The sequence below is a fragment of the Halomonas sp. WWR20 genome (assembly GCF_054602495.1).
The window spans coordinates 1-115,343 of record NZ_JBTRHR010000009.1 but is presented as its reverse complement, the minus strand read 5'-3'; the positions used below and the strand labels follow the sequence as shown (position 1 = coordinate 115,343).

Below are 115,343 nucleotides of genomic sequence, written 5' to 3'. Positions count from 1 at the left end.
GAAGTCGGCAAGACCACGTTGCCCTACTATCGCTCGACCTACGTGCTGGCTTATGTCAAAGGCCGTGGCCTGGACGATATCGCATCGCCGGCCGATCTCGCCGCTCTCCCCGACGCGAGAAAGCAGGCGCTACGGATCGGCGCCTTCACCGGCTCGCCTACCGCCGACTGGATGCTCGAGCATGACCTGCTCGACCAGTTGGTGAGTTATCGTGCCCAGTCGGGCAGTTGGGATGAAGACCCCAGCGACATGGTGACCCAGGATCTGGTCAATGGTGACATCGATATCGCCATGATCTGGGGCCCCATTGGCGGCTACTTCGCCAACGCAGTCGATGACGTGCAGATCGAGGTGGTGCCTTTCCCGCGCGACGCTGGCGGAAGCTTCGACTTCCCGGTATCGATGGGCGTGCGTTACGGCAACGATCAGTGGCTAGCTACCGTGCAACAACTTATCAACGACAATCAGCAGGAAATCGAACAGATCCTGCAGGAATACCATGTGCCGCTGGTCCCGCTGCAGCCGGAGGACCTTCAGCCACAGGAGGACGACGATGACTGAACACACGAGCCGGCCTCTTCAGGCAACCGATTACGCGCCGCGCCACTGTCGGTGGAGGCGGGGCAAGTGTCTTGCTGGCGTCGTCATGCTCACAACCCTCGCCCTGCTCGCCCAGGGCGTCATGGCTGCCGAGGAGCCCGAGGCAGACGGCTTCTCCCAGGCCAATCAATTGCTGTTTCTGAACGATCACCTTAGCGCAACCGACTATCCCGCCCGCTACCATTACCACTTCTCGCGAAGCGGCACACCGAACGATTTCGAAGATGAAATCGTCATGGAGGCGCGTAACGGCGACGGTCAGGCCAAGCAGGTCCATCTGCAATACTTCAGCGGCGAGCGCCAGCAACATGTGCCCGATATCGACAATGCCCGAGGCAACCCCATTATCATGATGTTTCTGCAGCGCGACGTTGCGGAAATGTCTGAACTGACGGGGGGCAACTGGCGCTACTTCCAGCGTCAGATCAAGCTGGCCCTGGAAAATTCCGCCAATGTCGAAGCGGTGACGCTGGACTACAACGGCAATCAGGTGACGGGCCAGCGTATCACGCTGCAACCGTTTGCCGAGGAGCGTGAGCACCGCGGCCAACTGGCCAGCTATCTCGACAAGACGTACCGCTTCACGCTTTCCGACGAGGTGCCCGGCAGCGTCTATGAAATGCAAGCGTCCGTTCCCGCCCACGCGGACGAGCAGCCAGTAGTGGAAGCGCTGAGACTGGACAGCGTCGAACCGCTGAATGAATAGGCGCACGATGCCCAGGCGTCGGCTTCTCGGGCTGGCTTTCGCCTGTAGTTCGCTGGCCTGGGTATCTTCCGTCCTCGGCGCCGAGGTTTCGGCTTCACCGCCCAGGACGATCGTCGTGCTGCCATTCGACCTGATGGATACCAGCCCACTCAACGATATCAACCAGGGCCCGCAGGCCGACGATCTGGCGCGGCTAGGCCGAACCCAGCAGACGATTCGACAAGGCGTCGATGCGCGCCCCGAGTTCACGCTACTCGACAATGCCGCATTAGCGACGCCGCTCGAAAGCGCCAAGAGCAGCTATCGCTACCTGCACGCCTGTAATGGGTGCGAACGCAAGATCGCGCAGTCATTAGGCGCCGAGCTGGTCATGGTGGGATGGGTACAGAAGGTCAGCAATCTCATTCTCAACATGAATGCCGTGATCCGGGACGTCGCGAGCGGACGAGACCTCGCCGGCGCTTCCGTCGACATGCGCGGCAACACCGATGAAGCCTGGACTCGGGCCGCTGAGCGGCTGCTCGACGATGACCTGATGCGCAGCTACCAGGCGACCCGGCACAAGTTGCAACAAACGCAATAATTACGCCAAGGTCTTTTCCGTCGTTGAAGCCGCTACCCCTTCCTGCGCGCCAGCCCCCGCTGAGGATCGTACCCCCAGGCGGCCGCCAGAAAGACCACCAGCAACGTTCCCAGCGCTACCGCGCATGACAAGGCATTGAACTGGCCATACATGGCAAAGCGGATCAGCTCGACACCGTGAGTGAAGGGATTGATAAGCGATAGCTGGTAAATGACCTGAGCGCCGGATTCGCGCAGCTTCCACAACGGATACAGGGCGGGAGAGAGAAAGAACATCGGAAAGATCACGAAGTTCATGGTCCCGGCGAAATTCTCCAACTGCTTGACATACACCGACAGCAACAGGCCCAGCGCGCCCAGCATCATACCCGTAAGCATCAAGGCCGGCAGCGCGTAGAGCAGCCCCGGCCACCAGGGTAGGTTCACATCGAACAGGGCGCAGACGATCAGAAAGGCATACGCCTGCAGTATGGATAGGAACGTCCCTGCCAGCAGCTTGCAAAACAGGAGGTAACTGCGCGGCAGCGGTGCGGTCAGCAACAGCCGCATAATGCCCATTTCACGGTCGTAGACCATCGCCAGCGACGACTGCATGCCGTTGAACAGCAACACCATGCCGATCAGCCCCGGGACGACATAGACCTGGTACTCGATATAGCTCTCGTAGGGCGGCAATACCGCGACACCGAAGACGCTCTTGAAACCGGCGGCAAAGATGATCAGCCATAGACTCGGACGGACCACCGCGGAGAGCAGCCGTCCGCGCTGATGAAGAAACTTGACGGTTTCCCGGGAGGCCACGGCGAACAGCGCCTGCAGCGCATGGCTGACATGACTCATCGTAGCGGCTCTTTATGCATGCCATTGCCCTTTGATTGCCTTGTTATCCATCGGCGAGCCTGCACTGGCTCTCGCGGGGGTCGAAGCCCAGCGTATCCAGCGCATTGGTTTCATGGAGAAACCCTTCAAAGGGTGCGCGTGCCATGACCCAGTTGCCGGAGCCCAGCAGAATCGGCTGTCGCAACTGACGGTTCCACTCGCGAAAGCCCATGCGATAGCCCTTGAACCCGTCGAGCACGATCTCATCGCCGACAAGATAGTCACGCAAGGCAGCGAACTCGGTGGTTTGCTGGCGCTGCACCGCCTCGACCACCGCCTTGACCGCCATCCAGGCCGCCCAGTCATAGGCCGTCATGTGCCGTTCGGCGAGCTTCTCCAGACGCTTGTTGAGCTGAGGCGCGCCATGCCGGTTCCACGCCCAGTGCCACGCCTGAGGCACCAGTCCTCCGCTGCCCACCACCGGGCGCGGCAGCTGTGTCTGATACGGCAGTTCGCGAGCGAACTCGCCTTGCGTGTCGGCAACATATACCACGTCGTAACCGACACCTGAGGTCAACAGACGGGGGTTGTTTCGGTCCCGTTCGCGGGGGTTGTTGCCCAGCAGGAATTCACGCTCCTCGACGATCTTGAGGCCGAAGCGCTTGGCAGAGCGGGCAAACGACGCCGCCAGGGACCGGTCGGCTTCTTGCGGCCCCACCAGCACCAGCACGTTGTTCCACTGCCGGGACAACAGATACTGCGCCAAGGCATCGTTTTGCATTGCGTAGCTGGGAATGGTGTGGAGCAGATTGGCCTGGCAATCCGGCCCGCGCAGCCGGTCTTCCAGCGCGGCGACATTGAACAGCACCATCTCCTCTCCCGCGAACGCACTCGCGACGTCCGCGACTGCCGGGGCGGGCAAGTCCAGCAGCACGAAGCGCTGTCCCGCCGCCTGCATCTGCCTGACCGCCTCGACCGCCGCGGCAACATCGGCGACTTCCTCCTCATCCAACTGGAACTCGACCCCCGCCGCCATGCCGGGAAAACGCGCCTCGGCCAGCGCCACTTCGGCGCCCGCCACCGGCCGGCCCCAGGGCTCGCCCTGAAATTCGCCTTCCAGACGCGCCTCGGAATAGCGGGGATCGTCAGCCAGCCCCACGTAGCCGAACACGAACGGCTCAAGCGCCGATTGCGCCGTTGCCGGTAGTGCCGTCAGCAGCAACAGCCCGAGCCATAACCCGGGCCATGCCAGATATCCGCCCCGCATGATCAGCCTCCCGTGGTATCGATGACCACACTATGCGGCACCCGCCCCACCGGTACCGAGCGCAGCTGTTCACGCGCCTGGGTATCCACCACCGAGAGATCGTCCGACAGACCATTGGTGACATAGAGCCGGCTACCGTCCTTGGACAACGCCAACCCCCAGGCGCGGCTACCCACCAACACGTAGTCCTCGATATCGTGCGACGCAGTATCGACCACGGCCACATGATTGGCGCGCCCCAGGGTGACATAGGCGGTCTTTCCATCCGGGGTGAGCAAAATACCGACCGGCGTCACATCCTCCGAACGGAATCCTTGGGGCTGGAAGTGAATTTCATCCACCACCTGGCGACTGTCGGTATCGATGATGCTCACCGATGCGGATAGTTCGTTAGACACCCACAGATGTTTTCCGTCAGGCGACAGCGCGAAACGACGCGGCCGGTTGCCAACGACGATATTGTCGGTGAGCTCCTGGGTTTCCAGGTCGACCCGATGCACCATGTTGGCGACCTCGGACGTCACATAGGCGGTCTTGCCGTCCGGTGTGACCAGCACGCCCTCGGGCTCTTCCCCCACATCGATCCTTGCGACCGCTTCTTTCGAGGCAATGTCATAAATCGAGAATTGCGCGTCGTCCTCATTGGAGATGTACAGCCGCTCGCCCTGCGGACCCAGCGCGAAGATTTCCGGATCGTCGATATCGGTGAGACGGTCGACCACCTCCATGCTTTCGACATCGATGATGTCGATGGAATCATCGTCACTGCAGGCAACGTACAATCGCGTGTGATCCGGTGAGAAGGCCAGCCAGCGCGGGCGTTCGGAGACGGCGATTTCCTTGATCTTCTCGAGACTCTGCCCATCCAGCACCGTGACGACATTGTCATCCTCACTCGAGACGAACAGGTTGCCGGTGCCAGCGGCAACCGCCGCTTGTGTCATCCCTGCCAACAGCGTACAAGCCAACAGTCTGCTGATATTTTTCATCCGTTTTCTCGCTCTTATCGTTGTAGGTTAAGGAGAATCAAGCAGTATCCTCCCGCGCCAGGGAAGGCTCGCCGGTCAATGCCAGAAACGCCTCCCCCAGGTGGGTCCTGCCCGCCTGCTCACAGAGGTCGGTGGGCGTAGAGGCGGCAATGCAACGCCCCTTGTGCAACACGATCACACGGTCGGCATCCTCGACCTCATCGACCAGATGTGTCGCCCAGAGCACACCCAGTCCACGGCCGACGCAGAGTTCGTGGACGTAATCGAGCAGCGTCCGGCGCGACGCGGGGTCCAGCCCCACGGTGGGCTCGTCCATCAGCAGCAGCGCCGGCTCATGCATCAACGCACGTGCCAACTCCACCTTGCGTCGGTTGCCGCCGGACAGGGTGCGCACCGCATCGCCGGCCCGCTCGGCCAACCCAACCCGCTCCAGCTCGGCATCGATACGCTTGCCTGCCTGCGTGCCCATTCCATGCAGCCGAGCGTGAAAACGCAGGTTGGCGCGTACCGTCAGGTCCAGATCCAGGGTGGGCTGCTGAAAAACGACCCCCAGGGAGGCCAGGGCCTGACGCGCATGGCGACGCATGTCATGTCCGCCAATCCAGATATGCCCCGCGTCCGGGACGAACAGGCCAGTCATCAGCTGGAACAGCGTGCTCTTGCCGGCGCCGTTGAGGCCGAGCAGGGCGACGAATTCGCCGCGTGCCACACTCAGTGAAACCTTTTCGAGCGCTTGCAGGGCCCCGTAGGACTTGCTGACCGACTCGACATGCAACACTGGGCGTGTCATGGCGTCGCTGCCCTTCCCGCCTGAGTCTCGCAGGTAGCCGCCTCGCGGGCCGTCAGCATGCCGGACAATAAATCGGGATGCCGGGTGACCAGCTCATGTTGCAGTCGAGCAATTTCGGGACCTTCCAGATGCCGAGGTCGCTCAAGCGGCACCGTGTAGTCCAGCATGACTCGGGTAGGCGAAGACGATAGGAACAGCACGCGATCCGCCAGGGCCAGCGCCTCGCGCAGATCATGCGTGACGAACAGCACCAGGGGGCGTTCGCGTTGCCACAATGACAGCAGCGAATCGCGCAGCCGATTGCCGGTGGGCATGTCCAGGGACACGAACGGCTCATCCATGAGCAGTAGCCGAGGACAGACCGCGAAGGCGCGAGCCAGCGCCACACGTCGCTGCATGCCCCCCGAAAGCTGGCCGGGCCAGGCATCCAGCACCTCACCCAGCCCCACCTCACGCAACAGCTCCACGGCCCGCTGACGTTCCGCCAGGGTATCGGGCAACACCAGGCGCACGTTGTCCAGCGCACTCAGCCACGGCATCAGGCGCGGCTCCTGAAACATCATGCCCAGTTGCTCCGGTGACTGGCCGGCCTTGTACAGCGGTGCCTCATCCCAGCACAACACGCCATCGAAATCGCTGTCGAGGCCGCTGAGAATATTCAACAAGGTGGTCTTGCCCGTCCCTGAAGGGCCGACCAGGGCCAGGAATTCCCCGCTGCGGGCGGAGAAGTCGAAATCGTGCAATACACAGGCGTCAGCGAAGCGTTTGTCGTGGATTCTCACCTCGAGCCCGCTCATTTGCGCCACCTCGTCAGATGTCGTTCCAGCGGCCGCATGAGCAGGGCCTCGATCAGCAGCACGACGCCGGCGAAAGCCAGGGTATACGCCAGGATGCTGGTGATATCGAAAAACTGGAAATAGATATGCAACTGAAAACCGACCCCATTGCTGCGGCCAAGCAGTTCCACGACCAGCACAATTTTCCAGATCAGCGCCAATCCGCCCCGTGCCGCCGCCATCAGATAAGGGTACAACTGTGGCAGATAGACCTGCCTTAGCCTGCGCAGGCGAGGCAAGCGGTACGCTTGGGCCACGTCCAGTAATCGTGTATCCACGGCCCGTGCGCCCTCGCGCACCGTGACGATGACGCTGGGAATCTTGTTCAGTGCCACCGCCAGCACGGCGGCGGTATCGGTCAGCCCGAACCAGATATAGCAAAGAATGATCGTCACCAATGCGGGAATGTTCAGTCCCAGCACCAGTGCGCCATCGAGGACGACATCCAGCCGTTTGTAACGCCCCATGACGATACCGAGCGCCGTCCCGATACACATCGCCAGTACGAAGCTCACCAGTACGCGCAGCAGCGTCACCCCGAGATGGTAGGGCAACTCGCCGGTCAGGGTGTGCTCCCAGAAGCTGGCCAGCACCTGCCATGGCGAGGGCAGAACCGCGGAGTCGGCAATCCGCGCCGCGAGTGCCCACAGCACGACCAGCCCCACCAGTGAGCCGGCACGCAACACCCCGTGTCGCCAATTCATGGCAGGCGAAATCCATCCCAGAACACCTCCGTACTCAGTTGTTGCACCTTGCCGATGAGATCGCTTCCGCCCTCTTCGGCCAAAATGGCGAACAGCTGTTGAGCCGCTTCGATTTCGGCCGTGCCGTAGTGCTCGGGAATTCCCGCCCGGTAGCCTTCGCGGATAGCGGCAAAGACCGCCTCGTTCTCGGGCCTGATCAATTCGCGCAGGTTCTCCCAGGCGTGATCGGAACTCGCCAGGATCTGCTTGGCCTCATAGGTGGCCAGCAGGAACTGCTGCAACGCCTCGCGGTGATCATTCGCCCACTGCTCGGCGAAGACCCAGCCCAGCAAGGGAGGAACGGTATCGATGCCAAGACTCGCCAGCATATCCTCGACCGTGACGAATGGCTGCATGCCCGATGCCTGGAGCTGTGCGTTGTAGTGCCAGAAGTTGACCGCCGCCGGAAGATCGCCATCGAGCATCAACTTGTTGATCATGGGCGGCGCGGCATAGGTGGGCTCGGTGAAATTAGCGAGATCAATGTTCGCGGTTTTCTGCGCATAGGCGCGTAACAGGAGCCAGGTCTTGTCCACCGGGCCCCCGGCGATGCCTAGCTTACGTCCCTGCAGATCCTCCAGCGACGCGATGCCGGCCTCCGGATCGACCATGACAGCTCCCACCGAGAGCGAGTAGGGAGCGAATCGATAGAGGCGTCCCACCGAACGTTGATGCGCCGCCCACAGCCAATCGGAAACCACAAGATCCACACGCTCGCCCTGAAGTGCCACGGCCAGCGCATTCTCGGAAGCCAAGGGCACGATGTCGAGGTCAATGCCGCGCTTTTCTGCCAGGTGGTGCTCCTGGACGACCTGCAGTTCCCAATTGACGGTACCGAACTTGAGCACGCCGATGCGCAACGCCTGATGAGCAGCTTGCGCATCGGGGTTGGCAAGGGCTGAGGTGGCGTAAAGCGCCGCGAATATCAGCAGTGACACCCAGCGGCGAAAATATCGACGCCGCCAGGCCGTTCGGCCGCAGCGAGCCGGGTGGTGGGGATGCGTTGAAGAAAAAGCGTCATTCATGAGAATCGCTCTTTTGGGTGTGGTTGGTCCGCAGCTTGGCCAACCCCATTCTTGTTCTTGATCCCGACTATGTGAGTCTGTCTTTATAAGATTACTGTGGAGGGGAAATCGGGATGGGAGATAGACAACTTTAGTCTCGGTTCGCTGACACGAAATCTCGGCTATTCGACATTAAACCGGCATCAAACGTCCTGAAACATTGGTCGCAATAATTTTTCATTATATAAATCCTAGTCCAACCGGCTTAGATTCTTCGCCAATGGCGGGATATTTACATCGAAGTAGAGAGGCATCCAAAGATGGTGCATCTGGTTGCGCGCCAGCCCGCCGGCATTATCGATCGCCAACTCGACGACAAAACATCACCGCACCGAAACGGGGTATCGCTATCATCAAGCAAGTAAACCAGGATCGAGTTTTCTAGTTTATTAACAGCGCCAAGCCACAAGAACAGAAGCAACGATTCGTTAACATCAACCAAGGGAGTCGCACGATGACCCTGTTCGATCTATCAGGCCGGACGGCACTGATTACGGGTTCTTCCGGGGGGCTGGGCCTGGCAATGGCCCGAGGCCTCGCTCAGGTGGAAGCACGCGTGATTCTACATGGCCGTAACCATGACAAGCTCGAAGCTGCCCGCGCAACGCTCGTCGATGAGGGCTGTGACGTGCTTACCACGAGGTTCGACATCACCGACGAAACCGCCATAACCGAAGCACTTGGCAAACTGAGCGATGCCGGGGTGGCAATCGATATTCTGGTTAACAATGCAGGCATGCAGCTTCGTCGACCTCTGGTAGAACTTGAACGTGAACAATGGGATACGGTGATCAACACCAACCTCACCAGTGCCTTTCTGATCGGGCGCAACGTGGCCCGCCAAATGATCGAGCGTGGCCAGGGCGGCAAGATCATCAACATCGGATCGCTGATGAGTTCCGTCGCCAGACCTACGGTAGGCGCCTATACCGCCGCCAAGGGTGGAATACGCCTGCTGACACAATCCATGGCCTCGGAATGGGCCGAGCATAACATCCAGTCGAATGCCATCGGCCCAGGGTATATGGCCACGGAAATGACCCAGCCGCTGATGGACGACCCTGACTTCAATGCCTGGATCATCGGACGCACCCCATCACGCCGCTGGGGCACACCGGAAGATCTGGTGAGCACTGTGATCTACTTGGCCTCCCCGGCCTCGAATTACGTCAATGGGCAGATCATTTATGTCGACGGCGGCATGCTGGCCGTACTTTGATACGGCTTGCCCCACAGCCACACGGCATGCCTCAAAGGACCGCCCCAAGGGCGTTCCTTCCTTGTATGGGATCTAATGGCTGAAATTCCCTGACCAAAGCCTAACCGAGCGGGCTCACCGTTCTCTGTAACATTATGGCATGATGATAGAAGGCGCTTATGCCCCCAAGGCAAGGATGGCACGGCAATCGTCGCCATTTCTCGGCCTTGACGGCATTAGATCAACCACGGCGTGACAATATCTTCATCGGGATGCCATCGATATGCATGCGTATCGATGGCCAGTGAATGCACGGACGAAGCCATGGAACTTGAACAAGAAGAACGCCCTCTCCAGGTCGAGATTACCGACGAAGCGCATATTGCCGATGTCGTGGATGGCCTGGGCAACGAGACTCATGCCTTGACGGTCACACTCGATCACTCGGCCACCGCCTTTCCGGTGACGCTATCGCAGGTCGACCCCGAGCGCCGCAGGATGACGTTGTCGCTGGTGGATGCTCAGAGTCTCAGCGAACCGGAGATTGCCGAAAGCAACCTGGTGCTACGCGCCGAGAGCGTAGCGGATACGCTGCATTTCGAAGCGCTGGAGACGTTGGAAGTCACCCGGAACGGAGACTGCCTGGAAATTCAGTGCAGGTTGCCGCGTACGCTTTACACGACATCCAAACGCCGCAGCGTGCGCATACCGTTCGTTCAGGGAATGTATGCCAAGGCACACGCCACGGTATTGCCCAACCAACCTCCCTTGGCCGGAAAACTGCGCAACCTCTCCTCCGGCGGCTGCCTGATGGAGATTCCCTTAAGCAAGGTGCCTTTCTTTCACATCGGAGAGCCACTGCCCACCGTGCGCTTCGAATTCCCCAATGGGGAACGCTTCGCCGCCGCGGGTATCATTCGTCACATCAAACCGGCGGGACGTTCACACTATGCAGCGGTGGGCATCGCATTTTTCAACCTCTCCTCGGAGCAGAAAAACCGCCTGATCCATTACGTCACCGAAGCCGAGCATGAAGCGGCCTATCGCAGCGGCTATGGAGGACGCATGGCCCGCCCCTCCCCGCTGTTTCGCTCGAGCCAGCGTGAGCGACAGCGCCAAGGGCATGGCCAACGCAGCCTGGCCGAGAGTACGCCCATGGTTCGGGCCGTTCGTGAAGTTGCCCGCCAGTTGCATATTGCCCTGCTGGCAATTCAGACCCAGCAGCCGGTATCGGGTGAAGCCCTGTACGAATGTGCCGACACGCTACTTCACTTGCTGGAGCGGCAACGGCAACAATTCCTCTACGCGCTCGCCTGCCTGGGCGACGAACCGCAATGGATACAGCACTCCGTCAATGTCGCCGGAAAACTGGGCGACCTGATGCTCGCCGAACCCAAGCACGCCCCTCAGGCGAGAGATGCGGTGGTCGCCGCCCTGTTGCACGACATGGGCAAGGCGATGCTGCTGAGCCAGGAGCTGAACTCGCTGGAAGGCCAGCTGAACGAACGTCAACGCAACCTGTTACGTCGGCACGTCGAAGTCCTCCTCGAGCATCTACAGCAAGCGGATTGGCTCGATAACAGGGTTCGCCACGACATCATCGGCTGTATCAACGAGCGTCTCGACGGTTCGGGCTACCCCATGACTCGCCTTGGAGAGGCGCTGTCGCCGGTCGCGCGCATGGCGGCAGTAATCGATGTCATCGATGCCATGATGCGTCCGCGTGGCGACCGTCCCGCCAAGACCGCTATCGAAGCCTACCGTTATCTGTATAACCGCCCCGAGCGATTCGACAAGTGGTGGGTAACCCGCTATGTGCAACGCCACGGTTTCTACCCGATCGGCAGCCTGGTCAAATTCTCGCGTGGCTATCTCGCCTGGGTGATGGAACTCGACGACGGCGGCCAACCGACGCGCGTGCGCGTCGTGCGCAACACTTCGCGAAGCGAACTCGCCATCAATAACATTCTGACCCGCGCCGACTTCGACCAACTGGGGCAGTTGGAGAGCTTGGTCAGACCAGAGCAGTATCAGCTCGTGCCGTTTTAGGTACGAAAAGGCTTTATTCTGCTGCATGACAATGGCTCTTGGCGATACACGCTCCCCTTGAGCAATATCACGGACACGTATAGTGACAAGATCACAAGCCCCCAGCTTGCTATCTATGGCCAGGTTGAATAGCGCTAGGTCTCGCGTCTTCCCGGCAAGCTGCCGCCGAACACGAATGGCTCAAATATCTTTGAGGCAAAGCGGAGCTTTTTACCCGACCAGCTTATTCTTATTCCAAGGTTCACGGGTCGCAGGTATTGAGGCGCTCATGGCATGGATCTCCATGGATGGATAGAAAAGGGTGGCCCAGTCCATGCCTGGCGTATGTTTGAGCCCTCTAACGGTCGCCAGCCGATCCAAAGCGGCCTTCTCGACAAAGACAGCAAGTCCCCCGGTTCGTTATGCCGCATGCACTATGACTGGTATTATACTCTCGAGCTGTACTTAATATTACGGTTTTTCGTGAATTAGGTAGGAGACGGCGTGCAGCATAACGTTATTGAACGCGAGCGTACTCATCCAATACCAGAGTGTGCTGTCGAATACCTGTTAGCAGTAATATATGCCAGAAAGCCAACCGGATGGTCGGAGAAAAGATGAATAAGGCGAGAAAGACTTCTAATTTGATAGGGCGTGCTATTTATGCGCTCATCAGCTTGAGCCTGGGCATTATCAGCCTCACAATGATGGGCGTTGCCCTGTGGGACATATGGCTCTCGGTACACGAAAGAACATTGCTTATCGCGGCCCTTCTTAATGCCATCGGCTTGATCGTGATTGGAATGGCTGTCTTTGATGTATCCAAATTCTTTTTGGAAGAGGAGGTTTTTAGCAGCAGCGCTACAAAGTCGCCCGCAAAACAGAGAGAGGCTTTATTAAAGTTTTTTGTCATAATTGCCATTGCTATAAGTCTGGAAGCCCTGGTCTTCGTATTCAAGTCGGGGACAGAAGATATTACTACGCTGATCTACCCCACTTTCTTGTTGATTTCAGCTATCTTGGTGGTAGTCGGCCTTGGTGTATATCAGAGGTTGACTCGTGATGATGACAAATAAGTGAGAACGCAAATCGGCTATTCGTCTTTCCTTGTGGGTTGCCTGATTCAGCAGAAGGCCCGCCAAGTGCGTTCGATGTGCCACAAGCTGACCGCTAAAGCGGCGGTTTAATCTGGGCACTATATAGGTGCTATCTGAACGTCCGCTTCTGGCCGTAAGCTGTCTCGTATAAAAGACAGCCAGCAACATCACCTAACCGGGCCTTATACCTCTCGGCCCGGCAAAGGCATCCCTCAAACCTTCTTCACGAACTCCGACTTGAGCTTCATCGCGCCGACACCATCAATCTTGCAGTCGATGTCGTGGTCGCCGTCAACGAGACGGATGCTCTTGACCTTGGTGCCGACCTTCACCACCTGCGAGGAGCCCTTGATCTTGAGGTCCTTGATCACGCTGACGGTGTCGCCGTCCTGCAGCGGATTACCGTTGGCGTCGGTGATGACGCGCTCGTCGCTGGCGGCCTCTCCCGCTGCCTGCTGCGGCCATTCATGCGCGCATTCGGGACAGACGTACATGGCCATGTCTTCGTAAGTGTATTCGCTGGCGCACTGCGGGCAAGGGGGCAACTGGCTCATGGGAACTCGGCGTCCTGGTGAAAAGGAAGCGCGAAGTCTACCGATGGGAAGCCACGAAGCCCAGCGGCAAAGCGTCGCGTACCGATGCTGTACCGATTAGCTACTGCGCTATCCTGATGTCAACCCCGACGTCAGCGAGGTTCGCATGTCGATAGCCACCGCCCGTCCCCGGCGTCATGTCATCGTCGCCGCACTGCTTCTCGGCCTGATACCGATGGCCTCGATGGCGCTGGATCATAGCGCGCTGGCCACCGCCGTCCAGCGCGCCGGCGCGCTGCCGCGTACCCATACCCTGCTGGTCGCCGTCGAGGGTAAAGTCGAGGTGGATCGCGGCTGGCGGGGCCACGCCACCGACGAGACCGCAAGCATCAAGTCATTGTCCAAGCTGATGATCTCGGCTCTGGTCGGTGCCGCCATCGAGCGTGGGGTGGTGGCCGGCGTCGATCAGCCGGTGGTCGATCTGCTTGGCGAACGCGTGCCCGACGACATCGATCCACATGTCAATGCCATTACCGTCGGCAATCTCCTCTCCATGCAGGCCGGGCTGGAACGCACCTCCGGCACCCATTACGGTGGCTGGGTCGCCAGCACGAACTGGGTCCACGACGCCTTGACGCGCCCTTTCGTCGCCGAACCCGGCGGGCGCATGTTGTACTCCACCGGCAACAGTCACCTGCTTTCCGCCGCACTGACCGAAGCCAGCGGCCGCAGCACTCTGGCGCTGATGCGCGACTGGCTGGGCGAGCCGCTGGGTATCGTCATTCCGCCCTGGACGCGCGATCCGCAAGGCATCTATTTCGGCGGCAACGAGATGGGCCTGACGCCCCGGGCACTACTGCGCCTTGGCGAGCTCTATCGTCAGGGCGGGGAATACGCCGGCGAGCGCGTGCTGCCCGCCGAGTGGATCGAGCGTTCCTGGCAGCCGCGCACCTACTCTCTTTTCAACCAGGATGACTACGGCTATGGCTGGTACATCACCACCCTGGCCGACACGCCGGTCTACTACGGCTGGGGCTACGGGGGGCAACTGCTGTTCGTGATCCCCCAACGTGCCATGACTATCGTCATGACCTCGGATCCCACACCGCCCTCCAACGGCAGCAGCTACCTCGACCGGGTCAAAACCGTGATCGGAGCGCTTATCGGGGCCGTCGGCGACGACACCGAATCGTGAACCTGAAGCCACCTTTTAATCCCATCATGAAAGCGGGTTTTTGCTTTTTGCCGAAAGCAATTTTCAGATGCCCTGGCGGCACTTCGTCGAGCACCTCCTTACACGCAGATCCTGAGCTTGGCCGGCAGAACCCGGCAAGGGTCATTTCGCTATGTTTTCCTTTCAATGCAGCGTTTTCTCTACAATTTTTGTCATGCTTGCCGATAGGTGTTACGGGCCGTTTCCCCTCCCGGCTACCCGGCCCGTAGCGACGACAAGTGAAGAAAATGAAGAACTGGTCCATCAAAAGCAGCCTGACGGCAGCGCTCGTGCTGCTGGTTGCCCTGAGTGCCGCTATCAGTGGCCTGGGGTTCTACTCGAACGACATCAGTGGCGATTCGCTCAGCGAGCTGGCTGAAATCAATGTCAAGCAGAGCAATACGCTCAACCGTACCCAGGTCAATATCCTGCGTGCCCAACTCATGTTGGAGAAGTACGCTGCGAGTATGGTGAACATGGAGGATCCGGAATTCCAAAGGCTGCCGGGTGATGCAAAGCAAGCATTGGCGGATGCAAAAGAGCGCTTTGCCTCGTTCGAGGCTATCCCCGTGGGAGAAGATAGCCATCGCGATCCCTATGTGGATGCTATCAAGGCCGCGTATCAGTCCCTGGTCATTGAAACGATGGAACCGCTTCTCGTAAATCCCGACCGTTTCGAAATCCGTATGGTGCTGGGCGATATTACCGAGCGCTCCGTCGTGCTCGACAAGACCGTTGATGATTTCATTCACTATGCAGAGGCGCGCGGTCAGGAACTGATCGCCGAAACTCATCGCTCCAGCCAGTTAGTCGAAATGTCGGGGATCGTGCTACTGCTGCTGTCGCTGGGCGCCGCTATCGTGCTGCGATTCGGGCTGATTCGAGTCGTGATCCGACCTCTGAACGAAGCCATTGCCCATTTTGAAAGAATTGCCAAGGGTGACCTGACCGGGAGGGTCGAAAGCCGTGGCACCAACGAAATCGGCCAGTTGTATGCCGGTCTGAAAGGGATGCAGGAACAGTTGATCGCTCTGGTGAGGTCATTGCGTAGCAGCAGCGATAGCGTTTTCACAGGGGCCAGCGAGATTGCTTCCGGCAGTCAGGACCTGTCATCGCGTACCGAAGAGCAAGCTGCTGCGTTGCAGGAAACGGCATCCAGCATGGAACAGATGACTTCGACGGTACGCCACAGCACGGACTCTTCTCTCGAAGCCGATCGTCTTGCAAAGCACGCTTCGCAAGCAGCCGAGAATGGCGGGCAGGAAGTGCAGCAGACCGCGGACCTGATGCGTGAGATTTCCGCAAACGCTCGCAAGGTCAACGACATCATCTCGGTTATCGACTCGATCGCTTTCCAGACCAACATCCTCGCACTGAATGCCTCGGTTGAGGCTGCACGTGCCGGCGAGCAGGGCCGTGGTTTTGCCGTGGTGGCCAGCGAAGTCCGCTCCCTGGCTAGCCGGAGCGCTGAATCAGCCAAGCAGATACGCACCTTGATCGAGACCACGACGACCCAGATCGAGACCGGAGCCCAGCAGGCCGAGCGCAGCGGAGAGACCATCAGCGCGACGGTAACTTCCATCCGGCAGGTCTCCAAACTGATGTCGGAGATTTCCTCTGCGACTCGTGAACAGAACAGCGGCATTGAGCAGATCAATGTGGCCATCACCCAGATGGACTCCGTGACCCAGCAGAACGCCTCATTGGTCGAGCAAACCAGCGCTGCGGCTGCATCGCTGGAAGAACAGGCACAGCAACTCGCCAACCTGATCGCCACATTCCGGATCGCGGAGTCCACCAGGGCGACACATTCCTCTCCGACGCAGACATTACCCCAGCCCAAAGTCCAGAAGCCGGCTTTGCCAGTAGCCAAGAAAGCAGTGGTACAAGGGGAAGAATGGGCTGAGTTCTGAGCCGGACAGATAGGCTTGAACAGCCCGCGCAAGGGCCGGGCTAGGCCGAACAGCGTAATCTTGATGTCGCCCCGCGTATGCGGGGCGACTTGTTTTGGAACGCTTCAGTGACGGTGGGGGGCGGCATCGGGGGGAGTGCCATTTCTGTCTTGTGCTAGGGGTACTTGTGCTAGGGTAAATGCCTCCACTGGAGCCTGCCCTACCCGTCTCGAGCGTCAATCGATAGTCAAGCGAAGCAGAACGGTTCACACCACCTGCGCTACCCTCTTTTTCTGCGCCGCTTCGGCCATCTTCACCACACTGCCGACCATGATCAGGCACGGCGAGGGCAGCGGATGCTCGGCGAGTCGTTCGGGCATGTCGGCGAGCGTACCGATCAGCGTTTCTTGCGACGGTAGGCTGGCGTTGGCGATCAGTATCATCGGCCAGCCGTCGGGCAGCCCTGCCCCGCGCAAGCCGGCGCAGATCGCCTCGACCTTGGACAGGCCCATGTAGAATACCAGCGTCTCGTCGGTGCGGGCCAACGCCTGCCAATCCGGCGCGCCCCCTTCGCGGCACTGCTGGGCGGTGATGAAACGCAGCTGCTGGACGTGGGCGCGATCGGTCAGAGCCATGCCCATCGCCGCCGCCGCACCCGAGGCGGCGGTAATGCCGGGCACGATATCGAAGGCAGTGCCGGCGGCGAACAGCGCATCGAGCTCCTCGCCCATGCGCCCGAACACGCCGGGGTCGCCGCCCTTCAGGCGTACCACGGACTTGCCTTCACCGGCCAGCCTGACCAGCATCGCGCCGATCTCGGCCTGCGCCACGCTGTGATGTCCGGCAGCCTTGCCCACGTAGTAACGCTCGCGTCCGGCGGGAATCAGCGCCAGGATGTCGTCGCCCACCAGGCGGTCGTAGACGATGGCGTCGGCCTGCATCAGCAGACGAGCCGCACGCAGCGTCAGTAGATCGGCGTTGCCCGGCCCGGCACCGACCAGATAGACCTTGCCCGGCCGGCACTCGCCCCGGGTCGGCAGGGAGACATCCCGGGAGGTTGCCTTCAGCCCGGCCATGACCGAGGAAAAGGCTCTCGAGCCGCCGGCCAGTCGTGACAGATAGCCCAGCAGATCAGGCAGTTTCGGTTTCCACTGCTTCAATAGTGCGATCATGGGCGGTTTCCTCTTCGATCAGTGATTTCAGTTCGGGAATGCACGAGCCGCATTGCGTGCCGCAGGCCAGGCGGGCGCCCAACGCTTCGACGCTGGTATCGCCGGCGCGAATCGCCGCGACGATGGATTGGCGTCCCACCTGATGGCAACTGCACACCACCGGGCCGGTATCGGCCTCACCGGCGGCGCAGCCCGCCAGCAGGCGACGGCGTTCGCTGTCGCTCAGCGATGTCTGGCCGAAACGTTCGTTGAGCCAGTTGAGCCCCGGCAGGTCGCTGGGTGGTCCGACCATCAGCCACCACGCCAATTTGCCGTCGATCAAGCCGGCGGCACGTAGCCGGCCAGTAGCGGCGTCCTGGCACCAGGGACCGAGCTCGCCGGGTAGAGTGTCGCGGCACCAGGCCAGCCAGTCGCGGGTGCGCTCACCGGCCATCTGCCAGCGCTCGCCATGGGCGAAGGGAATGCGGGTCCAGTAGGCGGTGTCGTCGCGCCAGTGCCCGGCCGCTTCAATGTCATGGCTCACCAGCAGGCTGGCCTCCCACTGCGTCTGCAGCGGTGCGATGGCCACCGCGCCATGCTTGGATTCGGGCTGGCCGGAGACGGGGTCGAGGTTCGCCGCCAACAGGCTGCCCATGCGGGCATGGCCGCTGAATTGATCGTTCCAATGCATGGGCACGAAGACCTCACCGAGCCGCTGAGCGGTGGAGATCCGCACGCGGGCGCGGAACTCGCCGTTTTCGCCGCGCAGCCGGGCCAAGGCTGCGTCACGCAGGCCATAGCGCTCGGCGTCCTGAGGATGGATGTCGATGAACGGTTCGGTACGGTGATTCATCAACCGCGCCGCCCGGGCGGTGCGGGTCATGGTGTGCCACTGGTCGCGAATACGCCCGGTATTCAGGCGCAGCGGCCGTGCCTCGCTCAATGTCTGCTTCGGCTCGCGCGACCGTACCGGCAACAGCCGCGCACGGCCAGTGGGCGTCATGAAGTGGCCATCCTCGAACAGCCGCGCGGTACCCCGGGGCGCGGCGGCGTTGACCGGCCACTGGATCGGCGTCAGGGCATCGTAGGCAGCGCGGTCGAGCCCGGTGAGTCCGGAGATGTCGAACAGACGCGCACCGGCGGCGCTTTTATCGACAGGGTTCTCGAAGCCCGACAGCCGCGCGTGCTCGTCGAAGATCTCGCCGGGGTGCCGGTAATCGAAGGCGTCGCCATAGCCCAGGCGCCTCGCGACCTGGCTGATGATCCACCAGTCGTGGCGCGCCTCACCGGGCGGTGGCAGCAAGCCGCGCTGGCGAGAGATGCGCCGCTCGGAATTGGTCACCGTGCCGTCCTTCTCGGACCACGACGAGGCCGGCAGGATGATGTCGGCATACGCCAGGGTGTCGTTGTCGGTCACGCAGTCGGAGACGATCACCAACGGACACTTGGCCAGAGCCCGGCGCACCCGGTTGGCATCGGGCAGACTGACCGCCGGGTTGGTGGCCATGATCCACAGCGCCTGAATCTCGCCGCGCTCGATGGCCTCGAACAGCTCGATCGCCTTGTGCCCCGGCCCCTCGGGCAGATGGGGCGCGCCCCAGAAGCGCGTGACGAGATCCCGAGCGCCGGGCGTATGATAATCCATGTGTGCGGCGAGCTGGTTGGCCAGTCCGCCCACTTCGCGCCCGCCCATGGCGTTGGGCTGGCCGGTGATGGAGAACGGCCCGCCGCCGGGAATGCCGATCTTGCCGCCCGCCAGGTGGCAATTGATGATGGCATTGGACTTGTCGGTGCCACTGGTCGACTGGTTGACGCCCTGGGAGTAGAGCGTGACCACGTGCAGTTGGGTGGCAAACCAGTAATAGAAGGTCTCCAGACGCTCGGGGTCCACATCGCAGTCGGCGGCTATCGACTCCAGACGGTTGTCGTCCTCGCGGGCCGCGGCCAGGGTGTCCTTCAGCCCCTCGGTGTGGGCGTCGAGATAGACCCGATCCAGCTTGCCCTTATCGGCCATCCACGCCAGCAATCCGGTGAACAGGCGCGCGTCGCTGCCCGGACGCAGCCCCAGATAGAGATCGGCGATCTCGCAGGTGTCGGTGACACGTGGGTCGATCACCACCACGCGCATCAGCGGGTTGAGCTTCTTGGCAGCGCGCAGGCGTTGATAGAGCACCGGATGATTCCAGGCCAGATTCGATCCCACCAGCACCACCAGCTCGGCGACTTCGAGGTCCTCGTAGTTGCAGGGCACGGCGTCGGCCCCGAAGGCGCGCTTGTAGCCGGCGACCGCCGAGGCCATGCACAGCCGTGAGTTGGTATCCAGATGCGGCGTGCCCAGAAAGCCTTTGAACAGCTTGTTGGCAGCGTAGTAATCCTCGGTCAGCAGTTGTCCCGAAAGATAAGCGGCCACGGCGCCATTGCCATGCGTTTCGCGTGTGGCGGCAAGGCGCTCGGCGACGCTGTCGAGCGCGCGCTCCCAGCTGACCTCTTGGCCGTCGACGCGCGGATGCACCAGCCGTCCATGCTCGCCGAGCGTCTCATGGAGGGCGGAACCCTTGACGCACAGGCGACCATGGTTGGCCGGATGCCGGGCGTCGCCCTCCACTGCGGTGATCACGCCATCTTCATAAGTGGCGATGACACCGCAGCCGACTCCGCAATATGGGCAGGTGGTAGCGCCTTGCATTCTGACCCCCTTGGCTGGCTTGTCCAGCTTGATGCTGATGGCTTGCCGAAACGCAAGGAGGCCTGACCCCGGCGATTGCAGGGTCAGGCCTCTTTGCCTGTCGAACGCGTTGCTGAATTGGGTACTCGCCTGGGCGCCGCCGTTGGCGCAGCCATCTCATTGCCTCTCTGAGACGGCGTTAGCGAGTTAATGCCTATCTAACAAGCAAGGGCAATGCCAACTTGTACAAAAAGTCTAAAACAAGGGGAGTTAATGGCTTGTATGTTTCAGTTGAAGTGCCTGAAAGCGCCTTGTGAATGGAAATTGCACCATCCGAACGCAAAAAGCGTCTTGGCTGCACAGCCAAGTGACATGCTCCGGGGGCTGAGCCCGTTCCGGGCCGCTTCTCTCTTCCGACCTTCTCAAAAACCTCTATCTCATCCATATGAAAATAAAAGACAAATAAATTCTGGCACGCTTTTAGCTTAATAGAGGACAGGACCGATCAATGACGATCCTGGCGCAAGCGCCAAGTGTCCCGCTGGCATTGCCAGCCACCAATAGATAGCTGCAGTACTGAACACAGGCAATGGCGCCTGATGGCCGAAGGTCCGCAAGGACGCTTCCGCTGTCAGGCGCCATTTTTCGTTTCAAGAATCCATTGGGGAGGTAGCGCACGATGACCCAGCCCGCCGCACCACTCTCGGCCCAGGATCACCTGCTGATCATCGGCAACGGCATGGCCGGGCATCGCCTGGTCGAGACCTTGCTTGCCCGTGACGACCGCCCGGGACGGATCACGGTGGTCGGCGACGAGCCGAGTATGGCCTATAACCGCATCCTGCTTTCGCCGCTGCTGGCGGGCGAAGTGACCCGAGAGGCACTCGACCTGCGTGACGCCGACTGGTATGCCGCGCAGGGCGTCGAGCTGATTCTCGGCGAGCGGGTCACCACGCTCGAGCGTGACGCACGTTGTGCCATCACCGACACCGGACGCCGTGTCGCGTATGACCATACGGTGATCGCCACCGGCTCGCGCCCGGCCATGCCGGATGTCCCCGGCACCCGGCTGGCCGGCATTCATGGCTTCCGCGACCTGCAGGACGCCGCCAACCTGGCCGATGCCACCGTTCTGTCCGGCCGCAGGGCCGTGGTGATCGGTGGCGGTCTGCTGGGGCTGGAAGCCGCCGAAGGCCTGCGCAAGCGTGGCATGGCGGTCAGCGTAGTGCAGCGTTCCGCGCACCTGATGAATCGTCAGCTCGACCCCACCGCCGCGGGCCTGCTGCAGGCGGAGCTCGAAGCCCGGGGGCTGCAGGTGCTGACCGGCGCGCGCCTCGCCGGCTTCGAGGGCCAGGGTCAGGGCCTTGTCACCGGGGTGCGCCTGGAGGACGGCCGGTGTCTGGACGCCGACTGCGTCGTCGTGGCGGCCGGCATCATCCCCAATGCCGAGCTGGGCCGCATCGCCGGGCTGGCCACCGATCGCGCCATCGTCGTCGATGCCTGGCTGACCACCTCCGACCCGACCATTTCCGCGCTGGGCGAGTGCTGCGAATACGACGGCAGCACCTATGGCCTGGTGGAACCGATCTGGCGCCAGGTGGACGTGCTCGCCGCCAGGCTCTGCGGCGAGACGTGCGAAGGCTACCGCGAAGCGCCCACCGCCACCAAGCTCAAGATCAGCGGCCTGTCGCTCTACGCCTTCGGTCCCATCGAGCCCTCTCCCGAGCACGAGGTGCTGACCTATCACGACCCGCAGCACGGCGACTATCGCCGTCTGCTGCTGCGCAACAATCGACTCGAAGGCGCCGTGCTGTATGGCGATACCGCCGCCGGCCCCTGGTATTTCTCCCAATCCCTTGCCGGACGTGACCTCGACGCCTGCCGTCAGGCCCTGCTGTTCGGCGCCAGCGACGCCAAGCCCCTACTTGGCAATCCGAATACATTGCCTCAGGAGGAAGCTGCATGAACAAGCAACGTCTCATCATCATCGGCAACGGTATGGTCGGCCATCATCTGGTCGAACAGCTGATCGAACGTAACGCCACCGAGCGTTTCGATATTCTGGTCTTCGGCGATGAGCACCACCCGGCCTATGACCGCGTGCACCTTTCCGAATACTTCACCGGTCGCGATGCCCAGGCATTGGCAATGTGTGAGCCGGGGCTCTATCAAGGCAGCGGTATCACCTTGCGCCTGGGCGAAGAAGTGACACGTGTCGACCGTGACAGCCACCAGGTCGTGACCGAACAGGGCCGCTACCCCTACGACGCTCTGGTACTGGCCACCGGTTCCTATCCGTTCGTGCCACCGATTCCGGGCAACGATCGCCCCAACTGTTTCGTCTACCGCACCCTGGACGATCTCGATGCGATTCGCGCAGCGGCCGAAACGGCCAATACCGGCGTGGTCGTCGGTGGCGGCCTGTTGGGGCTGGAGGCCGCCAACGCCCTGCGCGGCCTGAATCTGGATACCGCCGTGGTGGAGTTCGCCCCGCGTCTGATGCCCATGCAGGTCGACACCGAAGGCGGCGAACTGCTGCGCGAGAAGATCGAGAACCTGGGCGTTCAGGTGTTGACCGGCCGGGCCACTCAGCACATCGAGGACGGCCAGGCCAGCTATCACCGTATGGTCTTCCAGGACGAGAAGGTGCTGGAAACCGACCTGATCGTGTTCTCCGCAGGCATCCGTCCCCGCGACAACCTGGCTCGGGACTGTGGGCTCGAGATCGGCGAACGTGGCGGCGTAGTGGTCGACGACAACTGCCGGACCAGCGATCCGAGCATTCTGGCCATCGGCGAAGTGGCGCTATGGAGCAATAGCATCTTCGGCCTGGTAGGTCCCGGCTATCAGATGGCCAAGGCCGCCGTCGACACGCTGACCGAGGGCGAGCTCACCTTCAAGGGGGCCGACATGAGCACCAAGCTGAAGCTGCTGGGTGTGGATGTCGGGGCCATCGGCGACGCCCATGGCGACCGCAACCCCGGCGCGCGCATGTTCCGCTATCTGGATCAGATCAAGCAGGAGTACCGCAAGCTGGTGGTCTCCAGCGACGGCAAGAAGCTGCTCGGCGCCATGCTGGTGGGTGACAACAGTGTCTACGACACCCTGATGCAGTACTACAGCAACGGACTGGAACTGCCCAAGGACCCCGCCTCGCTGATTCTCCCCAGCAGCGAAGGCGTGCCGACGCTGGGTGCCGACGCACTGCCCGACACGGCCTCGATCTGCTCGTGCCACAATGTCACCAAGGGCATGATCTGCAGCGCCATCGATGCCGGCGCCACCGACCTCGGCGCGATCAAGGCCGAGACAAAAGCCAGCACCGGCTGCGGCGGTTGCGCGGCGCTGCTCAAGAGCGTCTTCGAACATGAACTCGAAGCCCGCGGCGTGGAGGTCGACAAGTCGCTCTGCGAGCACTTCAGCCATACCCGCCAGGAACTTTACTCCCTGGTGCGCGTAGAGAACATCCAGAGCTACAACGCGCTGATGGAGAAGCACGGCAACGGCGGCATCGGCTGCGAGATCTGCAAGCCGGCGGTGGGCTCGATCCTCGCCTCGTGCTGGAACAAGCCGATCACCGACGCCTCGAACGTGCCGCTGCAGGACACCAACGACACCTTCATGGCCAACATGCAGAAGAACGGCACCTACTCCGTGGTGCCGCGCATTCCGGGCGGCGAGATCACCCCGGACAAGCTGATCGCGATCGGCGCCGTGGCCAAGAAGTACAACCTCTACACCAAGATCACCGGCGGCCAGCGCATCGACCTGTTCGGCGCCCAGCTCCATGACCTGCCCGACATCTGGGCCGAGCTGATCGAGGCCGGCTTCGAGACCGGCCACGCCTACGGCAAGTCGACACGCACCGTGAAATCCTGCGTCGGCAGCACCTGGTGCCGCTACGGCGTGCAGGACAGCGTGGCCATGGCACTGCACATCGAGGATCGCTACAAGGGCCTGCGTTCGCCGCACAAGCTCAAGTTCGCCGTTTCCGGCTGCACCCGCGAATGCGCCGAGGCGCAGAGCAAGGACGTCGGCGTGATCGCCACCGACAAGGGCTGGAATCTCTACGTCTGTGGCAACGGCGGCATGCGCCCGCGCCATGCCGAGCTGTTCGCCACCGACCTCGACGACGAGACGCTGATCCGGTACATCGACCGCTTCCTGATGTTCTACATCCGCACCGCCGACAAGCTTCAGCGCACCTCGGTATGGCGCGAGAGCCTCGAGGGCGGACTCGACTACCTCCAGGAGGTGATCATCGACGACAGTCTCGGCCTGGGTGCCGAACTCGAGGCGCAGATGCAGCACGTCGTCGACCAGTACGAATGCGAATGGGCCAACGCGTTGAAGGATCCCGAGAAGCTCAAGCGCTTTCGCACCTTCGTCAACGACCAGCGCCCCGACCCGGACATTCGAGTCGTCGATGAACGCCAACAGCCCCGCCCGGCGCGTCCCGGCGAGATCCCGGTACGTGAAATCAACGCCGACCATCTGGCTATGGAGACCCATTCATGAGCATTGTTGCCCAAGCCGAAGTGAAAACGCAGGCCACCCGGCAGGACGATCTGCAGTGGCATCCGCTATGCCAGACTCGTGATCTGGTGGAAGACTCCGGCGTCGTCGCCTGGTGGCAGGACGCTCAGATCGCGCTGTTCTACCTTCCCGCCGGCCCCAACCGGGATGATGCGCAATTATTCGCCGTTGATAATCACGATCCCATCGCCAATGCCAATGTCATTGGCCGTGGCATCGTCGGTGACAAGGGTGGCGAAGCGATGGTGGCCTCGCCGCTCTATAAGCAGCACTACCGCCTGAGCGACGGCGTCTGTCTGGAGGACGAGTCGGTGAAATTGCGCACCTGGAAGGTGCGCATCGAGGAAGACCAGGTATTGATCGGCACCTCACGCTGATATCACTTCCGTGCCCGGATCCGCTATCCGGGCACGGCCCCTCCCTCACCATCGGCTACGCATTTCGCCGGCATCTGGCAGTCAGGAAGCTCGCGTCACTTGCCGTGCCCCATGCGCCCCACGGTTGCGTTTCGAAGCGTACCGCTCACTTGATATTTCACCGAATGTCCTGCCTACCTCATCCCGGCTCGCGCGGCACGCCGGCGCGGTCTTTCGAAAGCTATCGACAGCACCGTCTCCTCAGGTGCTGGAGAGGCGGACGACCGCCTGCACGGCATCACGCTTGGGATGATCACTAACCGCCCCACGTCCCAAGGTTCCCGAGAGCCCAGGGCGTAAATCATCGCATTGAGGAACAAGAGCTGCCTCGGCTCGAAGCAGCAGGGTGCTTGATCAGACTCAAAGACAAATTTTCGAACTCGAACGCATAAACGCATAGTTCCTGGCAAGGCGGCTCGCCGGGCGAATGCCGACAATCGATGGCATTCGCTCACGACAAGAAAAAGAGCCGCCCATGAATATGTATCAGAGCACTGCCGAGACCGCTGCCGGCCACATCGGACGCCGCCAGTGCCGCGTCGAGGACGCCGCCCTGCTGCGCGGGCTCGGCCGCTACGCCGATGACGTCGCCACGCCGCCCGGCACGCTGCACGCCGCCATCGTCCGCTCGCCCCATGCCCATGCCCGCGTCGTTTCCGTCGACGCCTCCGCCGCGCTGGCCCTGCCCGGCGTGCACGGCGTGCTGACCGGCGAGGACGTCAAGCGCTGGGCCAACCCGTTCCCGGTCGGCGTGCGCGCGCCGATGGAGCACTGGTGCCTGGCGGTGGACAAGGTTCGTTACGTCGGTGAACCGGTGTGTGTGGTAATCGCCGACGACCGCTATCTGGCCGAGGACGCGCTGGATGCCGTGCAGGTCGAATACGCGCCGCTGCCGGCGATTGTCGACCCGGAATCCGCCACCGCCGAGGATGCCCCCGTACTGCACGAGGCGGTCGGCAGCAACGTGGTCAACGAGCGGAATTTCCGCTATGGCGAGCCCGAGCAGGCCTTCGCCGAGGCCGCGCGGCGAGTGTCGATCAAGGTCCACTACCCGCGCAATTCCTGCACGCCGATCGAATGTTACGTGGTGCTTGGCCAGTACCAGCCGGCGACCGGCACCTATGATGTGCTCTCCAACTTCCAGGGGCCGTACGCGCTGCACTCGGTCATGTCCCGCGCGCTGAACGTGCCCGGCAACCGCCTGCGCCTGCGCACCCCGCCGGATTCGGGCGGCAGCTTCGGCATCAAGCAGGGCGTATTCCCCTACGTCGTGCTGATGGGCCTGGCGGCGCGAAAGGTCGGTGCGCCGGTGAAATGGGTCGAGGACCGCCTCGAGCACCTGCAGGCCAGTTCCAGCGCCACCAACCGGGTCTGCGAGATCGAGGCGGCGGTGGCGGCCGACGGCCGCGTGCTGGCACTGAAGTACGACCAGATCGACGACTGCGGCGGCTACCTGCGCGCCCCGGAGCCGGCCACTTTCTACCGCATGCACGGCAACCTGACCGGCGCCTACGCAATCCGTAACCTGCTGGTGCGCAACCGCGTGGTGCTGACCAACAAGGTACCGAGCGGGCTGAACCGCGGCTTCGGCGGCGGCCAGGTATATTTTTCGCTGGAGCGGCTGATGCATCAGGTCGCGGTGGAGCTGGGGCTCGACCCGCTCGAGGTGATCCGCCGCAACCTGGTGCCGACCGGCGCCTTTCCCTATCGCGCTGCCGCCGGCGCCCTGCTCGATTCGGGCGATTATCCGGCGACGGTCGATCTGGCGGTGCGCGACGGCGGGCTCGACGAGTTGCTGCGCCGCCGCGAGCAGGCACGCGCCGAGGGCCGAATCTACGGCATCGGCTACACCGCGGCAGTCGAGCCGTCGATCTCCAACATGGGCTACATCACCACCGCGATGACGCCCGAAGAGCGGCGCAGGGCCGGGCCGAAGAACGGCGCGGTGAGCACGGCCACGGTGAGCGTCGACCCGCTGGGCGGCGTCAGCGTGCTCATCGCCTCGACGCCCCAGGGCCAGGGCCACCAGACCGCGGTCTCGCAGGTCGTCGCCGAGGTACTCGGCGTGGCGCTGGAGAGCATCAGCGTCAACGTCGAGCTGGATACCGGCAAGGACGCCTGGTCGATCGCCTCGGGCAACTATTCCAGCCGATTCGCCGGCGCCGTCGCCGGGTCCGTCTACAACGCCGCGATGCGTATTCGCGAGCGCATGGCCGATATCGCCGCAGCCATGTGGAACGTGCCGGCCGCCGACGTACGCTTCGCCAGCGGCAAGGTGTTCGTCGAGGACGGACCGAGCCAGCCATTCCACCGCATTGCAGGCACGACCCACTGGTCGCCTGGCCTGCTGCCCGAAGGCGAAGCCGGCGGGTTGCGTGAGACCGCCTTCTGGAGCCCGCCGCAGCTGACCGCACCGAGCGAAGAGGACTGCATCAACAGCTCGCTGTGCTACGGCTTCATCTTCGATATTTGCGCCGTGGAGATCGACCGGGTCACCGGCGAGGTGCACATCGACCGCTACGTCACCTGCCACGACGCCGGGCGCATCCTCAATCCGATGCTGGTCGACGGACAGATCCGCGGCGGCTTCACCCAGGGGCTGGGCGTGGCGCTGATGGAAGAGTTCGCCTACGCCAACGATGGCAGCTTCCTGTCCGGCACCTTCGCCGATTACCTGGTGCCGACCGCGCCGGAAGCGGTTGAGCCGGTGATCCTGCACATGGAAACGCCCTCCCCGTTCACCCCGCTGGGCGCCAAGGGCGTCGGCGAAGGCAACAACATGAGCACTCCGGTGTGCATCGCCAACGCCGTGGCCGATGCGCTCGGCCGCTCGGATATCCGCCTGCCGCTGACGCCTTCGCGGGTGCGCACCATGATCGGCATCGACGAGCCGCCGGCGCCCGAGGGCATGGTGCTCGACGCACCAAGGGTGGCCGGCGGCTCCAGCCTGCAGGCCGAGGATTCGGTGGAAATCCCCGCCTCGCCGCAGCAGGTGTACGACGCCCTGCTCGATCCGCAAACGCTGAAGGCGATCATCCCCGGATGCCACGCGCTGGAACTGGAAAGCGAGAACCACTATCGCGCCGACGTCACCGTGGGCGTCGGCATGATCCGTGCGCGCTTCGCCGCCCAGGTCGGTCTGACCGACCTCGACCCGCCACATTCACTGAAGCTGTCCGGCTCCGGCAACAGTCCGATGGGCTCGGCCACCGGCAGCGCCCGCGTACGCTTCGTCGAGCTGGACAATGGTCACACCCGCCTCGAGTACGTCTACGACGCCGCGGTCAGCGGCAAGATCGCCGCGGTCGGCGGGCGCATGCTGCAGAGTGCCTCGAAGGTGATCATCGGGCAGATCTTCACTCGCCTGGCGCAGCGCTTGAGCGGCGCGCCGGTACGCACCGGGCGGTGGCAGCGCCTGCTCGGCCTGTTCGGCAAGGGAGGCGCACAATGAAACCGGCCGCATTCGATTACGTCCGCGTCGCCAGCAAGCGCGAGGCGCTGGAAATCCTCGCCGAGCACGGCGAGCAGGCGCGGATCATCGCCGGCGGTCAGTCGCTGATGGCGGTGCTCAACATGCGCCTGACGCAGCCGCGAGTGCTCATCGACATCAACCACGCCGAGGACCTGCGTGGCCTCGCGGCCAAGCGTGACCGGCTGGTGGTCGGTGCCGCCGTGCGTCAGGTCGAGCTGATGGACCGCGCCGGCCTCGCCGACGAGGTGCCGCTGCTGGCCCGCGCGCTGCCCTGGATCGGACATTTCCAGACACGCAACCGCGGCACCGTGTGCGGCTCGGTGGCGCACGCCGACCCCAGCGCCGAGATCCCGCTGTGCCTGGTGACCCTCGGCGGCCACGTCGTGCTCGAATCGCTCAAGGGCAAGCGCCGCGAGGTGCCGGCCGCGGAGTTCTTCCAAGGCGTGCTGACCACTGCGCGGCGCCCGGACGAGCTGGTCAGCGAGGTGCACTTCCCGCTGGCCGATCCGACCGTGCGCTACCGCTTTCGCGAAGTGGCCATGCGTCATGGCGACTTCGCCCTGGTGGCGCTGGCCGCCTGCATTCGCGAGGAGGGCGTCGAACTCGGCATCGGCGGCGTCTCCGACCGTCCAGTACTGCGCCGCCTGCCACACGACGACGGGCTGGCCAACGCACTCAACGCTTTCGCCTGGTCACTCGGCGCGCAGGACGACGTACACGCCAGCGCGGCGTACCGGCGTCATCTGGTGCGCGAGCTCGGCCGGCAACTCATCGAGGAACAGGCCCATGCACGTACCCGCTGATCAACGCTTTCCCATCCGTCTACAGCTCAACGGACGTACCCGCCAGGGGCATGCCGAACCGCGCATGCAGCTGTGCGACTTCCTGCGTCACGAGCTCGGTGTCACCGGCGTGCATGTCGGCTGCGAGCATGGGGTCTGCGGCGCCTGCACGGTACTGGTCGACGGTGTCGCCTCACGCTCCTGCCTGATGCTGGCGGTACAGGCCCACGAACGACGCATCGACACCGTCGAGTCGCTGGCCTGCGATGACACGATGAACGACCTGCAGCAGGCTTTCAGCCGCCATCACGCGCTGCAATGCGGCTTCTGCACCAGCGGCATCCTGATGTCCTGCGTGGAATTCCTCGAACGCGTGCCCGAGCCGGACGAGGGCCAGGTGCGTGACATGCTGTCCGGCCACCTGTGCCGTTGCACCGGCTACACCGGCATCGTCCAGGCGGTGCTCGAAGTGGCGCGGCAACGTCAAACCCCACAACAACAACAAGCCTTGGAGAACACTCATGTTTGATTTGGGACGCAGCTTTCTCGCTGCGGTGGAACGCCGCCCGGAGGCGGTGGCGATCAGTGATGGCGAACTGAAGAGGACCTACGAGGCCTGGTTCGACGATATCCAGCGCGCTACGCACGGGCTCGAACGTCTCGGCCTGCGCAAGGGCGACCATCTGATCGCGGTGATGCAGAATCGCTGGCAGATGGCGACCCTGCACTGGGCCTGCCAGTTCGGCGGCATCGTCATGACCCCGCTGAACTGGCGATGCACTTCAGAGGACCTTGCGTGGTGCCTGGCGGATGCGGACGCCCGCGCGCTGATCCACGACGACTCGGCCGCCGAAGCGGTGCAGGCCTGCGGCGCATTGCGGATTCCCTGCATCGGCGTCGGCGAATCCGCCGCCGCCGATGGTGCGCTGAGCTTCGAGCAGCTGTGCGCCGAGGCGCCGGCGCAAACCCTTCTGCGCGCCGGCGCCGAGGACTGGTCGTTGATGCTCTATACCTCCGGCACCACCAGCCGGCCGAAAGGCGTGCCGCGCCGACACCGCGTCGAGCGCGCGGCGGCAGTCGCCCACGTGGCACAGAACCTCTACGGCCACGACGAATGCACCCTCGGCGTGATGCCGCTGTACCACACCATGGGCGTGCGCTCGCTGCTGTCGATGGCGTTGATCGACGGCCACTTCGTCTGCGTGCCGAAGTTCGACGTCGAGGCCACCCTCGATGCCATCGAGCGCGAGAAAATCAGTAACCTCTATCTGGTCCCGACCCTTTACCACATGCTCATCGAGCATCCGGCATTCAGCCCCGAACGGGTCGCCAGCGTGCGCAAGATCGGTTTCGCCGGCGCGCCGATGAGCGATGGCCTGATGCGCCGGGTCGAGGCGGCCTTCCGACCCGAGCTGTTCGTCAACCACTACGGCAGCTCGGAGATATACACTTTCACCATCGACCAGAACGCCAGTCGCAAGCCCGGCTCGTCCGGACGCTGCGCGCTGAATCAGCGGATCCGCGTGGTCAGTCTCGACGCCTATTCGTCATCGCAGATCGTCAAGCCCAACGAGGAGGGCCAGATCATTGCCGACCTGGCCAGCGACGAAGCTTTCGAGGGCTACTGGAAGCGCCCCGACGCCGACGCCAAATCGCTGCACGATGGCTGGTACTTCACCGGCGATACCGGCTACTTCGATGAGGAGGGTGATCTGTTCGTCACCGGCCGGGTCGACGACCTGATCATTACCGGCGGCGAGAACGTCAGCCCGGCGGAGATCGAGAACGCCCTGTCGCTGCACCCTGCAGTCGAAGAAGTCGCGGTCATCGGTCTGCCCGACGAACAGTGGGGCAAGCTGGTCGCCGCCTTCATCAAGTTGCGTTACCCGGTCAGCGAAGAAGAACTCGACGCCCATTGTGTCAGCTCCGGCCTGGCCCGCTTCAAACGGCCGCGCCGCTACGAATTCATCGAGCAGATTCCCAAATCCCCTGTCGGCAAGATCTTGCGCCGTGTACTGGTGACCCAGTACGGCGAACTCAAGGCCGCCAACTGACCCTTTCGACAAGAGGAAAGACCATGGATACCACCACGCCCGAGCAGCTTCTCGCCAACGAGTTCGACGGCTTCACCGTCGAGGTCGACACCACCCGAGAGCGCGCCGACATCATTCTCGACCGTCCGCCATACAATGTCATCGCCATGAGCCAGCGTGAAGCGCTGCGCCAAGTGTTCGAAGCGCTCGACGCGCATTCCGGCGTCCGCGTCATCGTGCTCCGCGCCCAGGGCGAGCACTTCTCCAGCGGCGGCGACATCAAGGGCTTCCTCGAGGCCTCGCCGGAGCACGTCTCCAAACTGGCCTGGAACGTCGCGGCGCCCGAGCGTTGCACCAAGCCGGTGATCGCCGCCAACCGCGGCTACACCTTCGGCGTCGGCTTCGAGCTGTCGCTGGCCTGCGACTTCCGCATCGCCTCCGAGACCACGCGCTACGCACTGCCCGAACAGAACCTGGGACAGATTCCGGGTTCCGGCGGCTCGGCGCGCCTGCAGAAGATGATCGGCATCGCCCGCACCAAGCATATGGTCATGCGCGCCAAGCGGGTCACCGGCCAGCAGGCCCATGACTGGGGCTTCATTACCGAATGTGTACCGGATGCCGAGCTGGAAAGCACCGTCGACGCTCTGGTCGACGAACTGCGCCGCTTCTCGCCGCTGGCCCAGCGCACGGCGAAGAAGCTGATCAACGACAACGAGGATGCGCCGCTGAAGGTTGCCATCGAGATGGAAGGCCACTGTTACAGCCGACTGCGCAGCTCGGCCGACTTCAAGGAAGGCGTCGAGGCATTCCACGGCAAGCGGCCGGCAAACTTCCGTGGGGAATGAGTTCCACGGCGAATAATCGCCGACCTGCACGACTGCCGGCCCGCTCGGGCCGGCAGTCGGCAAACGGCCAGACGTAAACAACAACAAGCGAAGGCACTGCCATGTCCCAGAACTTGTCTCATCCAGCAGTCGGTATTCCTCCTGCCGCCGACGAACCCTCGCTGCGCAGGGCCCTCAACTCCCGATCCATCAGCGCCGGCGTGGTGGCCGCACTGTTCGGCTGCACCGGGCCGGCCCTGGTAGTCATCAACGCCGCCGAAGCCGGACATCTGAGCAATGCCCAGACGGTCGCCTGGCTGTTCGCGATCTACGTTCTTGGCGGGCTGATCAGCCTGTTCCTGGCGCTGCGCTACCGACAGCCGATCTGCGGTGCCTACACCATCCCCGGCGCGGCGATTCTTGCCGCGTCGCTCACCGTCATTCCGTTCAGCGACGCGGTGGGGGCTTTCATCTTGAGCGGCCTGCTGGTCTTCGTGCTGGGCATCACCGGATTGATCGGCCGGCTGATGCGCTGGCTGCCGATGCCCATCGTGATGGCGATGATCGCCGGAGCGCTGATCCGTTTCGCCACCGGCGCGATCGACGCCATCGTCAGCGCGCCGCTGATCGCCGGCGTCGCCGCACTGAGCTTCTTCCTCATCACACGCGTCACCCGTGCGGTGCCGCCGGTATTGGTCGCCGGGGTGGTCGGGTTGGTGCTGGCGTTCGCTCTCGGGCAGCTGCAACCGGCCGATGTGAATATCGCCTGGGTGATGCCGGCCTTCACCGCGCCGACCTTCTCGCTCGACGCATTCCTGGCCATCACCATTCCGCTCACCGCACTGGTGATCGGTGCGGAGAACGCCCAGGCCACCGGTGTGCTGATGGCCGAAGGATACCGCCCGCCGGTCAATGCGATGACCGTGATCAGCGGCATCGGCGGCATGTTGGCCGGCCTGCTCGGCGGGCACAACGCCAATATCGCCGGACCGATGACCGCCATCTGCTCCTCCGAGCAGGCCGGCGAGGATCCACGCCTGCGTTACGGCGCGGCGATCGTCACCGGCGTGCTGTTCGGCCTGTTCGGATTGTTCGCCGGGCTCGCGGTGCCATTCATCCTGGCCCTCCCCAAGGCGCTGATCGTGGTGATTGCCGGGCTGGCCATGATTGGCGTGCTGCTCGGTGCCTTGCAGCAGGCCTTCCAGAAGGGCGGCGCCTGCCAGATCGGCGCCTTCGTGGCCCTGGCGGTCGCCATGAGCCAGTTCTCGCTGCTGGGAATCAGCTCGCCGTTCTGGGCGCTACTGTTCGGCGTCGCGGTGTCGGGGCTACTCGGAGAAACCCGCCACTGAACGGCGCCGGTAGTATGTCCGCAACGCGCTAGAGCTGTGCCTGATGGCCTGTATCAAAAATCGTTAATGGCCAGGCCATCCGGCAGACGGCAAGATGAAACTGCCACCGATGTCCCGCGTCGGTCGAGCAGACAAAAGATAAGAACAAAACAACGGTGAACCGCCATGCTCCTCTGCCAGACTCCCGGGTCGCCGGCCCGTCTCGCCATCCTCGCCCCGCCGGGTCCAAGCCCCGCCTGCCCGCACGCCCATGATGCGGCGATCCCGGCACACCGAAGGTTGACGGCCACCGCGTTCGGCATGCGCCTGCCGCGCGGTGACCATACTCCAGCCTCGGACCGTCATACGCCAGGACAGACCCCATGAAAAGATTCCTCAACCCCGCCTCCGTCGTTGCGCTCGGCTGGTCGGCGTTCCAGATCTACATGGTCTACGGCACGCCACTGGACCTGATCGTCGCGGTGCCGATCCACATCATGTTCGGCCTCGTGCTGACGTTCATCACCCATCCGCTGCGCAAGCAGGACCTCGGCCACTTCAGCGTGGCGCGCGCCTCGGACTATCTGCTGGCCGCCGTGGCCGTCGCCATTGCCCTATTCTACCTGCTCAACGCGGAAGCACTGACGATGCGCATCGCCATGGTCGACCCGCTGCGCACGATCGATCTGGTAGTGGGCGTCGCCACCCTCTTGCTGGTGATCGAAGCGGTACGCCGCGCCCTCGGGATGGGCTTGACCGTGGTCATCCTGGCTTTCCTGATCTATCAATTCATTGGCCCGCAGCTGCGTGACATACCGATGCTGAGCATCATCGGTCACGACGGCGAACCGAGCCGGTTGTTCCTGGAAACCTTCCTCGACGTGCAGGTGCTGCAGAACGAAGGCGTATTCGGCATTCCCAGTATCGTTTCCTACGGTCAGGTCTTCTACTTCCTGTTATTCGGCGCCTTTCTCCAGCTGTTCGGCGGCGGCCAACTGTTCATGGACCTCTCCGTGCTGCTGGTCGGCCGATTCCGTGGCGGCATGGCCAAGGTCTCGATCGTCTCCTCGACGCTGTTCGGCTCGGTGAGCGGTAGCGCAACGGCAAACGCTGCGGTCATGGGCATGTTCACCATTCCGGCGATGAAGAAGTCAGGCATGAGCGCCGAGCAGGCTGCGGCCGTCGAGGCAACCTCCTCCACCGGCGGTCAGCTGATGCCGCCGGTCATGGGCGCAGCAGCCTTTCTGATCGCCCAGTTCATGGGCATCCCCTACGCCGAGGTGGCGATTGCCGCGTTGATTCCGGCACTGCTGTTCTACGTCGCGCTGTATTTCGTCGTCGACCTGCTGGCCCGGCGCAAGGGCCTGGCCGGCCTCAAGCGAGACGAGCTGGGCACGAACTGGAACAGCGTGCTCAAGCGGCTGTATCTGCTGATTCCGGTGTTCCTGCTGGTCTACCAGATCATGGCCGGCCGCGCGCTGAGTTCGGCGACGCTCCAGGCAATCTGGCTGACGCTGTTTCTCGGCCTGGCCACGCGCGCCTGGGAGGGTTTCTCCCGGCACGGCGCTCGTGGGATATTGAAGGCTGCCGGCTCGGTCGTTGACGACTCGTTTCAGGCGCTGGATTCCGGCGCGCGCGGCGCAATCGCCGTGGCCATCCCTTGCGCCGGTGCCGGCATCGTGGTCGGCATCGCCTCGATGACCAACCTCGGCCTGACCTTCGGCAGCTTCGTCACTGCGCTGTCCGGCGGCATGCTGATCCCGGCGTTGCTGCTGGTGATGTTCATGGTCATCGTGATGGGCATGGGCATGCCGACCACCGCGGCTTACATCATGGGCGCCATCCTGGCCATTCCGGCACTCGACAAGCTCGGTATTCCGGCGCTGTCCTCGCATTTCTTCGTGCTCTATTTCGCCGCCCTGTCGATGGTTACGCCGCCTGTGGCGTTGGCCGCCTTCGTCGCTGGCGGCATCGCCAAGGCCAACGTCTGGCGGACCGGCTGGGTAGCGTTCCGCTACAGCCTGGCCGGTTTCCTGGTGGCCTTCGCCTTCGTCTTCAGCCCGGCGCTGCTGCTGCAAGGCGACTGGCAGGCCATCGTTCCGGCGGTAGCCACCGCGGTGATCGGCTGCTACGCCCTGGCCGGGTGCGTTGCGGGCTATCTTCGCGCACGCAACTCGCTGCTCGAATCGGCACTGCTGCTGATTGCGGCTGCATTGCTGATCGCGCCCGTGCTCAAGGCCTCGCTGGCAGGGCTGGTGGTGCTCTGCGGGGTCTGGGTCTGGCAGAGCCGCAAGGCGCGCAACACCCAGAGCGAATGCGTGCTGGGAAGGACCAGGGCCTAGCGCCACCGGCCCTGCATAATTCAACCAAGGAGAACAACAAGATGAGAACGATTCTGAAAAGGTACGCTGCAGTTTTCCTGCTGAGCGCCATGGGTCTGGGCGGCAACGCAATAGCGGCCGAACCGGTGAACGTCAAATTCGTCGCCGGGCCGACCGGCACCACCTGGTACGCCTATGCCGGCGCCTTGCGCGGCGAAATGCTCCAGCGCCTCCCCGAGGGCTCCACGGTGGATATCCAGGGTACGCCCATGGCGATCGCCAACACCAAGTTGCTGGCCGCCCGACGTGCCGACATCGGCCTGATCTTTCCGCCGGTGGTTGCTTGGGCGCAACAGCCGTTCGGCCCGTTCCAGCGCAAGGCAGAGAATATCCGCGGGCTGGTCGGCGGACTCGACCAGTACTACCAGCGCATCACCGTGCAGACCGACAGCCAGATCCAATCGATCGCCGATATCAAGGAGCAGAAGTTGCCGGTGCGCATCGGCACCGGCCCGCAGGGCAGCCTGAACGAGTATATCGCCAGGCTGATCCTCGAAGCCAATGGCCTGTCGTACGAAGACATCGAGTCCTTCGGTGGCAGTATCAGCAAGTCGAACCTGAGCATCCTGCAGGACCAGTTCGGTGACAAGCAACTGGACATGATCATCGGTATCACCACCGCCGGGCACCCGAACACCGCCCAGCTGTCGATCACGCCCGGACAGCGCTTTCTCAGCCTGAGCGAAGACGCCATCGTGTACCTGGAAAAGTTCGGTTTCGTTCACGCCACCATGCCGGCCAACATGTTCGAAGATCAGGATCAAGCGGTCGAAGGGGTCGGTTTCAGCACTTCCCTGTATGCCACCGAGACGATGTCCGACGATGATGCCTACGCAATAACCAAGGCCGTCATGGAAGGTCAGGACGCACTCAAAAGCGCCTTCGGCTCGATGAAGGGCTGGACTGCGGAAGGCTCGGCGAAGCCGGCCAACCTTGCGACTCCCCTGCATCCGGGGGCGCGCCAGTATTACGAAGAAACCGGACTGCTCAAGTGAACCCGACGCTGCGCGGGCCCCGCCCGCGCAGCCTTCGCCCAGCCGATTCAGTGAGGACTCCATGACAGAGGACAACAGGCTCGACGGCGGCCAGGCCATCGTCGAGCTGCTCCGGCGTAACGGTGTGGACCGCGTGTTCACCGTCCCCGGCGAAAGTTTCCTGCCCGTGCTCGACGCGTTGCACGACGCCCCCGACATCGCCCTGGTCGTCTGCCGGCAGGAGGGCGGAGCGTCGATGATGGCCGAGGCTTATGCCAAAACTACCGGGCGTCCGGGCGTCTGTTTCGTCACCCGCGGACCGGGCAGTGCCAATGCGCTGGCCGGGCTGCACGTGGCGGCGCAGGACTCAACGCCTCTGCTGGTATTCGTCGGTCAGGTGCCGCGCGGTTTTCAGCAGCGCGAAGCCTGGCAGGAGGTCGACGTCGCTGCGCTGTTCGGTTCGGTGGCCAAGTGGGCAACCGATATCCAGGACGCCGCGCGCCTGCCGGAATATCTCTCCCGCGCCTTCTCCACCGCCCGCTCGGGCCGTCAGGGCCCGGTGGTGCTCGGACTGCCCGAAGACCTGCTGTACGAGCGACTTGAACCGGTCGCGCTCAGCCCGGCGCCGATCAACCAAGGCTATCCGGCACCGCAAGCGATGACACAGCTGCAGCGGATGCTGGACAAGGCGCAACGCCCGTTGGCGATCTTCGGCGGGTCCGGCTGGAATGCCGAATGCCGCGCGCAACTGCAGGTCTTCGCCGAAGCGCATGCCCTGCCGGTGGCCACGGCTTTTCGCCGTCAGGACCGCTTCGACAACAGCCACCCGAACTACGCCGGCGATGCCGGTCTGGGCATGAACCCAGGCCTCGCCAGGCTAATCGAAGAAGCCGACCTGCTGATCGCGATCGGCACCCGCCTGGGCGACATCACCACGCGGCACTACGAGCTGGTGGATGTGCCGAAACCTCGCCAGTCGTTAATCCACATACACCCCGATCCGCAGGAGCCCGGTCGTGTGCGTGTACCGGAGCTGGCCATCTGCGCCTCAGTGGAGGGCTTCGCCGAGACGGCCGCCGGCCTCGAGCCGGTTGAGACTGCTGCCGAGCGCCAAGCCTGGCTGACGCAAGTGCGCGAAACCCGCGAAGCCTGGCAAAAGCCGACCAATCTGCCAGGCTCGCTGCAGCTCGGCGAGATCGTCGCCTGGCTCGGCGATCGATTACCGGCTGATGCCGTGATCAGCAACGGCGCCGGCAACTATACGCTCTGGGTGCACCGCTTCTACCCCTTCCGCGGCTGGGGCAGCCAGTTGGCACCGACATCTGGCTCGATGGGCTACGGCCTGCCGGCGGCGATTGCTGCCAAGCTGGCCAACCCACAACGGCCGGCCGTGTGCTTCGCCGGTGATGGCTGCTTCCAGATGACCTGCCAGGAACTGGCCACCGCGATGCAGTACGGTGCCAACGTCATTGTCATCGTGGTGAACAATGGTTCCTACGGCTCGATCCGCATGCATCAGGACAAGCATTATCCCGGCCGTCGCTACGGTACCGACCTGGTCAACCCCGACATGGTTGCCCTGGCCCGCGCCTATGGTGCCGGTGCCGCACGAGTGGAGCATACGGAACAATTCGCCGAAACGTTCGAACAGGCGCTGGCGGCCGATCGCCCATTCCTCGTCGAACTGGTGATGGACCCGGCAATTCTCAAACCCTGATGCGTCCCCTCCCCACCGCCCCGAGGGCGGACCTTCCACCAGCAATACAAAGAACAGAGCGTCCGGCACGCCAGCCAGGGGCCCCTCTGGGGCCCTCTTGTTGGAGCACGCTTCACCGGAATGCCGGGCCGTATCGCTCAGTGCATCACCGAGCCACCATCGACCACCACGGTCTCGCCGGTCATGAAGGCGCTGTCGTCGGAAGCGAGGAACAGCAGCGGACCGATCAGATCGTCCGGCATCTGATCACGCTTGATCGCTCGGCTGGCGATCACCGGCGCAGTCAGACGCTCGCGCATCTCGACATTGGCCACGACGCCTTCGCTCAGCACCAGCCCCGGTGCCAGGGTATTCACCGCAATGCCGTAATCGCCTAACTCACGCGCCAACGCCCGGGTCAGCGCGAGGATGGCGCCCTTCGACGTGACATAGTGCAGCAGATTCGGCGTACCCTTGAATGGCGTGCCGGACGAGATATTGATGATCCGTCCATAACCTCTCTCCTTCATGTATGGCACCACCGCCCGGGCGCAGATGAAGGGACCACGCACGTTGACAGCCATCACCTTGTCCCACTCACCAAGGTCGATCTCCTCGAACCCCTTCATCTTCAGCGAAGCGTAGATCGCCGCGTTGTTTACCAGTACGTCGACCTGCCCGAAGCGCTCCATCGCCGCGGCAGCCATCGCGGCCACGGACGCCTCGTCGGACACATCGGTCTCAAGCGCGATGGCCTCACCCCCCATACCCTCCAGCTCGGCGACCAGCCCCGAGCCGTCGAGCACGTCGGCGATAACAATGCGTGCCCCTTCGGCCGCCAGCGCCCGGGCGTAGATGGCACCGATGCCCTGGGCCGCGCCGGTGATGATCACCACCTTGTCTGTCATCCGATTCATAGAGTTCTCCAGTCGAACCCGGCCATGTCAACCGGGAGTAGGCGTTTGCGACCTTGAACAGGTCAGGAAATGAACACGGTCACCAGCCCCGGCTGCCAGGAGGTCAGGATTATTACCAGCAGGGTGACCAGCAGGAACGGCAGCAGAGGCCGCATGATCTCGCCCGGCCGGCAACCGGTGACGCGAGAGGCGACATAGAGGGCGGCGCCGACCGGTGGGGTCAGCAGGCCAAGCGTCAGGTTGATGCACATGACCACACCCAAGTGGTAAGCGTTGATACCGTAGACCGACTCAGCCACCGGCAGCACGATTGGTACCAGCAGGATCAGTGCAGCGATGCCGTCGAGAACCATGCCCACTACCAGCAACAACGCGGTCAGCAACAGCATGTAGATGAAGGGATCGGAGGTCATGCCCTGCATGATGACGCCGAGCTGCTGCGGAATCTGCTCGTAGACGATGACCCAGCCGAACACTGCCGCCGCGGCGACCAACGCCAGCACCACCCCGCTGTTGATACCCACTCGCAGCAGCATGTCACCCATGCGATCGAGCTTCATCTCACCATGGGCGAAGCGCCCGACCAGTACGGCCATGGCCGCACCCACCGCTGCCGCCTCGGTCGGCGTGGCGATGCCGCCGATGATGCTGCCGATCATTATCACCGGCACGCTGAGCGATGGCAGGCTGCCGACAACGTTGTGCAGCATCTGCGCACGGGTCAGGCGTTCGTTCGGCGGGTAGTGGTAGAAAAAGCCGAGCAGCGCAATGACCAGGATAAAGCCGCCAGCCATGAGCAACCCCGGAATGATGCCGGCGATGAACAGGTCACCGATGGAAATCTGCGCGAGAACGCCAAATATCACGAACAGCATCGATGGCGGAATCACTGGCGCCAATAGCGCGCCGGCTGCCGTGGTGGCAGCGGCAAAGTTGCGGTCGTAACCCTTCTGGTGCATTTCCGGCACCATCACTTGCGCCATCACCGCCACCTGGGCGTTGGCCGAGCCAACGATCGAGGCCATCATCATGTTGGCGAGGATGTTGATATAGGCCAGGCCGCCGCGGATCGAGCCAAGAAACACCGAGGCGAAGGCGACCAGGCGCCGGGTGATACCGCCCTCGTTCATCAGTTCGCCGACCAGCATGAACAGCGGAATGGCGAGCAGTCCATAGTTGTCCAGCCCGCCGAAGAACTGCTGCGGGTAGGAGAGGAACAGCACGCTATTACCACTCGCCTGGATGTAGACCATGGCGCTGACCGCCAGCACCAGCGCGATCGGCACACCGATGAACAACAGTACCGCAAAGAGTCCGATGACCATTGAGCTACTCCCTCGGGCCGGCCGCGAGCCCGACCCCCGGCGCCGAGTGCGGCGCACGCAGGCTGTCGAGCAGATTGGCCAGTGCATGGATGCTGCTGGTGAAGGCCACCAGCGGCAGAATCAGCCAGAACCAGAACTTGGCAACACCGAGCGTTGCGGTCGGTTCCTGGTAGATGAAGTTGAAGGATCGGGCGGCAAAGGCATCGAAGTCGAAACCGCTGCGCCACAGCGTCAATGGGTCGAACCATAGATAGCAGAGCACCAACAGCGTCACGGCAAAACCGAGCACTACCAGATCGGCACTACACCGGAGTAGCTTACGCGCGGCGTCGGGCACCGCATCGGTAAGCAGCGTGACGGCGACCGCCTCACGGGTCTGCAGCGTGACCGACAGGCCCAGCATCGCCAGCCAGACCATGGTCAGCACAGCCAGTTCGTCGAGCCAGAAGATTGGCGCTTTCAGTGCCCGGCCGGCGACGTTAACCAGAACCATCAAGGGCAGGACCAGTACCAGCGCGCGCAGCGCAGCCCGTTCGCCGCGGCCGATCAGGTGACTCAGCGCTCGGATCATAGAGCTCTCTCCGAAGGAAACTCATGCGGATGTCCCGGCGGCGCGTCACGCCCGTCGGGCCCGATTTCAGGGTTTCAGGTTGACCGCTTCCTGGCGCAGGTCAGCCAGGACCGGGGCCTTCTTCAGCCAGATCTCTTCCCACTGCTGTAGTTTGTCACCGAAGAATTCGGGTCCCACGGGGATGACCTTCACACCGGCCTGCTCGATACTCGCCTGGGTTTCGGCTTCGGATTGCTCGTAGTGTGCCGTCAGCGTGTCGAGGTGCTTGCGGGTCAGCTCGCGAATCAACGTACGGTCTTCTTCGCTCATCTGCGCCCAGACCCTGCCGGACATCAGGCCGATCACCGGGAACATCATGTGATTGCTCTGCAGCACGGTCTTGGCGCGTTCGTAGAGGCGCAGTTTCCAGACCAGCTCGAGGTCGGCATCCACACCGTCGACCTGCCCGTTGGCAAGCGCGTCGTACACGTCGGTGACCGGCATCGGTGTCGAGGCGGCGCCGAGCAGACGATAGAAGTCCTGCACCGGCGGAAAGGGGGTAATGCGGATCTTACGACCGTTAATGGCATCGACCGTATCGGTCGGGAAGGCATTGAGCATCAGCCGCATGCCCGCCACGCCATAACCGAGCCCGACAACACCGGCCTTGGCCGGCAGTTGGGCAAGCATCGCCTGGGCGGTCTCGCCATGGAGCAGTTGGCCAGCCTGGACCACGTCACGCACGAGATAGGGAGCGAACAAGGCGCCGAAATCCGGCACCCGGTTGGCCACCTCGGCGGCAGTCATGAAGGCCATGTCGAGCGCGCCGGTTTGTAACTGCTGCAACATGCGCGCCTCGCTGCCGAGCTGGCCGGCGGGGAAAATCACCACGTTGTATTTGCCGCCCGAGCGTTCCTTGAGCTCCTCCCCCATGGCCTGCGCGGCTTGCGACCAGGCATGAGTGCCCGGGACGATCAGGCCCAGGCGTAGATCCTTGGCCATCGCGCCGGTACTGAACAGGAGCGCAACAGCGAAACCTAGCGTGCATAGCCATCTTGTTGTTTTCTTCATGATTTACCTTTTTGTAGTTATCGAATTGCAGTTATCGAACAGACAGTTCTTCTTATTATCCTTGTTGCCGTCCCGGCGACGCTCGTCTCCTCCGGGTCCGGCGCACTGCTTGCTGATCAAGAAGCTAGCGCAAGGCCTCTCTCCTCAGCCATTAGGGAATAATGATGCAGAAGATCACGGAACGTTATGGACGGTGACGGAAGCTGCCGAAATCGAGGGGCGTCACTGTCTTGTTCGGAACAGGCAGGCTGAATAACGCGAGACATCGCCGGTACTGATGGCGCGCATCAAAAAAGCTTAATAGGCAGACTTTCGCCACGGCCCTAGCATGGCCAAAACAATAATCGCGAGATAATTTGCCATGACGCCTATGCCTTCCCCTTCGGTCGATTCCGCCCTGGCCACTCTGCCACTTGGCGCCAGCCTGCGCGGCTGGCTGGATCATCTGCAGCGCACCCAGCGGCTGAGCATCATTCGCCCGGGTACCGATCTGCGCTTTGGCGTCGCGGGCATCGCCAACCGCCTGGACGGTCACAGTGCTTCGCTGTTTCTGAAGCCCGGCGGGCATGCGATTCCGGTCATTTCCGGCCTGCTGTCGGACCGTCAATGGATGGCCGAAGCGATGGGCGTCGAACCCAGCCAGGTACTCGCCCGCTTCGAACATGCCAGCCTCGAGCCATTGCCCTGGCGGGAAATCACCGAGCCCAGCTGTCAGCAAGTGATCCACCGCGAAGTCGACCTGCTCGGCCAACTGCCGATCCCCACGCACAACGAACACGACAGTGGCGCCTATATCACGGCGGGCCTGCTGATCACCCGCAATCCGCGCACCGGGATACAGAACGTATCCATTCACCGCCTGCAGGTCAGCAGCTCCAACCGCCTTGGTGCCCTGCTGTTGCCGCGCCACACCCTGGCCTATTTTCAGGAGACCGAGCACAACAACGAAGACCTCGAGATCGCCGTGGTGGTCGGCTGTGATCCGCTGACACTGATGGCGTCACAGGCCATCGTGCCGATCGATCATGACGAACTGGAGATCGCCGGCGCGCTGCACGGTCGCCCGCTGCCGGTGGCGAAATGCGTGACCAACCGCATCCGCGTTCCGGCCGAAGCGGAGATTGTCATCGAAGGACGATTGCTGGCCAACGCCCGGGAGGAAGAAGGACCGTTTGGCGAATTCCCGCAGTACTACGGCGAGCGCGCCGAGCGCCACGTCATCGAGGTGGACGCCATCACTCATCGCCAGGCGCCGATGTTCCACACCATCGTGGGTGGCGGCCTCGAGCATTTGCTCCTCGGCGGCATCCCGCGCGAGGCGACCATGCTCGCGCACCTGCGGCGCAGCTTCCCCTCGGTACGCGACGTGCATCTGGCGCGCGGCGGCGTGTGCCGCTATCACCTCTACGTGCAGATCGAAAAGCGCTCGGAGGGCGAGGCGAAGAACGTGATTCTCGGCGCGCTCGGCGGCCACTACGACATCAAGCACGTGGTAGTGGTCGACACCGACGTCGATATCCACGACCCCACCGAGGTCGAATGGGCGGTGGCGACACGCTTCCAGGCCGATCGCGACCTGGTGTTGGTCCATGAATCCCAGGGCTCCAAGCTCGATCCTTCCACCCGTGACGGCATCGGCTCGAAGATGGGCTTCGACGCCACCGTGTCGCTGACGGCACCGCCGATGCGCTTCAAGCGAATCCGTGTCCCGGGCGAGGCCGAGGTGGACCTCGCTGCGGTCAGCCAGGCGGCGGGTGCCGACTGGCAGCAGTTGTTCGGCCAGCCGAACAACTGCTGACCGATAGCGGCGCACGACGGCGCCCTGCCTTCTCTGGATATTCAACCGCAAGGGCGATTCCCCGGACGACAGTTCACCAGGTACCGTTTCGGGACGCCACCCGAACGGGTCACGACCGGTAAAGGGCGCAGCGCCCTTTCCAGCGGCTAAAACAACCACAAGCAGCTTCGCCGGACAGGAGATACAAAATGCAGCAGGCACGACACTTCATTGACGGTCAATGGTGCGATAACGGCCAGTGGGCCGACAGCCTCGATCCCGCCAATGGCGAACATATCGGACGCTTCGCCGAGGGGGGGGAGGAGCAGGCCCGAGCCGCAGTCGACGCCGCCGCTCGGGCATTCGAGGACCCGCAGTGGTCACAGAATCCGCGTCTGCGCCAGCAGGTGATGCTGGACTGGGCCGCGTCGCTGAAGGACCGCCAGGAAGAGCTGGCCGTTTTGCTCACCCGCGAGAACGGCAAGGCGCTGGCGCAGTCGCGCGGCGAGATCGGCGGCGCCATCTCGGAAATTCTCTATTATGCCGGGCTCGCGCGGCACACCCCGGGCCACGTGCTGGAAGTCGCCCCCGGCGAGTTCTCGACAATGCTGCGCGAACCGGCCGGCGTGGCCGGGCTGATCATTCCATGGAACGCTCCGGCCGTGCTGCTGGTGCGCGCGCTGGCCCCGGCGTTGGCGGCCGGCTGCACCTGCGTGGTCAAGCCGGCGCCGCAGACCGCACTGTTCAACGCCGCCTTCCTCACGCCGTTGCTGGAGCTGCCGACACTGGCGCCCGGCGTGGTCAACCTGTTCGCCGAGACTGGCCATGCCGGCGCCGCCTATCTGGTCGCCACGCCGAAGGTCGACGTGCTCAGCTTCACCGGCTCCACCGCCACCGGCACGCAGATCATGCGCGACGCCGCACCGACCATGAAGAAGCTGTCACTGGAGCTCGGCGGCAAGTCCTGCTGCCTGGTGCTGGACGACGTCGACGTGGCCGAGGTAGCGCCGAAGCTTGCGGCCGCAGCGACCATCATCTCCGGGCAGCAGTGCACCGCTGCCCGGCGCGTGCTGGTGCATGCCAGCCGCGCGGCGGAGATGAAGAAGGCGCTGGCCACCGCGCTGGCGGAGATCCGCCTCGGCCACGGGCTGGAAGCCGCGACCCAGATGGGTCCGCTGATCGACCAGAAGTCCCGCGATCGGGTCGAGCAACGTATCCGTGAATCGATGGACAGCTGCGACGAGGTGCTGCTGGCGGGTGGCCGCCCAGGTGATACGCTCAAGAGCGGTGCCTTCCTCTCGCCAACGTTGATCGCCCACCAGGACAGCGGCGCATTCTTCTGTCAGGAGGAAATCTTTGGCCCGCTGTTGGTACTGGAAACCTTCGAGGACGATGCCGAGGCCGTGCGCCGCGCCAACCATACCGAGTTCGGCCTGTCAGCCAGCGTCTGGACACGCGACGGCGCCCGCGCCATGCGCCTGGCCCGGGCGCTGCGCAACGGCACGGTGTGGATCAACGACCACAACAAGCTGTTCGCCGAAGCGGAAACCGGCGGCTACCGCAAGAGCGGCCTGGGACGCCTGCATGGCTACGACGCATTGCTGGATTTTACAGAGCTCAAGCACGTCTATCAGAATGTCGCGTGCCTATAGACCGACATGGACGAGGTTGAGATATGGAACTGCGCCAGCTGAAGTACTTTACCTGTCTGTACGAGGAGGGGTCGGTAACCAAGGCGGCGCAGCGGCTGAACATCGTTCAGCCGGCCCTTTCGATGCAGATCGCCAAGCTAGAAGAGGAGCTCGGCCAGCCGCTGTTCGAACGCACCCCCAAGGGAATGACCCCGACCGAGGCCGGCATACAGGCCTATCGCCTGTTCATGCCGATCCTCGGCGGGCTGCTGGAAGCGCGGCAGACGCTGATCGACCGCAGCGGCAAGATCGGCGGGCGGATCAACGCCGGACTGATCGCCTCGGCGGCCAACCAGGCGCTGGCCAGCACACTAGCCTACTTCGTCGAGCACCACCCGGACGTCGAACTGCAGATCAGCTATGGCTATAGTCAGGACCTGATCGACCGAGTCCTCTCCGGCGCGCTGGACTTCGCGGTGATCAATCAGAGCTTCCAGCAGGAACATCTGCACCGTACCGACATCCTCAATGAAGAGTTGCTGGTCGCCACCGGTGCCACCACGCGGCTGCGCAATCCGCTGCCGGTACCGCTCACGGCGCTTGGCCAACTCAAGCTCGTCCTTCCGTCTCGTCGTCACGGACTGCGCATCGTGATAGACCAGGCGCTGGCGGCCCAGGGCATCGAGCTATCCCCGCACATGGAACTCGACGACCTGACGGTGATCGAGAGCTTTCTGCGACGCAGCGACTGGATCAGCGTGTTGCCGGCAACCGTACTGCAGCGCGGCCTAGAAGAGGGTGCCATACGCGCCTATCCGCTGGCATCGCCCGGCATTACCCGGCGAATGATATGCGTGCATGACAGCCGGCGGCCGCTTACCCCGGCCGCCATGCTATTCATCGATATCATCAGCAAGACGCTCGGCACCGCGCTCAATGCCATCCATTTCTTCAAGGAAGGCGCCACTCAGGATGTAGACCATGAACTCAGCTAGTTCACGCCCACAGCGGCTCGTCATCGGCATTTCCGGCGCATCGGGCGCTATCTATGGCGTTCGTCTGCTGGAGTTGTTGCGCGACACGCCGATCGAGACACACCTGATTGTCTCGAAATCGGCGCTGATCACGCTGTCCCACGAGACCGGGCTTTCCTGGTCGCAGCTCAAGCCGCTGGCCACCGTGTGCTACTCCAACCAGGACATCGGCGCGGCCATCGCCAGCGGTTCGTTCAAGACCATGGGCATGCTCGTCGCGCCCTGCTCGATACGCTCAATGTCGGAGATTGCCAGCGGCGTGACCTCGACTCTGCTGACCCGCGCCGCCGACGTGGTGCTCAAGGAGCACCGGCGCCTGGTGCTGATGGTGCGCGAGACGCCGCTGCACCGGAACCATCTGCGCACCATGACCGAGCTGGCCGAGCTCGGCGCTATCATCGCTCCGCCGGTGCCGGCGTTCTACGCCAAGCCGGCCTCGCTGGCGGATATGGTCGATCACACTCTCGGCCGAGTACTCGACCTATTCGACATCGAACTCGGCGTGGTCAAGCGTTGGCGCGAGGTGCCAGAAAACCTGCCCACTCTCGACGAGGTCGAGGCGACGACCACCGAGCGCTGACCCCTCATGTCCGCACCCGCCGCCCTCCACCAACTGCCGAAGCATCCATCAGCGGGGCAGCTTCGCCAGGAACGCGCCGATCAGCCCCAGCACGCGCGTACGCGCCTGATCCTGCGGGAAGTGCCGGCAATGATCGAGCAACACTGTCCGACAGGGGCCGCGGACCTCACGAGCGATGGTCTGCAGTTGCGCCGGGGTGGCGAACTCATCGTCACGCCCCTGGATCGCCAGCAGCGGTACATGGATCTGCGGCAGGGTCCGGTGCAAGTTCCAGGTGGCGAAGGCCGGATCCAGCCAGGTTTCGCTCCAGCCACGGAAAGCACCGTCGAGGTTGTCGCCGTGGTAGGCGTGCAGGCGTTTGCGCAGGTTGCCGCAGGCGTAGGCCTTGACCGTGCGTCGCACGCCCTCGATGCTGGCCGGCTCGACATCCACGTGCGGCGCCAGCACCACCACGCCCTGCACGCGCGGGTCCTGGCGGGCGGCATAGGCGAGTGCGATGGAAGCGCCATCGCTGTGGCCGATCAGCACCACCTGCTCGAGCGCCAAACCGTCGAGCACACGCTCGAGTTCGTCCGGGCCGGCCACGCTGAGGTAATCGAGCGGTCGAGGCAGCGCCACCGGGCTGGAGCGGCCGTAGCCTTGACGGCTGTAGGCCAGCACCGGCAAGCCGCAGGCTTCGCCCAGTTGCGCCGGGAAATCCTTCCACAGCTCGAGGCTGCCGAGCCCCTCGTGCAACAAGACGAGCGTGGGGCCGGCCGAGTCCAAGGGTCGCAGAAGCTGATATTCGAGCCTGGCGCTGGCGGTCTCGAGGAAATGTCGGTGCGTCATCGAATACGGGCCCTACTGGCTGAGAGCGAGAAGGTTAACCGATTTTGCGCGGTGCTTTCGGCGATCATGCTCGTCATGAAAAATTCTAACATGCGCCCACTCGACCTTCAGGTAATGGACTCCGCCTTGCAGTGGGTCCTCAATGGCCACACCGTCTGGCCATGCACGGTGCTGGAAGTCGAGAGCCGACCTCGACGAGCGCACGGCGCCCGCCTTTTCTCTCCCGACCGCCCCGTAAGGAGCTAGCGATGTCCACTGCACAACGCGTCTTTCACGGCAAGTTCGGCCGGGTCGCCCTCCTCGACATGGACCGCTCGTTGGTCACCCATTCGCATCATGAGTGTCATGTGCTGGTGAAGGCCTCCGGTGCCGACACCTTCTTCAATGTCAATGGCCGCCAGGTGCCGCTGACCGACCGCAATGCGGTGCTGGTCAACGCCTGGCAACCGCACTATTACGACTACCAACCCGGCGCCGAACAAACGCAGATCCTCGCGCTCTACATCGAGCCGGCATGGCTGGCCGAGGCCCAGCAGTCGTTGGCCCTGAGCGCCCATCCGGGGTTCTTCGCCCAGCCCAGCATCGAGTTCAGCAGCAAGAACCGATCAATGGCTGACCGGCTGATCGCCGAGGCCTGCAGCGTCGGGCTGGTGCCACGCGAGCATATCGAATTCCTGCTGTTCGATTTCCTCATCGAGCTGATCGAGGGCTACTCGCAGTGGAAGCAACTGCGCCGCCTTGGCATTCAGGTCCGTCAAGGCTTTCGCGACGCACGTATCCGCCGCGCCTGCGATTACCTGCAGAACCACCTCGACGACCCTGATTGCATTGCCAACGCTGCACTGACTGCCGGATTGTCTCGGGCGCATTTCTTCACCCTGTTCCGTCAGGATACCGGCATGACGCCAACGCTGGTGCTCAATGATGCGCGGATGCGTCGAGCCTTTGTCTGGCTGGAGCGTGAACGCACCGGTACGCTCGGCCAACTCGCGGAGAATCTCGGCTTCTCCGAACAGGGCCATTTCACACGCTTCTTCCGCCAGCACATCGGTGCGTCGCCGAGTCAGTATCGGCGAGTGGTCGACAGTTATCGCTCAAGCGATACGGAATAATCTTCGTGCATTGGCTGCCGGTGGCGTCCTGGTGTAAGCAACAACGGACCCGGCCCCTCTACTGGCCGGGGTCTATGCCGCTGCGCCCAAGGCCAGGCTCCCGGGCGCCGCATTGTCTGCTATAACCGTGCTACACGCCCGGACAAGGACAGACCATGACTCTACGCTGCGCCATTCTCGACGATTACCAGCACGTCGCCCTCACCTTGGCCGACTGGTCGTCGCTGTCTCCTCAGGTCGAGACCGTCGTATTTCATGAGCCTATCGCCAATCGGGATACTCTCGCCGAGTCGCTTGCCGAATTCGATATCGTCGTCGCGATGCGCGAGCGCACGCCCTTCCCCGCCGCGCTGCTCGAACGCCTGCCGCGGCTCAAACTGTTGATCACCAGCGGAATGCGCAACGCCGCCATCGACATCGCTGCCGCCAAGACGCACGGCGTCATCGTCTGCGGCACCGGCGGCCGCTCCGAACCGCCGACCGAACTCAGCTGGGCGCTGATCCTTGGTTTGGCACGTCATCTGCTTATCGAGAACAACGCGCTGCGCTCAGGCGGGCCGTGGCAAAGTACGGTGGGGATTGGGCTTGCCGGCAAACGTCTGGGCCTGCTCGGACTGGGAAAGATCGGCAGCAAAATGGCGCGCATCGCTCAGGCCTTCGACATGGAGGTCAGCGCCTGGAGCGAGCATCTGACCCGCGAGCGCTGTGATGAGCTTGGCGTCGAGCTGGCCGCCTCCAAAGAGGCGCTGCTCGAGGCCAGCGACATCGTTTCGATTCATCTGGTGCTCAGCGAGCGCACCCGCGGCCTGATCGGTGCCCGCGAGCTGGACTTGATGAAACCGCAGGCGCTGTTGATCAATACTTCGCGCGCCGCCATCGTCGATCAAGAAGCGCTGATCGCGGCGCTTGAGCGCGAGCGCATCGCCGGCGCCGGGCTCGATGTCTTCGACACCGAACCGTTGCCGCTCGACCACCCGCTGCGCCAGTTGCCCAACGTGCTGGCCACGCCACACCTCGGCTACGTCGCCGACGTCAACTACCGCACCTACTTCGAAGAAGCGGTCGAGGATATCGAGGCCTTCCTGAGCGGTACGCCGGTGCGCACGCTCTAGCCGTCAGGCCTCGTCGGGAGTGTTGTCGTTGCAGTACTGGCGCGTCTCGTTGGCCAGCGTATAGAAGCCCGGCTTGGCGGCCATGAATATCTGTTCGATCAGGACCATCATGCTTTTATCGTCGAAGCTGCCGGCGGTGAAGGCGTAGCTATCCTTTTCCAGCTGATGGTAAAAGAGTTGACTGCCGCAGCGCTGGCAGAAGCCGCGTTCGGCAATCGCGGAGGAACGGTAGATGCCCAAGGCCGAACGATCCTCGAATACCGGCGCGTCTACGCAGTGCACACCCAACATTGGCCCGCCCATCAGTCTTTGGCACATCGAACAGTGGCAAACGTCGACTTCACCGCCGTGTGCTACCGTGAAGCGTACCGCGCCGCAGAGACAACCGCCGGAGTGACGCTGCTGATCCGTCATGGGAGACCCCCGTTCTTGTCGTTTGGTCCACGCGAGGCGCCGGGATAGTGATTCGTCTCGGCGGCTACGCTGACGCTGAGTATGTCTCATTTATTTATCACATCAGGAGAGAACATGACTACCGAACTGGCTCTGCTCGGCTGGACTCTGGCGCTGGCCATCGTGCAGATATTGCTGCCGGCGATGTTTCGCAACCGGGAAACCGGTATCGCCTATAATACCGGCCCGCGCGACGAGGCCGGCCCGCCGATGGGCAAGGTCACCGGCCGACTGTCACGCGCGCAGAAGAATCTGTTCGAGACGCTGCCGCTGTTCATCGGTGCGGTACTCATCGCCCACGTCGCCGGGCGGGAAGGCGCACTCACGCTTTGGGGAGCCTGGCTCTATTTCGGTGCCCGGGTGGTCTACGTACCGCTCTACGCCTTGGGCATTCCGGTGATCCGCTCGCTGGTGTGGGGCGTTTCGCTACTGGGGTTGGTGCTGGTCCTGACGGCATTACTTTGATCCATGTAAGAGCAGAGGAAGTATCAGCTGACGCTTGTCCATCAGCGCCATCACGGAACGCAGGTTTATGCCGCAGGACACTTGGCCATACCGCATTCTTCACGTCCTCGGGCGCATGCTGCTAGCGCTGGCGTTACTGCTGATCGCGCTGTGGGGCAGCCTGGCGATGTGGTTCCAGCTGCCGCTCCCCGCGTGGGCGAAAGTCATTGTCATTGCCGGGTGGAACCTGCTGGCCTGCGCGGGCATCGCCGTGCTGCTGGTGCCCGAGCTGCGCGCATACCGCTGGCATGCCGTCGGTGGCTATCTGCTCGCCTTCAGCGTGCTGTGTGTATGGTGGGCCTCGTTGCGCCCGGCCAATGACCGACCGTGGGCGCCCGAGGTGGCACGTATGCTTTCGGCCGAGGTCAATGGCGATCGTGTCACGCTGCACAACGTGCGCAACTTCGAATGGCACACGCCCGAGACATTCACGCCGCGCTGGGAGACCCGCGAGTACGATCTCTCGCAATTGCGCTCGACCGATCTACTGGTGTCCTACTGGATGGGCCCGGCGATCGCCCATACGCTGGTCAGTTTCGGGTTCGCCGATGGCCGCCAGTTGGCCTTCTCCGTCGAGATTCGCCGCGAACGGGACGAAACCTTTTCCACCCTCGGCGGCTTCTTCAAACAGTTCGAGGTCAGCCTGATTGCAGCTGACGAGCGCGACATCGTGCGTGTGCGTAGCAACGTCCGCGGCGAGGATGTCTATCTCTATCGCGTGGGCCTGCCCGAGGAAGCGGCACGCGAGCTGTTTCTCTCCTACCTCGAAGAAGCCCATACGCTGCACGATCAGCCGCGCTTCTATAACACGCTTTTCACCAATTGCACGACGCTGGTCTTCGACATGGTCAAGCGCATCGTTCCGGGGTTGCCCACCGATATCCGCCTGATCCTCTCTGGCTACTTGCCCCATTATATCCATGACCAGGACGGACTGGACACCTCACGGCCCTTCGAGGAGTTGCAGGCACGGGGTTACATCAATCCGCGCGCGATGGCGGCGGATCGCGACAAGCCCCCTGGCCAAGACGCGTTAGAGAAGCGCTCGAAAACCGACTTCTCGGCGGCGATTCGCCGCGGCGTCCCCACTCCGGACGGTGGCCTGATCGCCCCTGAAGTCTCCGAGTTCACCGCTCCCGATTGAAGCGGTAGCGTTTATCGCGACGTAGCCGTTTTAACGCAGCCGTTATTGTCGGTGGCGCTTTTGGCACATTCGGTACATCTTTAAGGAACCCAACCGAGACAGGAGGCTGCCCGACACGTCAACCCTTCGCTAGGAAGCGACACTGACAGGGGCGGCTTCGCCGCGCATGGTGCCATCTTCACGTCACACCTTTCTGTCAGGGTCGATGATGCTGTCAACCCTAAGGAGTGCTTCCGCCGATGGTGCGAATCGATAAGAAAGCAATCCGGCTCTACGTGCTGGATACCAACGTCCTGATTCACGATCCCGCCGCTCTTTACCACTTTGAAGAACACGACGTCGTCATTCCCATGACCGTTCTTGAAGAGCTCGACAAGCATAAGAACGGTATTCGCGAAATCGCTCGAACCGCACGCCAGGTCAGCCGCACGCTCTCCGACCTCACGGCGCACGTCACACCCGAGGAAATCCAGCGCGGTATTGCTTTACCCGGCAGCACCGGCCCCACCGGCCGCCTGCACTTTCTCTGCTATCAGGACCTCAAGCCTCTCGACCCCTTGGTGGATACGCCCGACAACCGTATCCTCGCCGAGACCTGCCGCCTGCGCGCCGAACGCCCCGATGCCTCGGTGATTCTGGTCACCAAGGACATCAACCTGCGTGTCAAGGCCGCCGCCCTCAAGGTAGCGGTGGAGGATTATCTCAACGATCGCGCCTTCGGCGACTCCGATGCCATGATCGAAGGTGCCAAGGTCTACGCCGGTGCCGGCAGGGACGGCGCCGGATTATGGGAGTCGCTGAACGCGGAAGTCCGCGTCAAGCGTAGCGAAGGCCAGATTCTCTATCATCTCAGCGGTGCCATGCCCGAGGACTGGCATGTTGGCATGCTGGTCTCCGACAGCGAAAACGGCGCCGACTTCGAAGCCATCGTGCGCGAGGTCGCGCCTCGGCGAGCGACGCTGCAATTGCTCGTCAACTATCGCCACCACGCCGGTGTATGGGGCGTGCATGCCCACGACAGTCGGCAGAATTTTGCACTCAATCTTCTCATGGACCCGGCGATCGACCTGGTGACCATCGCCGGCAGTGCGGGGACCGGCAAGACCTTCATGACCCTGGCGGCGGCGTTCCAACAGACGCTGGATGCCAAACTGTTCGAGCGTATCGTGTTTACCCGTGCGCCGATTCCCATGGGCGAGGACATCGGCTTTCTGCCCGGCACCGAGGAGGAGAAGATGTCGCCGTGGATGGGAGCCTTCCACGACAACATGGACAATCTGCTGCGCGACGAGAAGGACGGCACCTCGAGCTGGAACGAGGGCGCCACCCGCCAGCTGATCGGCTCGCGGGTGCAGATCCGTTCACCGACCTTCATGCGCGGGCGCACCCTGAACGACACGTTCCTGATTATCGACGAGGCACAGAACTTCACGCCCAAGCAGCTAAAATCACTGATCACCCGCGCGGGACGCAACACCAAGATCGTCTGTCTGGGCAACGTCGGCCAGATCGATACCCCTTATCTGACCGCCAACACCTGCGGCATGGCCGCCGCCGTGGAGCGCTTTCGCGACTGGCCGCATGCCGGCCATATCACCATGAAGAGTGTCGAACGCTCGCGACTGGCCCTGGCTGCGGAAGAGCTGCTCTGATCGCCACCTCCTTGATGCGGCTACTCCTAACGATCACGGCCTGCGCATGCAGGCCGTGGCAGTTCGCAATGCATGGCATCAAGAGAGAGCCCTGCAGCATGAGCCGAGACTCAGGTTTTTTTGTTCATTACCCGTTCCATGAGTTCTTCTGCCTCGCTCTTGGGGTCGTCGTCCATGCGCTCCTTCGCCTCCTTGTAGAGACACACGAACGTATTGCAGGAAGCACAAAACACCTTGTCTTCGGGATCACGCGCCTCGGAGACCCGCATGCGGTGATTGCCGCAGTTGGGACAACCGGTCGGCAGGCGGAACTCTTCTGAAAAATCGGACATCTGGCGTCTCCTATAAGAATCGAAACCCAACAGTTCCCTGTTGTTTACAGTCTTTGGGGTAAGCCTGGATTAATCAAGCTCGCGGCGCAGAACCACGCTGAGATTGTTGGCGGGCATCTCGACGATACGCTCCAGGTATAGCCCGGCCTGTTGCGCCAGGATCGTGACATCATCCAGGTCGCGCACCCCCCAGGCCGGATTGCGCTGGCGCAAGTCGGCATCAAAGGCCGCATTGCTGGGGGCACTGTGTGTGCCTTGTCGCTTGAACGGCCCATACAGAAATAGCACTCCTTGCGCGGATAGCCGCCGACCCGCCTCGACCAGCAGTGCTTGGGTCGCTTCCCAGGGAGCGATATGAATCATGTTCAGACACACGATGGCTTGCAAAGGCTCTGCCAGAGAATCTGCAGGCCAAGGCCGCTGAGTCACGTCTAACGCCAACGGCGCATCGAGATTGTCGAGATTTGTCGCCTGTCTCCAGGCTTCGATGGAGCGCCGGGCCTCCGGACTGGGATCGCTGGGCTGCCAGCGCAATTCAGCGAGATGGCGGGCGAAGTGCACGATATGCTCGCCGGTGCCGCTGGCGATTTCGAGCACCCTGCCCTCGGCGGGCAGTACCTCGCGCAGCACGGCGAGAATCGGTTCGCGGTTGCGCTGGGCCGCCGGGCTCGATAAGCGCGCATCCGGCGCGGCGTCAGACAGTGAATCCATGCTGTGCATAAAGCATCCTCGCTGGGCCATCGCTTACACTGGTGTGTCTGGCTCGATTCTGGCTACGGGAAGGTCTCTTGTCACGTCATCCTGCTTCATCGTCTTCATCACGTCCGGCAGCGCGCTTTTTCGCCGTCTTCCGTTACAGCCGCCGTGCTCTGGGCCTGGTGTGGAGTACCTCACGGCCGCTGACGCTGGGCCTGGCGCTGTGCACACTGGTTGCAGGCATCCTGCCCGCCATAGCCGCCTGGCTCGGGCAGTTGATCGTCGATGCAGTCGTCGCCGGCGCGGCGGCCCACGAGGAAACCGGGCAGGCGCCGCTGGGGCCGATTCTACGCTACGTGGCCATGGAAGCCGGCGTCATCGCCACCATCGCCCTCGCCCAGCGCGCCCTTTCGGCGCAGCAGTCGCTGCTGCGCGCCCTGCTGGGACAGCGCGTCAACGTCATGATCCTGGAAAAGGCCCAGACGTTGTCGCTTGCGCAGTTCGAGGACTCGGAATTCTACGACAAGCTGACCCGCGCCCGCCGCGAAGCCTCGACCCGCCCGCTGGCCCTGGTCAATAAAACCTTCGGGCTGATCCAGAACGGCATCTCTCTCTCCAGCTTCGCAGTGCTGCTGATACAGTTTTCGCCTTGGGCACTGTTATTACTCCTCGTGGGCGCCCTGCCGGTATTCTTCGCCGAGGCCAAGTTTTCCGGCGATGCCTTTCGTCTGTTTCGCCGTCGCTCACCGCATACCCGCATGCAGACCTACCTGGAAACCTTGCTGGCCCGCGAGGACAGCATCAAGGAGATCAAGCTGTTCGGGCTGGGCCCGGTACTGCTGCAGCGTTATCGCACCATCTTCGACCAGCTCTACGGCGAGGACCGGCGCCTGACGATCCGGCGCGATAGCTGGGGTTTCCTGCTGGGCCTGCTCGGCACCCTGGCCTTCTATGCGGCCTATGTCTGGGCGGTCATCGATACCGTGCTGGGCCGCCTGACGCTGGGGCAGATGACCATGTACCTTGTCGTGTTCAAACAGGGCCAGTCGGCGGTCAGCGCCAGCCTCACCGCGATCAGCGGCATGTACGAGGACAACCTGTATCTTTCCAACCTCTACGAATATCTGGAGCAGCCGGTCGCGCCTGAGCGCGGCCACTTGCAGCGTGGCGTTTGTCCCGACGACGGTATCCGTTTCGAGAACGTCAGTTTCCGCTATCCCGGCGCGACGACGCCCGTCATTCGTCATATCGATCTGCACCTGCTTCCCGGTCAAAGCCTGGCACTCGTGGGCGAGAACGGCTCGGGCAAGACCACCTTGATCAAGCTCCTGACCCGTCTCTACACACCCAGCGAGGGCCGTATCCTGCTGGATGGCAGCGATCTTCAGGAATGGGCCATGCCGGCACTACGTCAGCGCATCGGGGTGATCTTTCAGGACTTCGTGCGCTACCAGTTGCTGGCGGGCGAGAACGTCGGGGTGGGCGATGTCAGCGCGCTCGAGGAGGAAGCCCGCTGGCGTGACGCTGCTCGCCACGGCATGGCGGATGTCTTCATCGAACGTCTCGGCAACGGCTATCGCACCCAGCTGGGGCGCTGGTTCAAGGATGGCCAGGAGCTTTCCGGCGGACAGTGGCAGAAAGTCGCCCTGGCCCGCGCCTACATGCGACGCGACGCCGATATTCTGGTACTGGATGAACCCACCGCCGCGATGGACGCTGCCGCCGAAGCGCAGGTGTTCGAGCAGTTTCGCCAGCACGCCCATGCCAGGATGACGATTCTTATCTCGCACCGTTTCTCCACGGTGCGCATGGCCGATCAAGTCATTGTCATGCAACATGGCACCATCATTGAGCGCGGCACGCATGCGTCGTTGCTGGCCCAGAATGGATGCTACGCGCAGCTGTTTCGGCTACAGGCAAAAGGCTATCAATGAACCTGGCCAGAAGTGGTACGCTTGCGATAACAACAAAAAGGCAGTACCCACCGGCGACTCGAACAGGATACCAAGATGGACTCCCATTTTTGGCGACGTTGCTGTACCTGGATGGTCGGTGAGGACACCGAACCGTCTCACCGCATGCATCATGCCTTTCTGATACTAAGCGCTGTCTTTCTGCTGCTTTCGGCCCTCTTCAATGAACTGCTGAGCATTACCCAGCCCCGATATAACCTGATGTTGCTAGTCCTCGCGGCTGGCGTGGCGGTCTTATGGTACCGCTCGCGCTGGCAGGGCGATTACCGGCGCATGGCGGTCATTTTCATTCAACTGCTGGCATTCGTCATCCTGCCGTTGAACTGGTTATACAACGCCGGCTCTCGAGGCCCCGCCATCATGTTTTATCTGGTGTCGTTGGTCTATGCCCTGATACTGACCCGCGATATCGAACGTCATCGCTGGAGCATCGTAGTTGGATTGGTGATTATTCCACCACTACTGTTGATCTGCGAACAGCTCAGACCGCAGTGGATCCTGGGCTATACAACGCCGCTCTCACGCCTGTTCGATCAGGTTTTCTGCTATCTGCTATCCGCCGCCTTGCTGGGGCAGATCATGTTGGGTCATACCCTGCGCATCCGCCAGGAGCAGGTGCGTGCCGAAACCTATGCACGTCAGTTGGAACGACTGGCTGCCCGCGATAGCCTGACCGGCCTGTTCAACCATCGCGCCATTCATCAATACGCCCATGATCTGATTCGCCAAAACGCCCCCTGTTGTGTGTTGATCTGCGATCTCGATCACTTCAAGTCGATCAATGACCGTCATGGTCATCCGTATGGTGATCAAGTGCTGTGCGCCTTCGCCATGTTTCTCGAAGAAATCGCTGGCGACTGCCGGGGCCGGGCCGGACGTTGCGGGGGAGAGGAATTCCTCGGGGTGATTCAGGGAGAGTCCGATCTCGCCATCCGGCTCGATCGGCAGTTGCGCCAGCGATTGCAACAAGCCGACACGCCACATGCCGGCCTGACATTCAGCGCGGGGCTTGCCAGGGTCGCGGAAGGCGAGAGTCTTGCCGACGCTCTCAAGCGTGCCGACAAGGCGCTCTATTGCGCCAAGACACAAGGGCGCAACCGGCTATATCTGGCTTGCGAAGATACCGATGCGGCTGTCGAATGCCAGAGTCAATAACGCCATTACGAAGCATCCGACAATTGCTGCGTCAGCCAGCGGCGGATATCGCCTACCTGTTCGATGCTCAGCGTGTGCTGCATGGGATAGGTATGATATTCGACGGAATGGCCCATCTCTCTCGCCCGCTCGGCGCCTGCGCGGCCCAACGACTCGGGCACGATCGGATCCTGCGTACCATGATAGACCTCGATGGGAAGGTCCCGGTTGGCCTCATGCGGCTCGATGCTGTCGGCCGTGGGGAAGTAGGTGGACATGGCCAGCAAGCCGCCTAACGGCTGAGGGTAGGTTAACGCAGCCTGATAGGCCACGGCACCGCCCTGAGAGAACCCCGCCACGATAATTCTACGACTGGCGATGCCCCGTGCGATTTCGGCATCGATCAGGTCATGCACCCGGTCCGCCGAGGCCTTGAGCTGCTCCTCGTCGACTCGCCGCCCCAGGTTCATTTCCAGAATGTCATACCAGGCCGACATGACCATGCCGCCATTGACGGTAACGGCCAATTGCGGCGCATGAGGCAGGACAAAGCGAATCGCCAGCGAGGCAGGCAGTTCCAACGCAGGCACCAGCGGCTCGAAATCATGGCCATCGGCACCGAGGCCGTGCAGCAGTATCACGCTGGCATCGGCTGGCTGACGTGAAGACTCGATGACGAGGGGTTCGGATGAGGCCATATGGGGCTCCTGATGAGGTGAGTGGGTCGCGGACCGAGCCGCCAAGGATGTGGAAATTCGCTCAGCGTGTCCATGTTCTTCCGGCGTATCCGCCAGCGAATGCTGCGCGCCGGCGACGAACGAAGAACCGGTCAGCCAGCCTGCCAGGAGAGGCTTGATTGCGGCACGCAGCATGTTACCTGGCTCCTGTATAAAAGATTGTCAGCAGCCCGCATCGGCTCCAGGGGTTAGAAGGGCCAGATCAGCGGAATCAAGGTCAGGGCCACGGCGCCCGTCAGCAGGTTGAGCAGCCCCCCAACGCGAAGATAGTCGCTGAAATGATAGCCGCCTGGGCCATATACCATCAGGTTGGTCTGATAACCGATCGGCGTCAGGAAGCTGGCCGAGGCCGCAAACATCACCGCCACGATAAATGGCATGATGTTCACCCCCAGATGCTCGGCGCTGGACACCACGATAGGAAAGGCAATCACGGCCGCGGCATTGTTGGTGACGAGCTCGGTCAGCAGCGCCACCAGGATGTAAGCGCCAATTAATAACAAATAAGGATTGCCCCCCGCCAGCGTCAGGGTGTGTCCGGCAATGACCGCCGCGGCCCCCGAACTCTCCAGAGCGGCTCCCAGCCCGAAAGACGCTGCAATGGTCAAGAGAACTTGCGTGTCCAGGCCGCGCTTGGCGGCGCCGATAGAGCAGCAGCCACTCACCACCGCCAGCGCGGCACCGAGCATTGCCGCATTGAGAATGCTCAATACACCAAAAGTGGCCAGGGCCACGGTACCCGCTAACAGGCTCCAGGCCAGCCAAGCCTTTTCGTGGTTGGGCCTCGCCTGGCCATTAAGCTGGCTGACCAGCAGGAAGTCGCGTGACTGGCGGTGACGCTCGACGAAGGCTGGCCGCACCTCCATCAGCAGCACATCGGCAGGCTGCAGACGCACCTGGCCCAGATTGCCATTGACGCGCTCCCCGCCGCGACATACCGCCAGCACCGAGGCCCCGTACTGCGTGCGGAAATGGCCTTCACGGATACGCTGGCCGATGAACTGGCACTGATCGGAGACCACCGCCTCCACCAGACGGCGTTCGGCAAAATCTTTTCTCAGGCTCGACTCATCCTGCGCGGTGGGGATCAACCCTCGGATCTGTTGCAATTCCACCGCCGCCTCGGTGGTACCGGCAAACACCAGCCGGTCGCTGGCCTTGAGCTTTTCACCGGGGCCGACCACGCTCACCACATTGCCCGCGCGCTCGATCTCGACCAGGAACAGACCTTCCAGATGGCGCAGCCCCGCAGCTTCAACGGTTTTATCGACCAGTGGGCCGTTCGCGTCCACCTCCATCTCGATGGTGTACTCCCGCGGGTTCTCGAACATTTCCGATGCCGAGCGACGCTTGGGCAGTAAATGCCGCCCCACCAATATCAGATAAGCCAAACCCACTATGGCGACAGGTATGCCGACCCAAGCGATATCGAAAAGTCCCAGGGCCTGTTCCGGGTAGCGCTCGATCAACAGGCCATTGACGACCAGGTTGGTGCTGGTCCCCAGCAACGAGCACATGCCTCCGAGTATCGAGGCATAGCTCAGCGGCAGCAGGAAACGATGTGCCGGCAACCCCATACGTCGGCTCCAGCTCAGCACGGCCGGCAAGTATGTGGCGACAACAGGCGTGTTGTTGAGAAAGGCGCTCATGGTGGATACCGGCAGCAACAGGCGTACCTGAGCGAGGCCTTCGCTGCGTGGACGCCCCAGCACATACCGGATGATGAGGTCGATACCGCCGGTCTCGCGAATACTGGCCACCAGGACATACATGAAGGCCACCGTGAAGAGGCCGCTATTGGAAAACCCCTGCAGCGCCTGGTCGGCATCGATCACGCCACAGCTAAGCAACACGATGACACCGCCCAGCAAGATAATGTCGGGCCCCAACCGGGAAAAAGCCATCAACAGGAAAACGGCGGTTACAACGACTAACGTTAGCCAGGCATCAAAAGGCATGATCCAGCCATCCTTGAAGAAACGCAGAGCGCATTGTGGCCAAGCATCTATATTCCATAAAGTTATTTATGGGAATTATTATATGCCTTTTAACGCATAAGAAAGCTACGGCCAAGTCGCTCAGGGTATGTCCTCGCCCCGTTCAACGCACCGTTTCCATTACGCATAAGTGAATCTTCACCTACCTCATATGCCCTGCGATGACGGTATGCCACTAATGCTGCAGCGTTCCTGCATGCACGACTAATAGCTAATATCCACGACCTCCTCCAAGCGAAGAAATTCATTGAAACATTTGGCGTCACACTGTTAGCATTTATTAACAGTTCAGTAACAATAAAGTATGAGCGGATGCGTAGCCTTACTATTTGCGAGGAGAGGTTTATGCCTAAAGTCACAGCCGGGGAATTGCGCGAGGCGTACGGGCTCAGCAATTGCTATGGAGAGGTGTCTTACACCATCCATGTCAATGAGGCAGCGGCTCAGATCAATGCCCGTGAAGCGCGCATCGCGGAGCTGGAACGGGAGTGCCAAGCGGCATTGCAACGCGCCCTTCTCGCCACGCAAGAAGCCCGGCATGCCGATCAACAGCTTGCCCAGCTTCGCTCAGCCCTAGGGAAAAACGCGACCGTACCCCGTCAGCGACTGCGGACAGTGGCAACGGGCTGATCAGCTTGATGGCCGACGACATAATTAATTTCAAACATGGCATTGACGCGTGCCATGCAAACGTGGATACTGACGTCAGTTGGTTAGCAAGTTGAATATCGTCAGTTGTAATCGAATCATTCGGTAGCCTGGTGTATATCTCCCTTGTTTTACCCACTGCATCTCGGGTAACACCCGGCAATTGATAAAGCGCATATTTGCGTGTAAGGATATCGAAATGGCAACTGGCACAGTTAAGTGGTTCAACGATACTAAAGGTTTCGGCTTCATCTCTCCTGATGACGGCGGTGACGACCTGTTCGCCCACTTCTCCGAAATTCAAGCTGAAGGCTTCAAGTCTCTGCAGGACGGTCAAAAGGTTTCTTTTGACGTCACTCAGGGCAAGAAAGGCCTCCAGGCTGCAAATATCAAACTCGCCTAATCGAAGATTAGCACGAGTTCTCGAGCCGCAAGGTATCGAGCATCAAGGCCCGCGAAAGCGGGCCTTGTCGTTTCTATGATTCTGCTTCCCCCTCCCCTCTCCAAGCGGTAAGACCGCTATTCATCACTGGACGCAGCGTATAACAGCACCGAGGTAACCTCGAAAGAGCCCATCAGGATAAGACTGTGCATCGCCAGCCAGTAGCGGCTCAGCCAGCCACCATGCCGATGAAGCCTCCCAGCCATGATCAGACGCATCCATCCAGTTCAAGCAGCCTCGCTGAGGTGGGCCTCCCCTTCATTTTTCCAAGGTAATCCTTGACTTACTTGAGCAGCACATCGCCGAAGACACAACTTGCATGAAACTCTCTCTATGCCGACTCTTAGAATTTCTAAAACGCTTTAAATCCCGCCTCACCTTCATGCGTTCCAAGCAGGGCACATCTTTCGCCCCATCCCACAGCCGCGCTGCGCTGACGTCAGTTGCGGTTAGTTGCAGATCTGCGCCGCAGCACGACTCAAGAAGGCATCAACATTCGCTTTCGGCGTCCGGCTGAGTTTCGCGAAGAAGTCTGAATCGGGCACATATCCCGGCAGTTGCGACTCAACGCGCTCCATAAGGCGCATCTAGAGTTCCATCCTCATCAGGCAAGTCCGCTAACGCTCGGTGCATACCCGCAGGCGTCGCGGGACTCAAGTACTTGACCAACATTCCAGCTTATGGCTGGCACACTCCTGTACCAGACGTCGAGCGAGGAGCATGGAGCACACAAACTCAGGTTGACGAGATTTCCGCCCGACGCATTTCTGCTGCGAAAAAGCCTCGGCCAAACGAGACATTGTGAGCAACACAAGGATAAGATCCGATGATCTCGCGCATATGGAGTATGATTTTCTCAGGCTTGGGCTTGCCGCAAACCATCGACGTTGAGACATTCGTCAAGCTCGTGATGTGCAACGGGATGGCGAACCCAGGATCCATCAACTCACTACAGTTTCGACGATCTCGTGGTTTCGCACCAGGACCACGCCCACCTCGATGACTCGGTCGAAATTGGGTGACAGCCCCGTCGTCTCAAAGTCGATGATGACATAGGTCTGCATTAGTCACTCGGGGCTTGTTATCCAGGCAGGTGTGGCACTTTCTCGCTTGAAAGTGGGGGCACCATATGCGCGTCTTACACAGCATAGATTGCCTCGTCACTCTTGTTGCGATCCCAAGCGGCGTGATGTAACCGCAGTGGAACTCACGTCCGTGGCAGGTCTCTATCCACTCGACAACTTCGTCAAACAAACCCAGGACATCAAGAGTCCGGCTCTAGCCTGAGCGCACTGTTAGCAAAGAAAATTATTACAACATATTGATTTAATGGTGGGCCCAGCTGGACTCGAACCAGCGACCAAGGGGTTATGAGTTCGCTTTTAAAACAATAAGTTACTGACAAAAAAGGAAAAGCAACCGTAATCGAGCGAAAGGTACAGTTCTTTGGAATCAGTAGCTTAGCGAAATTTGAGGATAGCACACGAAGCTGGTGTGTGTACCGCTGGTGTACCGCTGAGGCATTCCAGGCCGCCACTCATCTGCTTGTAGAATCATAAGAAATCGAGGTACGCCCCCGAACATCGATCAAAGCAATCAGTAGGGCCAAGGAACATTATTAAATTTCTTTAACATGCCAATGGCATAGTTAGGCTCAACCATCTTAGCATAATCAATAAGACCTCTGACATGGGACTTCATTCCCCAGATGGTCTCGAAATCACGCTCCTTCACATGCTCAGCAGGACCATTCTTCTTCAGATAATAAAGGTGCATGCGAAGATTATCCTTGAACTCTCTACGGAGTTTCGGTTCTTCTCCCTCAACATTGAGACCAAGAACAACCTTCCGACTCCCTGGTGGTACAACCTTGGTCTTTCTATGCTGAGGACGAAAACCAGAAGCCGAAAGCAAACTATTCACAGTATGTACAAATTCAGATGCGGCTAAACGACTAAAGTCTTTATCCATTGTTGAAAACGTCAAATCATCGCTGTAACGAGTATAGACCAGGCCCGCCTTTCTGGCTGCACAAGCGATTTTCTCATCAAGGGACTTCATGACAATATTAGAAAGCATTGGGCTTGTAGGGGCCCCCTGCGGGAGGTATCCCAAAGCACGTGCCGAATAGTCAGGTATAGAGGTGTTGTGTTCTCTAATCTTCCATACCGGATCACGATGGCGCGGACTCTGACCAAGGGGCCCAACTGTCACGATGCGGGCAAGCTCAAATGCGATGAGGGGCTGGTAGCCCAGAGCTTTGAAACACCGAAAAACCTGGATTTCAGAAACCGACTCGAAGAAGCCAGTAATATCCATCTTGATAAGCCAGCGCGCGCCACAGTGCCTTGCAGCGCACTTGTATATTGATGCTCCGGGTGAGAAGGCAAAACTAGCTTTGTGCACAGGAACATGACGCAGAATATATGTATTAATCCATTTCTGGACATGAGCGAGTGGCGCTTCCGGTGCATGAATGAAGCGACGACCACCGGATCGCTTGTTGATCGAGAATTTCCGGTAGGTGTTTTTCTCATAACGCGCAACGACATTGCGCAGATACAGGTAGGAGACCCTCGAACGAGTGGCCAGATGATTCAGAGAGAGAATGGCGGGCAGGCCTAGCTCGCCTTCCTCGACAACTTCAATCTGCTCTATCGCAGCCTGAACGGTTTCGTCGCTTAGACCCTTTTGCTTCGCAACAGCTCTATAATGATGAGGAGACCACACGTAGACTACTCCGATAGCGCCGGCACGGCGACTGCGCACGCTGGCGACCCGAGGCCCACGACGGCAGAAGTCAGCGTGCGCAATCTCCTGTCATGCGTAGGCTTTTCCACAGGGCTATGGTACTCCACGCCCCAACAGTCGTCACTAGGACGTCTGCGGCAACTCTGTTGCCTGCTAACACTAGCCACGTGAGGATCTCCTCAGCTGCTGAGGATAATAATTTGCGTCCCCCCTTTCAAGGACACCCGAATATACTTTTCCTTGCTCTTTCGCAGCGGCTAGCTCAGCCCTACCCCTTTCCGTCAAACGTAAAGACGGTGTCAGGAACCCCCACTTGACGCATCGCTGTATGATCTGTGCACAGGCCTTACGGTTTAATCCCGTTGCAAAGCTTAAAGCACTCTGCCGTCTCTGCCCCTTAGCAATGAGCGCAAGCATCAGAAGGATCAATTCACCATTTATACCACGCCGTACGAGCTGTCCACTCGAGGCCAGCCGTTTTTGGCCGACATCAAGTAGCGTGACGAGCGAATCACCACGACCTATCTCGGGAGGGAACACAGACTTCTCACCGGCCATGATCACTCGGTTTGGAAACAACGGCTTCCACGGTTTCTTCGTAGTTGGCGGCGCCCATAGAATAGCCGGCACGTTGTTCGGACAGCTGTGCTCAAAAACCAGAGTAGCCAACTCTTTACCAAAACCACCCCAGTAGCGGTTTGCGCAGGTTCGACGCGCATACCGCTTGCAAACATCCATGACGGAATCTCGCAAAGATTGTCCCCAAGGCATATTCTTGAAGCTAGGGCAGTCCCGTTCTATAACAAGATCCGGCTTTGTCTTGTGTCGACCAACTCGCTTGATTCCCCCATCCGTACCTGAGTAAGCCACAACTACAATATTGATGTAATGAAGCGATATCCACGATATAAAAGTCGTATCAACCCAGAGTGAGCTCAGGAATTCTGCTGTTCTCTTTCCCGAACCGATAAAATCATCGACCAGCACCACGGTTCGGCATCGACTTTGCCTCATTTGATCCAGACTGGGATGATTGAGCAAATGCTCCGAATCGGTCTTGCAGTAATTCCGGATGATCGCGGCGGCCCGTGCCTCGCTGCCGTGATCCGTTCCAGAAACCAGCGCACTTATTTTTCCGCTATCCGGGTCTGTGAACCGTTCGAAATACGATTCCCTCGGGTCTACTTCGCGAACTGCGAAGAAACCTAAAGGGTGCTCGTAGTCTGCTGACGTGCTTTCAAGGCCTTTTTGGATGACTCTTTCGAACTCGGAGTGAGAAACAAGCGTCAGGCTCGTAACGATTTTCCGGGCTGCCTCCTGATCCACCGCTCCGAACTGGGCCAGCCACTCTTGACCGCGTTCCGTATATAGAAGAGCCTCTGCATTACGGTCCCTTTTCATCTTGTTACTACCTCTCCAGCAGAGTCCCAGTGTACCGTTTATTAGCGCACACCTTATTCTGAAATCAACATAGCAGCTGCTGGATCGTATCTCGTTCCGGTAATCGACCCATCCCGAATTCGCTGTACCGCCTCATCGATCACATGAAACGGCACTAGAAACCACTCTCTCGGCTTCACCGGATGACCAAAGCGGTCTTGGATGGTCAGCTCAAGTTGCGCCGGAGCAAAGATGCGATGGAATAGGGCTTCCAGCTTACGGCGGTTGATGCCGGCCAGCTTGTAGGTGGCGACCACTTCGACATCGGCCAGCAGGTAGGTGGCATCGTGTGCTGCGTTGGCGATGCGGGTTTCCACCTTGCCTCCCGTGACGCCGATCTTGTGAATCAGCTCGCGGTGTTCGGCAACGAATGGGTGTTCGGACAGGCTGCGCAGCACATAGATGGTACCGCTTTCTATGTCGCCCTCTTCCCAGGTCTCGCTGAATAGCGGCCCGGCATCTGGTTCGGTGATACGGCGGCTTGCTTCATCCTTGTAGAGCGCCCTAACCAGCGATAGACGCAGCAGGTTATTTTCCGTCCCGTTGGAGAAAATCACCCGCAAACGTGCATCCTTCTTGCCTTGGGGTGAATCAAACTCTTCCCCCTCGTCAGCCACATAGGCAGTCTGTCCATCCAGAATGAACCATTGACTCACCTCAATAGTGGCATTCTTGGCGAATGGTCGAGTGGTTCGCAGCCCGGACTTCAGTTCACTATCTACTTGTTCAAACAGCGGTTTGAAGGTCTCAAAGTCCTCGCACCTCTCTCTGTGGGCAACCTCTTCCGCGGCTCGTTTCTCCGCGCTGGAACGGACATGCCTCAGTTCGGTAAGCTCGGGCGCCCCAGCGGCTCCGGCCAGCTCAGCAATCAAGGCGTCATCGTCCATAGTCTCTACGGATTTCGCTTCGATAGCGTAGTCGCCATCGAGTAAACCCTGATGATCAAGTGGTGTCACCAGGGTTCGGCATTCCTCAAGCGCACGTATGCGGCCTAAACGCACGGCATAGAGCCGTTCGAAAATGTCCTTGTCTTCACCGTGCTGTGGGATGCGGCCATGCTGGTCGACAAAGCGCTGGATCTCTTCGAAACCAGCGATGATGCGCTCTTCGCGTGCAGAGTGGCCTTTCTTCTTCTCCGGCTGGGCGAACCCGTCCAGTTCGGCGCGCAATTCGTCCAGATCAGTCATAACGGCCCTCATCCTTAAAGCGCACGAAAGCGGCAGCACCCTCAGCCATGCGTTGTTCCCAAGCGTCCTGTGAGCTGATAGAAGGCAGCCGACCGCGCTCCCTTTTGAATTTGAAAGCCCTCACAGCAAGCTCCTTAGCCTCTTCTGGCGTCAGACTAGTACGTTTGCCGGAGATAACTGCCGCCACCTGTTTCAGGCTGTCTTCGCTCATGGTCTTGGCCAGGATCGCGTAGGCCTCGCTGAAGGGGTTGATGCGATCAATCAGATCAATATCAAGCTCCCGCACGTCCATGGCAAACTTGCGCACACCAGCTATCAGCGCCGTATTCGGTTTGGGTTCATTACTGCCCACATCAATGGTCTCGTCACCCGCAAGCAGCTGCTTGGCCTGCTGGGTCAGGTTCAGGGCTGCGATGGCATGTTGACGAACGCTCTCTTGATCTTCCTCATCGAGGTTGGGATAACGATCCTTGATGATCTTGCCCAAATGTACCTGCGTGAGCTCTTCGGGTACCAGCTCCTCATCGAATAGACCACGCTCAATGGCGTTTTTGTCTTGCACAAAGCTGGCAATGACCTCATTCAGGTCTTCCTGGCAAATACGATTGGCCTCTTCACTTTTCGGTTGGGCCAACCCATTGATTTCTATTTGGTACTTTCCAGTTTCTTCGTTGACACCCACGTTACATTTGTCGGGGTCATAGCCCTCTTCACCGTAGTCGAAGCCTTCTTGCGGGCCACTAGTGGGGTTCTTGGGCGTGAACTCGAAGCGCGGGGCCAACACTTGCTCCATCAACAGACTGGCGGCAATGGCTTTCAGGGTGTCGTTGATAGCTTCCGTCACGGCCTGCTCAGCAGCATCAGGTTCTGCAATCAGGTTGGTGAAGCGTGCCCGTGTTTTGCCTGGGGCATCCCGAGTGGCGCGTCCGATTATCTGCACGATTTCTGTGAGGCTGTTGCGATAGCCTACCGTCAGCGCATGCTCGCACCAGATCCAGTCAAAACCTTCCTTCGCCATGCCTAGTGCAATGATGACATCTACATGGTCGCGATTATTCTTCTGGGTTGCGTCTTTCAGTGCCGTAGATACCCGATCACGCTTGGTTGGATCGTCGTCCACCAAATCGGCAATTTTCAGCAACCGGCCGTCTGGCCTTTTAACCAACTGGAACCCCGTTACCGGATCAGTTCCCTGCCACTCACCTAACTCTTCGATGATGTGCTCAACTTCGCGAACCTTGTCCTTGGTGCTCTCTCGGGAATTGACGCTGGGGATATGTACGATGGTTTTCTCGGCTGGATCGAGAACCTTGAGTATGTCGTCAGCGTAGGAGCCTGAATAGAAGTAATAGCCAATATCGAGCTGCTTTAGGTACTCGTAACCGTTGAGCTGCTCGTAGTAGGTGTAAGTGACGGTATCGAAGCGCGACTCGTCCTGGGGGGCCAGCACTGCCTCGGCATCCCCTCGGAAATAAGAGCCGGTCATGGCCACGATATGCACTTTGTCGCGGGCAATGAACTCCCCCAGGTGGGCACCTAGTTTGTTGTCGGGGTTGGCCGAGACGTGGTGAAACTCATCCACTGCAATCAGTCGGTCTTCGAAGGCGGTAACGCCAAGCTGATCGACGGCAAAACGGAAGGTGGCATGGGTGCAGACCAGTACCTTGTCGTCACTGGTCAGAAAAACGCCCAGCGATTTGACCTTACCGCCATTATCGGAGCCAGGTGCATTACACAGGTTCCATTTCGGCTCCACGTGCCAGTCTGCCCAGAAGCCGAAATCACTGAGCGGTTCATCGTTGAAGCTGGAACCTATGGACTTCTCTGGCACCACGATAATGGCCTGCTTGAGTCCTTGGTTGTGGAGTTTGTCCAGCGCAATAAACATCAAGGCCCGGCTTTTACCGGAAGCCGGTGGCGACTTGATCAGCAGGTATTGCTCACCGCGCCGCTCGTAAGCGCGCTCCTGCATGGGGCGCATGCCCAACGCATTGGATTTGGTGGAGCTGCCATTGCTGGCATACGAGACGGAAACAGAGGGTACGATCTTTGTCATAGCGCGACACCTGTCTGGGCTTCTTGCCCTTGTGTTTGAGGTCTTGTTCCAGTTGTTCGATTTCCTTCAGGTCAGCGGCATCGGCTGCCTTGGCTTCCGCAATACGCCGCTGCTGGTCGAAAACTTCATAACGTTCACGGGCGACATTCTCCATATTCTCACGACTAACCGACCCTGCACCTTCGAGAATGGGCTGGTCGTTGAAGGCCAGCATCTTGTCGACATTGTTACGCCGGAAGTCCAGGGTCAGATCCTTCTGTTTCTTCACCCGAAGCTCCGCCTGTTCCAGGAAGATCACCACCAGTCGGTTGAGCGTGTCGATCTCGTCTGCTGTCAGGTAGCTCTTGACAACGATGACGTCGTGCTTGCGTACCCGCGAACCGCTCCAGTTGGTCAACGCCATGTTGGGTTGGTGGGGTCTGAGCGCTTCAGGATCAGCTCAGCGGCAGTGTGTCCGGTGGTGGCATGGAGCAGCTTGTTCTGCACTTCGGCAAAGAACTGGACGGTCTCACGCTCGCGGGCCTGGTAGTCGGAGCTGAGGGCAAAAAGATCGCGGACCTTCTGGTAAAGCGTTTTTCCGAGGCTCGTATGTCCCGGATGCGCTCCAGCAATTCGTCGAAGTAGTCCCAGCCGCCGGGGTTCTTCAGGCGTTCGACATCCATTACGAAGCCTTTTAGCAGGAACTCCTTGAGGTGGGTGCTGGCCCAGTGGCGGAACTGCACTCCCCGAGGCGAGCGGACCCGATAACCAATGGCCAAGATCAGGTCGAGGTTGTAGTAACTGATCCTCCGCCTGACCTGACGGTTGCCCTCAGACTGAACCGTCAAGGATTCCTTGACGGTTGCCTCTAGGGCCAGCTCGTTGTCTTCAAATATGTTTCTGGCGTGCAGAGAAACGTTCTGCTTGGTGGTCTGGAACAGCTCGGCAATCTCCATCTGGCTTAGCCAGATGCTCTCCCCTTCCACCCGAAGGTGCAGCTGGGTCCGGCCGTCATCGGAAGTGTATAGGACCAGCTCGCTCATGGATTGGAGCCTCCTTGCTGACAACTTACAGCCTTCCGGTCATCCGACATGGCTCTTTCAAACCAACTAGGTACTTCAATATCCTTATGGTTCAAAATATTTTCAGGTACATCTTTCCAGAAGGCTACAATCGCGTCTGAAAAAGCTTGTAGCTGATCATCACTCACAGATAGGTGAGTGTGATCCAAATAATCCAAGTCTGAAAAGGCACCATCGATGTGGCTGGATGGGCGAGAAAGGTGCTCTGGGTAACTTTTCTTCAAATCATTCAGCGAGTTCCCCTTGCCATGCTTATAGACATTGACCACCAAGCGGCAAGCATCAAGCTTGGAAAAATAATCTTGACTACGAACTTGCCAACCAAGGCCTTCCAGAAGATCGGTCAGCTTGCCAAAGTCCACGGTCCACACTTTGTTTGAAACAATATCGCCGGAATGCCAATGGCGTATTTCATCCGTCAGCCATTTACGAAAACGTTTATCCCATTCGTGGTACATCCCGGCAGCAACGCTCAGACGGGTTCTGTCCCGCATATCGCTGAGAAGCTGGTAGAATTCAATGCCAGCATCACGTGCAGACTCGTAGAAGTCTCCTTCGTCGTGCCTGTCAGGGTCAAAGCAATGGCTATTTCTCTCCAGCCACTCATCGGAGGCCTTATCTGCTTCCGTTTCAATGTCATCAAATTGCGAGAGAAGCCGTATCCTGGCTTGGTTCACGTAAAAGTGATGCCCGGCAACCAGCGACTGACGGAAAGGCTCCCACATTTGAAACAGCGCGTAGTTGCCCATCATGATACCTCCCGTTTTGCCTTGCTCTTTGAAGGCGAGGAAGCTGTTATTTTGGTATACAGTTCAAACAGCTTCTCCAAGCGCTCGGTATCATTTTTGAAACGACGACCGATATAGATGCGCTCTAGCACCTCATCGTTTTGTTCGTGGGCCTCACGCAGGTTGGCTGGCATTATTTCAGGGTCGTAGAGGTCGGCAATAGTAGCCGGGAAATGGGCTTCTCGTGCCAACAGGATGTTTTCGGCGCAACGGGTCAAGTCGGCTTTGTTTTTTTCGGTCAGGGTTGGGACTGGGAAAGTGTTCCACCCCATTGTATTGGAATAGCGAAAATCAGTTTTCATTTTTCCGCAGACTGTAGCAATCCAAACCAAATGCAGACGGGATGCGATCAGAGCCATGTTCCATAGCGGTGCATCGTATAAAGAAAATACTTCACTTGTAACGGTGGAATGGTGATCAATCACACCACATGGAAGGAATGGACGGGACTCAGATGATGTTCGTGCTACAGTTAATGTCCAAAGCTTACCGATCCGCATCTCTCTCATTTGGTGAGAGCGAGCCGCCATGTCGTTCGCACTTTTGTCCCGACTTGCAAGTCGAACGGTGCGGACGCCTTCAATGCGTTGGCGAATACTCGTAATGGAAAGAGCCTCTTCCAAATTTTTATCTTCAATCCATAAGCAATAACGCTCAAGCCCACGAATAAATTCTACAGACCCATAAATTCTTCGAATAAATCGCGAGCGTTGGTCAGCCGTTAACCCAAGCTCTCCAACCTCTGAAGAGCTAAGAAGAAGGTAACCTCCGTCAACAGGCTTATTTCCGAAACTCATTTCAGAAATCGGCCCTAAGGTTTTAGAAGCCTTGGTGACAATTACATTTGGGGCTGCTACTAAGTAGGGATTGATATTGCTGGTTTGCTTCTCCACCGTCTCGCCAGCCTTTGAAATCGAGAATAATTTCCGTATCAGGTTCGGATGATTACTAATCGCGACAATCGCGACCGTCACACCAGCGTTATGGCTGGCCAAATTGGCCCATTTGAAACTGGTATGAGCAAAAGCAATCTTGTACCCCATTTCAAAGATCAGTGGCCACAGGATAGGCACTTGCTGCCCCTGGCAGATGGAGTTGGTGGATACGAAAGCAGATACAGTCGGCGCATGCAGTCCATAGTCGGCGGCTTTCATAAACCAGCCCGCCACATAGTCGAGCGACTTCCAGTTCTTGGCACGCCCTTCAAAGATGCGTTTCAGGTCGCTCTTTTGTTCCTTGGATTGCCAGGTCGAACCTAGGTAGGGTGGATTTCCACAGATATAGGTTTCCCCACCTTCATTCTCGAACTCAATTTCAGCCTGACTGGCGTCTTGCATCTGATCGACCAGATCACTACCCCGATGCTTTACTTCCGTTCCGGCAGGTGGCCAGAGATCAACCCAATCTACACTTAGGGCATTGTCACAGGTAATCCAGTTCTGCGAGTCCAGCGGCAAAAAATCCTGCAATGCTTCTTTCTGTCCCCGGTACTGCAAGTCGCACTGGTACTCGGCAATAATCAACGCCAGGCGGGCAATCTCGGCGGAGAAATCCCGCAGTTCGATGCCGCGAAAGTTGGTCAGCGGAATATCGCTCTTGCGGCCGTGCTCGTTGCGGCGCTCGTTGATGGTGTTCTCGATCTCGCGCATCTGCTTGTAGGCGATGACTAGAAAATTGCCCGACCCACAGGCTGGGTCGAACACTCGGATTTTGGCCATACGGTTACGTAGATTGAGTAACTTGCGGGGATTGCCGCCAGCGTCTTCCAATCTCTCGCGCAGATCGTCCAAGAATAGAGGATTCAGCACCTTCAGGATGTTAGGCACGCTCGTGTAATGCATGCCCAGCGCGCCGCGCTCTTCGTCGTCCGCGACTGCTTGGATCATGGAGCCGAAAATATCGGGGTTGATCTGGGTCCAGTCCAGGCTACCGATATGCAACAGGTATGAGCGCGCAATCTTGCTGAAGCGCGGCACCTCCACGTTGCCCGAAAATAATCCGCCATTTACATAGGGGAAGCCATCATCTGCCCAGCGGGGAACACCTGCCACCGCGCGTTCAGTCTGTTTAGTGTTCATTGCGCGGAAGATTTCGCTGATCACTTCATGGGTATTGGCGGAATCTCTGGCGCTCATCTGAGCCACGGTGTTAGTAAACAGCCCACTGCCAGCGAAAATGTCGGTATCTTCCGCAAAGAAGCAAAAAATCAGACGTGCCATGAAGTGATTCATTTCATGGCGCTGTTCTTCCGTGCCCCAGTCAGGATTGTCCTTCAGCAGCTCCACATACAGCCGGTTCAGGCGGCTAGTAGCGCGAATGTCAAAGGAGCTGTCGCGCACCTGCTTGACTGTGGTGATGCCCGCCAGCGGTAGGAAGAAGCCGAAATGGTCAGGGAAAGCCTCGTACGTGCAGGCCACCGTCTCACCAGTTTCCAGATCTTCAGCCTCGAAAACCACGCCATCGGTTGCCAGGATATAGCGAGCCTTGGCACGGGTGGTCGCTGGGCTGGCCTTGAGGGCCTCCAGGGTGTGCGTAACGGCTCCGGTATCCGCCACAGCGATGTGGATATTATTGGTCTGCAACACACCGCCAAGGTCGGACTTGTTGGATGCACCCGAGCGCAGCCGTTTGATGGTGGTAGATTTATTGCCGAAGGCTTCCAGGAAGGCATAAGGGAACTCAGCCGGGTCAAAGGGCTGTTGTGCCAGATCTGATATTGCGGCTTCGATTTCTACTGCGTTCATGGTGTGTCATTTGTCCTGTTCGCCTTCTGGCGAGTGCTGCGTTTTTACCGCTAAAAAATTCGCCGTCCAATTTACTTGGTGTTATGCGGCTTTTATCTTCCACGGGTTGATTACCGCCACGCCTATTGCTTCGAAGCGTTCGGGAGCTCTCGTTGCCACGGCAAGGCCGCTGGCTAGGGCAATCGCTGCGATGTAGCCATCGGCGACAGTGAGCGCGGTATGTGTTTCTCGTGCCTTCACCATCAGCCCGGCATAGGCTTGCGTACAGGGAAGATCAAATGGAAGGACGCGCCCGGCAAACAGGGGAAGCGCCCGCTTCTCCAGATTCTCCTGCAACCTCGTCCGGCGATTCCCTGCCGGGAGCAGGGCGATGCCAGAGCGTAGCTCCGCCACTGTGATAGCGGAGAGGTAGAGAGTTTCCAAGGCCTGGGCGTCGATCCACTCGATAACGCGGGGCTCTGGCTCCTGGCGCAGTGGCTCCGAGATGACGTTGGTGTCGAGCAGGATCATTCGAAGTCCATCGGGCGCGCCGGGGTCTTGTCGCGAACTTGCCCGAAGGCGGCGAGCTCATCATCGGTCAGCTTGGCCTGGCGACCGATGTCGGCCAGTATGGAACCCAGCTTTACCCGGCCTTCTGGGGCTACAGCGCCTTCCAGGATCTCGCGCACTTCGGCTTCCATGCTATGGCCGTGCGAAGCCGCTCGGGTACGCAACGCGCGATGGATCTCGTCGGGTAAGTTGCGAACTGTCAGCATTGCCATTGGACGTGCCCTTACAAGAGTAACTCTGCATACACTACCGTAAATTGCATGCACACCGAAGGGCTTTGAGCATTTCCGTTGATGACTCACAGGATAAGTAGCAGAAGCATTTCAGCGCTAAAACCAAGCAAGTAGCGCTTGGCTGTCTGACGACTGCCATTCAAGCCCCAGACTCAGCTGATTAGGGTCCGGCTCGCTTTCGGGCTTGGCCCCTGCGATAACCATCCCTTCCGAAGCCATCTCTTCTACCCATAGCCCACCTGAGAACTGAGCATTCTCGAACTCTTGCTGAATAATCCATGCGTCTTCTGAAGGAGAGGCGAAGATCTCGTAGCCTGGAATCCCCCAGTCATCTTTAAAGTAGCGAAGTACCCAGCCATAGCCTTCCTCAGGTGGGCAAGGCTCGATCTTGAAGCTGTAACGCAGCATGCTCATGCTCCTAGATTGTGCAGACGCTGCCAGACCTCATTCTCTGTCAGATGTCGATATTGAGGCTGGTACTAAATTCAGGTGGCTGCCGGCAATTGCCAGCACTTTGCGAATCCTGCCCTAGCTGCAAACCATGCATGAATTTCGTACGTACGAAAATTTGCAGTTGGCTGGGCGGCCATTGAACCTTGGTACGTTGTGGTACCAGCCCGCGAATCCTGCCCTAGCTCTAAACCCATCCATTCTTTTCGTACGCACGAAAAATGGCTGCCATCTCAGACGAAGATAACGGTCCTAGAAACTCGCGCTAGGCTTCATCATTAGTAATACGCACGGACCTGTCTCAAACCTGTTCGTCGCCTTGGGCTGAGCCAGAGGCTGCGCCATTAGTAATAGGGGAGGAGCCTGGGACACCTGTGTGTGGGCTTGCATCTTTTGTGGATGCTTCGCCATTAGTAATTGGGGAGGCACCTCTCTTAGCCTCAATATCCTCGCCACGCTCACGCCGACGTCTGGCCATCTCATCCTTCATCCACTGGCCGGCAGCACGCATCTCGGCACGCAAGTCTTCTATCTCTTGGGGAGTCAAACGGCAGTAGCTCATAGTGTCTTCTCCTTTGATGTATCACGCTGAAGCTGAGGGTAAAGCGCCGTGCGCCATCGCCACTGGAGTACGCACACAGCGATTCCAGCCGCGCATATGAAAAGCGTACGGGTAGCTTCTCGGTCACCTGTCAGTGCACCCCAGACCATGCCAGGCAGCTCAGGGAGTAACGCCACGAACAGCACCACACCTACAGCAAGCATTAAGCCCGACAGCCCCAGCTCTCCGGCTCGCTTCATACCCACCCAGCGAGCGCGCCAAGTGTCTAGCCACTTAGTCTTGGCATCCATGGCTTACCCTCCAGTAATCGTATTGCCAGCGCCGAAGCGCCTCTGATAGGCGTGGTAGGCCTTTTTGGCACCCTGGTAAGGCGCTGTAGCAGCGTTACCTGCCAGACGTGCATCACGCTGTACACCACGATACTGACGCCGGATCGCGGAGGGTCGCATGGCACTCATGGTGGAGCTGAGAGCCCCCTGAGTTGCTAATGCCACGCCACCACCTAATGCAGAAGCTATGGCTGGCACCTGCTTCAGCACCAGGATGCCAAGGGCAAAAAAAGCAATCAGATAGGCGCTGGTGGTCATACTGGCCATGCTGCTTGCCGAAGACTCCACGATGTCCATGAACGCTTCGCTAACATCGATAACCATACGTCCAATAGCTGATCCTAAAACCAACAGCATGCCGAAATTGATCACCATGCCCAGCCAGCTCTCGAAAAAGCGTTGGGTGGTGTTAAACAACAGACCAATGATGAAGAGCGGGCCAATCGCCAGTAGCACCGTCGTTGCCACTTTGCTGGCCAGCAATAGAAACGCCACTACGATGGCAACACCTCCACCAAACACCATGATCAGAATTGCCACCAGATACATGCCGAAATCACCACTCATGACCCCCGCTTTATCCCAAGCCTGATCAGCTACGGCGAGAACGCGGGAGAACAGGCTATCCAAAATGGCCGCGGCACCTCCATCGGACCCTGTGATGACTGCTGCTACCTTTTCCGGGCCGTGAGCCAGCACGTCCACCACGACGCCCATATAGGTACCGACCGTCAGCCCCAGCGTCATGATGAAGCCAATGCGAAGGATGCGAAAAACGCCCTCCTGCAAGGGCTCACTGACCTTGCCAAACATCATCAAATAGCCCCAGATGGCAATCCAGACGATCAACATGCTGGTGAACATTGGAGTGATGTAAGCGATGAGGTCGGTAGCCGTGTTGGTGACGTACTGGTCCAGTGCCTGGTCAACGACCGCGAACATGCCTTCAAATAGGTTCATGACTCCTCCTTGCTCTTTAAGCTAGACAGGTCAAGCTCGAAGGGCTCACCGCTGGACAGCGTCCGTTCTGCCTGGAGTGCATTGATGCAATTCGGCGTCTCCTGGAGTTCGCCAGGGTTGTTGCCGCACGTCTCCAGAGTCACCTTGCGCTTATCGTCATGTGCTTTGAACCAGTCCACGGTCTGAACCGGGCCAGTATCCGGGGTATCATCAAAACACCCAGTCAGCGCAACGCTGATCAGAGCCATAATGGCAATATTTCGTGCGCACGAAATTTTCCTGACATCCATAAGGCCTCCTTACCAATCAAGTTCGAACGGTTCCCCTGATGAAGCAACGCGCATCTGCTGAACGCGCTGGTTGTGCATGGCTTGGCTAGCCTCGGCCTGCGAACGGAGCATGGACAGCTTGGCCATCTCGTTTTGCAGCATGACTTGCTCGGCGCCGATACGGGCCTGAAGGTCCAGAACGTCTTTCTGGTCGGGGCTGTTGTTGACCTCGGCCACCAGGCCCGTCAGCTCGCTAAAACGCTCCTGGGCCTGCTCTAAGGATTTTTGGGACCGGCCAAGCCAGGTCGCCGTGTTCTGGTTGCCGCTGTCGTACAGGTCCGCCACATCGCCGGATAGACCGTGTTCGTTCGCGCCCCTGATACCGGCACTGTTCAGCACCTGATTAGGATCGACATCCACGGCAGTGTCATAGACCGAGTCGATAACGCCAGCCATGCCACGGGAACCACTCATGCTGTCCAGTTGCCTATTGGCCGTCTCGAGCTGGCTTTTCAGTTGCTCGATTTGGTTAAGCATGTGCTGGACCTGCAAAATCTGCTGGGTCAGGCTCGACACGTCGACAACGGGAATCCCGCCCGCCATGGCTGGCTGCGATAGACCGATGGTGGTCGCGAGAGCGACACCAGCGATTTTTCGTGCGCACGAAATTGTGATGCTCATGATCAGACCTCCTTTTGACGATTCTGGCGGGTCGCCTTGGCCTCCAGACGCCGTTTTGTCCTCTGGAGAGTGAGCGGCCGTTGTTCAAAATCCAGACTTTTCAGGTCGATGGACTCCATCACCTCTTTCATCTCCTCGATGCAGGTGAAGAAGTCTTCGGGAAGGACTTCCAACCCTTCGGTGAGAAAATCGCAAGCGTAACCGGCAATGATCATCAGAGTTCGAATCTCACTCTGGATGGCGTGCTGTTCGACCGCGTGTGATCGGTACAGCCGTGACAGGCCACTGTCGGCGAAGGCGGGTGTGATACCCTGTCTGTTAGCCATGTATGCCTCCTATGCAGGCAGTCGTGGTTAGGCGCGGCCGGGGCCATCACCCCCGTTCCGCGCCGTTTGAATCCTACGTGCGAAGGGTTCTGCGCATTTCTTCTACTGCAGGAGCTCCAACTTTGTCGCTGCCGTAGTTTCTGGCTATGAGGTCTGCTCTTTGCTGGCCCAGCAACTCAGCCATCTCGGCCAGCGTTAATTTTGATTCAGGCCCAGAATGACTCTCGACCTTGGCCGCCCCGCTTTTATTTCTTGATGTACTCTGTGTTGTATTCTCTGTAATAGATTTGCCCTTTGGTCGAATCAAGGTTTGACCATCCTGACCACCAGATTGGCCAGAAGGGATAGTAGAATCTACCAAAGGGAAAAACTGGGAATTACAACCACTTCCAGAAGAGCCTTCGTCGAGTTGGTCCGTCAAGAGCTCAAGCAGGCGCTCACAGTTCACTCGATACCAAATCTTTGCAGGAACGTCTCTCCTCTCTTCCTCAAGAACGCCAATTTCCACTAGCGATTTTCTAGCATTGGCCTGCTGTTTCGGTGTTAATCCAGTTTCTGACTCCCAGCTATCTTCGCCTCGCTGATTTTTATAGAACCATCCATTACGTGCTTTCTTCTTTGAGTTACGACTCCAGTAAAATGCTTGACTGAGAAAAACTGCACCAGGAACCGAAACACCAGGTAGAAGTGTGAATGCGGTGTAATAGGCAATCACCCTCCCCAGAATCTCCTGCACTACCGATGGGTTAACACGCGCCATATTCAGAAGGCTCCAAATTCAGGGCGTCTTTTACTTGGAGCGTCCGAAAATAGACACGGCGCCCCACCTTCACCATCGTCGGCTTCAGCTTTCGAGAGACCTCAGTATCTGAATAAAGAGAAACCCGCACGCCATCGGGCGAACGGCCAAGGAGGTCCGCTAGGTCTGATATACTCATCAGTAGACCGAACCTTTCAACAAGATAATCTTCGACTTTCATGGCTAGCACCTCATCAATCATACATCGACGTAATCAATGCTAACGAAGCAAAGAGAAAGCTCAAGCGCGCGCTTCTTTCACAGCAATCGATGCACCATGCATTGATTATCAATATCTATTATTTTGAAGAAATGACACGCACAAAGAGCATTAAATTTCAGACACTTATAGAGTTAACAGAATTTAACAAATATCACAAATATGAGGCTAAACCAACCGAAACGGGGCAATAATAAGAATAATAATAATATTATTATTCTTATTATTTTATGCAGCTACACATCACCTAAGCGATGCTCAACCAAACAAAAAACAAAGCAGAAACATAAACGCTTGAAAGCGGCTTTCATAGCCATCCAAAACATCATGTGTTTTTATGATATAAATATTTATGCAGCACATGACGCCGAGCAGTAATCACTCTTGAAATGATCAACAACTCAAAAAACGGAATCAGCATAAACAAAAAAGAAAACGCCACTGGCACATAAATAGATTTCTGCTCCCTTATTATATTACCAACCTCCAAAGACTCTTCCTCATCAAAAAAAGAGTTACATATAATCTCCACAATTTTCTCGTTAAGCCCTGACTCGGACATTAAGACTTCGTAATCACCCTCAGTGCGCTCACATTCTTTCTTCGTGATGACCCATTCCTCATCACTGACCAAATTGTGCAGACGGGTACTATAAGCTTTTTCATGGCCCAGCCATAGCCATTGGTCATCTCCCTTAAACTTCAAAAGAGCCGAGCTGGAAGAAGCTATTGATAAAAAAAACATAAAAACAATCGTAAAAAATAGCAATATAGAAACAAAAAACGGTGCCTCCCACCACTTCACCTTAACCACCTTCATTCTCTCCAGATCAATCCTTCTCCTCAAGTTGGTCAACAAGCGCACATCGATGCCAAACTTTTCAACCCAAACTTTAAATCCAACTATCTCTTCAATAGATCTAGCCCCTACATTAAAAAGGGCATTAAATCTCTCTATATCTCTTCGCTCTTTCCAAAAGCTCCCTATATCCTCATTGTAAAACTCCCCACCTCCCATCACTAACGCATACACCCTATTTATAAACCCATAAGAAGACCCCGCTCTTCTATGAAAATAAAAAACCAACAACATAGTTGCCAACAGCATCAAAACGAACGCCACTGGAGAACCAAAACTTAACGAATAAAAAGACTCAAACACCTTTACCCCCGTTTTTTTCAAAACCTATATTTATCAAACGATAATACTACAATATCGTAACTTATTAAGTTGACATACGATCAAGCTTTGCCACTAGGTCTTCCGCCCTCAGGTGAGTATATCGCCGCAACATCTGCATGGACTTGTGGCCACTAATCGCGGCAACCTCCTGGTCGGATAGTCCTGCCTCTACCAGCCGGCTGACAGCTTCATGGCGTAGATCATGAAAGCGGAAGTCATCGAGCCCGGCCTTCTTCTTCGCCTGATTCCAAAGCTTGGTGTAGACATAGGGGCCACGTTTGCCATCCCTGCCCGGCTCACCGAAGAACACCAGGTCACAGTCGAGCGGGCGCACCGGGTTGTTCAGCGCTTGCTTGAACACCTCGGTGGCGGCCTGGGTCAGCGGCACTAGGCGGGCTTCGTTGTTCTTGGTGTCGGTGAGGCGCACCACGCGGCGTTTCACGTCAACCTGTGATCGGGTGAGGGTCAGGATCTCCGAGGAGCGCATGCCCGTCTCCAGGGCGATTCTGGCGACCCAGGCCAGCATGGGGTTGCTGTGCTGTCTCAGCACGGCGAACAGGCGCTTCTCCTCGTCGGGATTCAGGCGACGGTCGCGCCCTTCTCCAGGGCTGGGCTTGCGGATGTTCTGGACGGGGTTGTAGGTCAGTCCCAGGCCCCATTCCTGGATGGCCACGGTGTAGAGGTGGCCAAGCAATGCAAGCTCCAGGCGCACGGTATTGGCGCTGATAGGCTGACCACGATGCCCGATGCTATTGAGACGAGTATCGCGGTAGTTGGCGATCAGTTCCGGCGTCAGAGCCGCGAGGGAGTACTTGCCTAGGTGTTCGGTCAGCGTGTTGGCTTTGTGACGTTCGCTCTTCTGGGTGCTGGGCTTCTTAGTAGGGGTGACATCGGCCAGGTAACGCTTGAGCGCCGCTTCAAGTGTCATGCGTTCGGAGGCACTGCGCTGGATATAGACACCACGCACCATTTCATCTTCGGTGCGGCGGCTCCAGTCCTGGGCGTCACGTTTGGTACGAAAGGTCTTGGCGGTGGTGGGCCAGCCAGTCTTGCGGATGACGGCTTTCCAGCTACCAGAGGGGGTCTTGACGATGGTGGCCATGAAAATCTCCAGGGGGCTGAAGGATCGGCACTGTACCGAAACTGTACCCTTGGAACATGGGACTCACCAGCAGGAATCGCTAAATGCTTGATTTTAATGGTGGGCCCAGCTGGACTCGAACCAGCGACCAAGGGATTATGAGTCCCCTGCTCTAACCAACTGAGCTATAGGCCCTATAAGATGGGAGTCGTATGATAGCGAAAGCTGCCCTTGGAGGCTAGGGTGCGTTTTTGGATATTCCCAGGGAGGGACGAGTATGCGTATCGCATTCAGACATCTTTATCGTGCGGGGGCGGCGATAGCGCTCTCCGCTGTTCTAACGGCACCTGCACAGGCGGTATGGCGACTGGCGCCGGAGCAATCGCAGGTCAAGGCGACGGTGATTGAAATCACGCCCAGCGGGCCGGTGCCGCATGAGCACTATCTGCGTCAGATGCAGGGCCGAGTAAGCGCAGATGGCACATTGCGCTTGCCGATTACGCTACGCCAGACGGATATCATCGATCAACTGGGCAATTTGCCCTCATGGATGTCGGGATTGGCTGATATGCCGCTGGTAACGGTAGTGACTCAAATTCCTCCCGAGCATCTCAATGACTTGGCTGTAGGCGGGACGAGAATAGAGTCATTGATGTTAAGTGCTCAAACCGAAGGCATGAATGAGCAGGAGATGCTGAAGGTCAGTCTTACACGCGAATCGCCGGACAGCATTCGAGTGCGCAATGTTGAACGTATTGCTCTGGATGGCCAGGTGTTGATGCAGAATCAGACTGTACGCTCTATTTTGCTGATGCTGGGCTACGAGCAGATCGGCGATGAGGTGCCAGTAGAATTGGATGCCGTACTGGTCGATCGATAACCGTTAAGCCTGCTACGCCATGTGTCGGCTATTGGCCTGACCCTATCGGTTAGCTTGTGATTGGTAAGGCAATGGATATACGCTTTATCACAGATAAGCATTCTGTTTGTGGGCCCTGTCTGGCAGTGCCTAGCGCTTTGTCTCTGCCAATAGGTATGATCAGGGTATTACATACTCGGCCTTTAGGCCATTAACTATCATCTTCTACTCGCACCTAACACGAGCGCGGATGTAGTGGTTCAATAAAACCGGACACCTATGTAGGTGGTACGCTTGCCACCCCTAGCGAGGTGTCTGATGACCAGAAAACGACGATCTTTCACACCGGAGTTCAAGCAGGAGGCTGCTTGTCTGGTACTGGATGAGGGATATTCCATCACCGAAGCCAGCCGTTCGCTCGGCGTTGTGGAAAGCGCGCTGCGACGATGGGTAAGGCAGCTCGTGGAGGAGCGTGATGGTGTCACGCCCAAGTCCAAGGCACTGACGCCGGAACAACAGCGGATACAGGAACTGGAAGCCCAGGTCCATCGTCTGGAGCGGGAAAAAGCAATATTAAAAAAGCTACTGCTCTCTTGATGTCGGACGAACTGAATCGTACGCCCTGATAGACCAGTTGAGTGAGCAGGAGTCGGTAGAAATGGTCTGTGAGGCGTTTGGCGTATCTCGTTCCAGCTACTATGAACACCGTCGCAAGCGTTCATGCATCGATGTCGAGCGTTTGACGCTCAGAGCTGCCGTGAACCGGTTATTCATCAAGAGCCGCAGCTCGGCGGGTAGTCGCATGGTTACCGCCATGCTCAATGGCGAAGGTACTGCCATTGGGCGCTTCAAGGTTCGCCGCCTCATGCAAGAGCTAGGGTTGGTCTGTAAGCAACCAGGCCCCCACGCTTACAAGCAGGCCACCGTCGAGCGTCCAGATATTCCGAACCATCTAGATCGTAAATTCATGGTCAGTCGGCCCAATCAGGTCTGGTGCGGCGATATTACCTATGTCTGGGCCGGGCAATGCTGGAGTTATCTAGCGGTAGTCCTTGATCTATACACTCGTAGGGTCGTCGGTTGGGCATTATCGGCACGACCCAATGCCGAGTTGGTAGCCAATGCACTGGACCATGCCTATGAGCTACGAGGTAGGCCGCCTGGAGTGCTATTTCACACGGATCAAGGTAGCCAATACGCCAGTCGCCTGTTTCGCCAACGGTTATGGCGCTACCGCATGAGGCAGAGCATGAGCCGGCAGGGAAACTGTTGGGATAATGCGCCTATGGAGAGGCTGTTCCGGAGCTTGAAGAGTGAATGGATACCGGTCTTGGGCTACCCGAGCATCTGCGCTGCCAGGGAAGGACATCGGGGAGTACCTGATGGGTTATTAAAATCGCCAGCGGCCCCATACGTTTAATGTAGGGATCCCGCCTGCGTTAGCTGAAGAAAAACTTAAATCACTGTCCGGGATTAGTTGACCACTACAGGTCTCTCCATTTCGATGCCCTGATAAAACACTCCTTCGCCACTCTTGTGAGGTACCGATGTTCTTCACTCTCCTGCTTGCGACCCTTTGCATCGCAGCCGTTGTCTCAACGATCGTGGTCATGCTCTTCAACAGACCGGTTGGCAATATCCTCAAGCGCATCGTGCAGGATGAGATCAGTGGTGCCTGGCACCGCTATATCACCTTTGCCGGCTTCGTTGTGGGCGTCTCCGGCGGGGTGCGAATCTACGATCTCGAGCGATACATCAGCGCCCCGCATAAGGATGCGGAAGTGCTGGTGCTGACACCGGAGCGCTGGACTCTGGAGGTGTACCGTACCGTTATCGAGACCCTGCAGAGCATTGCCTGGATGTACCTGGTGGTATTCATCGTCGCCTTGGTGGCGTATGTGATTGTCAAGGGGTTCGAGCTACATTCAGAGCGGCGCAAGGATTGACCAGTGTCTGTAATGATGTCGGCATCGCGATAATGATATGACAGCCAACACCGATCGGGAGGCCGTCGAGCAGAATGGCCAGCAGCTCTCGTCTGCATCAACTCGACCCTTGGCGTTCTACTGACCACCTGACTCTGATGGGGAGCTCATGTTGGCTCATTCTTCATCAATGAGCAGACGATATCCTACCCCTGCTTCAGTCTGTATCAGTTCTGGCAACGCAGGATCGTCACCCAACTTGTAGCGCAGCTTGCTGATGACGATCCTCAGGTAATGTGTGTCCTGCTGATGTACTGGTCCCCAGACTTCCTTGAGCAATTGAGTCTGGGTGATCACTCGTCCGGGATGTTGAGCTAGCATGGAAAGCACCGCGTACTCCTTGGGAGTCAGCTTTACAGGCACCCCGGCCAGCGTGATGCGGCGTCCATCCAGATCGATCACCAACTCACCCGCTTGAATACGCTTGGTAGCTGACGGCTCTCCGGGCGGGACGCGTTGCCTCAGGGTAGCTCTGACACGGGCAAGCAGCTCCTGAATACCGAAAGGCTTGGTCACATAATCATTGGCCCCGGCGTCGAGACAGGCTACCTTTTCCCCTTCGGATGCTCTGACAGAGACGACCATGATCGGGATATCACTCTGCCCACGGATTGCCTGGAGAACTTCCTGGCCATCGATATCGGGAAGTCCCAGATCCAGCAGCACCAGGTCCGGATGTTCACCGATGGCCTTGATCAACCCGTCTCCCCCGCTCTCCGCTTCGATCACCTCGTAACCCTGGGATCCCAGACTGATACGCAGAAAGCGCCGAATCTGCATCTCATCATCGATGACCAGGATACGCTGTCGATCAGTGCTCATTCTGGGCCTCGTAGTCGGTAACCGGCGAATCGAACAATGGCAGACGAATGACGATACGCGTGCCACGTCCCGCGGGGTTCTGCTCGGCGTTGATCGAGCCCCCATGCGCGCCGATCATGCCCCGACAGATGGCCAGTCCCAGGCCACTGCCATGCTTGCCTCGGTCGCCTTCACCGCCGGTAAAGAACATGTCGAAAACTTGCTCGCGCAGCGCTTCCGGAATGCCGGGGCCTTCATCGTCGATACAAATGACGAAATCACCGCCCTGGCGCTCTCCCTGGATCGTGATGCGTCCCCCGGGCGGCGAGAAGCGGATCGCATTCTCGATGATGTTGACCAGGGCCTGTTCGATCAGTGCCGGATGAACATAAAGGAGCGGAAGGTCCGATGGCCACTCGCGCTCGATTCTGATGCCGTTCAGCGCCGTCTCCAGTCTTTTGAGTGCGGCATTGATCAGGTCGGCCAAGGTCACCCAGTCACGCTCGATCTTCAACGTGCCATGGCCAAGCCGCGTCATATCCAGCAGGTTCTGAATGTAGCGGTTGAGGCGCTCGCTTTCGCCCAACACGCTATCGAGCAATTCGCGTTTGTCTGCACCGGAGAGCTGGGCATCCAAATCGCGTAACGAACTGGCGGCGCCGATGATCGATGCCAGCGGGGTGCGCAGGTCATGCGAGACCGAGGATAACAGGGCTGAACGCAACCGCTCGTTCTCTTCGGCCAACCGTGCAGCCCCCAGATCGTTGACCAGACGCGTACGGGCCAGGGCCATGCTTAGCTGATTGATCAGGGTGTCGATCAGCATTTCCTGGTCATGTTCCAGCGAGGCTTCTCGATCACCCAACGCCAATCCGACCACCCCTAAAATGGCCTCCTTCTCGATCAACGGGATGAATCGCCAGCGCTGGGTCGCCAGCGTCTGTGAGCCATGGCCGCTGGGACGCTGATGATGATAGGACCAGGCAGCCGCCTGCTTGGCGGTGTTGTCCAGTTCGACCGTCCCCGGGTGAGATTCAGTGATCTGCAGGACGTCATCCCCTGTCATACGCTCCAGATAGACTGCCGGAACCTGCAGCCAATCTGCCAGCGTGGTGACGCCGGTGGCGCGAACACTGGCGTGGTCGGCTGCCACTGCCAGGGAGCGGGAAAATTGCAACAGCCGTTGAGTCTGGTCCCGGCTGGCGCGCAAAGCGATCAGTTGCCGGCGAGCCCGCCCCGCCAGTTGCCCGCCGATCATCGCCACGACGAAGAAGAAGAACACCGTTAGCAACTGGTCCCGATGGACCATTGCCAGGGTGTAGCGCGGCTCGGTGAAGAAGAAGTTATAGACCAGGAAGCTCAGCACGGCGCTGAACATGGCGGCACGCGTTCCGCTGTAGGCTGCCGTGATCAGTACGCCCGTCAGGAAAACCAGGGACAGGTTGGCCAGATCCAGCGCTCGATCAATCAGCAGCGAAACCCCCAGGGTCCCAGGCAGGAGGACGAGAGGAAGCCACCATTCCCGCTGCGCAACGGGGCGCCAAGGCTTGTTCAGCAACCGGTAACGCTTGCTGCGTTCGGTCTCGGCGACGATCACCAGATCGAACTCCCGCGCCTGCCTGAGCAGTTGCTTGCCCAAGGAACGGTGCCAGAAGCGCCAGGGGATATTCACGGCTCGGCCAATCATGAGCGTCGTGATGTTGTTGTGCCGGGCATAGTCGAGCAGCTCCATAACGCGGCTTTGCCCGGGCAGAACAACCACATCACCCCCGAGCCGCTCAACGAGTTGGCCACTCCTTTCGATTTCAAGACGCGCCGTCCGGGACAAGTTGCCCGTGTCGATATGCACGGCTCGCCAAGTGGCGTTGCGCCGCTCGGCCATGCGATGGGCGGCGCGGATCAGGCTGGCATCCTCGGGGCGACCGCTCAAGGCAACGAGGACCTTGGGCCGCACCGGCCATGGACCCACGACTCCCCGCTCTCCCATGGAGTCTCGCACGTCGCTGTCCACGCGCTCGGCCATGGTCTGCATGGCCAGCTCACGCAGCGCCGTCAGGTTGGCCACGCTGAAGAAGCCGTCCAGTGCCGCCCGGGCCTGCTCCGGAATATAGACCTTGCCCTGCTTCAGACGCTGGATCAGCTCGCCCGGGGGCAGGTCGATCAGGGTGATGTCCCCCGCCCGCGAGATTAGCGAATCGGGAACGGTTTCGCGCATGCGAATGCCGGTGATGCGTGCCACGACATCGTTCAGGCTCTCGATATGCTGAACGTTAAGCGTGGTCCAGACGTCGATCCCGGCGTCGAGCAGTTCCTCGATATCCTGGTAGCGGCGCGGGTGACGACCGCCGGGAATGTTGCGATGCGCCAGCTCATCGACCAGCACGATGGGCGGCTTGCGTACCAAGGTGGCATCGAGATCGAATTCCCGGAAGGTTCGCCCACGGTGCTCACGCTCGACCAGCGGGATGCGCTCGATGCCGTCGCACAGACGCTCGGTCTCCTCCCGGCCGTGGGACTCGATCACGCCGATCACGATCTCCTCGCCCTCGACGATGCGATCCCGGGCGGTAAGCAGCATGGCATAGGTCTTGCCGACGCCGGGCGCGGCACCGAGGAAAATACGCAAACGACCGCGCGCCTCTCGGCGCGCGGTCTTCAGCAGGGCGTCCGGATCGGGACGCGAATTCTCGTGGCTCCCCACTCCGTTCATGGCATTCTTGTCACTGGTTGGTCGGGCTCCGTTCATCCAAGGCCGATTCATCCAGGGCCCACTCATTCAGGACCAGGTTGAGCCGCAGGACGTTGACGGCAGGGTCGCCCAGCAAGCCCTTATACTCGGTCGCCGCCTGGATGGCACGCTCGACCTCCGCCGTCGTCAGGCCGCGTTCGCGGCTGACCCGTGGCGCCTGGGCCTGGGCCGCCGCCGGCGAGATGTGCGGATCGATGCCCGAGCCCGAGGCGGCCAGCAGATCGACGGGGATCGTGCCTGGCGATAGCCCGTCGCGCTCCTGCAGCATATGAGCCTCGTCCAGGGCACGCTCGCGTAACTCGGGATTGCTCGGCGCCAGATTGGAGCCGGCCACACCGCTGGGGGAATAGTCGGCCGCCGAGGGCCGGCCATGGAAATACTGCAGCCCCAGAAAGGGCTGGCCCACCAGCGCAGACCCCACCACGTTACCCTGGTGATCGTACAGTAAACTGCCGGTCGCCTGATGGGGAAAGAATACTCCACTCAGCGTGGTAACGACGAAGGGATAGAGCAGACCCAACAGCGCAGCCAGTACGATCATCAGGCGCAGCGAGGCCAAAAGTGAAGTACGTGTCATCATTGAAGCGGTCATGGCTTGGCTCCTAGAATAGACTGGCAATTATCATGTCGAGCAGCTTGATGGCAGGGAAAGGCAGCAGCAGCCCGCCGAGGCCGTAGATCAGCAGGTTGCGCCGCAGCAATTCGGTTGCCGAGGCCGCCTTGAAGCGCACGCCGCGCAGTGCGAACGGAATCAGCGCGGGAATGACCAGGGCATTGAAGACCACCGCCGCCAGCACGGCGGACTCGGGTGAGTGCAGCTCGAGGACATCCAGGGCCTTCAGGGCGGGAATGCTTGCCGCGAAGATCGCCGGCAGGATGACGAAATACTTGGCGACGTCGTTGGCCAGCGAGAAGGTGGTCAGCGCACCGCGGGTGATGAGCAGCTGCTTGCCGATCTCCACGGCGGCCAGCAGCTTGCCCGGATCGGAGTCGAGATCCACCATGTTGCCGGCCTCGCGCGCCGCCTGGGTGCCCGAGTTCATCGCCAGCCCCAGATCGGCCTGGGCCAGTGCCGGGGCATCGTTGGTGCCATCGCCCATCATCGCCACCAGGCGCCCGGATGCCTGCTCCTCGCGAATGATCTCCAGCTTGCGCTCAGGAGTGGCCTCGGCCACGTAGTCGTCGACGCCGGCTTCCGCCGCGATCGCCGCCGCCGTGATCGGGTTGTCACCGGTGATCATCAGCGTCTTGACACCCATCTCGCGCAGTTGGGCGAAACGCTCGGCGATGCCCGGCTTGATGACGTCCGACAGGGCGATCACCCCGAGTAGCCGGCCGCCATCGGCAACCGCCAGCGGCGTGGCGCCCTCGCGGGCGATCTGCTCGATCAACCGCTGATAGGCTACCGGCACACTGCCGCCATGCGCCTGAACGAATGTCGCGATGGCATTGGGGGCGCCCTTGCGCAGTTGCGCACCGTCGGAAAGGTTGATGCCGGACAGCCGGGTCGAGGCCGAGAAGGCAATGAACTCGGCACGATCGTTCAGGGGTGACCCCGCTCCCTGGTCCCTGGCGAGTGACACGATGGAGCGCCCCTCCGGGGTCGGGTCGTCCAGCGAACACTGGTAGGCCACGTCGCGCAACCGACCGATGGCGACCTTGTCGCAAGGCGCGAACACAGTGGCGCGACGATCGCCAAGGGTGATGGTCCCCGTCTTGTCGAGCAGCAAGGTATCGATGCTGCCGGCGATCTCGACCGCCTTGCCGGACTTGGCGATCAGATTGGCGCGCATCGCCCGCTCCATGCCGGCGATACCGATGGCTGGCAACAGGCCACCGATGGTGGTCGGGATCAGGCACACCAGCAGTGCCACCAGCATGACCGGCGACGGCGTGATGCCGACGAATTCCGCCATGGGCACCAGGGTCACCACGACGATCAGAAACATCAGGGTCAGGGTGGCCAGCAGTACCGACAGCGCCAGTTCGCTGGGCGTCTTCTGGCGACTGGCGCCTTCGACCAGGGCGATCATTCGATCCAGCAGCGACTCGCCCGGGTCAACGCTGACTTCGATGACCAGTTCGTCGGACAGTAGCTTGGTGCCGGCACTGACGCCACTGTTGTCGGTCCCCGCTTCACGCAGCACGGGGGCGGACTCGCCGGTCACCGCGGATTCGTTGATCGAGCCGGCCCCTTCGACGATCTCGCCGTCGGCGGGGATCAGTTCGCCAGCCACAACCTTGACTCGATCGCCGCGGCGCAGCGTATCGGCGGCGACCATCGCTTCGCTACCGTCCTTTGACAGTTTGCGTGCCCTGAGCTGGCCACGCGTAGCGCGCAGGCTGCCGGCATGGGCCTTGCCCCGCGATTCCGCCAGCGCCTCCGCACCGTTGGCGAACAGCACCGTTGCCAGTAGGACCAGGGTGACCGCCAGCACAAAGGCGACGTTTTCTCCCTTGGCTGCCGTCAGTACCGTATACAGAGCGCAGACCAGAGTGCCCACAGCGACCACGGCCATCACCGGATTGCGCGCGATCGAGCGCGGCCCCAGGCGAAGGAAAGCGTCCCTGATCAGGCGGTTCCAGGCCGGCCGCCGTGCCGCCTCTTTTTGTGGCGAGCGGTGCGTTTGGGTTGAGGTGGACATGATTGCCGTTTCTCCTCAGAAACCGAGTGTCAGCTGTTCGGCGACCGGGCCGAGCACCAGCACCGGCAGGAAGCCCAACAGATTGATGATGATGATGACGCCTGCGGTGAGACCGACGAAGGCGCCACTGTCCATGGCCAGGCTGCCACGCCCGGTGGGCGCTGTGCGCTTGCCGGCCAGCCAGGCGGCGACCGCCAGCGGGGCGAGCATGGGCAGGAAGCGCCCGACCAGCAGCGCCACGACGCAGGTCAGGTTCCACCATGGCGTGTCGTCGCCCAGCCCCTCGAAGCCGGAGCCGTTGTTGGCAAAGGCCGAGGTGTATTCGTAGAGCACCTGGGACAAGCCATGAAATGCCGGGTTGGAGGTGCTGGCCAGGCTCGGGAAGGCCACGGTCAGTGCCGTCAGCCCCAGGATGATCAATGGCTGGGCGAGGATCGCCAGCGAGATCCAGCGTATCTCTCGAGTCTCCAACGGCTTGCCCAATAATTCCGGCGCTCGACCGATCATCAGCGAACCGATAAAGGCGGCCAGCATCAGGTAGAGCAGATAGCCGATCAGGCCGACGCCGATGCCGCCGAAGGTGACGTTGACGAACATGTCCATCAGCGTCACCAGTCCACCCAGCGGGTTGAAGCTATCGTGCATGGCATTGACCGAGCCATTGGAGGTCTGGGTCGTCCAACTGGCCCACAGCGCCGACATCTCGGGACCGAAGCGCACTTCCTTGCCTTCCATGTTGGGGCTGTCGGCTACGGCCAGGCCCTCGAAGGCCGCGTTCGGCATCTTCTCCAAGACGATCATTGCCGTTGTTGAGGCCAGCGAGAACGTCAGCATGACGGCCCCGATGCCCATCATCAGGCGGCGTCGTCCCGTCATGACGCCGATGGCGATGAGTAGCGCGACAGGGAACAGCAGCAGGGACACGGTCTCGATGACGTTGGACAGCGGCGTGGGATTCTCCAGCGGTACGCTCGAGTTGGGGCCGTACCAGCCGCCGCCGTTGGTGCCGAGCTGCTTGATGGCGACCATCGAGGCAACCGGACCAAGCGGGACTTCCTGGATGGCGGTGACCGTGTCGTCCAGCGGCTGCACGGTCCGGGCGCCCTGATAGGTGCTCGGCACCCCCTGCCAGGCCAGCAGCAGGGCCACGATGGTGGCGACCGGCAACATGACACGCAGCAGGGTACGTACCAGGTCACGATAGTAGTTGCCTACTCCGACGGCCTGCGCTGCTGAATCGCCGGACCGTGCAGATACAGACTTCTTGAGCAGTACGCGAGCGATGGCCAGCAGTACCGCCAACCCCGTCGCTGGCGTGATGAACTGCAGGGTCACGATGGCCAAGGTCTGGCTCAGATAGGAGAGCTGGGCCTGGCCGGAGTAATGCTGTTGGTTGGTGTTGGTGGCAAAGGAGACAGCCGTATGCAGCGCCGTATCCCAGGGCATTCCGGCGATGCCATCCGGGTTGAGCGGCAGCTGGCCCTGAGCCATGAACACGCTCCAGGCCAGCAGGATCAGCAGCACATGCAGCTTGGCGACGGCCCAGGCATAGGCCTGCCACGCCATCGTGCGATGGGCATCGATACCCGATAGGCGATAGAGCACCGATTCGATGGGACGAAAGAGCCCATCCAGCGGCGCCTTTCTTCCGTCATCCAGGGAATGGGCCATATACAGGCCCAGGGGAAGCGCCAGCCCGATGATCAGCGCATAGCAGAGTATGACCTCGTTCATGGCACGTCTCCTAGAACCGCTCAGGCCACAACAAGGCCGCAAGCAGATAGGCCGCGACAACGGAAGAAATTACGAGTAAGAAAACTTGCATAGCCTTGACTCCTTGATGGGTAAACCAAGGCTAGAGCCAGGAGGCGTAAAAAATCGATGTCGCTTTATGCGTGCGCACGTAAAAGTAACGTAAAATTTTTACGCGAGTCATGAGGGTGTTAAAGGCGTTTTCTGCTGTTTTAAGCGCTGCCTAAAAATCGCCGAACGATGCTTGGCCGGGGCGCGCAGCTAAGGCAAGCACCTGTAGGAAACGGACTGAGTCCGCACCGATGTTACGAGCGCTTTGATCGGACTTGCGCGCGAGCTGATTTTTTAACGCCACATGAGGGAGTCCAGACCTTTTAAGGTAGAATCTGGCCAGAAAGCAGAAAGCAGACACACAAAAACACCAAGGCCCGCATAAGCGGGCCTTGGTACTCAAACCTTACGGTTCGAGAAGCACGTGACTAATTCAGAAAATTAGGCGGGCTTGATGTTTGCAGCCTGAAGGCCTTTCTTGCCCTGAGTGACGTCAAAGGAAACCTGTTGACCGTCCTGCAGAGATTTGAAGCCGTCAGCTTGAATTTCGGAGAAGTGGGCGAACAGGTCGTCACCGCCGTCAGACGGAGAAATGAAGCCAAAACCTTTAGTGTCGTTGAACCACTTAACTGTGCCAGTTGCCATTTTCGATATCCTTACGCACGAAGCGTTTTAAACATTGCCGGGGTATTTCCCGAGATGAAGTGGGTAAAACAAGGGGAATATAACCAGGCTACCGAATGATTCGATTACAACTGACAATATGCGACTTGCTAACCAACAGTGTGCATTCTGCGCCATTTACCGGCTGCCGTCAACCCTATTTTAACGTAGCCACTTTATCTGCCATGACGCCGGAGCGTCATTCGGCGGTAAGCTCGTGAAGGCTCGTCGCCACCTTGAAGGTGACGCCCAGGGCGTCGAAGTGCACCTTGGCACAGTCCGCCTTGCGATTCTCCGATTCGCGGCGCTTGTCGCGCTCGTGGATATCTGCGACGAGATAGAGCGGACCGCCCTCTCCTGCGCTGCTTTCCACGACTACCGCCCAGCCGGGGCTGTAGTCACCCAGCGGGGTAGGAACCTTGAACCAGGGTGGCAGTGTGCAGAAAAACGTTACGCGCTCGTCCGCATCCAACGCCGCAGCGATGGTTCGCTCTGTCTCGGAGCCACAGGCGACGTAATCGTAAGGGCTGCGGTCCTGCTGGTGCTGTACCTGATATAAGCGGTCGGAATATTCCTCCCTATCGTTCTCTTCGAACATGCGCATGTCGTAACGCTCTCCGGCCAGCGGCGCATATTGGATACCCTCGACAATGGCTTCGTGCAGGGCACGATTGATACGCTTGGCGACTTCGGCCATGAACCCTTGGGGATTGGTCATGAACTCCCCTAGCCGCCCGGACGCCTTGAGAATCTGTACCAGAGTGGCACGCGTCAGCGCGGTTTCGCGCTGCAGGAAGGCTAGAATGTCGGGCAGCGGCTGTTGATTGTCGACCCGGTAGGCATGATGGTGGGTCACCTTCCCCCCCGCCGCCCCCGATTCGGTAAGGCTCATCGTCCGCCGCCTGACATCGATCCTGATCGGCTGAATCGCTGCCATTGCCGCGATTTCCTGGTGCGCGCGACAGATGAGCTCTGCGGTACTGAATTCGACCGTATAACGCGTTTTTTGGCCGATACGCTGCCATAGCGCCTTAAAATGCGGGTTGAATTCGACACGCTTGTGATAGCGAAGCCTTTTGCGCTGGCGGGCATCCTTGACGAATTGCCGCGGCTGAAAATAGCGGATGCGCTCGACGATGACGTCATCCAACCCTGCAAACTCTTCGGGCAAGGCCAGCGTAGAGCCGAGCGTATCGGGGGAAAAGTCCTGAAGCCGGCCGGACGGATCAAGCACACTCCGTACATGCAGATGCGTCCAGAGCCTGCGCGACTGCGCCTGGGTAAGGTAGTCGGTGCCGGCAGCGTTGAGTAACACGGTGAAGGCGAGCGGCGGAACGTGACCAAACGTGAAATTCCCGCTGGGGTCGATCGCCTGTTCGATGTCGGCCTGCAAACCGCTCGCGAATTCTCGAAAGGTCTCGTTGGCGATGATCGTCAGGCGGTTGATCTGAGCGTCGCGAATACGCTCCCCGGCCTGATTGACGGGCAGACGCAACCCGCGGCCGATCGTCTGGCGACGCTCACGCTCGGTGCCCGCCTCTCTCAAGGTGCAGATCTGGAAGACATTGGGATTGTCCCACCCCTCGCGTAGCGCGGAATGACTGAAGATGAAACGCAGCGGTTCATCAAGCGACAGCAGCCGCTCCTTGTCCTGCATGATCAGCCGATAAGTGTCGTCATCCTTCGCCGAGCGGCCATTGGTGTCCAGCAGCGCTACCGGCCTGCCCTTACGCCGATCGATGGAGAAATAGCCGCCATGGACTTCCCGCGCCGAATGCGGAATGACATCCCGATAGGCAGGTTTGGCGCCGATTTCCGCGTAGAGCTCTTCGAACCACTCAGCCAACTTGCCCTGTTGCGGGTTGCCGTCCTCGTCATAGCTCCGATAGTGGCTGACCTGGTCGATAAAGAACAGCGACAACACCTTGATGCCCCGGGACCTGAGCGCTTTCTCCTTGGCGAAATGGCACTCGAGGGTTTCACGCAACTGGCTCTTCATCTGCGCCTCGAACATGCCGCCGGTTTCCCGGTGCAGTGCGACGACCTCACCATTGAGGAACTCGACATGCTCATTGCCGGGCTCGGCACTGATATTGACGGCCTGGAACCCCTGATAGTCTGCCCGGTTCGTTTGGCGTGCCAGATCGGTGCCTTGGGTGAGCCTCACCTGCTTGGCCCGCGAGCCACCGGGAGTCGCTTCAAAAAGCGTGACATTGGCCTGGGGCTTCTTGTCACGTCCCGCATAGCCCACCCAGTCCAGCCGCACCATGGCACGATTGAAATCGTAGGCAGCGCTGGCGTCCACCACCTCGATTTGTTTGACCAACCCCAGATCATAAGCCCTGCACGGGCCCAGCCGGTAAAGCCGGTGGTAGGGGTGAGCATGGGTGGCTGAATAGCGCAGGCAAAACAGCGGTTTCAGGCCGGCAATCGCCCGTTGCGACTTGGCCGTGGTATCGACACTTTGCGGCTCGTCGATAATCACCACCGGGCAGGTGCCCTGCACCCACTCGATCGGCTTGTGACCGGACATGTGATCCTGCTCGCGATGGATCACGTTGCCCGCCTTGTCCGTGTCCTTCTGAAAGGACTGGAGATTGATCACCATGATCTGCAGGGTGTTGCTGATGACGAATCGCCGGACCCGGCTCAGATCGTTCGACTGATAGGTGAAATCGTCAAACGCGACGTTTTCATATAGGGCTTTGAAATGCGTGCGCATGAGTCGCAGGGAGTGCAAGACGCCTTCGCGGATCGCCACCGAAGGCACCACGATGATGAACTTGCTTAAGCCATAGCGCCGGTTGAGTTCGAAAAGGGTGCGCAAATAGACATATGTCTTGCCCGTCCCCGTCTCCATTTCCACCGAGAAGTTGGGAAAGTCATAGCTGGCATCTGCCTCTTGAAGCACGTGGGACCTGGCCAGGCCGTGACGCGCCTGTACGTGCTGCAGATTGGTCAGCAGCGCATCCGGGGCCAGCAACGGCGGATTGGCGATACCGAACTCGGTATAGGCGACATTCGGCGTCTGGTGCATGCCTTCGAAGAGATCGATGACCGCGTTGATCGCCTCATGCTGATAGTCCAGCCCGGCATCGAATTTCAACTGCACGCGGCGACTCCCTAGACCGTGCGGAAAATGGTTCGGTTCGCCCCGTCACGCGCGGCAAATGTCTGGGTGGCGTCCGCCTTGAGCGCATCGTGGCCCTCGAACGCGGCATCCAGACAGATGAACTGTTTTGGCGCCGCCTGCGATACCGCCGCGATCAGCGCCGGGGTGATGCGCCGGGCCAGACAAATCAACCACGCCCCCTGAGCGACGGAGTAGACGGGCAAGCCGGCCATTTCGCATACTTCAACCGCTTCGGTGGGGACAATGCCGGCCTTGAGCAGAATCTCGCAAAGCAGAGCTTCGGCGGTGGCCTCGGGATCGACATGATCGACATGCCGCTCGAGCTGTGCGATCAAGGTTTGCGACGACACCCCGGCATCCAGCGATTGCCAGCGCCGAAAGTGGGACGCCGCAAGAGTATAGGTGCGAAATCCCGATACTGAACCGCCTTGATGCGGATTCCGGGCAATGACCCGACGCAGGCGCTCCTTGGCGATCTCAGCAATGTTCTCCGTGAGCCCCTGTGCCTGGCAAAAGCGCACGCCCGCCTGCTGTTCCGCCCGTGAGGCATCGAGCCGCTCGGGCAACTGCACGAGAATAAAATCGACGCGCTGGCCTTGCTGCTGCAGCTCGAGGCATGCATGTCCCACGCTCGCGGAACCGGCAAAGAAATCCAGGACCAGGCCTTCGCCAGCAGTGAAATACTCGATGGTGGATTTCACCAGCGCGACCGGCTTGGGATTGTCGAACGGAATGCTGAGCATCTTGAGCAAAGCGTCGTCGCTGCCGCCGAAAGGCAGCATCGACGGCACGTTCTCCTGCATGTTGTCCTTGAGATAATACTTGCGTTCCGGCTGTTTGGTCTCGTCCGCGCCAAAGACGATCAGGTCGGCGGCGAGCAGCTCCGCCATCCGCGCCGGAGAGTTGCGCCAGCCGCGCGCGGGGACGGGACAGGGCCGTTGCGTAGCGGGATGAATCAGCGCCTTGAAGTACTCCGGCGGCGGAGTCCTCTTGTTCGGCCAGGCCATGGACACCGTACGGTAGACCTCGCCTTGGTCGTCGAGATATTGATACGCCGCCTCGCCGCCAGCCACCTCCTGCCTGGCAAGCCACTCCCGATACTCGCGGCGCGCATCGTCGAGCGTATACGTACGCGCGAAATCCGCCGTGTTGCACTCCAATGCGTATTTTTTGACCACCGCCTCCAGGTCCGTCGGGGGAACGATCGAACCGACTTTCCCCACCAACCGGGCCGCTTTGGCGATCATGCGTTCGGCATTCGCCTTGGGCCGCTTGAGCGGGCGGCTCTCCCGCAAGGCCGAGCGGTCCTTGGCGTAGACCAGAAGTTTTTCGTGCTGGCTGGCGATCCGCGTCGAATCGCCCTTGGGATTGCGTTTGTCCCAGATGATTTCGCCAAGATCGTTTTCGGCTCCGAATAGCTCGTTCAGCACCAGGCGCAGGTTGTCCGCCTCGTGCTCGTCGATGTGGATCAGGATCACCCCATCGTCGGTCAGCAAGTTGCGGGCCAGATAAAGCCGCGGATAGATCATGTTGAGCCAGCGGCTGTGATATCTGCCGTCCTGCTCGCTCACGCTGCTGTATTGCCGGCCTTGGGCATCTGCCTGCCCGGTGGCGGCAAGATAAGCCGCCAGCGGCTCGGCGTAACTGTCGGCATAGATGAAGTCGCCATCCGTATTGTACGGCGGGTCGATATGGATCAGCTTCACCTTGGCGTGGTAGGGCTTCTGCAGCAGCTTCAGCACTTCCAGATTGTCGCCCTCGATGAACAGATTGCGGGAGTCATCGAAGGCGACCGACGCCTCGCGCCGGGGTATGAGTGTGGCGTGACTGGGCGCCTGGACGAGCTTGAGTGCGTCCTTCTTGCCCGGCCACTCCAACCCGTAACGCTCGCGGCGGGCCTCGAACGCCTCGGTGAAGGCGCCGAGCTCGGCCTTCAGCTTGTCGAAGTCCAGGCACTCGACCGTTTCGCCCTGCGCATTGTGCGTCTCGGTGAATACGCCGGGGAACAGTGCCTTGAGCTGCGCCCGCTTGTCCGCCACGACATCGAGAGAAGCGCCTGCGTTACTTGAGGGGGGCTGATCGGCCATGATGTCTCTTTGCATTGCGAGAATAGGCGCGAAAAAATTTTCACCCCTGCGGTTCAGAAATTCCTTCCCGGCTCGTCTTCCTTCCCAGCGCCGCTGTAAATAAAAACGATTTACATTCAATAGGGAGCCTTACGAGATGAGCCGACCGATCCATTACCCTGCTGTTGGCATGATCGTTTATGTCAGCCTTTCGCTGAATCCCGCCTGGGCCCAGGACAGCAACCGTTCTGTACAAGACCGTTCTGTACAAGCAAGCACCACGACCCTGACGCCTCTGACCGTGACCGGCCAAGCCGCCACCAAGACCGAGACACCGTTTATCGAGATCCCGCAGGCCATTTCCGTCATCAGCCGCGAAGATATCGAAGAGAAAGGCGCGCAGAGCGTACAACGTGCCGCCAATTATACCCCAGGGGTGTTCACCCACCAGATCGGGGCCTCCAACCGCTACGATTATCTGGTACTGCGTGGTTTTTCCGACGGCAGCATCAATAATACCTTCCTCGACGGCCTCAAGCTGATGGGTGACAGTGGCTCCTTCAGCTCGATGATCATCGACCCCTACTTCCTGGAAAGCATCGAGGTAGTCAAGGGACCCACCTCTGTCCTCTACGGTCGTGCCTCGCCGGGCGGACTCGTGGCCCTGAATAGCAAGCGCCCCGAATTCGAGGATGGCGGCGAGATCCGCTTTACGCTGGGCAACAACGCCCAGCGTAGTGCGGCCTTCGATCTCACCGGCCCGCTCGATGACGAGCGCCGCGTCGCCTACCGCCTGGTGGGCCTGGCCAGCGCCGCCGATACCCAGTTCGGCCCGGTCGAAGAGGAGCGCTATACCCTCGCTCCATCGATCACATGGGATTTAACCGATGCTACCAGCGTGACCTTCCTGGCCTATCTGCAAAAGGAGCCGGAAGGCGGCTATCACTCCGGGCTGCCCTACGAGGGCACCGTCGACGATCACGCCGGCCGCAAGGTCTCCAATACCTTCTTCGAGGGCGAGGAGGACTACGAAAAGTTCGAACGCACCCAGCGCATGGTCGGCTATGACGTCGAGCATCGTTTCAACGACAGCTGGAGCGGGCGTCAGAAGCTGCGCTACCTGAACGCCGATGTCGAGATGAATCAGGTCTATGCCTATGGCTGGGCTTCCGACACCGAACTCTACCGCTACTACTCCGGGGGCAACGAGTCGCTTGAGGCCTGGACGCTGGACAACCAGCTCGAAGCCAACCTGACGAGCGGCTTCATCGAACATACCGTGCTGCTGGGGGCCGATTATCAGCAGCGTGAGAATGACGTCGACTGGCCATCGGGCGCCTTTCCGCTGATCGACGCCTTCGATCCCCAGTATGGTGCCGAGCCCACGCAAATGTACCCCGCCACACGCCGCAAGCGCGAACTCCGTCAGACCGGTGTGTATCTTCAGGACCAGATGGCCATTGGCGACTGGCGACTGACCCTGGGCGGACGCCACGACTGGGTCGACATCAAGAACACCGACCGCGACAGCGGCATCGCCAGCGAACTCGACGATACCCAGTTCAGTGGCCGCGCCGGGCTGCTCTACCTGTTCGACAACGGCGTCGCGCCTTATGTCAGCTACTCGACCTCGTTCACCCCCAACGCCACCACCGATGAGAACGGTGACCTGCTCGAGCCCACCAAGGGCAAGCAGATCGAGACCGGTCTGAAGTACCAGCCTCCCGGTAGCCGCGACCAGTACACGATCTCGCTGTTTCATATCACTCAGGAAAACGTCTCGAGCAAGAACCCTAACGAGAGCTTCTACCGTGCCGTGGGCGAGATCGAATCCCAGGGCCTCGAACTCGAAGCCCATACTCAGCTCACCGACAACTTCCGTCTACAGGCCGGGTACAGCTACACCGACGTAACCTACCAAGAGACCGAAGCGGGTAACGAAGGCAATACCGCCAATCAGATCCCGCGCCACCAGCTGTCGCTATGGGGTGATTATGCGGTTAGCCGTGGTGCACTCACCGGTCTGCAGGCCGGTCTCGGAGTACGCTATTACGCCGATATCTATGCCGATGAGGAAAACACCGAGAAGGTGCCGGACTACACTCTGGTCGACGCCATGCTCCGTTACGATCTGAGCCAGCTCGGCTATCGCGGCGTCAGTGCACGCCTCAACGTCTCCAACCTGCTCGACAAGGAGTATGTCGCTTCTTGCTACGACCTCAATTACTGCTACTTCGGTGAAGAGCGCAACGTTACCGCCACGCTGAGCTACGCCTTCTGATCACCCTCGCCGGCAGGCAGGGAAGCCGCCGGCAGATGTCGTATCGATCAGGCCGTTCCTCAATCACGATTGATAATGGTTATCATTTTGTTCATGATGGCCATCCTGATTCGCTCATGGCTGATGATTCGACATGACAGTCCAATCGCTCGATCACTTCTTCCATCAGTATTCACGTGAGCTGACCGGCTACTTGTCGCGTCAATTGGACTGCCCCGACCTCGCCGCCGACTTGTGTCATGAGGTCTACCTGAAGCTGCGCCGCAGGGCTGAGCGAACGCCACTGCAAAATCCGCGCGCCTACCTGTTTCGTGTCACACGCAACCTGTTGATCGATTATCAGCGCCAATATAAGGCGCAGCCGCTTACTCTGGCCCTGGATGCGCCCGAGCTGCTGCTGGAGAGCTCTGCTTGCTGTCCCGAGGCGGCCACCAGCCACGCGCAACGCTGGGCAAGCCTGCAGCACGCCTTGATTCAACTCCCCGCTCGCCAACGTCAGGCACTGCTGTGGCATCGCCTCGACGGGCTCACCCAACGCGAGATCGGGCAGCGGCTGGACGTTTCCGAGCGTATGGCGGGACGCTACATTCAGCTGGCCCTGCAGCATTGCCGGGACCGCCTGACCGACACGTCATTTTGATAACGCCTGTGCATGGATTACGATTGCGCCCGATCATTTTTTATCGTGGGGCGGTTGTCTGCAGGGTTTGCCTGTTCTCAGGTCGGGAAACGAGTCAAGAACAAGCTGCACACGCCATTCGCCACCCAACCTCACCTGGCATGGACATCCGACTCGTACAAGGAAGCCACCATGATTGACGCTACCCGCCGGCTGACACCGGGACGGGTCTGTCTCGTACTGGGCTTGCTCACTCTGGGGCTGGCCTGGCTGACACTGAAGACGCAACTCGACATTGCCACCGCGTTCACCGCGCTGTTCGCTCCCGTACGCAGCGACATCGCCCAGGTAGTGGTGCATTTCAGTTGGTGGCCGCGTCTGTGCGTGGCGCTGCTTTCCGGCGGCGGCCTGGCGCTGGCCGGCGTCCTGATGCAGCAGGTACTGCGCAACCCTCTGGCCGCCCCGACCACGCTGGGCGTCGCCAGTGGCGCCAACCTGGGCCTGTTGGCAGCCACGCTGTTGGCCCCGGAACTGCTGAGCCTCGGCCGCGAGTGGGTCGCCATTGCAGGCGGCGGCTTGGCCATGGGACTGGTTTTCCTACTGGCCTGGCGACGCGCCTTGGCACCGGTGGTGGTGGTATTGGCGGGGTTGGTGGTCAATCTGTATTTCGGTGCGCTGAGTATGGCGCTGCTGCTCTTCCACCAGGAAGAGCTCAAGGGACTGCTGATCTGGGGCGCCGGCTCGCTATCACAGAACAATTGGGAAGGGGTCGCGTTTCTCTGGCCACGCCTGCTGGTGGGCCTGTTGCTGGCAACAGCCATGCTCAAGCCATTGGCGGTACTCGAGCTCGACGATGTCAACGCGCGCAGTCTTGGCGTCTCCCTCAAGCACCTGCGTCTGGCCAGCCTCGCCTTGGCGGTATTCATCACCGCTTGTGTGGTCAGCGTAGCCGGGGTGATCGGTTTTATCGGCCTTGCGGCGCCTGCCATCGTACGTCTGCTGGGCGCACGCCGGCTGGGGCAGCGGCTGGTGTGGGGGACGCTGCTGGGCGCCTTGCTGCTGGCATGTACCGATCTGGCCTTGCAGCGTTTTTCCGGTGCGTTGCCGACCATGATTCCCACCGGGGCCACGACCGCCGCGCTCGGCGCCCCGCTGTTGCTCTGGCTGATTCCGCGCCTCAGGCTGGGCAGCGCCCCTCCGGGTAATGTCGCCATGAGTCTCGCGCGCCGGCATGATGCGCCGCACCGCCTGCTCATTGCACTCGGCGTCGCTCTGCTGATGTCGGCAGCAATCGCGCTGCTGGTTGGCCAGAATGCCGGCGGCTGGCAGTGGCTGGTCGCCTCCGGCGACTGGGGCACTCTCGAATGGCGTTTGCCGCGCATGCTCGCCGCGGCGGGTGCCGGGATCATGCTGGCTCTGGCCGGCACGCTGATTCAGCGCATTACTTCCAATCCCATGGCCAGTCCCGAAGTACTGGGCATCAGTGGCGGCACTGCCATCGGCATGATCGGCGCAATCCTGCTGCTGCCGGCGGCCAGTCAGTTGGCCCTGATCGGCGTCGGCACGCTGTCGGCTCTGGTGACCCTGGGTCTTTTGATAGCGATCAACCGCCCCAGTGGTTACCTGCCCGAGCGGCTGCTGCTGACCGGGGTGGCGATCACCGCCCTGTTCGATGCCGTTCGCAGCTTCGTGCTCGCCGGTGGCGACCCGCGCGGCCAGCAGATCATTGCCTGGATGTCCGGCTCGACGTATTACGTCGACATGAACACTGCGATTGTCGTCATCGGCCTGGCACTGGTGATGGCTATGGCAGCGCTGCCTCTTGCGCGCTGGCTGGACCTGCTGCCGCTGGGCGCCCCGACAGCCCGAGCCTTGGGCGTCGACGTGACCCGTTCGCGGTTGGCGCTGCTGGGCCTGGTCGCCCTGCTGACCGCCTGTGCCACGCTGGTGGTGGGGCCGCTGAGTTTCGTCGGCCTGCTGGCACCGCACATGGCGCGTCTATTAGGGTTCTCCCGGGCCCGGCTGCACCTGCTGGGCGCAGTGCTGATGGGCGCCCTGCTGATGGTGCTCTCCGACTGGCTCGGCCGACAGCTGCTGTTTCCCCAGGAAGTGCCGGCGGGCCTGGTCGCCTCGCTGCTCGGCGGCGCCTATTTCATGTGGGGCCTGCGTCGCCTGTAGCAAGCGGTCTCGATGTGGCGAAGACCATCCTTTTTTTTGATAATTGTTCTTATTTTGATTAAGATTGCGGCCTGTACGGCCTTCCCGGTGGGGTTACCGCATGTTCGAAGTCAATGCCGCCAGCTTTGAAATCAATGGCAAGAAGCTGCTGCAGCCGATCAACGCTTCCTTTCTGGAAGGACGCGTCTATGGCTTGATCGGACACAACGGCTCGGGCAAGTCGACCCTGCTCAAGCTGCTCGCCCAGCAGCAGCCCGCCACTCAAGGTGAAGTCTGTCTCGATGGACGCCCTCTCGCCACGTGGGGCACACGTGAATTTGCCCGTCAGGTGGCCTACCTTCCGCAACATCTGCCCAGCGCGGAAAACCTGACGGGACGCGAGTTGGTCGCCTTCGGCCGTTACCCCTGGCACGGCCTGCTGGGACGCCTGACCCGTGAAGACCACGTCCAGATCGAGCGCGCCATCGCGCTGACCCATACTCAGGCCTTCGCCAACCGTTTCGTGGATACGCTTTCCGGCGGCGAGCGCCAGCGGGTATGGCTAGCCATGCTGTTGGCGCAGGGCAGTCGCTTCCTGTTACTCGACGAGCCGCTGGCGGCGCTGGATGTAGCGCATCAGGTAGAAGTTCTGGAGCTGGTGCGCAAACTATGCCGCGAGCTGGGACTCGGCGTGATCATCGTGCTGCATGACGTCAACATGGCGGCGCGTTACTGCGACCACCTCGTGGCCCTGCACAGCGGCCGTCTGCTCGCCGAAGGCTCGCCTGCAGACATGATGCGCGATGTCACCCTGGAAGCCATTTATGGCATTCCCATGCGTGTCATGCCGCACCCCGGCGGCGAACATCCCATCGCGATCCTTCACTGACGGGGAGGTTGCGTGACGTATCCTTGTGCCAACCGTAGGCTGGCGCGGCCCTCGCTGCGGCGCATGGCCGCTATCGCCGTCATGGCCTGCCTGGTATGCATGGCTCCGTCACTGCCCTCCTTCGCCAGCGATGCACAACGTGGCCGGCACAGCGTGCCGGTCGTGACCTTGGACTGGACGCTGGCCGAAACGCTGCTGGCGCTGGACGTCACGCCTTTGGGCGTTGCACAGACAATGGCCTACCGGGATTGGGTGGGTGAGCCGACCCTGCCGGAGAACGTGGTGGATATTGGCCTGCGCGCCCAGCCCAACCTCGAACTACTCGCCCAACTGGCTCCCAAACACATCCTGATCTCGCCGATGTTCGCCGCTCTGGCTCCGCGCCTGTCGCGCATCGCGCCCGTAAGCACCATCGGCCTCTATCTGGCCGAAGGCGATATCTGGACACAGGCATTAGCGGCGACTCGCGCAGTCGCACGCCTGGTCGACCGGCAGGCCGCCGCCGAGACGCTGATTGCCGAAGTCGAATCACATATCGGCCAAGCGGCAGCGCAGCTGCCGGCAGGAATCCCTCCACTACTCATCGTCCAGTTCATGGATGCCCGACATGTGCGGGTATTCGGCGATCACAGCCTCTACCAAGCGGTACTGCAACGACTGGGATTGTCCAATGCCTGGCAGGGAACGACCAATGCCTGGGGGTTCGCATTGGTCGGCCTGGAGCAACTGGCCGATATCAGGCCGGCACAAATGGTCGTTGTCGATCCTCTCCCAGTCGGTATCGAAGGCCGACTGGCAGAAAATGGCTTATGGCAGAACCTTCCCAGCGTACGTCAGCGCAACGTGATTCATCTTAAACCGGTATGGAGCTTTGGCGGCCTGCCCTCAGCACGCCGCTTTGCCGACCAGATCAGTGCAGCGTTTGATTCCCGCCTCGACAGCCAGCCAGACGACGCCTCCTCATGACACACTCGATAAATCCGCTTTATAAACTTAGGTTAGAAACCAATATGTAAATTATAAGCCTATTAATCTAGGTGATTGCTAACTTAAAAACTGCGCTAAAAAAGCCCGCCTTCTTTTCGTTACGCTAAAAAACATTACTGCAATACTGTTGCCGTCACCGTTCCGAACCCACCAGGTCAGGCTAGGAAGTTTTACCCGGGATTCGGTTACTTATCCGCGACAGCAATGAGCGTTGCGCCGTCTTGCGCCTGCGTTCCTCTACACGAGACATGACCAAGGATTGTTCGCTTCGTGGCAACCCCAGTGTTGCGCTATCGCTGAACATATTAGAGATTTCGAATGAAAACCTTGGTCGATTACGCCGTTACCAGCGAGTGGGATGGTGGCTATGTGCTGGAAGTGTTCATCACGAATTCCGGAACTCAATCCATTAATGATTTCAGGGCGGGCTTCGAGCTTTCCGGTGAAATTACCGATGTTTGGAACGGCCAGGTTACCCAACATAGCGCCAATGCTTACACCATCATGGATGATGATGACAGCAATGACATTGCGCCGGGTGAGACCGTTCGCTTCAAGTTCAAGGTGCTAAGTGAAAGCGGTGACCTGCCTACCGGCTTTACGGTCAACGATATACCTGCCGAATTGGCCTTTGCGGATAACGACGCAGGCCTGACGGCTGATGATGCCCCCACCTCATCCGCAGACGAAGTCGACTCCGCCTCTTCCGAGGCCGAATCCGCGGAAAGCGTGTTCGCTGAGATTGAACTTACCGGTGCCGACGGCAACACGGGCACCGTGCAGGTCGGGCCCGGCATTAGCGCCGCTGAACTCGAGACACTGTTGAGCAAGGTGCCAGCAGGCACAACCGTTCAGCTGACCGCCGGCAATTACCTCTTTGACGATTCAATCACTATCACGCGCTCGGACGTGGCCTTGGTCGGCGCCGGGTCGGACCGTACCACTATTACCTTTACCGACAAGGCACTCGATAATGACGATGCACATGGCATCTACGTCGAGGGAACCCAAACGGCATATGCCGGGCAGCTGGAAAGCGATGTCTCTGAGGGCGGCAATGTTCTGAATCTTGACGACAATCACGGCCTGAGTGTCGGCGATACGGTACGTCTCTGGCAGGACAACGATCAGGAGTATTTCGAGGCCATCGGCGACACATCCTGGCAGAAGGACAACGCGCCATTGCGCACCAGCATGGCCAAGGTGATCGCGGTTGACGGCGAGACCGTCACGCTCGACCGGGGTGTGCACTTCGATTTCGACGCCGGTGAAGCCAAGATTCAGCGCATGGACGCACTCGATAATGTCACGCTGCAGGGCTTCTCGGTCAAATTCGAACTAGGCACCCCCGACAACGCCGATTTCAGCAACCAGCTTTCCAAGCTGAGCGATTATCATGCCGTGGAGTTCAACGGTACGGTCGATGGCGTGATCTCCGACGTGCAGGTGATCAATGGCCCATCGGTGGCCTTCGAGATCGCCCTGTCCCTGGACTTCGAGGGTGACGCCCTACAGGCGCATGGCGCCTTCAACAAAGGCTCCGGCGGCAACGGTTATGCCTATGAACTGCGCGAAATGTATGACGGCACCCTGACGCATCTGGAAGATTCCGGCATGCGTCACAGCGTGCTGTTCGCCTCCTGGCGCTCTTCGGTGGGCAATGACGTTCACGTCACCTCGACTGATCGCGACATCAATTTCCATGGCGGCCAGGACCACGGCAATATCGTGCATGTCGAACAATCCCTCCGCGATGCTGCTGCCGATGGCATGTCCACCACCCTCTGGTACAACAATGGCGGTGAAAGCTTCGGCGCTATCACCGAGGCCGGCGCCAATCAGATTACGTTCGCTTATGTCATCGGCTCACGCCGTGACGACACGGTGCAAGGCTCCGATGATGGCGTCTATCTCGACGGCGCTGGCGGCAACGATACACTGCTCGGCGGCCGCGGTGACGATATCCTGCGTGGCGGCACCGGTAAGGACATTCTTCAGGGCGGTGCGGGTTTCGATACGGCATTGATGGAAAAGGCGCTCGACGCCTTCTCCATCGGCTATCTCAATGATGGCAGCGTCTATCTGAAGGGCAGCGGCGACAACGACACGCTGATTGATATGGAACGAGTGATCTTTGCCGACGGCAAGATCCTGGACCTCGCCAGCGGAGACGTGACCCTGGGCGACGAACCGATTACCCCGGCGCCCGAGGCAAGCCTGAACGAGGATGCCACTGTCAGCGCTCCCGATCAGGACGTTGACGCAAGTGAGCCCGAGCCGCCGATGCCTGCGGATGAGCCGGTCACCTCGATCATCCTGCAACCCGCCGTCGGCGTGGAAAGCCCCGCGATCGAGCCTGGCGCCGCGATTTCGGCATCGGCCGTCGTCGAAGTCCTGGGTCGCTCCTCTTCGGGCTACTCCCTTGCCTTGGAGATCACCAACAATTCGGATCAGGTGCTCACGGAGCAGACTATTCACTTCAACCTGCCACAGGCCGAGATCATCAAGTGGTACGGCGCTACGCTGCTGAATCACACCGACGACGTCTACACCATTGTCGACGACAATCCTGTAGACCTGAAACCCGGCCAGACCATGAGATTGGGGTTCAAGGCTTCAGGTGCGGAAACCTACCTGCCCGACACGCTGAACCTGAACGGTACCGAGATCACGGTGGATACCACTGCCCTGATCGCAGGCGAAGATGCCGATCTCAGTCTGCTCGATGCGTTCAACCAGGCTCCGCAACTATCCGACATGCTCTCGGTCACCAGCAATGTCACCAGTTCCTGGTCATCGGGCTACGTCACGGAAGTCTTCGTCGAAAACATCTCGGACGTGACCATTAGTCACCCGACTCTCGACTTCGCGCTGCCGGGAGCCATCGACACGCTCTGGAACGGCGAGTATGAGCAGATCGATGGAGGTTTCTCGGTGTCGGCCAGCAACAGCGGAACGATACTCGAACCGGGCGAGACTTGGAGATTTTCCTACAAGGTCTACGAAGAGCACCAACCGCTGCCCGTCATGACCTCTATCGACGGGGAGATCGAGGCCGGTTTCGAGATGATCAAGAGCGGAGCGATCGGCGCGAATGATCACGACATTCTGATCGGCACCGCCGAGGCTGACAGCATATATGCAGGGCTGGGCAGCAACTCCCTTACGGGAGGCGCCGGCGCCGATACCTTCATCTATCTATCGACCTTCGAGTCCAGCCCGCTCGAGCCCGACGTGATTCTGGACTTCAGCCGTCCGCAAGGCGACAAGATCGACCTTTCAGGCATTGATGCCAACCTTGGCATTGAAGCAAACCAAGCATTCACCTGGCTGGGTGAGGCAGGCTTCACCGGCAAGGGCGGGGAAATTCGTGTTGTCGAAGATACCTTGCGGGCCGACGTCAATGGAGACGGGATTACCGATATGGCGATTACCGTGGTGGGTACGACGCTTCAGGCTGAGGATCTCATTCTATAACCACAAACATAAAGCTCTTCGACGCCAGGCCCTAAAGGCCTGGCGTTTTTATTTATCGCTAATACTTTTTAATTATGAACTCTGTACTTTAATACTTACACCGCACGCTCTCTCCCCCAAAAAACAACCGCGCCATTTAATCTAAATAAATCGTATAAACCATACTGAAATAACATTTATGAGTTGGTATACATAAACAAAATTAATTCAAACAGCAGGCTTCGAGAGTTACCTGAAAAAACATCAGAAAACAGAAATTACGTAACTTGCCAGCTTCCGCCACGAACCAAGACAACAGACTAATAAAAAATAGCCAATAAAATCATTACCTTTCATTTACGCGCACCTGCGAAAGTCACTCAAAAAGCAAAGTCTTTTGAGTAGCTTTTTGTACAAAAATCATTACTCAAATAGCGCTCACTGTTAACAGGGGGGCTCATCCCCCCGGCCGAGCGTGAACAACGAGACATCACATTAGACCGAACTTGCCTAGAGCAACGGCTAATTAACAACCAGATGAAAGCAAGGGGTCATGGCATGGCTAATTCACCTGTAGGCATCTACCAAGCAGAAGATGCCGAACTTACTGCCGGTGCCGAGTCGACGGACTCGAACCATATCCAGATAAACAATAACCAGGCCGGTTATGAGGGCGACGGATTCGTCGACTATGGCAACGGTATCGATGGCGGCGAAACCATTACCTGGACCCTCGGGTCCGACCAGACAGGTGAATTTGACCTGGCTTTCCGCTATGCCCTGTCTACGGGCAGCCGCCCATTGCTGCTGGCTGTCAATGGCGGTGATCCCATCCCTCTCGACTTTACTGCGACGGGCAGTGCCAGTACCTGGGGAACCCTGGTCCAGCGTGTCACCTTGAGCGAGAGTGAGGAGAATGTCATTACGCTGACCTCATTCGAGAATAGCGGCGCCAACATCGACCAGCTCGAAGTGCTCGCCGTCGCAGAGCCGGACGACGACTCCGCCTTCACCACGCCCGTCGGCGTTTATCAGGCGGAAGATGCCGAACTTACTGCCGGTGCCGAGTCGACGGACTCGAACCATATCCAGGTAAACAATAACCAGGCCGGTTATGAGGGCGACGGGTTCGTCGACTACGGCAACGGTATCGATGGCGGCGAAACCATTACCTGGACGATTGGCTCCGATCAGACCGGCGAATTCGATCTGGCCTTCCGTTATGCGCTGACTACCGGCACCCGCCCACTTCTGCTATCCGTCAATGGCGAAGAGCCCATTACTCTCGATTTCGCTGCAACCGGCAGCGCGACCACCTGGGGCACCCTGACCCAGCGCGTCGCTCTGGCCGGGGGACAGGAGAATGTCATTACGCTGACCTCGTTCGAGAACAGCGGCGCCAATATCGATCAGCTCGAGGTGCTGGCCGTCGCAGAGGCCGATGGTTCTGCGGATGAAGACAATAACCTGGCTCTCATCGCACTCGACAGCACGATTGAGGGTGAGGAAGCCCAGGCGGTCCCCTTCCAAGTAACGGGGCTGGACGACGACATCGAAACCGTCGAAATCAGCTTCAATGACGGTGCTCGCCGGGCAATCAGTCTCAATACCGAGGACCGGTTTGCCATCGATCTTTCAAGCCTTGCCGACGGGGATGTCACGGCGACTCTCTTCGTCACGGATAATGCAGGAAACCAGGCGACTGCGGCAACGGCCTTTACACTCGATACAGAGCCAGACGACTCCTCCTATACGTCGCCTGTCGGCATCTATCAGGCGGAAGACGCGGCACTCGCGACCGGCACCGAATCGACAACTTCAAACTACATTCGCGTAAACGATAGCCAGGCGGGCTATGAGGGTGAGGGTTACGTCGACTATGGCAATGGTGTCGACCGCGGCGAGACCATCACCTGGACAGTTGGCTCCGATCAGACCGGCGAATTCGACCTGGCCTTCCGTTATGCGCTCACCACCGGTACCCGGCCACTGCTGCTGAATATCAATGGTGGCGAAACCGTCACGCTGGATTTCTCAGCGACCGGTAGCGCGACCACCTGGGACACCCTGACCCAGCGCGTCACTCTGGCCGGGGGACAGGAGAACATCATCACGCTGACCTCGTTCGAGAACAGCGGCGCCAACATCGATCAGCTGGAAATACTGCCTATTTCTTCGGCAGAAGACACTACGGCAGACAAGAACGGGGACCTCGGGCTCGACGTGCTCGATGCCACGATCGATACCACCGAAATCGCCGCAGTCCCGTTTCACATCTCCGGCCTGGATGCTGATATCAAGACCATCGCGGTCAGCTTCGATGATGGCGAAACACGCCTCGACGTGACACCCGATACCCGGGGCGATTTTACCCTTGATCTCACCGGGTACGGGCAAGGCAACCATACCGCCACCCTCTATGTGACCGACGAAGCCGGCAATGAGGCAACCACTACCACGAGCGTGACCATCGAGAGCGAGGAAGCCGACCCGGGAGTCGAGCCGGCCAACCGCTTCGAGGTGAAGATCAACTTCCAGCCGGCGATTGATTCTGCAGCCTACAACCCGAATTTCGTCACCCCCGAAGGTTATATTGCCGATGAAGGCTTGGCCTTCGGGCAGCAGTCCGTCACTGTCGACGGCAAAGCCTATCAGTACGGCTGGGTTAGCGAAGATTCCATCGCCGATGGCACGGCTAACGGCACGACACCGCTAGCATTAAAGGACCAGGCGGATCTCGCCGTCAACGATCGCACCGATGATATCGAAGGCCTGGACCCGCTGCAGGGCACCTACGCTCATTTCGCCCTGCCGAGCTATGCGGAAAATGCCGGCTGGGAGATGGAACTGGAAAACGGCTTCTATGAGGTGACCCTCTCGATCGGTGATACCTCTGGCGCTTATGACAGCCACTATGTCGTCAATGCCGAAGGCGAACTGTTCAATGCCCCCTTCACTCCGTTCCGGCCAGACGATTTTCCCGCTGACAGCAACCCTGCCGACGATACCGAGGGCTTCCGTTCCAATCTCGTGACACGCATTGTCGAGGTCACCGATGGCCGACTGACCCTCGACTCGATAGGGGCCGGTAGCAGCAACACTGAAATTCAGTATCTCGAAATCAGGGGATTGCCCGATCTGACGCCTGATGATGAGCGTAGTGCCCCCGAGGATTATGCCTATTTCACCGATCCGCGCGCCGTCTCCGGGGTCGGTGCCAATGAGATTGCAATCGATCTTGATCCTGACAATGGTTCCATGCCGACGGGGGTAGGCCCCGACTCGGATATCTTCATTGGAGTCTCGGTCGTTGACGGACGTGGCGGCACATTGCTGGAGAGCCTGCAGGACGGATCCGTGCGCCTTTTTGAAACCGTGACGGGTAAAGAAGTGGCCTTCAACATCAATACCACCGGCGGCTTCGACTCCCTGACCATCTCACCGAAAGACGGTCTCAAGGAATTCACCAGTTACACGATAAAGATCGAAGGTTTCCAGGATCGCGGCGATAACGACAACCCCGACGCCCCGACCCGCGAATTTCAGACATTCACCACCACTTTCGTGACCGGCGACGCTCCCGAAAGCGTTGCCCGCGAAGTGGCATTCACCAAGAATGTCGAACTGGACGGATCAGCGGACGATGCCTACGGCTTCACATCCGTCGAGCTGTCGCCCGATGGATCGAAACTCTATATCGCCACCATGGCGGGGGAGATCAAGCGATACGATGTGGACCCAGACACCGGGAGCCTCTCCGGTGAGCAGACCTTGACGCTCGATTATTTCCAGGACGCGGATGGGCCACGTGGCATCATCGGCCTGACATTCGATCCCAATGACCCCAATACATTATGGGTAACGGATAACTATCCCATCCCCCTCTCCGGACGCAGCGAAAGCGTGCCCGATTTCAGCGGCCGTATCACCAAGATCACGCTCGGTGATGGCCCTGAGTTCGCCGCCACGGCTGAACCCTATATTACCGGACTGCCCCGTTCCGTGGCTGATCACGTGACCAACAGCCTCGAGTTTCGAGTCAATCCCGAGTATGACGCCGTCAACAATCCTGATGTCCCGACGCATCTTCTCTATGTCATACAAGGATCGGATTCCGCCATGGGCGAGCCGGACAGCGCCTGGGGAAGCCGGCCTGAACGCCTTCTCAATGCCGCCGTCCTGGAGATCGATCCTACACGTACCCCTCCCGAGGGTGGCTTCGACGTCACAACAGAGCCGCTCCCGGACAACGGGCGACGCTACGCCGATGACGATAACGATCTCAAGAACGGCCCCATTCCCATGGAGGATGGAGAATATCTGGTTTTCGCCGAGAACGGCACCGCTACGGTGCAAAGCGATGATGGCGACATACTGGAGCAGTTTTACAACCCCTACGCCGACGATGCGGTGCTCAAGATTTTCGCCACCGGCATACGCAATGGTTACGATCTCGTCTGGCATTCCAATGGCCAACTCTACGTGCCCACCAATGGTTCGGCAGCCGGGGGCAGTGTGCCGGATGACCCCTCGACGTTAGTGGATGAAAGCCAGGATAACGTCTCCAAGCAGGACGACTATCTCTTTACAGTGGAAGAAGGCGGATATTACGGTCACCCCAATCCGCTGCATGATCAATACGTCATGAATGGCGGCAACCCGACCAGCGCAGAGGATGTCAATCAGGTCGATGACTACCCCGTCGGCCAGGAGCCGGACCCCAATTACCGTATAGAAGATGCCTACTCGCTCGGGGAGAACCGTTCTCCCAACGGAGCGACGGAATATACCAGTGACGTTTTCGGCTCGAGCCTGCAACACAACCTGCTCTTTACCGAGTATTCAGGCGGGGACGACATACGCTCGATCACGCTGGACGAAGACGGCAATATCATTGGCGACGATGTACTACGCGATATCAATGGCAATGTCATTCGCTACGTGGACTCGCTGGACATCATAGAGAATCCCGCTACCGGTCAGCTCTATCTGCTGACGCTCAATCGCAACAACGGGCAAAGCCAGTTGATTCGCCTCGACCCGGCACCTGGCGGTGTTATCACTGACCCGACGGGAGGAGATGAAGATGGCCGCGTCTCAATCCTGACGATTCAGGCGGAAGACAACACGCCCGACGACGGCACCTCGGTGGCCATCGCCGATGCCGACATCGAGATCCGCAACGAGAGCAATCCGGAAAGCAGCGGTCTGCGGCCCGGGGCCTATGGTCTCGACGGCAATACCAACAACAGTGACGGTGTCATGGGCGGGTACGCCGATTTCGGCTCGACCAACGACGATTTCATTACCTTCACGTTCGAGCTGACCGAAGCCCAGGCCGGCGAGTCCGTTCTTCAGGTCCGCTACGCCAATGGCGGGGCAACAAGCCGCCCGCTCGAAGCGGTGATCAATCAGGAAAGCGCAGGCACGTTCGCCTTCAACCCACCGGCCGGAGTCACGGGAGACGCCGCCTGGAGCACTTGGCAACTGATCGACATTCCTGCCGATCTGGTCGCTGGCGTCAACACGGTGACGTTCCAGGCGACATCGGGCACCGGCCCCAACATCGACCAGTTGGAGATATTGCAGGTGCCTCAGGATAACGAGCCCGGTGATGGGGATGGTGAGCAAGACGGCCTCACTTCCATTCTGACCCTCCAGGCGGAAGACAACACGCCCGACGACGGCACCTCGGTCACCATCGCCGATGCTGACATCGAGATCCGCAACGAGAGCAACCCGGAAAGCAGCGGTCTACGGCCCGGGGCCTATGGTCTCGATGGCAACACTAATGACAGCGACGGCGTCATGGGGGGATATGCCGATTTTGGCTCGACCAATGACGACTTCATTACCTTCACGTTCGAGCTTACCGAAGCGCAAGCCGGCGCGGCTATCCTTCAGGTTCGCTATGCCAACGGCGGCTCAGCGGATCGACCGCTCGAGGCACTTGTCAATCAAACGAGTGTGGGCACGTTTGCCTTCAGCCCGCCGGCGGGCGCCACAGGCGAAGCTGCCTGGAACACATGGCAGCTCGTCGATATCCCGGCCGATCTCGTCGCAGGAACCAACACGGTAACTTTCCAAGCCATTGCGGGTACTGGCCCCAACATCGATCAGCTCGAGATCTTCGCCGCCGAGGCGTCCGACGACTCGGCGGATACCGATAACAATCTGGCGCTGGCCGCGCTCGACACCGTCCTCGAGGGTGATGAAGCCGAGACCGCCACGTTCCAGGTCAGCGGGCTGGACGACGACATCGAAACGCTGGAAGTCAGCTTCAACGACGGCGAGCGCATCACCGTCGTGCCGGA

88 protein-coding genes, 1 tRNA gene and 2 pseudogenes (1 of these 91 running past the window's edge) are annotated in these 115,343 nt (G+C 60.0%); 43 read left to right on the top strand and 48 right to left on the bottom strand.

Features of this window, described 5'->3' with window-relative positions; genetic code table 11:
* From ACW4DH_RS16150 to ACW4DH_RS16140, 3 genes are all read left to right on the top strand, one after another.
* Window positions 1-561 carry the 3' portion of a quinoprotein dehydrogenase-associated putative ABC transporter substrate-binding protein gene (locus tag ACW4DH_RS16150; RefSeq protein WP_459637433.1) on the top strand. Its footprint begins 339 nt before the window's first position, so 561 of the gene's 900 nt are visible here — the last part of the coding sequence; its start codon lies off the left edge, out of view; it ends in the stop codon at window positions 559-561.
* Window positions 562-646: 85 nt separating this feature from the next.
* On the top strand, window positions 647-1,306 hold the full coding sequence (locus tag ACW4DH_RS16145; protein ID WP_459637432.1) for a hypothetical protein: 660 nt from the start codon (window positions 647-649) through the stop codon (window positions 1,304-1,306).
* Window positions 1,299-1,889, top strand: a complete 591-nt coding sequence (locus tag ACW4DH_RS16140; RefSeq protein WP_459637431.1) for a DUF3280 domain-containing protein — start codon at window positions 1,299-1,301, stop codon at window positions 1,887-1,889. Before ACW4DH_RS16145 ends, ACW4DH_RS16140 begins: the two co-directional genes overlap by 8 nt.
* Before the next feature lie 32 nt (window positions 1,890-1,921).
* Here ACW4DH_RS16140 and ACW4DH_RS16135 read toward each other — a convergent pair whose 3' ends face one another.
* The 7 genes from ACW4DH_RS16135 to ACW4DH_RS16105 are packed head-to-tail and all read right to left on the bottom strand — an operon-like array spanning window position 1,922 to window position 8,357.
* On the bottom strand, window positions 1,922-2,728 hold the full coding sequence (locus ACW4DH_RS16135; RefSeq protein WP_459637430.1) for an ABC transporter permease: 807 nt from the start codon (window positions 2,726-2,728) through the stop codon (window positions 1,922-1,924).
* Window positions 2,729-2,771: 43 nt separating this feature from the next.
* Window positions 2,772-3,974, bottom strand: a complete 1,203-nt coding sequence (locus ACW4DH_RS16130; protein ID WP_459637429.1) for an ABC transporter substrate-binding protein — start codon at window positions 3,972-3,974, stop codon at window positions 2,772-2,774.
* A 2-nt stretch (window positions 3,975-3,976) separates the two neighbouring features.
* A complete protein-coding gene (locus ACW4DH_RS16125) occupies window positions 3,977-4,963 on the bottom strand; it encodes a PQQ-dependent catabolism-associated beta-propeller protein (RefSeq protein WP_459637428.1) in 987 nt (328 codons plus the stop codon).
* Window positions 4,964-5,000: 37 nt separating this feature from the next.
* Entirely contained in the window at window positions 5,001-5,753 is a 753-nt protein-coding gene (locus ACW4DH_RS16120; RefSeq protein ID WP_459637427.1) for an ABC transporter ATP-binding protein, read from the bottom strand.
* Window positions 5,750-6,550: an ABC transporter ATP-binding protein gene (locus ACW4DH_RS16115; protein WP_459637426.1), complete on the bottom strand. Its 801-nt coding sequence runs from the start codon at window positions 6,548-6,550 to the stop codon at window positions 5,750-5,752. Before ACW4DH_RS16115 ends, ACW4DH_RS16120 begins: the two co-directional genes overlap by 4 nt.
* A complete protein-coding gene (locus ACW4DH_RS16110) occupies window positions 6,547-7,293 on the bottom strand; it encodes an ABC transporter permease (RefSeq protein ID WP_459637425.1) in 747 nt (248 codons plus the stop codon). Before ACW4DH_RS16110 ends, ACW4DH_RS16115 begins: the two co-directional genes overlap by 4 nt.
* Window positions 7,290-8,357 (bottom strand): ABC transporter substrate-binding protein, encoded by a 1,068-nt coding sequence (locus ACW4DH_RS16105; RefSeq protein WP_459637424.1) that lies wholly within the window; start codon window positions 8,355-8,357, stop codon window positions 7,290-7,292. Before ACW4DH_RS16105 ends, ACW4DH_RS16110 begins: the two co-directional genes overlap by 4 nt.
* Before the next feature lie 493 nt (window positions 8,358-8,850).
* Between ACW4DH_RS16105 and ACW4DH_RS16100 the strand changes: the two genes are divergently transcribed.
* The 3 genes from ACW4DH_RS16100 to ACW4DH_RS16090 all read left to right on the top strand — a co-directional run bounded on the left by ACW4DH_RS16100 (window position 8,851) and on the right by ACW4DH_RS16090 (window position 12,698).
* Entirely contained in the window at window positions 8,851-9,615 is a 765-nt protein-coding gene (locus tag ACW4DH_RS16100) for an SDR family oxidoreductase (protein ID WP_459637423.1), read from the top strand.
* A gap of 303 nt (window positions 9,616-9,918) precedes the next feature.
* Window positions 9,919-11,643 (top strand): HD domain-containing phosphohydrolase, encoded by a 1,725-nt coding sequence (locus tag ACW4DH_RS16095; protein ID WP_459637422.1) that lies wholly within the window; start codon window positions 9,919-9,921, stop codon window positions 11,641-11,643.
* 596 nt (window positions 11,644-12,239) lie between these two features.
* The gene (locus ACW4DH_RS16090) at window positions 12,240-12,698 is read left to right on the top strand and encodes a general glycosylation pathway protein (RefSeq protein WP_459637421.1); all 459 of its coding nucleotides are present in this window, start codon (window positions 12,240-12,242) and stop codon (window positions 12,696-12,698) included.
* A 233-nt stretch (window positions 12,699-12,931) separates the two neighbouring features.
* On the opposite strand, the gene ACW4DH_RS16085 is transcribed toward ACW4DH_RS16090, so the two are convergent.
* Window positions 12,932-13,273, bottom strand: coding sequence for a zinc ribbon domain-containing protein YjdM (locus ACW4DH_RS16085; RefSeq protein ID WP_459637420.1), 342 nt, complete (start codon window positions 13,271-13,273; stop codon window positions 12,932-12,934).
* Between the two features lie 145 nt (window positions 13,274-13,418).
* Here ACW4DH_RS16085 and ACW4DH_RS16080 point away from each other — a divergent pair, with 145 nt between their 5' ends.
* Together ACW4DH_RS16080 and ACW4DH_RS16075 are read left to right on the top strand one after the other, a co-directional pair.
* Window positions 13,419-14,447, top strand: coding sequence for a serine hydrolase domain-containing protein (locus ACW4DH_RS16080; RefSeq protein ID WP_459637419.1), 1,029 nt, complete (start codon window positions 13,419-13,421; stop codon window positions 14,445-14,447).
* 266 nt (window positions 14,448-14,713) lie between these two features.
* A complete protein-coding gene (locus tag ACW4DH_RS16075; protein WP_459637418.1) occupies window positions 14,714-16,378 on the top strand; it encodes a methyl-accepting chemotaxis protein in 1,665 nt (554 codons plus the stop codon).
* 245 nt (window positions 16,379-16,623) lie between these two features.
* On the opposite strand, the gene cobA is transcribed toward ACW4DH_RS16075, so the two are convergent.
* Both cobA and ACW4DH_RS16065 read right to left on the bottom strand, forming a co-directional pair.
* Window positions 16,624-17,433, bottom strand: coding sequence for a uroporphyrinogen-III C-methyltransferase (gene cobA, locus ACW4DH_RS16070; protein WP_459637445.1), 810 nt, complete (start codon window positions 17,431-17,433; stop codon window positions 16,624-16,626).
* Window positions 17,434-17,488: 55 nt separating this feature from the next.
* Window positions 17,489-20,194: a nitrate reductase gene (locus ACW4DH_RS16065; RefSeq protein ID WP_459637417.1), complete on the bottom strand. Its 2,706-nt coding sequence runs from the start codon at window positions 20,192-20,194 to the stop codon at window positions 17,489-17,491.
* Window positions 20,195-20,852: 658 nt separating this feature from the next.
* On the opposite strand from ACW4DH_RS16065, the gene ACW4DH_RS16060 reads away from it, so the two are divergent.
* The 12 genes from ACW4DH_RS16060 to ACW4DH_RS16005 all read left to right on the top strand — a co-directional run bounded on the left by ACW4DH_RS16060 (window position 20,853) and on the right by ACW4DH_RS16005 (window position 38,639).
* A complete protein-coding gene (locus ACW4DH_RS16060; protein ID WP_459637416.1) occupies window positions 20,853-22,139 on the top strand; it encodes an NAD(P)/FAD-dependent oxidoreductase in 1,287 nt (428 codons plus the stop codon).
* Window positions 22,136-24,691, top strand: a complete 2,556-nt coding sequence (gene nirB, locus ACW4DH_RS16055; RefSeq protein WP_459637415.1) for a nitrite reductase large subunit NirB — start codon at window positions 22,136-22,138, stop codon at window positions 24,689-24,691. The genes ACW4DH_RS16060 and nirB overlap by 4 nt, the downstream gene beginning before the upstream one ends.
* Complete coding sequence (gene nirD, locus ACW4DH_RS16050) at window positions 24,688-25,086, top strand: nitrite reductase small subunit NirD (protein ID WP_459637414.1); 399 nt, start codon at window positions 24,688-24,690, stop codon at window positions 25,084-25,086. Before nirB ends, nirD begins: the two co-directional genes overlap by 4 nt.
* A 514-nt stretch (window positions 25,087-25,600) precedes the next feature.
* Window positions 25,601-28,576 (top strand): xanthine dehydrogenase family protein molybdopterin-binding subunit, encoded by a 2,976-nt coding sequence (locus ACW4DH_RS16045; RefSeq protein ID WP_459637413.1) that lies wholly within the window; start codon window positions 25,601-25,603, stop codon window positions 28,574-28,576.
* Entirely contained in the window at window positions 28,573-29,400 is an 828-nt protein-coding gene (locus ACW4DH_RS16040) for an FAD binding domain-containing protein (RefSeq protein WP_459637412.1), read from the top strand. Before ACW4DH_RS16045 ends, ACW4DH_RS16040 begins: the two co-directional genes overlap by 4 nt.
* Entirely contained in the window at window positions 29,384-29,908 is a 525-nt protein-coding gene (locus ACW4DH_RS16035) for a (2Fe-2S)-binding protein (protein ID WP_459637411.1), read from the top strand. Before ACW4DH_RS16040 ends, ACW4DH_RS16035 begins: the two co-directional genes overlap by 17 nt.
* Window positions 29,901-31,433 carry an AMP-binding protein gene (locus tag ACW4DH_RS16030; protein ID WP_459637410.1) on the top strand — a complete coding sequence of 511 codons (1,533 nt, stop codon included), beginning with the start codon at window positions 29,901-29,903 and terminating at the stop codon, window positions 31,431-31,433. Before ACW4DH_RS16035 ends, ACW4DH_RS16030 begins: the two co-directional genes overlap by 8 nt.
* Before the next feature lie 23 nt (window positions 31,434-31,456).
* Window positions 31,457-32,260, top strand: a complete 804-nt coding sequence (locus ACW4DH_RS16025) for an enoyl-CoA hydratase/isomerase family protein (RefSeq protein ID WP_459637409.1) — start codon at window positions 31,457-31,459, stop codon at window positions 32,258-32,260.
* 113 nt (window positions 32,261-32,373) lie between these two features.
* Window positions 32,374-33,588 carry a benzoate/H(+) symporter BenE family transporter gene (locus tag ACW4DH_RS16020; protein ID WP_459637408.1) on the top strand — a complete coding sequence of 405 codons (1,215 nt, stop codon included), beginning with the start codon at window positions 32,374-32,376 and terminating at the stop codon, window positions 33,586-33,588.
* 362 nt (window positions 33,589-33,950) lie between these two features.
* On the top strand, window positions 33,951-35,909 hold the full coding sequence (locus ACW4DH_RS16015; protein WP_459637407.1) for a TRAP transporter permease: 1,959 nt from the start codon (window positions 33,951-33,953) through the stop codon (window positions 35,907-35,909).
* Between the two features lie 41 nt (window positions 35,910-35,950).
* Window positions 35,951-36,943, top strand: coding sequence for a TAXI family TRAP transporter solute-binding subunit (locus ACW4DH_RS16010; RefSeq protein ID WP_459637406.1), 993 nt, complete (start codon window positions 35,951-35,953; stop codon window positions 36,941-36,943).
* A gap of 61 nt (window positions 36,944-37,004) precedes the next feature.
* Window positions 37,005-38,639, top strand: a complete 1,635-nt coding sequence (locus ACW4DH_RS16005; RefSeq protein ID WP_459637405.1) for a thiamine pyrophosphate-binding protein — start codon at window positions 37,005-37,007, stop codon at window positions 38,637-38,639.
* A 137-nt stretch (window positions 38,640-38,776) separates the two neighbouring features.
* On the opposite strand, the gene ACW4DH_RS16000 is transcribed toward ACW4DH_RS16005, so the two are convergent.
* The 4 genes from ACW4DH_RS16000 to ACW4DH_RS15985 form a co-directional block, all read right to left on the bottom strand.
* Window positions 38,777-39,535 (bottom strand): SDR family NAD(P)-dependent oxidoreductase, encoded by a 759-nt coding sequence (locus ACW4DH_RS16000; RefSeq protein WP_459637404.1) that lies wholly within the window; start codon window positions 39,533-39,535, stop codon window positions 38,777-38,779.
* A 62-nt stretch (window positions 39,536-39,597) separates the two neighbouring features.
* Window positions 39,598-40,860 carry a TRAP transporter large permease gene (locus ACW4DH_RS15995; protein WP_459637403.1) on the bottom strand — a complete coding sequence of 421 codons (1,263 nt, stop codon included), beginning with the start codon at window positions 40,858-40,860 and terminating at the stop codon, window positions 39,598-39,600.
* Window positions 40,861-40,864: 4 nt separating this feature from the next.
* Window positions 40,865-41,431: a TRAP transporter small permease gene (locus ACW4DH_RS15990; RefSeq protein ID WP_459637402.1), complete on the bottom strand. Its 567-nt coding sequence runs from the start codon at window positions 41,429-41,431 to the stop codon at window positions 40,865-40,867.
* A gap of 66 nt (window positions 41,432-41,497) precedes the next feature.
* Window positions 41,498-42,481 (bottom strand): TRAP transporter substrate-binding protein, encoded by a 984-nt coding sequence (locus ACW4DH_RS15985; RefSeq protein ID WP_459637401.1) that lies wholly within the window; start codon window positions 42,479-42,481, stop codon window positions 41,498-41,500.
* 361 nt (window positions 42,482-42,842) lie between these two features.
* Between ACW4DH_RS15985 and ACW4DH_RS15980 the strand changes: the two genes are divergently transcribed.
* The 4 genes from ACW4DH_RS15980 (at window position 42,843) to ACW4DH_RS15965 (ending at window position 47,503) form a co-directional block, all read left to right on the top strand.
* Window positions 42,843-44,279: a UbiD family decarboxylase gene (locus tag ACW4DH_RS15980; protein WP_459637400.1), complete on the top strand. Its 1,437-nt coding sequence runs from the start codon at window positions 42,843-42,845 to the stop codon at window positions 44,277-44,279.
* Between the two features lie 188 nt (window positions 44,280-44,467).
* The gene (locus ACW4DH_RS15975; RefSeq protein ID WP_459637399.1) at window positions 44,468-45,910 is read left to right on the top strand and encodes an aldehyde dehydrogenase family protein; all 1,443 of its coding nucleotides are present in this window, start codon (window positions 44,468-44,470) and stop codon (window positions 45,908-45,910) included.
* 23 nt (window positions 45,911-45,933) lie between these two features.
* Window positions 45,934-46,884, top strand: a complete 951-nt coding sequence (locus tag ACW4DH_RS15970; RefSeq protein WP_459637398.1) for a LysR family transcriptional regulator — start codon at window positions 45,934-45,936, stop codon at window positions 46,882-46,884.
* Window positions 46,871-47,503 carry a UbiX family flavin prenyltransferase gene (locus tag ACW4DH_RS15965; protein WP_459637397.1) on the top strand — a complete coding sequence of 211 codons (633 nt, stop codon included), beginning with the start codon at window positions 46,871-46,873 and terminating at the stop codon, window positions 47,501-47,503. The genes ACW4DH_RS15970 and ACW4DH_RS15965 overlap by 14 nt, the downstream gene beginning before the upstream one ends.
* 48 nt (window positions 47,504-47,551) lie before the next feature.
* On the opposite strand, the gene ACW4DH_RS15960 is transcribed toward ACW4DH_RS15965, so the two are convergent.
* The gene (locus tag ACW4DH_RS15960) at window positions 47,552-48,331 is read right to left on the bottom strand and encodes an alpha/beta fold hydrolase (RefSeq protein WP_459637396.1); all 780 of its coding nucleotides are present in this window, start codon (window positions 48,329-48,331) and stop codon (window positions 47,552-47,554) included.
* Between the two features lie 248 nt (window positions 48,332-48,579).
* Between ACW4DH_RS15960 and ACW4DH_RS15955 the strand changes: the two genes are divergently transcribed.
* Together ACW4DH_RS15955 and ACW4DH_RS15950 are read left to right on the top strand one after the other, a co-directional pair.
* Window positions 48,580-49,443, top strand: coding sequence for a helix-turn-helix transcriptional regulator (locus ACW4DH_RS15955; protein WP_459637395.1), 864 nt, complete (start codon window positions 48,580-48,582; stop codon window positions 49,441-49,443).
* Window positions 49,444-49,598: 155 nt separating this feature from the next.
* Window positions 49,599-50,555 (top strand): D-2-hydroxyacid dehydrogenase family protein, encoded by a 957-nt coding sequence (locus ACW4DH_RS15950; protein WP_459637394.1) that lies wholly within the window; start codon window positions 49,599-49,601, stop codon window positions 50,553-50,555.
* 3 nt (window positions 50,556-50,558) lie between these two features.
* Here ACW4DH_RS15950 and ACW4DH_RS15945 read toward each other — a convergent pair whose 3' ends face one another.
* Window positions 50,559-50,969 carry a GFA family protein gene (locus ACW4DH_RS15945; protein ID WP_459637393.1) on the bottom strand — a complete coding sequence of 137 codons (411 nt, stop codon included), beginning with the start codon at window positions 50,967-50,969 and terminating at the stop codon, window positions 50,559-50,561.
* A 114-nt stretch (window positions 50,970-51,083) separates the two neighbouring features.
* Here ACW4DH_RS15945 and ACW4DH_RS15940 point away from each other — a divergent pair, with 114 nt between their 5' ends.
* From ACW4DH_RS15940 to ACW4DH_RS15930, 3 genes are all read left to right on the top strand, one after another.
* On the top strand, window positions 51,084-51,473 hold the full coding sequence (locus tag ACW4DH_RS15940) for an MAPEG family protein (protein WP_459637392.1): 390 nt from the start codon (window positions 51,084-51,086) through the stop codon (window positions 51,471-51,473).
* A gap of 67 nt (window positions 51,474-51,540) precedes the next feature.
* On the top strand, window positions 51,541-52,656 hold the full coding sequence (locus tag ACW4DH_RS15935; RefSeq protein ID WP_459637391.1) for an Lnb N-terminal periplasmic domain-containing protein: 1,116 nt from the start codon (window positions 51,541-51,543) through the stop codon (window positions 52,654-52,656).
* 239 nt (window positions 52,657-52,895) lie between these two features.
* Window positions 52,896-54,308: a PhoH family protein gene (locus ACW4DH_RS15930; protein ID WP_459637390.1), complete on the top strand. Its 1,413-nt coding sequence runs from the start codon at window positions 52,896-52,898 to the stop codon at window positions 54,306-54,308.
* A 110-nt stretch (window positions 54,309-54,418) separates the two neighbouring features.
* On the opposite strand, the gene ACW4DH_RS15925 is transcribed toward ACW4DH_RS15930, so the two are convergent.
* On the bottom strand, window positions 54,419-54,640 hold the full coding sequence (locus tag ACW4DH_RS15925) for a hypothetical protein (protein ID WP_459637389.1): 222 nt from the start codon (window positions 54,638-54,640) through the stop codon (window positions 54,419-54,421).
* 69 nt (window positions 54,641-54,709) lie between these two features.
* The gene (locus ACW4DH_RS15920) at window positions 54,710-55,360 is read right to left on the bottom strand and encodes a DUF938 domain-containing protein (RefSeq protein ID WP_459637388.1); all 651 of its coding nucleotides are present in this window, start codon (window positions 55,358-55,360) and stop codon (window positions 54,710-54,712) included.
* Window positions 55,361-55,428: 68 nt separating this feature from the next.
* Between ACW4DH_RS15920 and ACW4DH_RS15915 the strand changes: the two genes are divergently transcribed.
* Both ACW4DH_RS15915 and ACW4DH_RS15910 read left to right on the top strand, forming a co-directional pair.
* The gene (locus tag ACW4DH_RS15915) at window positions 55,429-57,270 is read left to right on the top strand and encodes an ABC transporter ATP-binding protein (protein ID WP_459637387.1); all 1,842 of its coding nucleotides are present in this window, start codon (window positions 55,429-55,431) and stop codon (window positions 57,268-57,270) included.
* 75 nt (window positions 57,271-57,345) lie between these two features.
* On the top strand, window positions 57,346-58,464 hold the full coding sequence (locus ACW4DH_RS15910) for a GGDEF domain-containing protein (protein WP_459637386.1): 1,119 nt from the start codon (window positions 57,346-57,348) through the stop codon (window positions 58,462-58,464).
* Between the two features lie 5 nt (window positions 58,465-58,469).
* Here the strand turns inward: ACW4DH_RS15910 and ACW4DH_RS15905 are convergent, their stop codons facing one another.
* Together ACW4DH_RS15905 and ACW4DH_RS15900 are read right to left on the bottom strand one after the other, a co-directional pair.
* Window positions 58,470-59,141 carry an alpha/beta hydrolase gene (locus tag ACW4DH_RS15905; RefSeq protein WP_459637444.1) on the bottom strand — a complete coding sequence of 224 codons (672 nt, stop codon included), beginning with the start codon at window positions 59,139-59,141 and terminating at the stop codon, window positions 58,470-58,472.
* A 227-nt stretch (window positions 59,142-59,368) separates the two neighbouring features.
* Window positions 59,369-61,138, bottom strand: coding sequence for an SLC13 family permease (locus tag ACW4DH_RS15900; protein WP_459637385.1), 1,770 nt, complete (start codon window positions 61,136-61,138; stop codon window positions 59,369-59,371).
* 384 nt (window positions 61,139-61,522) lie between these two features.
* On the opposite strand from ACW4DH_RS15900, the gene ACW4DH_RS15895 reads away from it, so the two are divergent.
* Both ACW4DH_RS15895 and ACW4DH_RS15890 read left to right on the top strand, forming a co-directional pair.
* Window positions 61,523-61,807 carry a hypothetical protein gene (locus tag ACW4DH_RS15895; RefSeq protein WP_459637384.1) on the top strand — a complete coding sequence of 95 codons (285 nt, stop codon included), beginning with the start codon at window positions 61,523-61,525 and terminating at the stop codon, window positions 61,805-61,807.
* A 217-nt stretch (window positions 61,808-62,024) separates the two neighbouring features.
* Window positions 62,025-62,228, top strand: coding sequence for a cold-shock protein (locus ACW4DH_RS15890; protein WP_459637383.1), 204 nt, complete (start codon window positions 62,025-62,027; stop codon window positions 62,226-62,228).
* A 980-nt stretch (window positions 62,229-63,208) separates the two neighbouring features.
* On the opposite strand, the gene ACW4DH_RS15885 is transcribed toward ACW4DH_RS15890, so the two are convergent.
* From ACW4DH_RS15885 to ACW4DH_RS15790, 20 genes and pseudogenes are all read right to left on the bottom strand, one after another.
* The gene (locus ACW4DH_RS15885) at window positions 63,209-63,331 is read right to left on the bottom strand and encodes an exonuclease domain-containing protein (RefSeq protein WP_459637382.1); all 123 of its coding nucleotides are present in this window, start codon (window positions 63,329-63,331) and stop codon (window positions 63,209-63,211) included.
* 532 nt (window positions 63,332-63,863) lie between these two features.
* Window positions 63,864-64,997, bottom strand: a complete 1,134-nt coding sequence (locus ACW4DH_RS15880) for a reverse transcriptase family protein (RefSeq protein ID WP_459637381.1) — start codon at window positions 64,995-64,997, stop codon at window positions 63,864-63,866.
* A gap of 180 nt (window positions 64,998-65,177) precedes the next feature.
* A complete protein-coding gene (locus ACW4DH_RS15875) occupies window positions 65,178-66,419 on the bottom strand; it encodes a phosphoribosyltransferase-like protein (protein ID WP_459637380.1) in 1,242 nt (413 codons plus the stop codon).
* 53 nt (window positions 66,420-66,472) lie between these two features.
* Entirely contained in the window at window positions 66,473-67,645 is a 1,173-nt protein-coding gene (locus ACW4DH_RS15870) for a GIY-YIG nuclease family protein (RefSeq protein ID WP_459637379.1), read from the bottom strand.
* Window positions 67,638-69,701 (bottom strand): DEAD/DEAH box helicase, encoded by a 2,064-nt coding sequence (locus tag ACW4DH_RS15865; protein ID WP_459637378.1) that lies wholly within the window; start codon window positions 69,699-69,701, stop codon window positions 67,638-67,640. The genes ACW4DH_RS15870 and ACW4DH_RS15865 overlap by 8 nt, the downstream gene beginning before the upstream one ends.
* A pseudogene (locus ACW4DH_RS15860) lies at window positions 69,586-70,636 on the bottom strand (virulence RhuM family protein). The gene ACW4DH_RS15865 and the pseudogene ACW4DH_RS15860 overlap by 116 nt, the downstream one beginning before the upstream one ends.
* 83 nt (window positions 70,637-70,719) lie before the next feature.
* Window positions 70,720-71,514: a hypothetical protein gene (locus tag ACW4DH_RS15855; protein ID WP_459637377.1), complete on the bottom strand. Its 795-nt coding sequence runs from the start codon at window positions 71,512-71,514 to the stop codon at window positions 70,720-70,722.
* On the bottom strand, window positions 71,511-74,294 hold the full coding sequence (locus ACW4DH_RS15850) for a class I SAM-dependent DNA methyltransferase (protein WP_459637376.1): 2,784 nt from the start codon (window positions 74,292-74,294) through the stop codon (window positions 71,511-71,513). Before ACW4DH_RS15850 ends, ACW4DH_RS15855 begins: the two co-directional genes overlap by 4 nt.
* 81 nt (window positions 74,295-74,375) lie before the next feature.
* On the bottom strand, window positions 74,376-74,804 hold the full coding sequence (locus ACW4DH_RS15845; protein ID WP_459637375.1) for a PIN domain-containing protein: 429 nt from the start codon (window positions 74,802-74,804) through the stop codon (window positions 74,376-74,378).
* Window positions 74,801-75,055 (bottom strand): FitA-like ribbon-helix-helix domain-containing protein, encoded by a 255-nt coding sequence (locus ACW4DH_RS15840; RefSeq protein WP_459637374.1) that lies wholly within the window; start codon window positions 75,053-75,055, stop codon window positions 74,801-74,803. Before ACW4DH_RS15840 ends, ACW4DH_RS15845 begins: the two co-directional genes overlap by 4 nt.
* Window positions 75,056-75,172: 117 nt before the next feature.
* Window positions 75,173-75,484, bottom strand: coding sequence for a hypothetical protein (locus tag ACW4DH_RS15835; RefSeq protein ID WP_459637373.1), 312 nt, complete (start codon window positions 75,482-75,484; stop codon window positions 75,173-75,175).
* Between the two features lie 897 nt (window positions 75,485-76,381).
* On the bottom strand, window positions 76,382-77,377 hold the full coding sequence (locus ACW4DH_RS15830) for a TrbL/VirB6 family protein (protein ID WP_459637372.1): 996 nt from the start codon (window positions 77,375-77,377) through the stop codon (window positions 76,382-76,384).
* On the bottom strand, window positions 77,374-77,667 hold the full coding sequence (locus ACW4DH_RS15825) for an EexN family lipoprotein (protein WP_459637371.1): 294 nt from the start codon (window positions 77,665-77,667) through the stop codon (window positions 77,374-77,376). The genes ACW4DH_RS15830 and ACW4DH_RS15825 overlap by 4 nt, the downstream gene beginning before the upstream one ends.
* Before the next feature lie 9 nt (window positions 77,668-77,676).
* Window positions 77,677-78,327 carry a TrbJ/VirB5 family protein gene (locus ACW4DH_RS15820; RefSeq protein WP_459637370.1) on the bottom strand — a complete coding sequence of 217 codons (651 nt, stop codon included), beginning with the start codon at window positions 78,325-78,327 and terminating at the stop codon, window positions 77,677-77,679.
* A gap of 2 nt (window positions 78,328-78,329) precedes the next feature.
* On the bottom strand, window positions 78,330-78,653 hold the full coding sequence (locus ACW4DH_RS15815) for a hypothetical protein (RefSeq protein ID WP_459637369.1): 324 nt from the start codon (window positions 78,651-78,653) through the stop codon (window positions 78,330-78,332).
* 73 nt (window positions 78,654-78,726) lie between these two features.
* Window positions 78,727-79,413 carry a hypothetical protein gene (locus ACW4DH_RS15810; protein ID WP_459637368.1) on the bottom strand — a complete coding sequence of 229 codons (687 nt, stop codon included), beginning with the start codon at window positions 79,411-79,413 and terminating at the stop codon, window positions 78,727-78,729.
* The gene (locus tag ACW4DH_RS15805; protein WP_459637367.1) at window positions 79,400-79,633 is read right to left on the bottom strand and encodes a DNA-binding protein; all 234 of its coding nucleotides are present in this window, start codon (window positions 79,631-79,633) and stop codon (window positions 79,400-79,402) included. The genes ACW4DH_RS15810 and ACW4DH_RS15805 overlap by 14 nt, the downstream gene beginning before the upstream one ends.
* A 364-nt stretch (window positions 79,634-79,997) precedes the next feature.
* Entirely contained in the window at window positions 79,998-80,834 is an 837-nt protein-coding gene (locus ACW4DH_RS15800) for a DUF6216 family protein (RefSeq protein WP_459637366.1), read from the bottom strand.
* A 64-nt stretch (window positions 80,835-80,898) separates the two neighbouring features.
* Entirely contained in the window at window positions 80,899-81,957 is a 1,059-nt protein-coding gene (locus tag ACW4DH_RS15795) for a site-specific integrase (RefSeq protein ID WP_459637365.1), read from the bottom strand.
* Window positions 81,958-82,054: 97 nt separating this feature from the next.
* Window positions 82,055-82,131 (bottom strand) — tRNA-Ile (locus ACW4DH_RS15790).
* An 82-nt stretch (window positions 82,132-82,213) separates the two neighbouring features.
* On the opposite strand from ACW4DH_RS15790, the gene ACW4DH_RS15785 reads away from it, so the two are divergent.
* From ACW4DH_RS15785 to ACW4DH_RS15775, 3 genes and pseudogenes are all read left to right on the top strand, one after another.
* Window positions 82,214-82,816: a hypothetical protein gene (locus ACW4DH_RS15785; protein WP_459637364.1), complete on the top strand. Its 603-nt coding sequence runs from the start codon at window positions 82,214-82,216 to the stop codon at window positions 82,814-82,816.
* Between the two features lie 297 nt (window positions 82,817-83,113).
* A pseudogene (locus ACW4DH_RS15780) lies at window positions 83,114-84,276 on the top strand (IS3 family transposase).
* Between the two features lie 129 nt (window positions 84,277-84,405).
* On the top strand, window positions 84,406-84,741 hold the full coding sequence (locus ACW4DH_RS15775) for a hypothetical protein (protein ID WP_459637363.1): 336 nt from the start codon (window positions 84,406-84,408) through the stop codon (window positions 84,739-84,741).
* Window positions 84,742-84,897: 156 nt separating this feature from the next.
* Here ACW4DH_RS15775 and ACW4DH_RS15770 read toward each other — a convergent pair whose 3' ends face one another.
* The 8 genes from ACW4DH_RS15770 to ACW4DH_RS15735 all read right to left on the bottom strand — a co-directional run bounded on the left by ACW4DH_RS15770 (window position 84,898) and on the right by ACW4DH_RS15735 (window position 98,661).
* Window positions 84,898-85,602, bottom strand: coding sequence for a response regulator (locus tag ACW4DH_RS15770; RefSeq protein WP_459637362.1), 705 nt, complete (start codon window positions 85,600-85,602; stop codon window positions 84,898-84,900).
* Window positions 85,592-88,291 carry an ATP-binding protein gene (locus ACW4DH_RS15765; protein ID WP_459637361.1) on the bottom strand — a complete coding sequence of 900 codons (2,700 nt, stop codon included), beginning with the start codon at window positions 88,289-88,291 and terminating at the stop codon, window positions 85,592-85,594. The genes ACW4DH_RS15770 and ACW4DH_RS15765 overlap by 11 nt, the downstream gene beginning before the upstream one ends.
* A 10-nt stretch (window positions 88,292-88,301) precedes the next feature.
* Window positions 88,302-88,922, bottom strand: coding sequence for a potassium-transporting ATPase subunit KdpC (kdpC, locus tag ACW4DH_RS15760; RefSeq protein WP_459637360.1), 621 nt, complete (start codon window positions 88,920-88,922; stop codon window positions 88,302-88,304).
* A 10-nt stretch (window positions 88,923-88,932) separates the two neighbouring features.
* The gene (gene kdpB, locus ACW4DH_RS15755; RefSeq protein WP_459637359.1) at window positions 88,933-90,975 is read right to left on the bottom strand and encodes a potassium-transporting ATPase subunit KdpB; all 2,043 of its coding nucleotides are present in this window, start codon (window positions 90,973-90,975) and stop codon (window positions 88,933-88,935) included.
* A 15-nt stretch (window positions 90,976-90,990) separates the two neighbouring features.
* The gene (gene kdpA, locus ACW4DH_RS15750) at window positions 90,991-92,709 is read right to left on the bottom strand and encodes a potassium-transporting ATPase subunit KdpA (RefSeq protein ID WP_459637358.1); all 1,719 of its coding nucleotides are present in this window, start codon (window positions 92,707-92,709) and stop codon (window positions 90,991-90,993) included.
* Between the two features lie 510 nt (window positions 92,710-93,219).
* Entirely contained in the window at window positions 93,220-93,423 is a 204-nt protein-coding gene (locus ACW4DH_RS15745; RefSeq protein WP_459637357.1) for a cold-shock protein, read from the bottom strand.
* A gap of 217 nt (window positions 93,424-93,640) precedes the next feature.
* Complete coding sequence (locus ACW4DH_RS15740; RefSeq protein WP_459637356.1) at window positions 93,641-96,553, bottom strand: restriction endonuclease; 2,913 nt, start codon at window positions 96,551-96,553, stop codon at window positions 93,641-93,643.
* 11 nt (window positions 96,554-96,564) lie between these two features.
* On the bottom strand, window positions 96,565-98,661 hold the full coding sequence (locus tag ACW4DH_RS15735; protein WP_459637355.1) for a site-specific DNA-methyltransferase: 2,097 nt from the start codon (window positions 98,659-98,661) through the stop codon (window positions 96,565-96,567).
* A gap of 136 nt (window positions 98,662-98,797) precedes the next feature.
* Between ACW4DH_RS15735 and ACW4DH_RS15730 the strand changes: the two genes are divergently transcribed.
* From ACW4DH_RS15730 to ACW4DH_RS15700, 7 genes are all read left to right on the top strand, one after another.
* The gene (locus tag ACW4DH_RS15730) at window positions 98,798-100,921 is read left to right on the top strand and encodes a TonB-dependent siderophore receptor (protein ID WP_459637354.1); all 2,124 of its coding nucleotides are present in this window, start codon (window positions 98,798-98,800) and stop codon (window positions 100,919-100,921) included.
* 133 nt (window positions 100,922-101,054) lie between these two features.
* On the top strand, window positions 101,055-101,561 hold the full coding sequence (locus ACW4DH_RS15725; protein ID WP_459637353.1) for an RNA polymerase sigma factor: 507 nt from the start codon (window positions 101,055-101,057) through the stop codon (window positions 101,559-101,561).
* A gap of 171 nt (window positions 101,562-101,732) precedes the next feature.
* A complete protein-coding gene (gene fhuB, locus ACW4DH_RS15720; protein ID WP_459637352.1) occupies window positions 101,733-103,718 on the top strand; it encodes a Fe(3+)-hydroxamate ABC transporter permease FhuB in 1,986 nt (661 codons plus the stop codon).
* A gap of 100 nt (window positions 103,719-103,818) precedes the next feature.
* A complete protein-coding gene (locus tag ACW4DH_RS15715) occupies window positions 103,819-104,586 on the top strand; it encodes an ATP-binding cassette domain-containing protein (protein ID WP_459637351.1) in 768 nt (255 codons plus the stop codon).
* 12 nt (window positions 104,587-104,598) lie between these two features.
* Window positions 104,599-105,552 (top strand): ABC transporter substrate-binding protein, encoded by a 954-nt coding sequence (locus ACW4DH_RS15710; RefSeq protein ID WP_459637350.1) that lies wholly within the window; start codon window positions 104,599-104,601, stop codon window positions 105,550-105,552.
* Window positions 105,553-105,891: 339 nt separating this feature from the next.
* Window positions 105,892-109,050, top strand: a complete 3,159-nt coding sequence (locus tag ACW4DH_RS15705) for a cellulose binding domain-containing protein (RefSeq protein WP_459637349.1) — start codon at window positions 105,892-105,894, stop codon at window positions 109,048-109,050.
* A gap of 537 nt (window positions 109,051-109,587) precedes the next feature.
* A partial coding sequence (locus ACW4DH_RS15700) for an Ig-like domain-containing protein (RefSeq protein ID WP_459637348.1) occupies window positions 109,588-115,343 on the top strand: 5,756 nt, incomplete at its 3' end.

Coding starts and splice junctions, on each gene's coding strand:
- ACW4DH_RS16015 (WP_459637407.1), top strand. CDS start 33,951: ATGAAAAGATTCCTCAACCCCGCCTCCGTCGTTGCGCTCGGCTGGTCG.
- ACW4DH_RS16085 (WP_459637420.1), bottom strand. CDS start 13,273: ATGAGCCAGTTGCCCCCTTGCCCGCAGTGCGCCAGCGAATACACTTAC.
- ACW4DH_RS15935 (WP_459637391.1), top strand. CDS start 51,541: ATGCCGCAGGACACTTGGCCATACCGCATTCTTCACGTCCTCGGGCGC.
- ACW4DH_RS15955 (WP_459637395.1), top strand. CDS start 48,580: ATGTCCACTGCACAACGCGTCTTTCACGGCAAGTTCGGCCGGGTCGCC.
- ACW4DH_RS15745 (WP_459637357.1), bottom strand. CDS start 93,423: ATGGCAACTGGCACAGTTAAGTGGTTCAACGACACTAAAGGTTTTGGC.
- ACW4DH_RS16140 (WP_459637431.1), top strand. CDS start 1,299: ATGAATAGGCGCACGATGCCCAGGCGTCGGCTTCTCGGGCTGGCTTTC.
- ACW4DH_RS16110 (WP_459637425.1), bottom strand. CDS start 7,293: ATGAATTGGCGACACGGGGTGTTGCGTGCCGGCTCACTGGTGGGGCTG.
- nirB (WP_459637415.1), top strand. CDS start 22,136: ATGAACAAGCAACGTCTCATCATCATCGGCAACGGTATGGTCGGCCAT.
- ACW4DH_RS15970 (WP_459637398.1), top strand. CDS start 45,934: ATGGAACTGCGCCAGCTGAAGTACTTTACCTGTCTGTACGAGGAGGGG.
- ACW4DH_RS15795 (WP_459637365.1), bottom strand. CDS start 81,957: ATGGCCACCATCGTCAAGACCCCCTCTGGTAGCTGGAAAGCCGTCATC.
- ACW4DH_RS15990 (WP_459637402.1), bottom strand. CDS start 41,431: ATGATCCGAGCGCTGAGTCACCTGATCGGCCGCGGCGAACGGGCTGCG.
- ACW4DH_RS16040 (WP_459637412.1), top strand. CDS start 28,573: ATGAAACCGGCCGCATTCGATTACGTCCGCGTCGCCAGCAAGCGCGAG.
- ACW4DH_RS15765 (WP_459637361.1), bottom strand. CDS start 88,291: ATGAACGGAGTGGGGAGCCACGAGAATTCGCGTCCCGATCCGGACGCC.
- ACW4DH_RS16145 (WP_459637432.1), top strand. CDS start 647: ATGCTCACAACCCTCGCCCTGCTCGCCCAGGGCGTCATGGCTGCCGAG.
- ACW4DH_RS16075 (WP_459637418.1), top strand. CDS start 14,714: ATGAAGAACTGGTCCATCAAAAGCAGCCTGACGGCAGCGCTCGTGCTG.
- ACW4DH_RS15845 (WP_459637375.1), bottom strand. CDS start 74,804: ATGATCCTGCTCGACACCAACGTCATCTCGGAGCCACTGCGCCAGGAG.
- ACW4DH_RS15850 (WP_459637376.1), bottom strand. CDS start 74,294: ATGAACGCAGTAGAAATCGAAGCCGCAATATCAGATCTGGCACAACAG.
- ACW4DH_RS16000 (WP_459637404.1), bottom strand. CDS start 39,535: ATGAATCGGATGACAGACAAGGTGGTGATCATCACCGGCGCGGCCCAG.
- ACW4DH_RS15770 (WP_459637362.1), bottom strand. CDS start 85,602: ATGAGCACTGATCGACAGCGTATCCTGGTCATCGATGATGAGATGCAG.
- ACW4DH_RS15975 (WP_459637399.1), top strand. CDS start 44,468: ATGCAGCAGGCACGACACTTCATTGACGGTCAATGGTGCGATAACGGC.
- ACW4DH_RS16045 (WP_459637413.1), top strand. CDS start 25,601: ATGAATATGTATCAGAGCACTGCCGAGACCGCTGCCGGCCACATCGGA.
- ACW4DH_RS15920 (WP_459637388.1), bottom strand. CDS start 55,360: ATGCACAGCATGGATTCACTGTCTGACGCCGCGCCGGATGCGCGCTTA.
- ACW4DH_RS15980 (WP_459637400.1), top strand. CDS start 42,843: ATGACGCCTATGCCTTCCCCTTCGGTCGATTCCGCCCTGGCCACTCTG.
- ACW4DH_RS15785 (WP_459637364.1), top strand. CDS start 82,214: ATGCGTATCGCATTCAGACATCTTTATCGTGCGGGGGCGGCGATAGCG.
- ACW4DH_RS15885 (WP_459637382.1), bottom strand. CDS start 63,331: ATGCAGACCTATGTCATCATCGACTTTGAGACGACGGGGCTGTCACCC.
- ACW4DH_RS15905 (WP_459637444.1), bottom strand. CDS start 59,141: ATGGCCTCATCCGAACCCCTCGTCATCGAGTCTTCACGTCAGCCAGCC.
- ACW4DH_RS15735 (WP_459637355.1), bottom strand. CDS start 98,661: ATGGCCGATCAGCCCCCCTCAAGTAACGCAGGCGCTTCTCTCGATGTC.
- ACW4DH_RS16030 (WP_459637410.1), top strand. CDS start 29,901: ATGTTTGATTTGGGACGCAGCTTTCTCGCTGCGGTGGAACGCCGCCCG.
- ACW4DH_RS15910 (WP_459637386.1), top strand. CDS start 57,346: ATGGACTCCCATTTTTGGCGACGTTGCTGTACCTGGATGGTCGGTGAG.
- kdpC (WP_459637360.1), bottom strand. CDS start 88,922: ATGACCGCTTCAATGATGACACGTACTTCACTTTTGGCCTCGCTGCGC.
- ACW4DH_RS16125 (WP_459637428.1), bottom strand. CDS start 4,963: ATGAAAAATATCAGCAGACTGTTGGCTTGTACGCTGTTGGCAGGGATG.
- ACW4DH_RS15875 (WP_459637380.1), bottom strand. CDS start 66,419: ATGAAAAGGGACCGTAATGCAGAGGCTCTTCTATATACGGAACGCGGT.
- ACW4DH_RS15950 (WP_459637394.1), top strand. CDS start 49,599: ATGACTCTACGCTGCGCCATTCTCGACGATTACCAGCACGTCGCCCTC.
- ACW4DH_RS15960 (WP_459637396.1), bottom strand. CDS start 48,331: ATGACGCACCGACATTTCCTCGAGACCGCCAGCGCCAGGCTCGAATAT.
- ACW4DH_RS15840 (WP_459637374.1), bottom strand. CDS start 75,055: ATGGCAATGCTGACAGTTCGCAACTTACCCGACGAGATCCATCGCGCG.
- ACW4DH_RS16035 (WP_459637411.1), top strand. CDS start 29,384: ATGCACGTACCCGCTGATCAACGCTTTCCCATCCGTCTACAGCTCAAC.
- ACW4DH_RS16095 (WP_459637422.1), top strand. CDS start 9,919: ATGGAACTTGAACAAGAAGAACGCCCTCTCCAGGTCGAGATTACCGAC.
- ACW4DH_RS16100 (WP_459637423.1), top strand. CDS start 8,851: ATGACCCTGTTCGATCTATCAGGCCGGACGGCACTGATTACGGGTTCT.
- ACW4DH_RS16010 (WP_459637406.1), top strand. CDS start 35,951: ATGAGAACGATTCTGAAAAGGTACGCTGCAGTTTTCCTGCTGAGCGCC.
- ACW4DH_RS15825 (WP_459637371.1), bottom strand. CDS start 77,667: ATGGATGTCAGGAAAATTTCGTGCGCACGAAATATTGCCATTATGGCT.
- ACW4DH_RS16135 (WP_459637430.1), bottom strand. CDS start 2,728: ATGAGTCATGTCAGCCATGCGCTGCAGGCGCTGTTCGCCGTGGCCTCC.
- kdpA (WP_459637358.1), bottom strand. CDS start 92,709: ATGAACGAGGTCATACTCTGCTATGCGCTGATCATCGGGCTGGCGCTT.
- ACW4DH_RS16115 (WP_459637426.1), bottom strand. CDS start 6,550: ATGAGCGGGCTCGAGGTGAGAATCCACGACAAACGCTTCGCTGACGCC.
- ACW4DH_RS15900 (WP_459637385.1), bottom strand. CDS start 61,138: ATGCCTTTTGATGCCTGGCTAACGTTAGTCGTTGTAACCGCCGTTTTC.
- ACW4DH_RS16025 (WP_459637409.1), top strand. CDS start 31,457: ATGGATACCACCACGCCCGAGCAGCTTCTCGCCAACGAGTTCGACGGC.
- ACW4DH_RS15810 (WP_459637368.1), bottom strand. CDS start 79,413: ATGGCGCGTGTTAACCCATCGGTAGTGCAGGAGATTCTGGGGAGGGTG.
- ACW4DH_RS16130 (WP_459637429.1), bottom strand. CDS start 3,974: ATGCGGGGCGGATATCTGGCATGGCCCGGGTTATGGCTCGGGCTGTTG.
- ACW4DH_RS15775 (WP_459637363.1), top strand. CDS start 84,406: ATGCTCTTCAACAGACCGGTTGGCAATATCCTCAAGCGCATCGTGCAG.
- ACW4DH_RS16120 (WP_459637427.1), bottom strand. CDS start 5,753: ATGACACGCCCAGTGTTGCATGTCGAGTCGGTCAGCAAGTCCTACGGG.
- ACW4DH_RS15925 (WP_459637389.1), bottom strand. CDS start 54,640: ATGTCCGATTTTTCAGAAGAGTTCCGCCTGCCGACCGGTTGTCCCAAC.
- ACW4DH_RS15725 (WP_459637353.1), top strand. CDS start 101,055: ATGACAGTCCAATCGCTCGATCACTTCTTCCATCAGTATTCACGTGAG.
- ACW4DH_RS15995 (WP_459637403.1), bottom strand. CDS start 40,860: ATGGTCATCGGACTCTTTGCGGTACTGTTGTTCATCGGTGTGCCGATC.
- ACW4DH_RS15815 (WP_459637369.1), bottom strand. CDS start 78,653: ATGGCTAACAGACAGGGTATCACACCCGCCTTCGCCGACAGTGGCCTG.
- ACW4DH_RS15705 (WP_459637349.1), top strand. CDS start 105,892: ATGAAAACCTTGGTCGATTACGCCGTTACCAGCGAGTGGGATGGTGGC.
- ACW4DH_RS15715 (WP_459637351.1), top strand. CDS start 103,819: ATGTTCGAAGTCAATGCCGCCAGCTTTGAAATCAATGGCAAGAAGCTG.
- fhuB (WP_459637352.1), top strand. CDS start 101,733: ATGATTGACGCTACCCGCCGGCTGACACCGGGACGGGTCTGTCTCGTA.
- ACW4DH_RS16005 (WP_459637405.1), top strand. CDS start 37,005: ATGACAGAGGACAACAGGCTCGACGGCGGCCAGGCCATCGTCGAGCTG.
- ACW4DH_RS16090 (WP_459637421.1), top strand. CDS start 12,240: ATGAATAAGGCGAGAAAGACTTCTAATTTGATAGGGCGTGCTATTTAT.
- ACW4DH_RS15985 (WP_459637401.1), bottom strand. CDS start 42,481: ATGAAGAAAACAACAAGATGGCTATGCACGCTAGGTTTCGCTGTTGCG.
- ACW4DH_RS15930 (WP_459637390.1), top strand. CDS start 52,896: ATGGTGCGAATCGATAAGAAAGCAATCCGGCTCTACGTGCTGGATACC.
- ACW4DH_RS15835 (WP_459637373.1), bottom strand. CDS start 75,484: ATGCTGCGTTACAGCTTCAAGATCGAGCCTTGCCCACCTGAGGAAGGC.
- cobA (WP_459637445.1), bottom strand. CDS start 17,433: ATGGCCGGGCTGAAGGCAACCTCCCGGGATGTCTCCCTGCCGACCCGG.
- ACW4DH_RS15945 (WP_459637393.1), bottom strand. CDS start 50,969: ATGACGGATCAGCAGCGTCACTCCGGCGGTTGTCTCTGCGGCGCGGTA.
- ACW4DH_RS16065 (WP_459637417.1), bottom strand. CDS start 20,194: ATGCAAGGCGCTACCACCTGCCCATATTGCGGAGTCGGCTGCGGTGTC.
- ACW4DH_RS15730 (WP_459637354.1), top strand. CDS start 98,798: ATGAGCCGACCGATCCATTACCCTGCTGTTGGCATGATCGTTTATGTC.
- ACW4DH_RS15870 (WP_459637379.1), bottom strand. CDS start 67,645: ATGACTGATCTGGACGAATTGCGCGCCGAACTGGACGGGTTCGCCCAG.
- ACW4DH_RS15940 (WP_459637392.1), top strand. CDS start 51,084: ATGACTACCGAACTGGCTCTGCTCGGCTGGACTCTGGCGCTGGCCATC.
- kdpB (WP_459637359.1), bottom strand. CDS start 90,975: ATGTCCACCTCAACCCAAACGCACCGCTCGCCACAAAAAGAGGCGGCA.
- ACW4DH_RS15820 (WP_459637370.1), bottom strand. CDS start 78,327: ATGAGCATCACAATTTCGTGCGCACGAAAAATCGCTGGTGTCGCTCTC.
- ACW4DH_RS15865 (WP_459637378.1), bottom strand. CDS start 69,701: ATGACAAAGATCGTACCCTCTGTTTCCGTCTCGTATGCCAGCAATGGC.
- ACW4DH_RS16105 (WP_459637424.1), bottom strand. CDS start 8,357: ATGAATGACGCTTTTTCTTCAACGCATCCCCACCACCCGGCTCGCTGC.
- ACW4DH_RS15965 (WP_459637397.1), top strand. CDS start 46,871: ATGAACTCAGCTAGTTCACGCCCACAGCGGCTCGTCATCGGCATTTCC.
- ACW4DH_RS15895 (WP_459637384.1), top strand. CDS start 61,523: ATGCCTAAAGTCACAGCCGGGGAATTGCGCGAGGCGTACGGGCTCAGC.
- ACW4DH_RS15830 (WP_459637372.1), bottom strand. CDS start 77,377: ATGAACCTATTTGAAGGCATGTTCGCGGTCGTTGACCAGGCACTGGAC.
- ACW4DH_RS15805 (WP_459637367.1), bottom strand. CDS start 79,633: ATGAAAGTCGAAGATTATCTTGTTGAAAGGTTCGGTCTACTGATGAGT.
- ACW4DH_RS16060 (WP_459637416.1), top strand. CDS start 20,853: ATGACCCAGCCCGCCGCACCACTCTCGGCCCAGGATCACCTGCTGATC.
- ACW4DH_RS15890 (WP_459637383.1), top strand. CDS start 62,025: ATGGCAACTGGCACAGTTAAGTGGTTCAACGATACTAAAGGTTTCGGC.
- nirD (WP_459637414.1), top strand. CDS start 24,688: ATGAGCATTGTTGCCCAAGCCGAAGTGAAAACGCAGGCCACCCGGCAG.
- ACW4DH_RS15855 (WP_459637377.1), bottom strand. CDS start 71,514: ATGATGGGCAACTACGCGCTGTTTCAAATGTGGGAGCCTTTCCGTCAG.
- ACW4DH_RS16080 (WP_459637419.1), top strand. CDS start 13,419: ATGTCGATAGCCACCGCCCGTCCCCGGCGTCATGTCATCGTCGCCGCA.